The organism is Leptolyngbya sp. FACHB-261, from assembly GCF_014696065.1.
Lineage (GTDB): Bacteria > Cyanobacteriota > Cyanobacteriia > FACHB-261 > FACHB-261 > FACHB-261.
Genome location: NZ_JACJPL010000015.1, coordinates 397,746 through 513,088, shown reverse-complemented (window position 1 = coordinate 513,088; position 115,343 = coordinate 397,746). Strand labels below are relative to the sequence as shown.

At 51.7% G+C, this 115,343-nt stretch carries 107 protein-coding genes and 1 pseudogene (1 of these 108 only partly in view); 49 read left to right on the top strand and 59 right to left on the bottom strand.

Translation table 11 applies throughout. The annotated features are described in order from the left end of the window. Positions 1-2,002, bottom strand: partial view of a phosphoenolpyruvate carboxylase gene (ppc, locus tag H6F94_RS08535; RefSeq protein WP_190801775.1) — the 5' portion only. 1,028 nt of this gene lie to the left of the window's left edge; only the first 2,002 of its 3,030 coding nucleotides appear in the window; it begins with the start codon at positions 2,000-2,002; its stop codon lies beyond the left edge, outside the window. A gap of 397 nt (positions 2,003-2,399) precedes the next feature. After that, positions 2,400-2,615, bottom strand: coding sequence for a hypothetical protein (locus H6F94_RS08530; protein ID WP_190801774.1), 216 nt, complete (start codon positions 2,613-2,615; stop codon positions 2,400-2,402). A 79-nt stretch (positions 2,616-2,694) separates the two neighbouring features. Between H6F94_RS08530 and H6F94_RS08525 the strand changes: the two genes are divergently transcribed. Both H6F94_RS08525 and H6F94_RS08520 read left to right on the top strand, forming a co-directional pair. Further along, complete coding sequence (locus H6F94_RS08525; protein WP_190801773.1) at positions 2,695-5,274, top strand: hypothetical protein; 2,580 nt, start codon at positions 2,695-2,697, stop codon at positions 5,272-5,274. 3 nt (positions 5,275-5,277) lie between these two features. After that, complete coding sequence (locus H6F94_RS08520) at positions 5,278-6,798, top strand: MBOAT family O-acyltransferase (RefSeq protein ID WP_242041047.1); 1,521 nt, start codon at positions 5,278-5,280, stop codon at positions 6,796-6,798. A 189-nt stretch (positions 6,799-6,987) separates the two neighbouring features. Here the strand turns inward: H6F94_RS08520 and H6F94_RS08515 are convergent, their stop codons facing one another. From H6F94_RS08515 to H6F94_RS08505, 3 genes are all read right to left on the bottom strand, one after another. Beyond that, entirely contained in the window at positions 6,988-7,365 is a 378-nt protein-coding gene (locus H6F94_RS08515) for a hypothetical protein (protein WP_199320271.1), read from the bottom strand. Between the two features lie 93 nt (positions 7,366-7,458). Continuing rightward, positions 7,459-7,896, bottom strand: a complete 438-nt coding sequence (locus H6F94_RS08510; protein WP_190801772.1) for a hypothetical protein — start codon at positions 7,894-7,896, stop codon at positions 7,459-7,461. 709 nt (positions 7,897-8,605) lie between these two features. Beyond that, positions 8,606-9,010 carry a hypothetical protein gene (locus H6F94_RS08505; RefSeq protein ID WP_190801771.1) on the bottom strand — a complete coding sequence of 135 codons (405 nt, stop codon included), beginning with the start codon at positions 9,008-9,010 and terminating at the stop codon, positions 8,606-8,608. Positions 9,011-9,595: 585 nt separating this feature from the next. On the opposite strand from H6F94_RS08505, the gene H6F94_RS08500 reads away from it, so the two are divergent. Beyond that, on the top strand, positions 9,596-9,841 hold the full coding sequence (locus H6F94_RS08500) for a hypothetical protein (protein ID WP_190801770.1): 246 nt from the start codon (positions 9,596-9,598) through the stop codon (positions 9,839-9,841). 141 nt (positions 9,842-9,982) lie between these two features. On the opposite strand, the gene H6F94_RS08495 is transcribed toward H6F94_RS08500, so the two are convergent. The 8 genes from H6F94_RS08495 to H6F94_RS08460 all read right to left on the bottom strand — a co-directional run bounded on the left by H6F94_RS08495 (position 9,983) and on the right by H6F94_RS08460 (position 17,641). After that, positions 9,983-10,312, bottom strand: coding sequence for a DUF5340 domain-containing protein (locus H6F94_RS08495; RefSeq protein ID WP_190801769.1), 330 nt, complete (start codon positions 10,310-10,312; stop codon positions 9,983-9,985). A 19-nt stretch (positions 10,313-10,331) separates the two neighbouring features. Continuing rightward, on the bottom strand, positions 10,332-11,240 hold the full coding sequence (gene trpC, locus H6F94_RS08490; protein WP_190801768.1) for an indole-3-glycerol phosphate synthase TrpC: 909 nt from the start codon (positions 11,238-11,240) through the stop codon (positions 10,332-10,334). Between the two features lie 84 nt (positions 11,241-11,324). After that, positions 11,325-12,740, bottom strand: coding sequence for a dihydrolipoyl dehydrogenase (lpdA, locus tag H6F94_RS08485; RefSeq protein WP_190801767.1), 1,416 nt, complete (start codon positions 12,738-12,740; stop codon positions 11,325-11,327). Between the two features lie 149 nt (positions 12,741-12,889). Then, positions 12,890-13,807 carry a cyclic nucleotide-binding domain-containing protein gene (locus H6F94_RS08480; RefSeq protein ID WP_190801766.1) on the bottom strand — a complete coding sequence of 306 codons (918 nt, stop codon included), beginning with the start codon at positions 13,805-13,807 and terminating at the stop codon, positions 12,890-12,892. A gap of 555 nt (positions 13,808-14,362) precedes the next feature. Then, positions 14,363-15,490: an ABC transporter substrate-binding protein gene (locus tag H6F94_RS08475; RefSeq protein WP_199320270.1), complete on the bottom strand. Its 1,128-nt coding sequence runs from the start codon at positions 15,488-15,490 to the stop codon at positions 14,363-14,365. 179 nt (positions 15,491-15,669) lie between these two features. Further along, complete coding sequence (prmA, locus tag H6F94_RS08470; protein ID WP_190801765.1) at positions 15,670-16,584, bottom strand: 50S ribosomal protein L11 methyltransferase; 915 nt, start codon at positions 16,582-16,584, stop codon at positions 15,670-15,672. Positions 16,585-16,749: 165 nt separating this feature from the next. Further along, on the bottom strand, positions 16,750-17,103 hold the full coding sequence (locus tag H6F94_RS08465; RefSeq protein WP_190801764.1) for a zinc ribbon domain-containing protein: 354 nt from the start codon (positions 17,101-17,103) through the stop codon (positions 16,750-16,752). A gap of 97 nt (positions 17,104-17,200) precedes the next feature. Next, entirely contained in the window at positions 17,201-17,641 is a 441-nt protein-coding gene (locus H6F94_RS08460; RefSeq protein WP_190801763.1) for a DUF4346 domain-containing protein, read from the bottom strand. Positions 17,642-17,727: 86 nt separating this feature from the next. Between H6F94_RS08460 and purN the strand changes: the two genes are divergently transcribed. From purN to H6F94_RS08440, 4 genes are all read left to right on the top strand, one after another. Then, positions 17,728-18,378 (top strand): phosphoribosylglycinamide formyltransferase, encoded by a 651-nt coding sequence (purN, locus tag H6F94_RS08455; RefSeq protein WP_190801762.1) that lies wholly within the window; start codon positions 17,728-17,730, stop codon positions 18,376-18,378. A 141-nt stretch (positions 18,379-18,519) separates the two neighbouring features. Further along, positions 18,520-18,669: a QAALIT motif small membrane protein gene (locus H6F94_RS08450; protein ID WP_190801761.1), complete on the top strand. Its 150-nt coding sequence runs from the start codon at positions 18,520-18,522 to the stop codon at positions 18,667-18,669. A gap of 117 nt (positions 18,670-18,786) precedes the next feature. After that, on the top strand, positions 18,787-20,415 hold the full coding sequence (gene prfC, locus H6F94_RS08445; protein ID WP_190801760.1) for a peptide chain release factor 3: 1,629 nt from the start codon (positions 18,787-18,789) through the stop codon (positions 20,413-20,415). 399 nt (positions 20,416-20,814) lie between these two features. Further along, positions 20,815-22,503: a pentapeptide repeat-containing protein gene (locus tag H6F94_RS08440; protein WP_190801759.1), complete on the top strand. Its 1,689-nt coding sequence runs from the start codon at positions 20,815-20,817 to the stop codon at positions 22,501-22,503. 247 nt (positions 22,504-22,750) lie between these two features. On the opposite strand, the gene frr is transcribed toward H6F94_RS08440, so the two are convergent. From frr to H6F94_RS08425, 3 genes are all read right to left on the bottom strand, one after another. Further along, on the bottom strand, positions 22,751-23,299 hold the full coding sequence (gene frr / locus H6F94_RS08435; protein WP_190801758.1) for a ribosome recycling factor: 549 nt from the start codon (positions 23,297-23,299) through the stop codon (positions 22,751-22,753). Next, a complete protein-coding gene (pyrH, locus tag H6F94_RS08430; RefSeq protein ID WP_190801757.1) occupies positions 23,286-24,014 on the bottom strand; it encodes a UMP kinase in 729 nt (242 codons plus the stop codon). The genes frr and pyrH overlap by 14 nt, the downstream gene beginning before the upstream one ends. Before the next feature lie 102 nt (positions 24,015-24,116). Further along, positions 24,117-26,306, bottom strand: coding sequence for a lytic transglycosylase domain-containing protein (locus H6F94_RS08425; protein ID WP_190801756.1), 2,190 nt, complete (start codon positions 26,304-26,306; stop codon positions 24,117-24,119). A gap of 268 nt (positions 26,307-26,574) precedes the next feature. Here H6F94_RS08425 and H6F94_RS08420 point away from each other — a divergent pair, with 268 nt between their 5' ends. Both H6F94_RS08420 and H6F94_RS08415 read left to right on the top strand, forming a co-directional pair. Further along, positions 26,575-28,050 carry a leucyl aminopeptidase gene (locus tag H6F94_RS08420; protein ID WP_190801755.1) on the top strand — a complete coding sequence of 492 codons (1,476 nt, stop codon included), beginning with the start codon at positions 26,575-26,577 and terminating at the stop codon, positions 28,048-28,050. Between the two features lie 170 nt (positions 28,051-28,220). Continuing rightward, positions 28,221-28,958, top strand: coding sequence for a Uma2 family endonuclease (locus tag H6F94_RS08415; protein ID WP_190801754.1), 738 nt, complete (start codon positions 28,221-28,223; stop codon positions 28,956-28,958). Between the two features lie 490 nt (positions 28,959-29,448). Here H6F94_RS08415 and H6F94_RS08410 read toward each other — a convergent pair whose 3' ends face one another. After that, a complete protein-coding gene (locus H6F94_RS08410; RefSeq protein WP_190801753.1) occupies positions 29,449-29,898 on the bottom strand; it encodes a PPC domain-containing protein in 450 nt (149 codons plus the stop codon). Between the two features lie 147 nt (positions 29,899-30,045). Between H6F94_RS08410 and H6F94_RS08405 the strand changes: the two genes are divergently transcribed. From H6F94_RS08405 to H6F94_RS08390, 4 genes are read left to right on the top strand one after another with little or no spacing between them, the layout of a single operon-like run. Next, positions 30,046-31,155, top strand: coding sequence for an S-(hydroxymethyl)glutathione dehydrogenase/class III alcohol dehydrogenase (locus H6F94_RS08405; protein WP_190801830.1), 1,110 nt, complete (start codon positions 30,046-30,048; stop codon positions 31,153-31,155). 21 nt (positions 31,156-31,176) lie between these two features. Continuing rightward, positions 31,177-31,431, top strand: coding sequence for a hypothetical protein (locus H6F94_RS08400; protein ID WP_190801752.1), 255 nt, complete (start codon positions 31,177-31,179; stop codon positions 31,429-31,431). Next, complete coding sequence (locus H6F94_RS08395; RefSeq protein ID WP_190801751.1) at positions 31,428-31,643, top strand: DUF2283 domain-containing protein; 216 nt, start codon at positions 31,428-31,430, stop codon at positions 31,641-31,643. Before H6F94_RS08400 ends, H6F94_RS08395 begins: the two co-directional genes overlap by 4 nt. Positions 31,644-31,666: 23 nt before the next feature. Then, complete coding sequence (locus H6F94_RS08390) at positions 31,667-32,197, top strand: GrpB family protein (protein ID WP_190801750.1); 531 nt, start codon at positions 31,667-31,669, stop codon at positions 32,195-32,197. An 87-nt stretch (positions 32,198-32,284) separates the two neighbouring features. On the opposite strand, the gene H6F94_RS08385 is transcribed toward H6F94_RS08390, so the two are convergent. Then, complete coding sequence (locus H6F94_RS08385) at positions 32,285-32,539, bottom strand: acyl carrier protein (protein ID WP_190801749.1); 255 nt, start codon at positions 32,537-32,539, stop codon at positions 32,285-32,287. Positions 32,540-32,713: 174 nt separating this feature from the next. On the opposite strand from H6F94_RS08385, the gene fghA reads away from it, so the two are divergent. The 3 genes from fghA to H6F94_RS08370 all read left to right on the top strand — a co-directional run bounded on the left by fghA (position 32,714) and on the right by H6F94_RS08370 (position 35,361). Continuing rightward, positions 32,714-33,562, top strand: a complete 849-nt coding sequence (gene fghA / locus H6F94_RS08380) for an S-formylglutathione hydrolase (protein WP_190801748.1) — start codon at positions 32,714-32,716, stop codon at positions 33,560-33,562. Between the two features lie 218 nt (positions 33,563-33,780). Continuing rightward, on the top strand, positions 33,781-33,939 hold the full coding sequence (locus tag H6F94_RS08375; protein WP_190801747.1) for a hypothetical protein: 159 nt from the start codon (positions 33,781-33,783) through the stop codon (positions 33,937-33,939). Between the two features lie 39 nt (positions 33,940-33,978). Continuing rightward, positions 33,979-35,361, top strand: coding sequence for a family 10 glycosylhydrolase (locus H6F94_RS08370; protein WP_190801746.1), 1,383 nt, complete (start codon positions 33,979-33,981; stop codon positions 35,359-35,361). A gap of 15 nt (positions 35,362-35,376) precedes the next feature. Here the strand turns inward: H6F94_RS08370 and H6F94_RS08365 are convergent, their stop codons facing one another. From H6F94_RS08365 to H6F94_RS08350, 4 genes are all read right to left on the bottom strand, one after another. Beyond that, complete coding sequence (locus tag H6F94_RS08365; RefSeq protein WP_190801745.1) at positions 35,377-35,715, bottom strand: carbon dioxide-concentrating mechanism protein CcmK; 339 nt, start codon at positions 35,713-35,715, stop codon at positions 35,377-35,379. 153 nt (positions 35,716-35,868) lie between these two features. Next, positions 35,869-36,180: a carbon dioxide-concentrating mechanism protein CcmK gene (locus tag H6F94_RS08360; protein WP_190801744.1), complete on the bottom strand. Its 312-nt coding sequence runs from the start codon at positions 36,178-36,180 to the stop codon at positions 35,869-35,871. Between the two features lie 92 nt (positions 36,181-36,272). Beyond that, positions 36,273-36,755 (bottom strand): glutathione peroxidase, encoded by a 483-nt coding sequence (locus tag H6F94_RS08355; RefSeq protein WP_190801743.1) that lies wholly within the window; start codon positions 36,753-36,755, stop codon positions 36,273-36,275. 367 nt (positions 36,756-37,122) lie between these two features. Beyond that, positions 37,123-38,757 (bottom strand): NAD(P)H-quinone oxidoreductase subunit 4, encoded by a 1,635-nt coding sequence (locus tag H6F94_RS08350; protein WP_190801829.1) that lies wholly within the window; start codon positions 38,755-38,757, stop codon positions 37,123-37,125. 391 nt (positions 38,758-39,148) lie between these two features. On the opposite strand from H6F94_RS08350, the gene H6F94_RS08345 reads away from it, so the two are divergent. Next, a complete protein-coding gene (locus H6F94_RS08345) occupies positions 39,149-39,532 on the top strand; it encodes a hypothetical protein (protein WP_190801742.1) in 384 nt (127 codons plus the stop codon). Positions 39,533-39,559: 27 nt separating this feature from the next. On the opposite strand, the gene H6F94_RS08340 is transcribed toward H6F94_RS08345, so the two are convergent. The 6 genes from H6F94_RS08340 to H6F94_RS08315 form a co-directional block, all read right to left on the bottom strand. Next, the gene (locus tag H6F94_RS08340) at positions 39,560-40,390 is read right to left on the bottom strand and encodes an alpha/beta fold hydrolase (RefSeq protein WP_190801741.1); all 831 of its coding nucleotides are present in this window, start codon (positions 40,388-40,390) and stop codon (positions 39,560-39,562) included. A gap of 5 nt (positions 40,391-40,395) precedes the next feature. After that, the gene (gene purB, locus H6F94_RS08335) at positions 40,396-41,691 is read right to left on the bottom strand and encodes an adenylosuccinate lyase (RefSeq protein ID WP_190801740.1); all 1,296 of its coding nucleotides are present in this window, start codon (positions 41,689-41,691) and stop codon (positions 40,396-40,398) included. A gap of 365 nt (positions 41,692-42,056) precedes the next feature. Continuing rightward, on the bottom strand, positions 42,057-42,956 hold the full coding sequence (locus H6F94_RS08330) for a GTPase family protein (RefSeq protein ID WP_190801739.1): 900 nt from the start codon (positions 42,954-42,956) through the stop codon (positions 42,057-42,059). Between the two features lie 453 nt (positions 42,957-43,409). Beyond that, positions 43,410-43,883, bottom strand: coding sequence for a bilin-binding protein (locus H6F94_RS08325; protein ID WP_190801738.1), 474 nt, complete (start codon positions 43,881-43,883; stop codon positions 43,410-43,412). A gap of 305 nt (positions 43,884-44,188) precedes the next feature. After that, positions 44,189-44,671 carry an ATP-binding protein gene (locus H6F94_RS08320; RefSeq protein ID WP_190801737.1) on the bottom strand — a complete coding sequence of 161 codons (483 nt, stop codon included), beginning with the start codon at positions 44,669-44,671 and terminating at the stop codon, positions 44,189-44,191. A 167-nt stretch (positions 44,672-44,838) separates the two neighbouring features. Then, positions 44,839-46,383, bottom strand: coding sequence for a bifunctional pantoate--beta-alanine ligase/(d)CMP kinase (locus H6F94_RS08315; RefSeq protein ID WP_190801736.1), 1,545 nt, complete (start codon positions 46,381-46,383; stop codon positions 44,839-44,841). Positions 46,384-46,540: 157 nt separating this feature from the next. Here H6F94_RS08315 and H6F94_RS08310 point away from each other — a divergent pair, with 157 nt between their 5' ends. Together H6F94_RS08310 and H6F94_RS08305 are read left to right on the top strand one after the other, a co-directional pair. After that, positions 46,541-47,746, top strand: a complete 1,206-nt coding sequence (locus tag H6F94_RS08310) for an AI-2E family transporter (RefSeq protein ID WP_242041046.1) — start codon at positions 46,541-46,543, stop codon at positions 47,744-47,746. Continuing rightward, positions 47,743-48,561, top strand: coding sequence for an inositol monophosphatase family protein (locus H6F94_RS08305; RefSeq protein ID WP_190801735.1), 819 nt, complete (start codon positions 47,743-47,745; stop codon positions 48,559-48,561). Before H6F94_RS08310 ends, H6F94_RS08305 begins: the two co-directional genes overlap by 4 nt. A 19-nt stretch (positions 48,562-48,580) precedes the next feature. Here H6F94_RS08305 and H6F94_RS08300 read toward each other — a convergent pair whose 3' ends face one another. Next, a complete protein-coding gene (locus H6F94_RS08300) occupies positions 48,581-50,500 on the bottom strand; it encodes an ABC-F family ATP-binding cassette domain-containing protein (protein WP_190801734.1) in 1,920 nt (639 codons plus the stop codon). Positions 50,501-50,774: 274 nt separating this feature from the next. Here H6F94_RS08300 and H6F94_RS08295 point away from each other — a divergent pair, with 274 nt between their 5' ends. From H6F94_RS08295 to H6F94_RS08285, 3 genes are all read left to right on the top strand, one after another. Then, positions 50,775-51,254, top strand: coding sequence for a hypothetical protein (locus H6F94_RS08295; protein WP_190801733.1), 480 nt, complete (start codon positions 50,775-50,777; stop codon positions 51,252-51,254). 239 nt (positions 51,255-51,493) lie between these two features. Beyond that, positions 51,494-52,363: a fimbrial biogenesis chaperone gene (locus H6F94_RS08290; RefSeq protein ID WP_199320269.1), complete on the top strand. Its 870-nt coding sequence runs from the start codon at positions 51,494-51,496 to the stop codon at positions 52,361-52,363. A gap of 481 nt (positions 52,364-52,844) precedes the next feature. Next, positions 52,845-55,238 (top strand): carboxypeptidase-like regulatory domain-containing protein, encoded by a 2,394-nt coding sequence (locus H6F94_RS08285; protein ID WP_199320268.1) that lies wholly within the window; start codon positions 52,845-52,847, stop codon positions 55,236-55,238. Positions 55,239-55,270: 32 nt separating this feature from the next. On the opposite strand, the gene H6F94_RS08280 is transcribed toward H6F94_RS08285, so the two are convergent. Both H6F94_RS08280 and H6F94_RS08275 read right to left on the bottom strand, forming a co-directional pair. Further along, the gene (locus tag H6F94_RS08280) at positions 55,271-56,293 is read right to left on the bottom strand and encodes a sirohydrochlorin chelatase (protein ID WP_313949246.1); all 1,023 of its coding nucleotides are present in this window, start codon (positions 56,291-56,293) and stop codon (positions 55,271-55,273) included. Positions 56,294-56,470: 177 nt separating this feature from the next. Next, positions 56,471-57,106: a YdcF family protein gene (locus tag H6F94_RS08275; RefSeq protein WP_190801732.1), complete on the bottom strand. Its 636-nt coding sequence runs from the start codon at positions 57,104-57,106 to the stop codon at positions 56,471-56,473. 385 nt (positions 57,107-57,491) lie between these two features. Here H6F94_RS08275 and H6F94_RS08270 point away from each other — a divergent pair, with 385 nt between their 5' ends. Continuing rightward, entirely contained in the window at positions 57,492-58,502 is a 1,011-nt protein-coding gene (locus H6F94_RS08270) for a hypothetical protein (protein WP_190801731.1), read from the top strand. Positions 58,503-58,600: 98 nt separating this feature from the next. Here H6F94_RS08270 and secA read toward each other — a convergent pair whose 3' ends face one another. From secA to H6F94_RS08250, 4 genes are all read right to left on the bottom strand, one after another. Further along, positions 58,601-61,402 (bottom strand): preprotein translocase subunit SecA, encoded by a 2,802-nt coding sequence (gene secA, locus H6F94_RS08265; protein ID WP_190801730.1) that lies wholly within the window; start codon positions 61,400-61,402, stop codon positions 58,601-58,603. A 149-nt stretch (positions 61,403-61,551) separates the two neighbouring features. Beyond that, positions 61,552-62,058 (bottom strand): cytochrome C, encoded by a 507-nt coding sequence (locus tag H6F94_RS08260; protein WP_190801729.1) that lies wholly within the window; start codon positions 62,056-62,058, stop codon positions 61,552-61,554. Between the two features lie 104 nt (positions 62,059-62,162). Continuing rightward, complete coding sequence (locus H6F94_RS08255) at positions 62,163-62,378, bottom strand: hypothetical protein (protein WP_190801728.1); 216 nt, start codon at positions 62,376-62,378, stop codon at positions 62,163-62,165. A gap of 327 nt (positions 62,379-62,705) precedes the next feature. Beyond that, positions 62,706-63,644 (bottom strand): phosphoribulokinase, encoded by a 939-nt coding sequence (locus H6F94_RS08250; protein ID WP_190801727.1) that lies wholly within the window; start codon positions 63,642-63,644, stop codon positions 62,706-62,708. 179 nt (positions 63,645-63,823) lie between these two features. Between H6F94_RS08250 and modA the strand changes: the two genes are divergently transcribed. From modA to H6F94_RS32190, 3 genes are read left to right on the top strand one after another with little or no spacing between them, the layout of a single operon-like run. Beyond that, positions 63,824-64,630 carry a molybdate ABC transporter substrate-binding protein gene (modA, locus tag H6F94_RS08245; protein WP_190801726.1) on the top strand — a complete coding sequence of 269 codons (807 nt, stop codon included), beginning with the start codon at positions 63,824-63,826 and terminating at the stop codon, positions 64,628-64,630. A gap of 51 nt (positions 64,631-64,681) precedes the next feature. Beyond that, positions 64,682-65,368, top strand: coding sequence for a molybdate ABC transporter permease subunit (gene modB / locus H6F94_RS32195; protein WP_190801725.1), 687 nt, complete (start codon positions 64,682-64,684; stop codon positions 65,366-65,368). Between the two features lies 1 nt (position 65,369). Further along, the gene (locus H6F94_RS32190; RefSeq protein ID WP_190801724.1) at positions 65,370-66,464 is read left to right on the top strand and encodes a sulfate/molybdate ABC transporter ATP-binding protein; all 1,095 of its coding nucleotides are present in this window, start codon (positions 65,370-65,372) and stop codon (positions 66,462-66,464) included. A gap of 41 nt (positions 66,465-66,505) precedes the next feature. On the opposite strand, the gene H6F94_RS08230 is transcribed toward H6F94_RS32190, so the two are convergent. Next, complete coding sequence (locus tag H6F94_RS08230) at positions 66,506-66,703, bottom strand: hypothetical protein (RefSeq protein WP_190801723.1); 198 nt, start codon at positions 66,701-66,703, stop codon at positions 66,506-66,508. Positions 66,704-66,951: 248 nt separating this feature from the next. Further along, on the bottom strand, positions 66,952-67,302 hold the full coding sequence (locus H6F94_RS08225) for a hypothetical protein (protein WP_190801722.1): 351 nt from the start codon (positions 67,300-67,302) through the stop codon (positions 66,952-66,954). Between the two features lie 420 nt (positions 67,303-67,722). Between H6F94_RS08225 and H6F94_RS08220 the strand changes: the two genes are divergently transcribed. The 4 genes from H6F94_RS08220 (at position 67,723) to H6F94_RS08205 (ending at position 73,846) form a co-directional block, all read left to right on the top strand. Beyond that, the gene (locus tag H6F94_RS08220; RefSeq protein WP_190801721.1) at positions 67,723-71,262 is read left to right on the top strand and encodes a two-partner secretion domain-containing protein; all 3,540 of its coding nucleotides are present in this window, start codon (positions 67,723-67,725) and stop codon (positions 71,260-71,262) included. A 272-nt stretch (positions 71,263-71,534) separates the two neighbouring features. Next, positions 71,535-71,891 carry a hypothetical protein gene (locus H6F94_RS08215; RefSeq protein WP_190801720.1) on the top strand — a complete coding sequence of 119 codons (357 nt, stop codon included), beginning with the start codon at positions 71,535-71,537 and terminating at the stop codon, positions 71,889-71,891. A 210-nt stretch (positions 71,892-72,101) separates the two neighbouring features. After that, a complete protein-coding gene (locus tag H6F94_RS08210; protein WP_190801719.1) occupies positions 72,102-73,115 on the top strand; it encodes a calcium-binding protein in 1,014 nt (337 codons plus the stop codon). 17 nt (positions 73,116-73,132) lie between these two features. Next, positions 73,133-73,846 (top strand): peptidylprolyl isomerase, encoded by a 714-nt coding sequence (locus H6F94_RS08205; RefSeq protein ID WP_190801718.1) that lies wholly within the window; start codon positions 73,133-73,135, stop codon positions 73,844-73,846. Between the two features lie 57 nt (positions 73,847-73,903). Here H6F94_RS08205 and H6F94_RS08200 read toward each other — a convergent pair whose 3' ends face one another. Both H6F94_RS08200 and H6F94_RS08195 read right to left on the bottom strand, forming a co-directional pair. Then, complete coding sequence (locus H6F94_RS08200) at positions 73,904-74,104, bottom strand: hypothetical protein (protein WP_190801717.1); 201 nt, start codon at positions 74,102-74,104, stop codon at positions 73,904-73,906. Positions 74,105-74,340: 236 nt separating this feature from the next. Next, positions 74,341-74,691, bottom strand: coding sequence for a hypothetical protein (locus tag H6F94_RS08195; RefSeq protein ID WP_190801716.1), 351 nt, complete (start codon positions 74,689-74,691; stop codon positions 74,341-74,343). Positions 74,692-75,111: 420 nt separating this feature from the next. On the opposite strand from H6F94_RS08195, the gene H6F94_RS08190 reads away from it, so the two are divergent. Then, on the top strand, positions 75,112-78,585 hold the full coding sequence (locus H6F94_RS08190; RefSeq protein WP_190801715.1) for a two-partner secretion domain-containing protein: 3,474 nt from the start codon (positions 75,112-75,114) through the stop codon (positions 78,583-78,585). On the opposite strand, the gene H6F94_RS08185 is transcribed toward H6F94_RS08190, so the two are convergent. Continuing rightward, positions 78,544-78,723: a hypothetical protein gene (locus H6F94_RS08185; protein WP_190801714.1), complete on the bottom strand. Its 180-nt coding sequence runs from the start codon at positions 78,721-78,723 to the stop codon at positions 78,544-78,546. The two genes, H6F94_RS08190 and H6F94_RS08185, sit on opposite strands and share 42 nt — an antisense overlap. A 100-nt stretch (positions 78,724-78,823) precedes the next feature. Between H6F94_RS08185 and H6F94_RS08180 the strand changes: the two genes are divergently transcribed. Then, a complete protein-coding gene (locus tag H6F94_RS08180) occupies positions 78,824-81,019 on the top strand; it encodes a pre-peptidase C-terminal domain-containing protein (protein WP_190801713.1) in 2,196 nt (731 codons plus the stop codon). A gap of 756 nt (positions 81,020-81,775) precedes the next feature. Here H6F94_RS08180 and H6F94_RS08175 read toward each other — a convergent pair. Both H6F94_RS08175 and hisIE read right to left on the bottom strand, forming a co-directional pair. Next, entirely contained in the window at positions 81,776-82,825 is a 1,050-nt protein-coding gene (locus tag H6F94_RS08175; protein ID WP_190801712.1) for a PDDEXK family nuclease, read from the bottom strand. A 319-nt stretch (positions 82,826-83,144) separates the two neighbouring features. After that, the gene (hisIE, locus tag H6F94_RS08170) at positions 83,145-83,777 is read right to left on the bottom strand and encodes a bifunctional phosphoribosyl-AMP cyclohydrolase/phosphoribosyl-ATP diphosphatase HisIE (RefSeq protein WP_190801711.1); all 633 of its coding nucleotides are present in this window, start codon (positions 83,775-83,777) and stop codon (positions 83,145-83,147) included. A 168-nt stretch (positions 83,778-83,945) separates the two neighbouring features. On the opposite strand from hisIE, the gene H6F94_RS08165 reads away from it, so the two are divergent. The 3 genes from H6F94_RS08165 to H6F94_RS08155 all read left to right on the top strand — a co-directional run bounded on the left by H6F94_RS08165 (position 83,946) and on the right by H6F94_RS08155 (position 86,911). Further along, positions 83,946-85,454, top strand: a complete 1,509-nt coding sequence (locus H6F94_RS08165; protein WP_396426422.1) for a phosphoglucomutase/phosphomannomutase family protein — start codon at positions 83,946-83,948, stop codon at positions 85,452-85,454. Positions 85,455-85,517: 63 nt separating this feature from the next. After that, positions 85,518-86,081, top strand: a complete 564-nt coding sequence (locus tag H6F94_RS08160) for an SRPBCC family protein (protein WP_190801710.1) — start codon at positions 85,518-85,520, stop codon at positions 86,079-86,081. Positions 86,082-86,086: 5 nt separating this feature from the next. Beyond that, positions 86,087-86,911 carry a TPM domain-containing protein gene (locus H6F94_RS08155; RefSeq protein WP_190801709.1) on the top strand — a complete coding sequence of 275 codons (825 nt, stop codon included), beginning with the start codon at positions 86,087-86,089 and terminating at the stop codon, positions 86,909-86,911. A 27-nt stretch (positions 86,912-86,938) separates the two neighbouring features. Here the strand turns inward: H6F94_RS08155 and H6F94_RS08150 are convergent, their stop codons facing one another. The 3 genes from H6F94_RS08150 to H6F94_RS08140 all read right to left on the bottom strand — a co-directional run bounded on the left by H6F94_RS08150 (position 86,939) and on the right by H6F94_RS08140 (position 90,537). After that, positions 86,939-87,649: a D-Ala-D-Ala carboxypeptidase family metallohydrolase gene (locus tag H6F94_RS08150; protein ID WP_190801708.1), complete on the bottom strand. Its 711-nt coding sequence runs from the start codon at positions 87,647-87,649 to the stop codon at positions 86,939-86,941. A 207-nt stretch (positions 87,650-87,856) separates the two neighbouring features. Further along, the gene (locus tag H6F94_RS08145; protein WP_190801707.1) at positions 87,857-89,479 is read right to left on the bottom strand and encodes an ABC transporter substrate-binding protein; all 1,623 of its coding nucleotides are present in this window, start codon (positions 89,477-89,479) and stop codon (positions 87,857-87,859) included. Between the two features lie 206 nt (positions 89,480-89,685). Then, positions 89,686-90,537 (bottom strand): phosphatidate cytidylyltransferase, encoded by an 852-nt coding sequence (locus tag H6F94_RS08140; RefSeq protein WP_190801706.1) that lies wholly within the window; start codon positions 90,535-90,537, stop codon positions 89,686-89,688. 71 nt (positions 90,538-90,608) lie between these two features. Here H6F94_RS08140 and H6F94_RS32885 point away from each other — a divergent pair, with 71 nt between their 5' ends. Further along, the gene (locus H6F94_RS32885) at positions 90,609-90,743 is read left to right on the top strand and encodes a hypothetical protein (protein ID WP_277878023.1); all 135 of its coding nucleotides are present in this window, start codon (positions 90,609-90,611) and stop codon (positions 90,741-90,743) included. Positions 90,744-90,774: 31 nt separating this feature from the next. Here H6F94_RS32885 and H6F94_RS08135 read toward each other — a convergent pair whose 3' ends face one another. The 9 genes and pseudogenes from H6F94_RS08135 to H6F94_RS08100 all read right to left on the bottom strand — a co-directional run bounded on the left by H6F94_RS08135 (position 90,775) and on the right by H6F94_RS08100 (position 101,454). After that, complete coding sequence (locus H6F94_RS08135; RefSeq protein WP_242041045.1) at positions 90,775-91,158, bottom strand: hypothetical protein; 384 nt, start codon at positions 91,156-91,158, stop codon at positions 90,775-90,777. Between the two features lie 45 nt (positions 91,159-91,203). Beyond that, positions 91,204-91,299: pseudogene (locus H6F94_RS33530) on the bottom strand (prepilin-type N-terminal cleavage/methylation domain-containing protein); the annotation flags it as partial. Positions 91,300-91,378: 79 nt separating this feature from the next. Next, positions 91,379-91,750, bottom strand: a complete 372-nt coding sequence (locus tag H6F94_RS08130; protein ID WP_190801704.1) for a hypothetical protein — start codon at positions 91,748-91,750, stop codon at positions 91,379-91,381. 156 nt (positions 91,751-91,906) lie between these two features. Further along, complete coding sequence (locus H6F94_RS08125) at positions 91,907-92,905, bottom strand: prepilin-type N-terminal cleavage/methylation domain-containing protein (protein WP_190801703.1); 999 nt, start codon at positions 92,903-92,905, stop codon at positions 91,907-91,909. Between the two features lie 45 nt (positions 92,906-92,950). Beyond that, complete coding sequence (locus tag H6F94_RS08120) at positions 92,951-93,622, bottom strand: hypothetical protein (protein ID WP_190801702.1); 672 nt, start codon at positions 93,620-93,622, stop codon at positions 92,951-92,953. An 80-nt stretch (positions 93,623-93,702) separates the two neighbouring features. After that, positions 93,703-98,424, bottom strand: coding sequence for a hormogonium polysaccharide biosynthesis protein HpsA (gene hpsA / locus H6F94_RS08115; RefSeq protein ID WP_190801701.1), 4,722 nt, complete (start codon positions 98,422-98,424; stop codon positions 93,703-93,705). A 479-nt stretch (positions 98,425-98,903) separates the two neighbouring features. Next, complete coding sequence (locus H6F94_RS08110) at positions 98,904-99,689, bottom strand: ABC transporter permease (RefSeq protein ID WP_190801700.1); 786 nt, start codon at positions 99,687-99,689, stop codon at positions 98,904-98,906. 96 nt (positions 99,690-99,785) lie between these two features. Further along, a complete protein-coding gene (locus H6F94_RS08105; RefSeq protein WP_190801699.1) occupies positions 99,786-100,484 on the bottom strand; it encodes an ABC transporter ATP-binding protein in 699 nt (232 codons plus the stop codon). Positions 100,485-100,494: 10 nt separating this feature from the next. Next, positions 100,495-101,454: a tetratricopeptide repeat protein gene (locus tag H6F94_RS08100; RefSeq protein ID WP_199320267.1), complete on the bottom strand. Its 960-nt coding sequence runs from the start codon at positions 101,452-101,454 to the stop codon at positions 100,495-100,497. 371 nt (positions 101,455-101,825) lie between these two features. Between H6F94_RS08100 and patR the strand changes: the two genes are divergently transcribed. Then, the gene (gene patR, locus H6F94_RS08095) at positions 101,826-102,881 is read left to right on the top strand and encodes a heterocyst master regulator PatR (RefSeq protein WP_190801698.1); all 1,056 of its coding nucleotides are present in this window, start codon (positions 101,826-101,828) and stop codon (positions 102,879-102,881) included. Positions 102,882-102,964: 83 nt separating this feature from the next. Here the strand turns inward: patR and H6F94_RS08090 are convergent, their stop codons facing one another. Continuing rightward, positions 102,965-103,690: a diacylglycerol/polyprenol kinase family protein gene (locus H6F94_RS08090; protein ID WP_313949245.1), complete on the bottom strand. Its 726-nt coding sequence runs from the start codon at positions 103,688-103,690 to the stop codon at positions 102,965-102,967. 445 nt (positions 103,691-104,135) lie between these two features. On the opposite strand from H6F94_RS08090, the gene H6F94_RS08085 reads away from it, so the two are divergent. After that, the gene (locus H6F94_RS08085) at positions 104,136-106,370 is read left to right on the top strand and encodes a CHAT domain-containing protein (protein ID WP_199320266.1); all 2,235 of its coding nucleotides are present in this window, start codon (positions 104,136-104,138) and stop codon (positions 106,368-106,370) included. A gap of 54 nt (positions 106,371-106,424) precedes the next feature. Here H6F94_RS08085 and H6F94_RS08080 read toward each other — a convergent pair whose 3' ends face one another. Continuing rightward, entirely contained in the window at positions 106,425-106,652 is a 228-nt protein-coding gene (locus H6F94_RS08080; protein WP_190801697.1) for a hypothetical protein, read from the bottom strand. A gap of 258 nt (positions 106,653-106,910) precedes the next feature. Between H6F94_RS08080 and H6F94_RS08075 the strand changes: the two genes are divergently transcribed. Beyond that, on the top strand, positions 106,911-107,126 hold the full coding sequence (locus tag H6F94_RS08075) for a hypothetical protein (protein WP_190801696.1): 216 nt from the start codon (positions 106,911-106,913) through the stop codon (positions 107,124-107,126). Positions 107,127-107,145: 19 nt separating this feature from the next. Here H6F94_RS08075 and H6F94_RS08070 read toward each other — a convergent pair whose 3' ends face one another. Beyond that, positions 107,146-107,391 carry a hypothetical protein gene (locus H6F94_RS08070; protein WP_190801836.1) on the bottom strand — a complete coding sequence of 82 codons (246 nt, stop codon included), beginning with the start codon at positions 107,389-107,391 and terminating at the stop codon, positions 107,146-107,148. A gap of 530 nt (positions 107,392-107,921) precedes the next feature. Between H6F94_RS08070 and H6F94_RS08065 the strand changes: the two genes are divergently transcribed. The 3 genes from H6F94_RS08065 to H6F94_RS08055 all read left to right on the top strand — a co-directional run bounded on the left by H6F94_RS08065 (position 107,922) and on the right by H6F94_RS08055 (position 111,205). Further along, positions 107,922-109,400 carry a glycosyltransferase family 2 protein gene (locus tag H6F94_RS08065; RefSeq protein ID WP_242041044.1) on the top strand — a complete coding sequence of 493 codons (1,479 nt, stop codon included), beginning with the start codon at positions 107,922-107,924 and terminating at the stop codon, positions 109,398-109,400. Between the two features lie 55 nt (positions 109,401-109,455). Then, complete coding sequence (locus H6F94_RS08060; protein WP_190801695.1) at positions 109,456-110,268, top strand: hypothetical protein; 813 nt, start codon at positions 109,456-109,458, stop codon at positions 110,266-110,268. Between the two features lie 61 nt (positions 110,269-110,329). Then, positions 110,330-111,205: an EamA family transporter gene (locus tag H6F94_RS08055; RefSeq protein ID WP_190801694.1), complete on the top strand. Its 876-nt coding sequence runs from the start codon at positions 110,330-110,332 to the stop codon at positions 111,203-111,205. Between the two features lie 40 nt (positions 111,206-111,245). Here the strand turns inward: H6F94_RS08055 and lexA are convergent, their stop codons facing one another. Together lexA and H6F94_RS08045 are read right to left on the bottom strand one after the other, a co-directional pair. Then, a complete protein-coding gene (lexA, locus tag H6F94_RS08050; RefSeq protein ID WP_190801693.1) occupies positions 111,246-111,863 on the bottom strand; it encodes a transcriptional repressor LexA in 618 nt (205 codons plus the stop codon). A gap of 174 nt (positions 111,864-112,037) precedes the next feature. Next, on the bottom strand, positions 112,038-112,391 hold the full coding sequence (locus H6F94_RS08045; protein ID WP_190801692.1) for a hypothetical protein: 354 nt from the start codon (positions 112,389-112,391) through the stop codon (positions 112,038-112,040). Positions 112,392-112,624: 233 nt separating this feature from the next. On the opposite strand from H6F94_RS08045, the gene H6F94_RS32880 reads away from it, so the two are divergent. The 7 genes from H6F94_RS32880 to H6F94_RS32875 all read left to right on the top strand — a co-directional run bounded on the left by H6F94_RS32880 (position 112,625) and on the right by H6F94_RS32875 (position 115,317). Then, positions 112,625-112,759 (top strand): hypothetical protein, encoded by a 135-nt coding sequence (locus H6F94_RS32880; RefSeq protein ID WP_277878022.1) that lies wholly within the window; start codon positions 112,625-112,627, stop codon positions 112,757-112,759. A gap of 7 nt (positions 112,760-112,766) precedes the next feature. Continuing rightward, positions 112,767-113,132: a DUF4864 domain-containing protein gene (locus H6F94_RS08040; protein ID WP_190801691.1), complete on the top strand. Its 366-nt coding sequence runs from the start codon at positions 112,767-112,769 to the stop codon at positions 113,130-113,132. Positions 113,133-113,473: 341 nt separating this feature from the next. Further along, positions 113,474-113,704, top strand: coding sequence for a response regulator (locus tag H6F94_RS32185; protein ID WP_242041043.1), 231 nt, complete (start codon positions 113,474-113,476; stop codon positions 113,702-113,704). A 395-nt stretch (positions 113,705-114,099) separates the two neighbouring features. Next, positions 114,100-114,246 carry a hypothetical protein gene (locus tag H6F94_RS08030; protein ID WP_190801690.1) on the top strand — a complete coding sequence of 49 codons (147 nt, stop codon included), beginning with the start codon at positions 114,100-114,102 and terminating at the stop codon, positions 114,244-114,246. 72 nt (positions 114,247-114,318) lie between these two features. After that, positions 114,319-114,675, top strand: coding sequence for a hypothetical protein (locus tag H6F94_RS08025; RefSeq protein ID WP_190801689.1), 357 nt, complete (start codon positions 114,319-114,321; stop codon positions 114,673-114,675). 133 nt (positions 114,676-114,808) lie between these two features. Next, positions 114,809-115,048, top strand: a complete 240-nt coding sequence (locus H6F94_RS08020; RefSeq protein ID WP_190801688.1) for a hypothetical protein — start codon at positions 114,809-114,811, stop codon at positions 115,046-115,048. 140 nt (positions 115,049-115,188) lie between these two features. Beyond that, positions 115,189-115,317, top strand: coding sequence for a hypothetical protein (locus H6F94_RS32875; RefSeq protein WP_277878021.1), 129 nt, complete (start codon positions 115,189-115,191; stop codon positions 115,315-115,317). Positions 115,318-115,343 lie beyond the last annotated feature (26 nt).

The following is a 115,343-nucleotide window of genomic DNA, read 5'->3' as shown; positions in this document are numbered from 1 at the left end:
GCTGGGCTTTGTAGATCTCCCAATTGCTGCTGAGGAAGCCTGAGTCTTTGTTGCTGTCGGAATACCCCAGCATCACCTCCTGAATGTTGTTTTGACAGGTGACATAGCAGCGATACAGAGGCAGCTCCAGCAACTCAGTAACTACGGCTGGGGCCCGCTTGAGATCTTCTACCGTTTCAAACAGCGGCACGACCATCAAACTACCGGTGCAGGTGGCCGGATCATAAAGCCCAGCTTCTTTAGCTAGCAGCAATACCTCCAGCAGATCAGAAACCTGGTGGCTCATGCTGATCACATAGGTCTGACAGATCTCAGGACCAAACTCAATCTGGAGCTTGCGCACCATGCGCAAAGTTTCAATCGCCTCGCAGGTTCGCTCAGAAAAAGGCAACTCAGCGGGAACCAATGGCCGCCGGGTTTGTAGCTCGGTGGTCAACCAGATGATGCGCTCGTTTTCCGAGAGTTCATTGTAGTTTCGCGGCAAGATTTGCAGGTACTCAGCCACCTCTGCCCAAGCATCGGAATGGAAGCTGCTTTCCTGACGGATATCGAGATGGGCCAGGTTGAAACCGTAAATCTCGACCTGCCGGAGCAGTACCTCTAAATATGAGCAGGTGAGCCCTGTTTCCTGAAGATTGCGCTGAATCAGGTGCAAGTCGTTGAGGAAACTTGCCGCAGTTGGATAGTGATCGGTGTTGGGAAACTCTCTAGCGTCGTGGCCTTCCTTCAGCAAACGGTTCCGCTCTTGGGTACGTCGTAGCCGTTCTTGCACATACGCAAGCTTGAGCCGGTAGGGTTCCTGACGGAACTTGATGGCGTGCGCTTCATAAACATCTGGCATCGAGCGCTGGTCCTGCTCCAAAACTTCGAGCAGGTCCGGCATGACATCGCACCAGTGTAGCGACAGGCTGAGGAGGTTTGATAGGTGCTTGACCGACTGAATGTATCGCTCCAAAACCAAGTTGCGCTGGTAGCAGGCAGTCTGCCAGGTCACTTCCGGGGTTACGGAGGGGTTGCCATCGCGATCTGAGCCAACCCAAGAGCCGAACTTGCAGAAGTTATAGCTGGGTGGCTGCAGAGAGGGAAAGGTTTCAGCCAGGGAGCGCCGCAGTCGCTCGTAGAGTTTAGGCGCGGCATCGAACAGGACTTCCTGGAAGTAGTGCAGCGTAAAGTCCACCTCATCCAGTACCGTGGGTTTGAATTGGTGCAACTCGTCGGTGCGCCACCACAGACGAATTTCCTCGGTGAGCTGGCTGTGCAAGGACTCAATCTCCCAATCGCCTGCAGCAGCTTGTAGCGTGCCTTGCAAACCGGTTTGTGCCACCGGCTCAGGATCAAGACGGTCTAGATCCCGGAGAATGCCAGCGATGCTGCGTTGCTTACCGCGAATCGTGTGCCGCACGATTTCAGTAGGGTGAGCGGTAAAAACCAAGCGCACATCTAGATTGTCAATGAGGGTCTGGATGTGTTGAGGCGGCACATTGAGGCGGCGCAGCTCATTCAATAGCCAGCGGAAGGTGCCCTCACCGGAGCGAACCATCGGCTTGTGACCATCAGGTAGCAGGGCCTGCTCTAAACGGTGTTGCTCTCGACGGTAGAGCTGTTCCTGGCCTCGCTGCTCGTAGTGCTGTTCAACAATATTGATCAGCTGGAAATAGAGCGCAAAGGCCCGAGCAGCACGGATGGCTTCATTGAGGTCTAGTGCCTCCACGAGCGTGAGCACCTCAGCTTCGGGATACTGGGGAGCTTGGCCCTCGGGTGAGCACATCGAGCGTAACTGGCGCAGTAGATCCACCAATTGCTGCCCACATTCCTCGCGCAGGACTAGCTCTAGCAAGTCCTCGACCAGCATCAGCCGGTGACGCAACAGGGGGTCGGCAGTCACCAGAGGTGCGCTTGTCTCTTGATCTGGTGAGCGTTCGCGAAGCGAACCAGATGCTGATGATGTGCCAGACGGCCCATCCGGCTGCTCGTGACCTGGCGTCCGCAGCAGTGAACTCATAGTTGTCCTGACTGGTGCAAGCGTACCCCCCAATTCTAGGGGGTTGTACCAGCAAGACCGATGTTTGCCATGAGCAAAACTTGGTAGGTTAGGTAGCGCTTTATAAACTGCTCTACGGAAAGTTTGTAAAGTTTGACAACGTAGGTTCGATCTGTGGTTTCGATCGGCGGCGGCTCCCCTGTGCTCGTATCAACCCAATCTGTCCAATCTGTCAGACCAGCCTAGTGGCTGCAGCTCCGAATTGTAAATTCTAAAGATATAGAGCAAGCAACAGAACAACTAGTCAGTGAAGCTTAGGAGCCCTATCAGCAACCTTGTGCTTAGGGTTCCCCATCTACTTGGATGATTTGCCTCAAAAATCTGGCTAAGGTAGACAGCAGGATCGGTTAGCCTGTGGCTAGCCTTCGGGTGTGAGTGGCAAGTCTAGAATTGGCAAGCGTTCGCCTCGAAACAGCTCTTCGCTCTGTTTGCCTAAATCAATGAGGTTCGTCTGAATGCCTGTCGCCGCGACTAAACCCAGCAGCACAGGCCCAGTTGCCAGAGCAACCAGTAAGGTTGGCGGTTCACTCGCGTCAGTGCTTGGTGGATTAATGGGCAGCTCGTCAGTAGCCATGAGTCAAGACTCGCAACTTTTTAGCATTTTCACTCTAGCCAATCCAGTGTAAGCTTCTGGCGATTGGTAATAACGAGGTATGAGCCAGCTCCAGACCCCTCTTCAGCCGAAACTTGACCCTGTCGAGTCGCTTCGCCTAATTTCAGAACTGTTGACCGCAGAATTTGCCCCTGAGCAGATCCGAGTACGCAGTCGCTTGGTGCAGGGCTGGCTACAAATTTTGTGTGAGTCTGAAGCTGGGCCAGAGTCAGGACTGGTTTTGCCTCGCATCGGCGCCGTGCTCCGTGCCCAGGCCCTCCCCGGTGCTGTTGGTGTCGCCATTTATGGACAGCAGCACGGCGAGCCCCAGCCTCTATGGCAGCGCCGGTTTCGCCTACCCTCTGCCAGGGCTACCTCAGAACCAGTCAGGCCACTGGACGTCATTGAAATTGAATGGCTGCTGCAAACGAAGCTGGAGCCTCTGGGGCTACAAGTAGCACTACAGCAACAAGGGCAGCAATTACAGCTACTCTGCGTCTCCGCCCAGCCTTTTCCCCGGGAAGCGCTCGTCGAACCTCTGCTTCAAACTTTGCGAGTGGCGTACCGCCCCGACTTGCAATCGGCTCTGATTGGGCATCGAGTGTTAGGCGAAGCGGTCCCAAGCTGGCGCCTCAAGCTAGATGTGAGGCTACCCTCGGTTCTAGCTGAAGAGCTAGCGCATTGGGGGGATCTGCGCGCGCTGACGAGCCTAGTCAACCGGGCGCTACGACCCCTGGGTATGCGGGCCAATCTAGTCTTGCTCAACGCCTCACTGCATTTATCCTGTGAAGCGGTTTCAGGTCCTGTCTGCTCACAAGTGCAGGTGATGACTGTCCTGACACCACTACTGACGCAATTAGATCCTCAGGGCATTGAGCGGGTAGTAATTTACGGTCGCAGCGCCGAGAGTGAGCAACCGCTTTGGGTTGATTGCCTCAGTCTGCCCACAGCCTCGCCTGCTCCTTTGGAGTTGGCCCGCCAAGGTGATCTCGCAGCTCTCACAGTTTTGATTAATCAGGCGTTGAATCCTCGCCTGTCAGTGCAGCTTTCACTCCAAGGTATCCGGGCCACCTTGCAGCAACAGCTACCTCTGCTGCATGTAGTGTGCGAGTCGGTGGGCAAGGTACCGTCCCGTTCGCTGACGCAGCGAGTAGCAGATTTTGTTGAAGAGCTGAAGCTACCCGGCATCACTGGCATTCGTCTCTACGGTCGGGCTTTAGGGCAAGCGCGAGCGTCCTGGTCTTGGGGCAGGGACTTCGTTCAGGTCAGTGCTGAAACAGCTGCTGATCCGGCTGCACCAGAAGCGGCGATCGAAGATTGGGTGCGCTCCAGTGACCAACCGGTGGGTGGCCTGGACTGGCAAGATTTGGCAGAGGTTGGCTCGGAACTCAAGGCCCAGCTACATCAGCGCTCGCTGCCGCTGCTTCAGCGGTGGTTGAGTTGGCTATTGGTGCCCACTGATCCAGCGTTGGAACGCCAAACTCCTCAGCGTAGTTTGAAGTTGGCAGGTCTAGCGCTAGCCCTAGGTTTGGTGGCGACCTTTGCCCTCGATCAGAACCTGCGTCAACAGGTGGCAGAGCCTCCCCCGGCATCTCCCAATCCTCTGCCAAATCTCAGCGATTTGCCTCCTGCGTCGGATCTGAACAATCCTCAGCTCAACGCCAAGCTGGCTTTGTTCCGGCACCAACAGGCAACGGGTAAACAGTCCCCCGATGTCTTGATCGTGGGCAGTTCCCGAGCGTTGCGCGGCGTTGATCCAAGTGCTCTAGAACAGGGGTTGGCCCGCAACGGTTATCCCCAGGTTGAGGTCTTCAATTTCGGCGTCAATGGGGCGACTGCCAAAGTCGTTGAGTTGTTGATCACTCGCCTCTTGCCATCTGAGCAATTGCCCAAGTTGATTATTTTTGCTGATGGTGCGCGTGCCTTCAACAGTGGTCGTCGCGACTCAACTTTCGAGGCGATCCAGCAATCGCCAGGCTACGCTGAGTTGCTTGCTGAACCGGCTCCTACTTCAACTACTGCCCAATCAGCTCAATCAACTGGCAGTCCAACCCCACAGCAGCCAGACCCGCGCGACCAGATCAAGACTGGCTTAGTGCAGCTTTATAGCCAGTGGACGGCCGATCTAGCCATTTCTGCCGAACCAGAGGATTCTTCTAAAGTCCTGGCGTTTCCTAGTTTGGGCGATATTGATCCCAAAGGCTTCTTGCCCTGGTCGGGCCGGTTTAACCCAACCACCTACTTTCAAAACTACGCTCGCGTTTCGGGCCGCTACGACGGGGACTACGAGAACTTCAACTTGCAGGGGGAGCAGACGCAGGCTCTGCAATCTTTGGCTCGCTTCTCCCGTCAAAACAATATTCGCCTAGTCGTGGTCAACACGCCCTTGGACGCGGTCTATCTGGATGAAGCGCGGACGACTTACGAGCAGCAGTTTCGCAGTAGTATGACCCAGCTCGCTCGCGCCGAAGGGTTTCTCTTCCGGGACCTCAGCCTGCTCTGGCCGGGGCGTCATGACTATTTCTCTGACCCCAGCCATCTCAATCGCTATGGGGCCGCAGCGGTCTCCGAAGCACTAGTCACCGACCCACTGATTTCCTGGCCACAAGGGGCTGCTTCCCAACCTGCCCCAACACCTTAATCCATGTCTGATCTGGCTTTGAACTTCCTGTCTCCCCAATACGCCCTGTTTTTGGGTTTGGTGTCGCTACTCTACTGGCAGTTCAGGCCGATCGTTGCTCGCTTAAGTATTTTGTTGCTGGCCAGCCTACTTTTCTATGCCAGCTTTCAAGTGCGGTTTGTGCCGCTATTGCTGGCTTTGACCGGTCTGACTTTCTGGTTAGGGCAGCAGTTGGCAACTGACCCTCCAGCCCCGCCCTCTGCCGGAGAAGGGGAAGGCCTAACTCCAGTTCCAGAGGAGAATGTAGAAAGGGAGCAAGCAGGGAGCTGGCGACGGAGGCTAATCCTGCTGCTTGGTGTGGGAGCGCAAGTCCTATTGCTGCTGCTCTGCAAATACGCGCCGCTAGGGGCCGAGGGCAAGCTGATTATGCCGCTGGCGCTCAGCTTCTTTGCGTTTGAGTGCATTGCTTATCTAGTCGATGTTTACCGAGGTGCAGCCGCTAGCCAAACCTTCCTGCGCTTTGCTACTTACAAGCTATTTTTCCCCAAGCTGATCTCGGGTCCGATTACGCGCTATCAGACTTTTGCCGCTCAGTACCACGAAGGTCGTTCGCCAGGGGTATCGCGTTATGTCGATGGCCTGTGGTGGATTGCCTGCGGAGCGTTGAAAAAAGGTTTGGTGGCTGACCATCTGGGTCAACTCGTCGATCTCACCTTTGAGAATTTGGAGCGGGCAGGCAGTGGCGACCTGTGGCTAGCGCTGGTAGGCTACGCGTTTCAGGTCTATTTGGACTTCAGCGGCTACACCGATATGGCAAGGGGCAGCGCCCTGCTATTGGGATTTGAGCTGCCGCCAAATTTTGATTTTCCCTACTTAAGCACGAGCATTGCTGACTTCTGGCGGCGCTGGCACATTACCTTGGGTGACTGGCTGCGCCACTATGTCTATTTTCCGCTGGGGGGCTCACGTCGGGGGCTAGTGCGCACCTGCTTTAACCTGATGCTGGTGATGTTGGTGGCGGGGCTATGGCACGGCAACGGCGCGATTCAAGTCGATAACTGGGCTGAAAGTACGGCAGGGGGCTTTCTACTTTGGGGCGTCTTGCATGGGGGTGCTTTAGTGGCTCACCGGCTGACAGTGGCGCTCTCTGCGCAGGTAGCCTGGCTTGCGAGCTACTGGCAATCGCCCATCGGTCAGCTTTCCGGTTGGGGCCTCACACAAAGCCTCGTCTTGCTGGCCTGGATTCCCTTTCGCTTGCCCAATTTGGGCCGAACGGAACTGGTATTCACCCGCTTGTGGGGGCACAGCGCCGATGCTCAGTTTGCCCAGAAGGTTTACCAGGAAGCAATTGGCCTCAGTGGCGCTCAGATCTGGCTGCTATTGATAGCGATTGCTCTGGGGATGACACTGGTGGGAATGCTTAACCGTGGCGCTCAACGCCAGCTTAGTTGGCCTCTGCGTGCGTTTCTGGTGCCCCTATGTTTGTACGCGGTTTGGTTGCTACGTCCTGCCCAAGCCCTGCGCTACATCTACTTCGATTTCTAACTGATTGCTAGCTCTCTAGAGCTTTTCAAGTTTTCTAGCTTTGCCGGTTAGAAGTAAGAAAAAACATGTGGGACAACTGCACTTGTGCGTTCTGCACTCAGCAACAGTTGCCCCAATGTCTGCTCTCTTTGCCTACTAGCTCGTATTGGACCTAACCAGACTTGGATTAAGCTCAGTTGAGCTTAGCCTCTATCCTCGATAGTCGTCTGCTGGATCGCCATAGGGATCGTTGCTAGCCCGACGCACATTGCGGTTATGGTAGGGATCTTGATCGGCAGGGTCGCCGTAGGGGTCTTCGCTAGCGGGGCGAACATTGCCGTACTGGTCACCGTATTGGTTGTAAGACTCCTGATCGGCAGGGTCGCCATAGGGATCTTCGCTAGCCGGACGAACATTGCCGTACTGGTCACCGTATTGGTTGTAGGGATCTTGATCGGCAGGGTCGCCGTAGGGATCTTCACTAGCGGGGCGAACTCGACGATTATCGTTATCTTGGGGATCGTCTTGGTTGGGAAGGTTTGAGAAAACCGAGTCTGCTACCCGACGAAAAATGTCATCAATTGCCATTAGTTCAGTCCTTTTAGTTCGGCTTTTCTGCTTTTCTTTTTCTAAGGCAGAGCTATTGAGAAAGCTCTCAGGTTATCGGCTCAGCGCTAGCGATTATTGAGCTGGCGCTCCAACCACATCGGTCAAATCACGACCAGTGGATCGGTTGTTGTAACCCTCAAAATCTTCATAGGCTCGTGCTTCAGACTCAGGAACGCGGATACCGCCAGGTGGTGGTGTTACCCAGTGAGCACGGTTCTGGGCATCTCGATAGTAAACGCGACCATTTTTGGACAGATAATATTGCCCCTCTGGACCCTGACCTTGCGCGTTTTTTTGTCGGTTATAGAGATAGTAAAGGGCTGCTGCTCCAGCTAAAATCGCAACCTTTTGAGTTGTATTTAAACCCTTTTTAGCGCGTTGTTGAGGTGGAGCATTCGGTGCAGGAGCAACTTGCCCGCTTTGAGTGTCATCAACAGGGGGAGGAGGTGTTGAAGTGCTAGGACCACCGCAAGCAGCAAATAAGGGCATCGATAAGGATGCGCTCAGCATGAATGCTGTTGCACGTAAACTCTTTTTCTGTCCTATTTTATTAGAGGCTGGATGCTGGGTGCTCATCTGATTTTTCTGATACCTCCTTTTAATGCAACTGCTTGCTTCCCAACCGTGAGTTTGGCAATAGTTGATTGAGTTGATGTGATCGAGTTAGATGCAGCCTACTAACCAGTATTACTAGCCAACCTGACTTACTTCTTCCCCATCAACAATCTAACTGTCAGAACTACAACCGTCTAAACATTACCTGTAAAACTACAGGCTTACTTTTAATAGCTACAACATTACTAAGGCCAGTTAGGGAACCCATCCGACCTTAGGGAGAAGTTATTGCCTGCTTGATCTAGCCTTGTCTGTGCCGAAATGAATAGCCCAATTTTTAGCCTGAGCCCAAGCCCTACACTATTTCTGGGAAAGCGTAACGCCCGTTGAATGAGTTAGGCGGTCGGGTTGCAGAGAACAACAGAGCGACCCACATCGCTGAGAAGTGGCCAGCTTCAAGCGGCACGAGCAGACGGCTGACTTCGGGCTCTTTGAGGTTGCATTGCAGAACCAGTAGGGACCGGCACGCTGGCTTTGCAAGTGGGTGGCTTGGCGTGGTTGGCAATCACCAGCAGCAGTTTGGATTGGGGGCAAAAGTTGAGGCTATGGGTGATGTAGTCCTACACCAGGCGGGGTTGAACGGGAGATAGGGAGCAGGGAGTCATTAGGGGTTGGGAGAGAGGGGTTGGTGGTTAGGGGTATAGAAGCTGCGCAAATTAAGGTTGAGGTCGAGTTGGGCTTTACGTTGTTGCCACAGCCGCCGCAGATAGGCAACGGTATCGGTGGCGTAGGTGAAACGCTCAATTTCAGCTTTCAGCAGTTGACCGAGTTCTTGTAGAGCTTGATGGGTTGGGCAAGTGCGAATCGTTTGCACGCAAGCTTCTAGCCAGTGGATGAGATCGCGGTAACTAATGAATTGGCCACCCCGATCTTTGCGATGAACAAAAAGTACATTGGCCCACTGTTCAAAGCGCAAAATACAGTCTTGGGTAACGCCTAAATAAGTGGCGAGATAACTGAGGGAAATCTCGAATTGGCGCGGATTGATTCGTTGCAAAAGATGGCACATGGGGATGGGGAATTTTAGAAGAGAAAGAAGAGAGTTAGGGGCAATTGTTTATAGTTATGGCAGTGTTGCAGCGGGCAGGAAAACCCTGTCCCTACAGGATTCATTGTTGAAATCGAGGGGTCAAAATCCTGCGGTCGTGGGTAGGTGCAGGTTTTTTCCTGTCCCTACCGTGGATGCCGCCAAACAGTTAGCCACCCCGGTAGTTTGCCAATGCAAGTCGGGGTGGCTAGTCGGTGTTAAAATCACCTGTCAGCCGCCGGACTGCGTGATGTGCAGTTAGGGGGTTAGCTATCTAGAAGTTGTTCGAGCTTCTAGGTAGCGCTAAGTTTTTGAGGCGTTTTTTCAATAAGCAAACTGCTCCCTGCGCCAGTGACAAAAGACACACTACCAAAGGAGCAAAATCTATGCAATCCCTATGCTCAAAGATTCTTCTAAGTTGACACTCCTGCTTTGAAATCTCTGGCTTCTTGAAGCTTGGATTGCCAAACATCGTACGTCCTCACCTGTCTGGGTGAGCTACCTGGGGGAGGCAGAGGGCAACCTGATAACAGTACGTTGAGGACAAGCAAACAAGGAGCATGGGCAATGTTTCTACCCCTGGAGCAGCCTGAACCTCAAGGCAATCGCATCAACACATGGTTTCGCTCTCTATTGAAAAAACTAACCGTTAAGCTTGAGCCAGATATCTTCGTAGACTACGAACACTCTGACCCTTTGCTTAGGGCGCGAACACAACACAGCGTGTTTGTCAGACTGCTCACGCCCGAGCAACAGATTCAGTATCTGGAGCGTTGCTGGTCTCTCAGTCGCTATGACCTAGGACAGCAGTAGAACGGTATTGTTAGTAAGCTTATCTCCAGTAAACTGGCATACAATTTTTGCAGCCTAAAAGGCAGAGAATTGGCCCAATTAGCTTGAGCCATTCCGCCTTGCAGTCACTGCTAAACTCAGAACTTTTACATTAGACCTGGACTAAACTGAACCTGGCTTTTCGGGTAAAGCAATAGGTTCAGCCAACTCAGCAATCGGTGTCATGCTGCTAAGAGGGATCTCTGTGCCAATCGCTTTATTGGCTCCCATCGGGCTGTTCAAAGACCAGCGGTAATCTAGCTCCAAGCCGCGTTGCTGGCAAGTAGCTTCAATTTGTTTCTGCTGTGCCAGTGCCTTTCGCAGCGTAATGATCAGCTGCTGAATCTGCTCTCTTAAAGCAGAGTTGTCCTGCTCAGTAGCGGGCAGAGTCTGGCGTTCTAGAAGGCGCAGCAGCAACTCGTAGTGAATGTGCGACGGAATAGGAAGCGCCATTGAGGATCCAAGCAGGGACTCAAGCGAGATGGGTGGCAACGGGAGTAACCTCTAATAGAGCACGTACAGCCTGCTCTGGATCCGGCTGTTTGACTAGGGATTCCCCAATCAAGACAGCACGTGCGCCAGCACCAGCAACCAAAGCTAAGTCTGCAGGAGTGTGCAGACCAGACTCGCTTACCACAGTCACGCCCAACTGGTTAATCTGCTCTTGACGAGCGGCCAGCAAGCGTTGAGTGGTCCCCAAGTCTACTGTAAAGTCTTCCAAATTGCGATTATTGATACCAATCAGATGCACATCTGGTATTGCCAAGGCTCGATCCAGTTCTTCCAGTGTGTGCACCTCCACCAGAGCAGCCATGCCCAAGCCACGGGCAATCTTGACAAAGTAGGTCAAATCCTGATCCGACAAAATCGCCGCAATCAGCAGCACCGCATCAGCTCCGGCGGTTCGGGCCAGATACATCTGGTAGGGATAGATAATGAACTCCTTACACAGCAGGGGCAGTTCGACCTGCTGCCGGACTGCGCGTAGATTCTCAAAGCTGCCCTGAAAGAACTTCTGATCTGTCAGAACTGACAGACAGGCTGCTCCACCCCGCTCATAGGCCCGAGCAATAGCGACCGCATCAAAATCAGCCCGAATCACTCCCTTGCTGGGAGACGCCTTTTTGACCTCGGCAATCAGGCTGGGCTGCGTAGGGGGCTGTTGCAGAGCAGCTAAGAAATCACGGGGTGGAGCAGCTTGCAGAACTTGCCGTTTCAGGTCCAACAAGGACAGCCTCTCGCGCATCTGAGCTATCTCTAGCTCCTTGTGCCAGACAATCTCTTCAAGAATATTGCGAGGCTCAGCCTCGGGAGCAACGATTTTGTAACTCAGTTCTTGCACCGAGATAGATGGGTTCGGAGGCCGACGACGAATCTGCATAGGTTACGAAAATGGCTGCACAAAGAACGAGGCTGGAGGCAAAAGCTGGGTGGGCAACTAGTTAATTACCCCTGTTGATTACCACTAGTGGGCGAAGGCAGCTCGCTTGTAAGCTTCGTCCAGAGTTTCGGACAGAGTCGGGTGTGTGTGGACCAGTTGCGCTAACTCGTGGACACTAGCCCGCCGAGCAATCGCTGCTGACGCTTCGTGAATCATATCGGCTGCATGGAGACCCAAAATATGAACCCCTAGCACTTCGCCTGTATCTTTGCGATAGATCAGCTTTACCATGCCGTCTGTTTCGACTTCAGCGATCGCTTTAGAGTTGCCTTTGAAGTAGCCCCGAGCTGCTGCAACCTCAAATCCCTCAGCCTTGCCGAGTTCCTTGGCTTGGGGCTCGGTGATGCCCACAAAGCTAATTTCTGGGTGGGTAAAGGCTGCGGCTGGGATGCTGTGATAGTCCACTTCTTTGTCACGGCCACAGATGGTTTCCACAACGGCAATGCCCTGAGCGGAGGCCGCATGGGCCAGCATCATCTTGCCAGTGGCGTCACCAATTGCCCATAAGTGAGGAACAACTGTGTCGTTGGCCAACACCCGCAACAGGTGATCTACCTGAATAAAGCCGCGTCGGTCTGTTTGCGCTCCCACGCTTTCCAAACCAATGTCTTTGGTTACAGGCACACGTCCCGTTGCCACCAAGCAGGCATCTACTTCTAGGACTTCGCCATCCGAAAGCTCGATCACAACTGGAGTTCCGGGTGTGACTTTTTTCGCCAGCACGCCGACCTTGATTTCAATATCGCGGGGCTCAATCAGAACTCGCTTAGCCAAACGAGCAATATCCGGGTCGAAGCCTGGCATCAGTTGGTCCAGGGCCTCGATCATCGTGACCTCGCAGCCCAGGGCCGTATAGACATCGGAGAATTCCAGACCGATGTAGCCCGAGCCGATAATGGCAATCCAATCCGGCAGCCAGCTCAGTTTCAGTCCGTCATCACTGGTAAACACTGTCTTGCCATCTACCTCAATGCCCGGCGGCACAAATGGCACCGACCCTGTTGACAGCAACACATCCCGAGCGGTGTAGGTCTTGGTGCCCGACTCGCTCTGAACCGCTACTTGTTGCTTACCTGCTAGACGGCCCCAGCCCCGCAAAATATCAACGCCCAACCGTTGCAAACTGTTGGTGAGGTCACCCCGGATTTTGCTGACAACGCCTTCAGCATGACCAGCAATGGCGTCCCGGTCAAAGCTAACCCCATCCACCTGAATTCCCAGGTGGCTCAGATGTTCGCTGTTGCGAAACTCTCGTACCCGTCCGGACGCAGCCAGCAGGGCCTTGGAGGGAATGCAGCCCCGGTTGACGCAGGTTCCTCCCATTAGGTCAGCTTCGACGATGGCGGTCTTGAGGCCATTGGCAACTGCATGCAGTGCTGCACCGTGGCCGCCGACACCAGCGCCCACAATCACCAAGTCATAATCAAATTGCTCGCTCACCAGCCTCGCTCCGGTTCAGGGTTAGTCCATTCAACAACATTGTGACTGGACAGCGTAGCGCAAGCAATCAGGAGTGCCACACTGAGCCTGACCGGGAGCTAAACGACTTCAACCAGGGAACTTCAAGCACCAATCTGTGAGTGGCAGCTTCAAGCGAGGGTCACACAAGCAGTCTTCTGGCCCGTGAACTGGTGATATTGCTCTCGACTCAGACTGAAGGCCCGCACCTCTGTTATTGCGCGTAGCGTCAGCTCCCTTCTTTCTAGCGCATTCCCTGAATCAGTTTCAGTCTGGAACCGATCGCCCGCCCCTAATTCAGTAAACTGAGTGCCCTGGGTAAGGGTTGTGTCAAACACCACTGCTCGACCTGAGCGCAAAATGAGAACCCGCTCAAACTCCTGTGTGGGTCCGGAGATCACGGCACCTGCCGAAAAATACTCCTCTTGCAGACAGGCCTTGAGTTCCTGACGCCTTGCCGGGGATAGCGCTGCAAATGCTTCTAACCGCTGAACCTCTACATCTTCAATGCGGGCAGCGAACTGGCTCCGGGAGGTGCAGTGGAAGAACGCAGGATAAACCGCACGCCAACCGCGCGCCTCTAACCGGGCTTGTAGCGTTGCCAGGGTTTGGGGTTGGTTGTCTGGGTGATTGAGAGGCCGCCAGCGACCATGACGGATAATCTGCAATCGACCTGCCTGCTCGCAGAAAAAACGAATCACACCAGCCTGATGTGCAACTGGCTCCACTGAGATCGAGATGAGTTGACAACCGGCTGCTAAGTCATCTCGGTACAGGCGACCGTAAATCTCTTCAGCCGCAGCTTGTGTTAGGCCAGGCGCGGCCTCGGCCAATCCCAAAGCCAAGAATTCTGATAAGCTCTGCCACACCTGTAGGCTACAGACTCTGACGCGAGCCCGCTCCCATTCTGGGTGCTCACAGTAAAGGCTGATGAGCTCTCCTGCGTGCAACGTCGTCCACCGCCCTGTGTAGGGCCGTACGATCACCTTTTTTTGCCCTTGAAGGATTTGGGTGGCGGCCCACTGGTCTAGAAAAATCTTCCGAAGCATTGCACTCAGTTCAGAAACGGAAGCTTCAGGCCCGAAAAACAACTCTCTTTGGGAATAGTTGTTTTCAACCCGATCTCATCGTCCTCCCAATTTCAGTTAAGAACTACGGAGAAATTACGAGCTAATCTCAAGAAAACGATAAAGATTTCAATAAATTATCCGAGATGTCACGGCTGTCATTCTCTGAGTTAGCAGCCTCCCCACCAACTAGGGGTAAATACGGAAAATACCAAGACGGGCTTTATTAGGATTTCAGACAACGTCATCAGTATCCGGAGAAGACTCAAATCAGAATTTTGTGAAAATGCGAACACTTTGAGGGTGTTTTAGCCATGAGACAGTGTTTAGATAATGGTTAACCAACTGTGCTGGGTTGGTAATGGCACAGCATCAAGCTTTTTAACTAAACGTCGGACTGTAACGTTAGTTGGTAATTCCTCATCTCCTAAGGAGAATGAGCGTTAGACCAAAGCTTAAATCGCAAAAAATTTGGTCTAACGCCCATCCTCAGCCATTTACAACGTTAGGGCCTTAGAGCATAAAGACAGGGCTGGCTCAGCTTGCCGTTTTGCCAGTTGCGGCCTCCCAGACCTTATAGGAAACTGTGGTTTCGGCTGGGTCTGCGGTCAGGATGCCAACGCCCTTTAGCAATTCGACTGAAGCTTTGTAGGCAACCGGATCTAAGTAACCTGCTTTGCCTTCCAGGGTTGGTCCTGCCTGGTAGAGCTTGGCAATCTCAGCCATTTGCCAAGTTTGATGGTCCTTGGGATCAGCCGTGGCCCCAGACCCTTTGCAGGTATTGCCACAGATAGGTAGAACAGTGGTCACAGCTGTCGCCTGATCTTTCACCGCATCATCCCAACCTTTGAGTGAGGCCCGTAGTAATTTAGCCCCAATTTCGACGCCTGAAAGTCCACTGTCTTTGAAGTTGGCAGCGTTGAGAGTTTCTTCAGTTGTGAACACTAAATCTTCCAGCAGGTTGACGCCCAAATCAGGAGCGCTAATTACATTGAGCTTGTCCAGCGAATAGCCCAATCCAACAATCTGATTGAGTTCGTTGTAAGACATTGCGCTCACAACATCAACCTGTTTAGGAAATACCAAACCCGGATCAAAGGGATAAGTCACCGCTTGAATGTCAGGGTTGGTGACTTTGGAGTCAAGAGAGCTGGTGAGGTTGTACTTTTTAAGAACTGCCAGAGCTGGGTACTCATTGCCTGAGGGCCAAACCCCAATTTTCTTGCCTTTAAATTGTTCTGGAGAAGTAATGTTTTTCTCCTTGAGTGACACGAGGCGGAAGCCACTCTTTTGAAACATTTGAGCAATGTGAACGACGGGCAACCCCTGCTGACGCGCAACGAGCAGGTCGGAGATCCAAGTTGTACCAAAATCTGAACCCCCGCTGACAACGGTTTGGATGGGGGATTGATCACCGATGGGCAGCAACTCAACGTCGAGTCCCTCGTCCTGAAAATAGCCTTTCTGTTTGGCAATAAAGTAGCCTGCAAATTGAGCTTGAGGAAACCATTTGAGCTGTAGCCGAACTGGGACAAGGGCAGCAGGTATAGCCGCTGTTGTTGAAGTTGCTGCTCCCTCAGGGTTTGGAGCAGTGGCCGTTTGAGGGCCAGAGCAGGCAATGACAACTAGCAGGCTACACAGAGCTAACAATAAGCTCTGACTCAATTTTCTCCACAAAATCAGTCCTCTCACGCAACAAGCACTCCTACAGGCTCTTTTTCGCTTGGCTTTTTCGCTTCGGGAGAATTTGAATGCAAAATCTCTGATCCGACCTTATAACCTGGCCTGAAGACGCTCGTAGCAATCCAGGCTACCAAGCTTGCAGGAAGCTACCTGAAGTTAACTCAGGCAGAACGTCGGATCGTGAGACAGCACCAATCACCGCGCCGCCAGAGCGTTGCAACGGTCCAGCCGTGTTGCTCTAGCATGTCTGCAACCGGCTTAGCCTGCTCCATCAGAATCCCACTGAGAACGCCCCAACTTGTCGGCTTCATAATCTCGCCAAAATGGGGGACCAGATCAATGATCACTTCGGCCAGAATGTTGCAGGCAAACCCGTCCAGCGGTTCTCGTAAGGTCCGACTCAGCAGATCCACACTACCCAGAGCCACAGGCATCTGCTCTTCATTCAGTTGGTTGAGGTCGCGGTTAGACTGAGATGCCTTCACGGCTAAGGGATCGGTGTCCACAGCGTAGATTCGCTTAGCCCCTAACAACAGCGCCCCAATGCTCAAGATGCCAGAGCCACAACCTATATCTGCCAGGATCAATTCAGCATCAGGTCGAGCCCCAGCCAACCGCATCTCTAAAGCTTCCAAGCTGAGCTGAGTGGTTGGATGGGCACCAGTACCGAAGGCTGTACCAGGGTCTAAGCGCAAGATAGCTCGGTTGCCAACATTGGTTGGGGTCAGCCAGGCTGGTTGGATCAGTAGACGATCGCCGACCTCTTGAGGATGCCAGTGGTCTTTCCAGCTACTCGACCAGTCCTCTTCCTCAATCAGATCCCACTGAACTGCAGGACTGTTAGACGAAATACCCGGTGCAGCCGCGATCAGGGCATCTTGACGCAGCAATAGGACTAGGGCAGCCAGGTCTAGAGGATTGGCCTGGTCCTGAGGCAGATAGCCCCGCATCAGACGAGCAGGCCCTCGCACTTCACTGGCAGAGCCACGACAGCCAAAGGTGTCTAGACGCCACATGACTAGCTCTTCCAGTGCAGGTTCACAGAGAATCTTAATTTCCCACCAGTTGTTCGCCAAGGTTGCTCTCTAATTGCGGTCTAAGGTTCGTGCATGTGGCGGCTAGGAGCACTCCTAGAACTTGTTGCTGCAATGTCTGCCAGCAAAGGCCTACCCGTAAGGAATCTGACTCAATCGGTTGAATCGGTAATCAGAGCGAGAAAGCAGGTTAAATTGCTGCGCAGGCTAGCGCAGCAGAGTGAAAGCGACGGCCAGAACTACAACTGCTCCCAAGCCTATCCAGAAATAGCGCCGTTCGCCCATCCCTAACTGAGCCCGGTAGCGGGCTTTGACTTCAGCAGCTGTCAAATGCACAACCTGCTGGCTACGATAAAGCGTACAGGACAAGGCCTGGGGCCGCTGAGGAAAAGTACAACTATCATCGGCCTGGTAGACACAGGTATCACACAGAAAAGCACCTCTCTCAGCTCGGTGCAACGGCATACCCGGATGACCATGAGCTTTGAGCGTCTCACTGCAAACTGGGCAAGTGACGTCAGTGGAGCTAACCGGTTGGTGACAGCGAGGGCACTCTAGCATGAGCCTGTTTGTCTAGCCTGTTTGTCTTGCACTCAGAACGGCACTTCTCAGTGAGCTACGTCTCAGCAAGCTAACGGTCTGGAGCTTACATTTGTCCCTAATCTTGGATGTAATCCTGGCCAGATAGCAAAGCTGCTTCTGCTTTCTGAAATTCCCGTCCTAAGTAAGCGGCGTGGTCCAGGTAGGTGACTGGACAGGGCCGAGTCCGCTCTAGCACCTCAGCTGCTAATTCCTTAGCAGTACGCCCTTGAAAAGTACGCGTAGGAACGCGCTCTACCTTGCCTCGGACTGGAATGGGCTTACCGGTAGCTGGATCGACTGCTAAACCTTTTTCGTTGATTGTATTGGTGTAGTGTTTGGCGCAGATCAGCTTGGCCTCGCGGTCCAAGTAGATCACAAAGTAACCCCCTGGATCCAAGGCGATGGGGCGTTTAGACAGCTCATTGTCTAACTGCACTAACTGTTGACGCCAGTCAAGGTCAGTCGCTTTCGGTTCAGTTCTGATGGGAGCAGTCGGATCTGACACAGGATCGAGCATGCGGCGATAGATAAAAGAAAACTTCGAGTCTTAGGACTCTGATTCAGTAGTAGGTTGGTTCAGGTACTCGGATCCTAACATTACCCATGACTGGCAACTCTGGAGCAACGCCTGCTCTGCGTTTGGGCGTTCTGGCTTCTGGCAATGGCAGCAATTTTCAGGCCCTAGCTGAGGCTATCCAAGCAGGCGAAATCCCTAACGCAGAAATTGGGATTCTGATCTACAACAACCCTGATGCGCTAGTTCGTCAACGGGCTGAACGTTTGGGTATCTCAACTCAACTGCTCAATCACCGGGCTTATCCTCGACGCGAGGACTTGGATCATGACATTGTTAGCTGTTTAAAAGAAGCTCAAGTGGACTGGGTGGTGATGGCTGGCTGGATGCGCCGCGTCACTGAGGTTTTGATCAACACGTTTCCGAACCGCATTCTGAACCTGCACCCCAGCTTACTGCCGAGCTTTCCAGGGATTAGAGCCGTGGAGCAAGCTCTAGATTACGGAGTCAAGGTGACGGGCTGCACCGTGCATATTGTGCGGCTGGCGGTTGATAGCGGTCCGATTGTTTGTCAGGCGGCGGTGCCTGTCCAAGCCGATGATACAGCCGCTACACTGGCTGAACGCATTCATCAGCAAGAGCATCGAATTCTGGTTGAGGCTGTGGCTCTAGTCGCAAGTGGACGAGTCCAGGTAGGTGAGCATCGGGTCCGAGTGTTACCGACTCTGCCAGAAAACTAGGTTTATACCGTAAATCTGCTGGACTTTGCATACTCCTTAAAAGAAAAACCTCAGAATTTACGGAACCCTAATCGTAGGTTGGAGCTCTTTACTAGAGAGCAGACCACACTGAGAGTGGGCTGTTTGATGAGGAGTGAAGTCATGCTAGAGAAGTTACTGCTTGCTGTCACGGCAACATTTGCGTTGAGCCTGGTGATTGAGACTCAGCAACCCCCTGTGCCAATGCAGAGCGGAGCGCAACTCACTGCCCAGCAGCCGCTGCTGATGGTTGCCAATTGGATTGAACGCTAATTGCTATTGGTGGGTTCTGAACTGCTAAGCTCTGCCTGGCTTAGCTGACCTTTCATAGAATGGGAAGCCTTTCATAGAATGGGGAGGTTGACACCGTGAGCATTTCTGCCAACCTCCATGCCCAGCGAACTGCACGATGAACTGCAACAGGCCGTTGAGAAGCGCCGAACCTTCGCGATTATCTCGCACCCCGACGCTGGTAAGACTACGCTGACAGAAAAGCTACTGCTTTACGGAGGTGCAATCCACCTGGCAGGGGCGGTGAAGGCTAGGCGTAATCAGCGCAGCGCCACCTCTGACTGGATGGAGATGGAGCAGCAGCGCGGTATTTCGATTACTTCGACAGTTTTACAGTTTGATTACAACGACTGCCAGATTAATCTACTGGACACGCCGGGTCACCAAGACTTCTCCGAAGATACCTACCGCACGCTAGTCGCTGCAGACAATGCAGTCATGCTGGTCGATGCGGCCAAAGGCTTGGAGCCACAGACCCGCAAGCTGTTCGAGGTCTGTCGGCTGCGCCGGATTCCGATCTTCACTTTTATCAATAAGCTGGATCGGCCGGGACGTGAACCGTTGGCCCTGCTCGATGAGATTGAGCAGGAACTAGGTCTGCAAACCTACGCCGTCAACTGGCCAATTGGCATGGGCGACCGTTTTAAGGGCGTTTATGACCGTGCTAGCCAACAGATTCATTTGTTTGAACGCCGGGAGCATGGTTCTCGAGAGGCGATCGACACAGTCGTTAACCTGGGAGATCCCCGCATTGAGGCTCTCCTAGAGCAGGATCTCTATTATCAGTTCAAAGAGGAACTGGAGGTTTTGGAGGGAATTGGTCCAGCACTAGATTTAGAAGCGGTACATGCAGGAGAGCAGACCCCTGTGTTCTTCGGTAGCGCCATGACTAACTTTGGGGTGGAGCTGTTTCTCCAGTCCTTTTTGGACCATGCGCTCAAACCGGCAAGCTACCAAAGCACGCTAGGCTGCATCGAGCCGACGCGCGAGGAGTTTTCGGGATTCGTGTTTAAGCTTCAGGCCAACATGGACCCCAAACACCGAGACCGAGTCGCGTTTGTGCGAGTCTGCTCGGGCAAATTTGAGAAGGACATGACTGTACAGCATGTACGCTCCGGCAAAAACGTGCGCCTGTCCCGTCCGCAAAAGCTCTTTGCCCAGGGGCGTGAGTCGATTGAAGAAGCGTATCCAGGCGACATCGTCGGTCTCAATAACCCAGGCGTGTTCTCGATTGGGGACACCATTTGTGTAGGCCAAAAACTCGAATTTGAGGGAATTCCTTACTTCTCGCCGAGCTTATTCGCCTTTCTGCGCAATCCTGAATCTTCGAAGTTCAAGTCCTTCCATAAGGGAGTGTCAGAACTGCGAGAAGAGGGCGCCGTTCAAATTATGTATTCAAGCGATGAGTCAAAGCGAGATCCCATTCTGGCTGCGGTTGGGCAGTTGCAATTTGAAGTTGTACAGTTCCGGCTCCAAAACGAATATGGGGTTGAAACGCATCTGGAAATGCTGCCCTACTCAGCTGCCCGCTGGGTGGTGGGGGGTTGGCCTGCCCTCGAGAAGGTCGGCCGTCTGTTCAACACGATGGTGGTCAAGGACGCTGTGAACCGTCCAGTCCTGCTATTTAAGAATGAATGGAATGTGCACCAGATTCAAAGTGATCACCCCAGCCTCAAGCTCAGCGAAACGGCACCCGTTTTAACCTTGAACTCACAAACCGAAGGGTAAAGCTGACCTGAAAAAGCGTGATGTTGTTCTGCTCTACCTGAGTCGAAACTGGTTTCAGGTCAGGGACGGCATGACATCTCCTCATGGCTCCGGTAGAGTGATAGGCGGGTACCTCTAGCGCTCAGGGCCATTATTGCCTGGGAGCAAGATAGAGGCCGACGTGTCGATTGCCCGCTAGGGCTGTGGGTGCTGCAAACGTAGCACGGCTTTCTCGTTTTGCTACCTGGGCAGCGTCACCCTTGACCCTGAATCAGCCTTGGTCTTAAGCTCGGCCATCTCTCTTCATTGCATGAGTGCTGTATATGCATAACCCCGCGCAACCTGGAGGCTCCAGGCAGTTCTCAAGTTTGATTTTCGGGGCATCTTGTACTAGCCCGCTTGGTTTGAGACACAGGCGATATGGAAGCCGATGAACTGCTACAGCGCTACGCTCAAGGAGACAGGAACTTTGCTGTTGCCCACCTGATCGGGGCTAACCTCGTTGGCGTAAATCTCACCGGAGCTAGCTTGATTGGAGCTCATTTGAGTACAGCCAGTTTGCGGCTGGCTAATCTCATGGGCTCTAACCTCAGACTCGCTAACCTCAGCGCTGCCAATCTCCGACTGGTCAATCTCAGTGGTGCTAATCTCAGTGGTGCTAATCTCAGTGGTGCTAATCTCAGTGGTGCTAATCTCAGTGGTGCTAATCTCAGTGGTGCTAATCTCAGTGGTGCCGATCTTAAACTAGCTATTTTACGATTAGCTGATTTAAGCAACGCCAACTTGAAATTAGCCAACTTGAACGGTGCTAATCTCAGTGGCGCTAATCTTGGCGGCGCTAACCTACGCTTAGCAAGCTTGAGTGAGGTCAACTTAAGCGAGGCGAAGCTAAAAGCTGTTGACCTGCGAGGGGCCGATCTTAACGGCGCTGACCTAAGTCGGCGGGACTTGAGTGGCGCTAACTTAAGTGAGGCCAACCTTCAAGAAGCGAATCTGCGCAATGCCAATCTAAGCCGAGCCAAATTAGTAGGGACAGATTTACATAAAACGCAGTTCAACGAAGCCAATTTGAGTGAAGCTAATCTTAGTAAAGCGGAGCTTGGCTGGGCTGATCTTGATAGTGCTAATCTCTGCGAAGCCATCTTGATCGAGGCAAATTTAGGAAGAGCAAATCTAAGTTGGGCAAATCTGCGCGGTGCTTGTCTCCGTAATGCAGATTTAATGGGGGCAACTCTACGCTGCACGACCTTACGAGAAGCAGATTTGACTGGTGCCGACTTGAGTGAAGCTAGCCTAGTAGAAGCGAAGTTAATAGGGGCTAACTTGAACACAGCTAACCTGACCCGAGCTGACCTGAGTGAAGCCAATCTTAGTCGAGCTAGTTTGCGCCGCGCCACGTTAACCAAAGCTATCCTTTCAAGCACTTGTCTAGCTCAGTCCGATTTAACCGAAGCCAATTTGATTGCCGCAGATTGGCTTGAAGCGGATCTGAGTGGAGCTGTTTTGACTGGTGCTCAGGTGTTCGGTGTGCCTCGTTTTAGTCTGAAAACCGAGGGCATGATTTGCGATTGGGTTGACCTCAGCATGAAGGGAGATGGCAGTCGCATTGTTCGATTTAATGCTGAGGAAGCTCGCGACTTTTTTAGTGACATTTCACCTATCCTTCGCATTGTTGTAGAAGCGGTGCTTGACCAGGACGCCAACTTTACCTTAGCGGCAGTCTATCGCCAAATTGCTCGACAGCACCCTGAACTGCAAAGACCGCCAAGCATTGAGATCACTCGACGTAAAACCGTGCTGACCTTCGCAGTGGAGAGTGATGAGCAGCTCTTGCCAACACTTTATCTAGCGATTGCTCCCTTTAAAGACTCTGAAGCTACCTGGCAAACAGTTGAAGCATTAGGTCAGAAAAGTATGGCTTCAGACAAAATCGCAATACCAAAGTCCTATACTCAACTCAAGCAAATCTTTCGCTTGAGATCTACGTTGGGGAAGATTTTAGCTAAAGCTATCGATGACTTAAGCTTTTTTCACGCTCCAACCCATACAACAGTAATCAATTCACGCGGTCAACAGATTCGTCTGTATGGTAATCAAGCCACTTTCTAAGCTTATTGATAGCCCACCTTACAGGTCCCAGGCTTAATCTCGAACGATTGGCCTGCCTAAGGACCTGTACTATTGCCCACAAGTTGAGACCTGGAGACATCGGACTGGGGCTAGATAACTAGCTAGATAACTAGAGGGGGCTGTCTAGCCTCAAGAGTGACCTAACCTGCACGGGCAGTTGCATAAACACTCCAGACATCAACTTGTGGGACACACTTATAAAACCGCACGGTCCTAGCCAACTGCCTTAAACGGTGCTGATCTCTTTCTCCTTGTTAGCTAGCAACTCGTCGATTTTGTGAGTGTAGCGATCTGTAAGCTTTTGGATCGCATCTTGGCGGTCGAGCGCTTCATCTTTGGAGATTTCGCTGTTCTTCTCTTCCTTCCGAACCGAATCCACAGCATCGCGGCGAATGTTGCGGATAGCAACCTTACCTTCTTCTGCAAGCTTGGAAACAGTTTTCACGAGTTCCTTGCGACGTTCAGAGGTCAGGGGTGGAATGTTCAGGCGAATCAGCGAACCATCGTTGCTAGGTGTCAGACCGATATCAGACAGCGAGATTGATTTCTCAATCAAGTTCAGCGAAGTGCGGTCGAACGGTTGGATCGTGATTGTGCTGGCATCTGGGGTTGCCACGTTAGCAAGAGATTTCAAAGGGGTGGGGGTGCCATAGTATTCCACCATCACCCGATCCAGTAATGAGCCACTGGCACGACCTGTGCGGATTGTGTTGAAGTCCCGCTGGGCTGCTTCGACAGCCTTCTGCATCCGGGACTCGACTTCAGATAACTTCATGGGACCCTCCGACAATCGTTCCAATCGATTCTCCCATTACAGCCCGACGCACGTTTCCGCTAACAGTTAGATCAAAGACCACAATGGGAATGTTATTGTCTTTGCACAACGCAATGGCCGTACTGTCCATGACTTGCAGGTCGTGGGTGAGCACGTGGCTGTAGGTCAGACTTTGGAAACGGCGAGCTCCAGGGTGCTTTTTGGGATCTGCATCGTATATGCCATCCACCTTCGTCGCTTTGAAGATAACCTCCGCATCGATCTCAGCCGCCCGTAGGGCTGCGGTCGTATCTGTGGTGAAGAAGGGATTGCCAGAGCCTGCACCAAAAATAACTACCCGTTTTTTTTCCAGGTGGCGGATGGCGCGACGACGAATGTAGGGCTCAGCCACCTCCTGCATCGTAATCGCCGATTGGACTCGGGTCGGCACGTTCTCTCGCTCCAGTGAGTCCTGCAGGGTCAAGCAGTTCATCACCGTGGCGATCATGCCAATATAGTCTGCGGTAGCGCGGTCCATGCCTGCTGCCGCGCCCTTTACGCCTCGAAAAATGTTGCCGCCGCCTACGACGATGGCAACCTCTACCCCTGCCTTGACCACTTCAGCCACTTCTAGCGCAATCGATTGCACGACACTGGGGTCAATGCCATAGGCGAGTTCGCCCATTAAAGCTTCACCGCTGAGTTTCAGCAGTACTCGTTGATAGGTTGTCCCCATCCAAAAACTACCCGCTCCTATATCAGGCCCATTTGCACACTACGATAACAGCACCCTGAAACCGACTTGTGACCGTTGAACCTGTCTCTGTCTCTGCAAGCCTTACTGGTCTGCCTGGAACTGAGCTAGCTCCTGATGAATATCAGGAGAGTACAGACGCAGATAGTTCCAGTAGTTCTCAAAGACTAACTTGACGTAACCTCGGGTCTCCGAGAACGGGATGCTCTCGACGAACTCGTCAGCGTCCCTCAACCCGAAGCGTCTCACCCAGCTTGACACATTCCCAGGACCAGCGTTATAGCTAGCGACCGCCAGCATCGAGTTGTTGCTGTATTCGCGATGGGTGTAGTCCAAATACCAGGTGCCCAGCTTGAGATTATCGTTGGGATTGCTCAACGAGTAGCTTCCCAGACCGATTTTGCTAGCGATCCAGTCACCTGTGCCAGGCATGACTTGCATGAGACCCGTCGCGCCAGCTGAGGAGCGGATATTGGGTTCAAACCGCGATTCTTGACGGATCAGGGCCATCACCAACAGCGGGTTCAAGTTCCGGCTCTGGGCCCAGGTAGTAATGCCCTCCCGGTACTGCATGGGATAAAGCGCTTCCCAGAAATAGGGTTGCTGCTTGAGTGCTTCCAGGTTGGAGCGTTGCTCGGAGGGGATATCTTGCCAGAGCAAGCTGGAAATCTGGTCAAGTGCCTCCAGGTTGTCGTTCACTTCCAGGCGTAGCAGGCCATCGGTAAACTGTTGGGCAACACTGAGGTTGATCCGCTCGGGCAGCTCCGCTTGCCAGCGTTGCCAGGCATCGATGCCTGAGCCCAGGAGGTACAACTCCTGGACCTGTGTAGATCCAGCCGTGAGATTACCCCGACTTGGGGGTTGAATGCTGTAGGCTACTCGCCGAGCATTGAGGAAATCCCCGACAGGCCAGCCCAGAAGACCCGCTGACCGCCAAGCGTAATACGACTGTGGGTAACGATTGAGCACCTGTTGGAAAAAGCCTCTAGCCCGGTCAGCTTGTCCGAGTCGCTGCGACCATTTGCCTGCCCAGAACATTAGCTGAGGGGCTGTTTCGCTGTCGGCAGGGGCTGCGGAAGCCACTGCTTGCGCCTGCTGAATGGCTCCACTCAAATCACCCCGTTGTGCCCGAGCACGAGCTAATTCCCAACTCAGCTCAGCCGCAGCTTCTGTGTTGGCGTAGCGGCTAAGCAATAGGTTGCGGGCGGCACTGGCTGCCTGCGCGCTGTTTGAGCGGTCATAGACCTTTGCTTTAGCCAAAACCGCTTCTGCGGCTCTGGTCGGGTGGTTAGCGATTGCTTGGTCTAGCCAGGGCAGCGCATTTTGAGCGGTGGTAACCCCAGGAATACGCAGTAGGGCGTTACCGGCATCAACGTCGTTGGGGAACTGCGTGGCAACGCGGGTGTAGTAACTGTAGGCGCGGCGACTGTCACCCGAGAGTTGCAGGCTGCGGCCAGCTCGATACAGATTGCGAGCAGATTGAGGGGCGCGGGCATAGGCGCTAGCTGCTTTGGCAAACTGACGATTCTGCCAGTAGCCAAAGGCCACAGCTTCCCAGTCTTCGGCCCGCAGACGTGAGGCGTAGCTGCGCACCAGACGGTCTAGCACTGGCACTGTGGTCTTACGCTCTGGCGAGTAGCGCGCCAGCAATAGCATCAACTCAGGCTGATTGGGATTCTGAGCTAGCAGCGTTCGGGCAATCTCGCCACTGCGTGGGTGGGCTGGGAATTGGTTGATTGCTTGTGCCCAGTAGTTCCGGTTGCTGCGCCCGAGAGCATAAAGGGCCTCAGCGGCAACCGGGCTTTGAGCATGCTCCGTCAGAATTTGCTCCCAAACGGCTTGAGCTTGACCGGGGTTACGGGCAGCGGTGTAAGCCCGAGCGCGCAACAGTAGAACCTGATCGGCCAGCATGGGGTAATCCCGCTCCAGCCCCTCAAGCGAGGGCAGGGCCTCAGCGGGTCGGTTCAATTGCAGATAAAGGTCTGCTAGACGGTAACGCGCTCGACTGCGTTCAGTTTCAGAACGACCGTTACGGGCAAGTTGCTCCAGACGGCTGATCTGCTCTGTGGTCGATAACTGCGCGATCTGGCGAAAAGTGGCGCCCGTATCAGTGGTGTTACGGGGTTCTAGGGCAATGGTTTGAGGCTCAGAATTGGCAGGTTGAGCGGTCTGTTGTCCGCTGCGCACTGCTACCGTCACACCTGCACTAATCAACGTGGTTGCTAGACCTAAGCCCAGCACAAAGGACAACCGCACAAGATTCCGCTTTAGCACTGGCTTAACCTACCGAGACTCATCAACTCAGGGGACTGAAACACTGACTGGATCGACTGGTCTGACACACTGGTTGAATGCACTGCCTTCGTTGCTCTTAGCGACTTTAGCACTTTCGATAGAGCTGGCAAGACCTACTTTCCCCGCGAGGGGGGAGGTGACTGAGCCTCGTTTTGTGCTCACCACCCTATAATTAACCGTCCAACCGATTCTGGGACAGGAAAACTACACTGATAAGTACAAAAAATGAAGTTGTAGCCGAAAGATTATGGAGTTTCAAACGCCAGGTACTTCTTTGTTGGACTGGTCAGGGGACGGTTTGGTTCTGGGCTTTTTTCAGGGCGACCAGCAGCTTAGCGGTCCCCTAAGCACCTTGGATGAAAAAATCTTGGGTGGCACGCTAGCGGAAGTCATCGCCGAAACAGAATTTGAAGGCAAGCCGGGCTCTAGCACCACAGCGCGGGTAGGCAGCAAGAGCCCTATTCACAAGCTTGTGCTAGTGGGGTTGGGCGAGCGGGACAAAGCCACGCTGGATACGCTGCGTCGCGGAGCAGCGGTTGGGATCCGTCTGGCGAAGCAAAACCGCTGTAAGCAGGTTGGTGTCGCTTTTCCCCTGTTCAATGACGATGCTGCTCTGACCACGCAAGCTCTGGTGGAGGGGATCACCCTAGCGCTGCATCAGGATGTGCGCTTCAAGTCGGAGACCAATGGTGAGGCCAAACCGCCGGAACGTATCGACCTGCTGGAGGTGGGCTCTCAACCGGAGGCGATCACCAAAGCCAAGGGCATCTGTGAAGGGGTGATTTTGGCTCGGGAGCTGGTGGCGGCTCCAGCCAATCTGGTCACACCAATCACGCTGGCGGAGACGGCACAGCAGATCGCTCAAGATTACGGTCTGGAGCTAGAGATTCTAGAGCGTGAAGACTGCGAGAAGCTAGGCATGGGGGCTTTCCTGGGCGTAGCTCAAGCTTCCGAACTGCCGCCTAAGTTTATTCACCTGACCTACAAGCCTGTAGGCGAGCCCCGTCGCAAGCTAGCAATCATCGGCAAAGGTCTGACCTTTGATTCTGGTGGCCTGAATATTAAAGGGGCAGGCAGCGGCATCGAAATGATGAAGACTGACATGGGCGGCTCGGCAGCAGCTCTGGGTTCGGCCAAGGCGGTTGGTCAGCTCAAGCCGGATGTTGAAGTTCACTTTGTGGTGGCGGCCACTGAGAACATGATCAGCGGTCATGCGATGCACCCTGGCGATATTCTCACGGCTTCCAACGGCAAAACCATTGAGGTTAACAATACCGACGCCGAGGGCCGTCTGACCCTGGCGGATGCTCTGGTGTTTACTGAGAAGCTGGGTGTAGATGCGATTGTGGACTTGGCGACGCTGACCGGTGCCTGTGTGATCGCTTTGGGCGACGACATTGCCGGTTTATGGAGTCCCAATGACGAGATTGCGGAGCAGTTTGACAAGGCTTCAAGTGTTTCGGGTGAGAAGTTCTGGCGCATGCCCCTAGAAGAGAAGTACTGGGACGGCATGAAGTCGGGCGTTGCTGACTTTAAGAACACAGGTCCTCGTCCGGGTGGCGCGATTACGGCGGCGCTGTTCTTGAAGCAGTTTGTCAAAGAGACGCCTTGGGTTCACCTGGATATTGCCGGTCCAGTTTGGGCTGATAAAGAAAGCGGTTACAACAACACGGGTGCAACCGGCTTTGGCGTGCGGACGCTAGTGAATTGGGTGACCAGCTAGTTTGATACTTTAATCTGACGCTTTAAACCTGATGCTCTAACCGCTCGATTATCAGGTCGATGGTGCAAAAGCCTCTCTTTGAGTTTCGAAGGGAGGCTTTTGCTTGCGACGGTAAGATTGAGGCAACTGGCTCTTGCTTGCAGTTCTCTTACTTGCAACTTAGTGCGGCTATGACGGCGCTCTCCCCCGCGACCCAAGCCACTGAAATCTTTTATCCCAGTTCTGATGGTGAACCGGTAGCTGAAACCTATGCTCACCTATATGTTTTGTTGGTGACGCTTGAAGTTCTGAGGCAGTACTTGCTGGGGCGTCAGGCGACAGTGTTGGGCAACCAGTTTCTCTACTTTGCAAAGGATTTTCCCCGCTTACGGGTCGCGCCGGATGTGATGGTCATTTTTGAGGTGACCCCGGGCGGTCGGGATAATTACAAAGTTTGGGAAGAGGGCCAGGTGCCAGCAGTCATTTTTGAAATGACTTCGAAGGGAACCAAAGACCAAGATCTGATTCACAAAAAGATGCTCTATGAGCAGCTAGGTGTGCAGGAATATTGGCTGTTTGACCCGAAGGCGGAGTGGATTGAAGAACAACTGCGCGGCTACCGGTTACGGGGAGACGTCTACGAACTCATTCAGGACGGGCTCAGCCAACCGTTGCAACTGCGTCTACAGCCTGAGGGCTCACTGATTGGTTTCTATCGAGAGGATACCGGCGAGAAGTTGCCCATTCCCGAAGAGTTGGCGCAGGCTCTACGCGAAGAGACGCTGGCTCGGCAGCAGGCGGAGGAACGGGCAGAGCAAGAGCGCCAAAGAGCGGAGCAGGAGCGCCAACGGGCAGAACAGGCACTCCTGCAAGTGGAACAGCTCAAGGCACAGTTGAGGGCGATGGGTGTTGATCCAGATGCCTCTTAAGGTGGCGACAGGCTAAATACGGCTACATAGACGAAGCCTGCATACGCAGGTTAGCCCCTTGCAAAGCGTGCAGGCGGTCTTAGTTTGAGGAGCCCCCAAAGCTTTATCTTGAAGGCGCTCAATTCGGCGTTGGGTACTGGTGGGATGCCTGTGCTCTTAAGTGGGATGTGGGGTGCAACGCTGACAGCATTGGTCCCACTGTTATGGGGCTTTGTCCCATAGATGCCGGAAACGGTCTCACCAGTTGACACCCCATCTCCCACTCGGGATCAGACGTATCCCACCGCTGGCGGCATTTGTCCCACTGGTAATCGGTGATGTCCCATCGTTGGTAAGAACTGTCCCACTTGCAGCAGCATTGGTTGTAGGTTTGAGTAAACTGCGCCTAGCCCAAAGCGTCCAAATAAACCCAACCCCCTGGCTCCTCCATCGCGCACAGCTTTGAGGAACCAGGGGGTCGAGTTTGAATTGGTCCTAACGGAATCGGAGCTTACCGCACAGGCGCGTAATAGCCCACCTTCAGGGTGAAGGCACCCGTCCGCACCTCACCCACTGTCTGTACCCGAATCGTGTAAGTACCCGCCTTATCCAACAGCGCAAACAACTGGGAATTGGTGCTGCCTCCCGGCTCATCGTCGTTCTCCGCAATCGTGGTGCCATCGGGGCCTAACAGCGTCACCATCGGATCGAGAACCGTTGATTCAAGATTGATGCGAACCACCCGACCCGGATTTTTGACCTCAATCACATAATCCCGAGCAAAGCTACCCTGACCCGTGGGCAGATCGTTTCGCGTTAGAGAATCACTCACTTGATTGCTAGCCGGTAGAGGCATGGGCGCATAGCCTCGCTGTGCCTGCGCAGGTAGAACAAATGGCCCAACCAACATAGAACCAGCGACAAGAGTGGTCACGGTGCTGGGAACGAGCTTCCGAAACATAAAAAATCCCCTTATTTTGAGTTCAGACAAGCAGACTTGTCTAAGCAGCGTTCCCTACCATCCGTAGACAACAGCGCCTCTCCAGGAAAATTGTATGCTGGGCGTTTGGGGCAACAGAACTGGCCCTTCTCAAGACAGGAGCAGATGATGAACGTTAAAGCAGCAGTCGCCTTTGAGGCAGGCAAACCCCTCAGTATTGAAACTGTGCAGCTTGCGGGCCCCAAAGCTGGCGAAGTTTTAATTGAAATCAAAGCAACTGGCATCTGCCACACTGACGCTTACACCCTCTCTGGCTCGGACTCCGAAGGACTCTTCCCCGCCATCTTGGGGCACGAAGGTGCAGGCGTCGTTGTAGAAGTTGGCCCTGGTGTCACTAGCCTCAAACCTGGCGATCATGTCATTCCGCTCTACACCCCAGAATGCCGACAGTGCGAATACTGCCTGAGCCAAAAAACCAACCTCTGTCAAGCTATTCGCTCTACCCAGGGACGAGGCGTCATGCCTGATGGCACCAGCCGCTTCTCTCTAGATGGTCAGCAAATTTTGCACTACATGGGCACCTCGACCTTTGCTAATTACACGGTGCTGCCCGAAATTGCCGTAGCCAAAATCCGCGAAGACGCGCCTTTTGAAAAAGTTTGCTACATCGGCTGTGGTGTCACCACAGGCATTGGCGCCGTGATTAACACGGCCAAAGTTGAACCAGGCGCTAGAGTTGTTGTTTTCGGACTGGGCGGCATTGGTCTGAATGTGATTCAAGGGGCTCGTCTGGTAGGAGCTAGTCAAATTGTTGGGGTCGATATCAATCCCAGCCGCCGTGAGTTGGCAGAAAAGTTCGGCATGACTGACTTTGTCAATCCCAAAGAAGTTGAAGGCGATTTAGTTCCCTATCTTGTAGACCTAACCAAAGGCGGTGCCGACTACAGCTTCGAGTGCATTGGTAATGTCGATATCATGCGTCAGGCCCTCGAATGCTGCCATAAAGGTTGGGGAGTCAGTGTGATTATTGGGGTTGCCGGTGCTGGTCAAGAAATTCGCACCCGCCCCTTTCAATTAGTCACTGGCCGTGTTTGGAAAGGCACTGCCTTCGGCGGAGCTAGAGGCCGTACGGATGTGCCCAAAATTGTGGACTGGTACATGGACGGCAAGATCAACATCGACGATCTGATCACCCATGTGCTCCCCGTCGACCAAATCAATGATGCCTTTGATTTGATGCACAAAGGCGAGTCAATTCGCAGCGTGGTGACGTTTTAGTCGCAATTTGACAACATTGACGTGAAGACAACTAGCTACTTTGAGCAGAAGCTGCTAGAACGACCAGAAATTCAACGTGAATGGTGTAGACGTGTACTGAGTAACCCACTCAAAGTAGCAATACAGCCCAATGGCCGTGTCAGTTACTGGGCAGCGATTGGTGAGTATGAAAATCGGGTGCTTAGAGTCATCGTGTTGGAGGATGGAGAAACTGTACACAACGCCTATTTCGACCGCAATTTTTTATCAAGGCTAAAGCGAGGGCTGGAACCATGAAGATACGGTACTTCTCTGACACTGACACTCTCTCGATTAGGTTGAATGACAAGCCCAGCGTTGAATCAGAAGAGATTGCCTCAGATGTTGTGATCGATTTCGATACCGAGGGAGGTGTTGTTGGTCTCGAGATCGATTTAGCCTCCTCAAAAGTTGATTTGAAAACTTTAGAGCTTAAAGGATTGCTGACACCAGTTGCAAACGCTAATTAACCGAGCTGGAAGCAAACTAACCAATGGATGAAATCGTTATCGTCGAATACGACCCACGCTGGCCCGCTCAGTTTGAAGCAGAAAAAACCAAGATCTGGGAAGCATTGGGCAATGAGCAGGTTGTCGCGATCGAACATATGGGCAGCACGGCGGTGCCAGGCTTAGCTGCCAAACCGATCATTGATTTGATGGTTGGTGTTCGTTCCTTAGATGCTGCCAGGCAGGGCATCCCGCACTTAGAGTCGCTGGGTTATATTCACTGGCACGATGATCCCAATCCAGAGCGCCTATTTCTGGTTAAAGGTATGCCTCCCTTTGGTAAAGAGCGTACCCATCATATTCACATCGTTGAAGCGTATGGCAAATTTTGGGAACGGTTGCTGTTCCGAGACTACCTGCGCGCTCACCCCGAAGAAGCGCAGTGTTACGCAGCCCTCAAACGCGGCTTGGCTGCTCACTTCCAAACAGACCGAGAAGGCTATACAGAGGCAAAAAACGAATATATCCAGACCATTATGAAACGAGCACGTCAGGAGCAGAATATTGGCAGGTAGTGCGCTCAGTTAGTAGGAAATCAAAAATAATCGAGCCTTTAACTGGATTGATAGGCTACTTGAAATCCGGACCCCTAGTTGCTTTTCTCAATCTTCATCCTGCAGCTTTCTGGTGAAATAGCTGGCAATTTGTTGTGCATTCACGTCTTGAACTTCCTCCAGATCCTCGAAGGGAATGTCAAGATCAAATTCCTCTTCCAAAGTCAAGACTAGCTCCACAATATCGATAGAATCTGCACCTAAATCTGCGACTACATAAGTACTTGAAGTGATTTGCTCTCTGCGGCGCTCAAAGACTTGGGCTAGAACTTGTTGAACTCTGGCAAAAATTTGCTCATCCATTTTTAAAGTGGTTGCTATAAAAAGTCGCTTTAAAATTCCTTAAGGTGCTTCAGCTTGGATTTTTTAAGTTAAACCTGTATTCTCTAAGCAACCTAAAGTAGCTTGGTCCAATTCCAGTAACCAGTAGTCTTTTCATTGTAGAAATCACGCTCTTCTTGCAAATTCAGATAGCTTATGCCAACCTCTCCCAGTCTGGTCAGCGAGTATCGTTGCTTCGGTGGCAAGCTCGGCTTTTACAAGCATTACTCCCAAACTTGCAATGGGGAGATGCGTTTTGCAGTCTATCAACCGCCTCAAGCTCAATCGAGACGATTGCCAGTACTGTACTTCCTCTCCGGGCTGACCTGCACCGAAGAAAATTTCATGGTCAAGGCTGGGGCGCAACGCTTTGCTGCCGAACATGGCTTGATTCTCGTAACTCCAGATACCAGCCCTCGCGATGCAGGCATCGAAGGCGAAAACGACGACTGGGATTTCGGAACGGGTGCTGGATTTTATGTGGATGCCACTGCCCAACCCTGGCAAGCTCACTATCAAATGTATAGCTACGTGGTTGAGGAACTGCCTGCCCTAATTGCTGAGCACTTCCCAGTTCAGCCAGGACGACAGGGCATCTTTGGACACTCCATGGGAGGGCACGGAGCCCTAGTCTGTGCGCTGAGAAACCCAGAGCGCTATCAGTCGGTCTCAGCCTTTGCCCCCATCGCTGCGCCGACCCGTTGTGCCTGGGGCCAAAAAGCCTTTGGCAATTATCTTGGCCCTGACTCGGAAGCTTGGCGCGCTTATGACGCTAGCGAACTGGTCCTCTCCGCTCACGACAACCGACTGATTCTGATCGACCAGGGCAGTGCCGATCCATTCCTGAATGATCAACTACTGCCTGAGGTGTTTGAGCAAGCCTGTGCCAAGGTGGGCCAACCGCTCAACTTGCGCCGACAGCCTGGCTACGACCACGGTTATTACTTCATCACCACATTTGTTGAAGATCATATCCGTCACCATGCGGCAGTTTTGCTCCCCTAGCGGGCTCCTCCCTTTAGAAGGACTCTAGAATCGTAGCTGAGAGACACAATTGAACGGAACAACGCCTTGCGCAGAGCGTCAATCACCCAGGCAGGTGAATCCATCAGATGAGGTCTCTTGACGGAACGAGCATATAGGTTAAGGATTGTTCAAAGGTTCATGGCCTACGAAGGATTGTCTGATTCTGGATCATCCTTCTGTGCCTAGGAGCACTCGCGATGGCTGGCATTATCATCTCTACGCTTCTGGCCTTTTTCCTGATTCTGCTGGCCTATGCAGTATCTCTGCTCATCCCCTTTCTCTCTTGGTGTTTGGTGCTTCTGGCCATAATCAGTTGGGTTCTAGTCTTTGATTGGATGAACCAAGAACGCCGCTAAGCACGGGCGACTATGAGACCTGGATGAGACTTGCAAGCCATGAGACTTGAACAGCTGCAGCGCCGAAATGTAGGCATCAGCCTGTCTAAGCTGAGCGCTGAGCCAGAACTGCTCGTGCAGTTACAAGAGAATTTGGCCCGTCTAGGGTTGTATACCAGTCGCATCGATGGCTCCTATGGCCCTCAGACCGAGGCTGCTTTAGAAGCCTTTTGTCATGCTGACTTAAACCTCCTGGACCAAGGGGTTCTCGGTGCCAGCTTTGCTCAGGAGTTGTTGAGCCGCCGTCAGAATAGCCCGTTCCGAACGGCTTCCAGTTCTCTACCCCACCTCCCTCAAGAGCTGAGAGGCATTTGGATCCCTAACGTCAATCACAGCAAAGTACTCGATTCACGAGTCAATCTAGCTCAGGCAATGGAATTCCTGGCTGAGCTGAGATTCAACGTTGTGTTTCCTGTGGTTTGGAATCAGGGCTTTACGCTTTATCGCAGCCAAGTCATGTTGGATCATGGCTTTGCCTTCAATATTGCTCCCTATTTTGCCCATCAAGGCCGTGATCCGCTGGCCGAGCTGATTGTTGAAGCCCATAGCCGAGGCATCGTAGTGATTCCCTGGTTTGAGTACGGCTTTGCCAGTTCGCCTAAGCGCCAAGGTGGACATCTTTTGCAGAAGAAACCAGCATGGGCCGTGCGTGATGCTCAGGGTTCTTTGCTGCACAAGGGCGGCATGACCTGGATGAATGCCCTTGACCCTGAGGTGCAAGAGTTCATGCAAAGCCTCATCCTTGAGGTCATCCAAAAATATGATGTGGATGGCATTCAGGGCGATGATCGGCTGCCTGCTCTGCCTGCCGAAGCGGGTTATGAACCTAGTACGCTCATCCGTTTTCGAGCTGAGTTTGGTCAGGCTCCGCCAGCTAATCCCAAAGATTCAGCTTGGCTGCAGTGGCGAGCCGACCAATTGACTGACTTTCTAGCTCGCCTATACTCCCAGATCAAAGCGATTAGGCCGCAACTAGTGGTCTCAATGGCTCCCAGTGTCTATCCTTGGGGCTTGCAGAACTATCTTCAAGACTCTAAAGCTTGGATGCAGCGTGGTTTGGTTGACCTACTACATCCTCAAATTTATCGCTCCGATTTCGGCAAGTATCGGCAAGAAATTGAAAAGCTGGGGCAGTATCTCGGAGCTGATCAGCTACAAAAATGTGTCCCAGGCGTTGCCTTTAAAGCCAATGGTGTCGAGTTGAGTTGTCAGGATCTCTTGCGGATCATTCAACTCCACCGTGAGCATGGCATCCCAGGAGAAGTCTTCTTTTTCTACGAAGGCTTGCGCAGGCAGAGCAATGCCGTAGCCAAGGCCTTGAAGGGAGGACCCTACGCGACCTTGGCTTCAGTTCCTTTTTCACTCCAAGCAGACCTGGCTTAAACCTGTCTAGACCTGCTATGAGCGATTAATCGTGACCTGCTCCACAGCATCCAGGAAGCGTTCGACTTCACGCGTATAGGCAATTGGTAGAACACATTCCACGTTCTCATGCGGACGCGGAATAATCACCCAAGATTCCATCGTGCCGCCGTGAACATTTTCAATCGCAGCAATGCCTGCCGCAACAGCAGCTTTCACCTCAGAAACATCGCCGCGAACATTAACAGTAAAACGGGCACTACCCACGCGAATGTAGCCCACTAGCGTGACTCGGCCTGCTTTGACCATTGCGTCTGCCGCTGCCAACACTGCCGGAAACCCTTTCGTTTCAATTGATCCAACCGCCGATGGCATGGCCGATCTCCCAGAATTCAATCAAATGTGCAGAATGTAAGACTGATTGTACGAGACTCAGTTGCTGATCCTCCAGCAACTGCTGACCTAATATTGCGCCTTCTTTGAGCTTTGTGGCTACGGCGTCAGCACAAACAAGCTGTAGTCCAAGTTTCAGGGGATTCGGAACTGTTCAACTGTCTCGGTATACTCAATCGGCAAAACTTCCACAACATTCTCTGGTGGGTTGGGAACGATGTAGTAGTCAACCACCGTTCCTCCAAAGACTTGCTCTGCTGCTTCAACGCCTGCTGTAATTGCCGGTTGTACTTCTGAATTGCTACCCCGAATGGCAACCAAAAATTGCCCACTCTCGGCGATGCCATAGTAAACCAGGGTGACCTGCCCTGCCTTGACCATTGCGTCTGCTGCTGCCAGCACTGCCGGAAACCCGATTGTTTGAATAACACCGACTGCCGCTGGCACTGCTGCTCTCCCCTGAATTAATCAAGTCAGCATTCATTGTAAAAGCCTGAGGGGCTTCTCGGACATCTTGGCATTTAGCGAACTACAGAAATCTACTGTTCTAGCTCCCGCTCAATCGCAGAGACCAACTCGGGTGCATCCGGCTTGACACTGCTTTTGAATCGAGCAATGACTTCCCCCTGTTTATTAACTAGAAATTTCTCGAAGTTCCAAGTCACATCGCCTGCAGGCTCGACTGCGTTGCTCAACACAGCATAAAGGGGATGCTGCTGTGGACCTTTGGCCTGTACTTTCTCAAATAAGTCAAAGCTCACACCATAACGGTTGGTGCAGAACTCCATGATTTCCGCACCGCTACCGGGTTCCTGTGCGCCATAGTCATTGCAAGGAAAGCCCAATACACGCAGACCCCGGTCTTTGTATTTCTGGCTCAATTTCTCTAGACCATCGTACTGCGGTGTGTAACCACAGTATGAGGCTACGTTGACGATCAGGAGCACCTTACCTGCATATTCTCCCAGTTGCTTGTCTTCCCCCTGAATTGTTTTGACCGCAATATTAGAGACGCCACTCATACTCGCTACCCTTCGCTTCTGCGTCCGTTGCTGTTTGAATTCCCTCAGATATTATCCCAACTCCTGCCAATCCGCCTGCATCTAGTCTACGGCTCCCTGCCGAAATGGAATGGTTGAGATTTGAGGCGAGATGCACAACTAATTCAGATTAAAATTATCTTTCGTGTTTGCATCTTTTGTGTTTTCAAGGAGTTTGGAAAAACGCTCTGAATCAGTTTGGTCGCCTCAGTTCAAACGCTTGGGAGCTTTACAAGTTAAAAACGATTTAGCTCTGCCAGCCCAACGCTAAAAAGAGCCTCCCTTAGGGAAGGCTCTAGCATCAATAGGTGACTCAGTTGAGGTGTCTACTGGCTTGTCAATCGAACGTTTAGTGGGGGAGCGAGACGGTTTCCATTACTCCCAGCAACTCGCCCACCTTAGCTCCAGGCAGTTTAGGAGCCACAAATGTTTGCGTATCAAGATAGGCAGGACTGGCTTCGGCAACGGTTGGTAGCGCATCCCGGACATGGGCAATCACTGCCACCGTCTTGGCATCGTAAGTTTGGGTAGCAACCTTGGGGTATAGACCAATCCCGATGATCGGAATCAGCAGACAGAGAGGAACTAGAACTTCTCTGGGGCTAGCATCAGCGAGATTCCAGGGCTCGGGGACCAGGTAGGGGTTCTCGGAGCCGTAGAAGACTTTGCGCAGCATCGAGAGCAGATAAATGGGTGTGAGGATAACACCGACTGCTGCCAGCAGAACCACAACCGTTTTGAAGCTTGAGCTGTAGGCATCGCTCGTGGCCAGGCCCAGGAAGATAGTTAGCTCACCAACGAAGCCACTCATACCGGGCAAAGCCAAGGAGGCCATTGAGCCAGCAGTGAATAGAGCAAACACCTTGGGCATGCGCTTGGCCATTCCACCCAGTTTTTCCATCACTAGGGTGTTGGTGCGCTCGTAAGTCACGCCGGACAGGAAGAACAGCGCCGCTGCAATCAGGCCGTGGGACACCATTTGCAGGACCGCGCCGTTAAGACCCAGCTCGGTAAACGAGGCAATCCCCACCAGTACGAAGCCCATGTGGGAAATCGACGAGTAAGCCAACCGACGCTTGAGATGGGTTTGAGCAAAGGCCGTGAACGCTCCGTAGAGAATGTTAACCACCCCAAGAACTACCAACACCGGGGCAAAGTAGGCATGGGCGTGAGGCAGCATCTCAATGTTCATGCGGATTAGCGCATAGCCTCCCATCTTCAGCAGAACGCCTGCTAGCAGCATCGAAACTGGAGCAGAAGCCTCGCTGTGGGCATCCGGTAACCAGGTGTGCAGCGGAAAAATGGGCAGCTTAACCCCAAAGGCAATCAGCAGAGCAGCGTAAACCAACAGCTCGAAGGTGAGCGAATAGTGCTTGTGGGCTAGGGCGCTCAGGTCAAAGGTAACGGTATCGCCATAGAAGGCCATTGCCAAAGCTGCGACCAGAATGAAGATCGAGCCTAAGGCAGTGTAGAGAATAAACTTGGTCGCTGCGTAGAGACGCTTGGCTCCTCCCCAAATTGAGATTAGGAGGTAGACCGGCACCAGCTCTAGCTCCCACATCAAGAAGAATAGGAGCATATCTTGAGCTGCGAATACGCCGATCTGAGCACTGTACATGACCAGCATCAGGGCGTAAAACAGACGGGGTTTGCGCTCAACCTTCCAGCCCGCCACAATTGCTAGAGTTGTCACCAACCCTGTCAGCACAATCAGAGGCATAGAAAGGCCATCAACTGCAACTGACCAGTTGAGGCCCAATTGAGGCACCCAGGGATAACTTTCAGTGAGTTGGAACGCGTGGTTGCGCAAATCGTAGTGACGCCCGAAGGTAAACAGCGTCAGCACAAAGTCGACCAGTCCTACCCCCAAGGCATACCAACGAACCGTTCTGCCCTGTTGGTCAGGAAGTACGGGGATGGCTAGAGCCGCAAGCAGGGGTAACAGAACGATTGTGGTTAGCCAGGGAAATTGACTACTCATCATCACTGAGAAGATATACCTATCGCCTACCGTTTCAGTTTATTACAGGAAGTTGTGAACTGTTAAGGGTGATCTGATGAAAAATAGGTAAAAAAATAGAAGGCTTTATGTGCGCTTCTCTAGGTGACGGATCTGGCTATTTGATTTAAGGGATAGACCTAGTGCCTCAGATTTCAGCTGTCTCCTGCCTTCGGGACTTGCCCTCGATTCTCATCTAGGTATTTTTCAGCTGCTCGTGCTCCAAAACCAGCTAATTCTCCATTGCGCTGGTAGTTTCTATATAGAATTGCTCCAAAGGCGCAGAACTGCCCTTCATCCTGTAGAGTACGCATCCCTCTAGGGGTATACTTAGCGGAATTGCAATTGCTGCGGGGATAGAACGCCAGTGTCAGAGATGAGCTATCTGGAGTTGGAGCAGGAAGTCAGCAGAATGTCCAGGGCGATGATGACCCGCAACCGAACCATCGGGGCAGACCTGGTCACCAGCCTCAAAGTTCAACTCTCACCCGAAGCGGTGGCAGGAGTGATGCTGATTAGCCTTGAGCGCCTGGTCCGGCTCGATGCTGAGTCCTTTGTCTGGTCTGTGGAAAATCTAATCCCTGCTGATGTTATGCAGGAAATCTGGAAGATTACTGCTCCCAGAACTTACAGTCGCTTAGTCAAAAAAGGGCTTATCCCTGGTAAGGATTTCAGTGCGGGTGCCAGTGGGCAACTGTTCCTCAATAGCAAAGCCAGAGCCGCCATCTCCCCAGTCACCCAGACCCGGTGGGAGCAGTAGCAAGCCGCTGAGCTTGGGCCTGAACCCCTAGTCGAGTAGGCTTCGAATCAAATCTAAAACTGCCTGGGTTCTGGTGTACTGAAGCATATGGCCGCAATGGTCAAAGCAAACGCTTTGAGCCTGAGGCAAGTTGCGCCGCAGCCAGTGCCCCGGTCCTGACCCGACTAATAGATCTTGGGCTCCTTCCGCAACAATGATCGGCAGGCTGCGGGCAGGAGCTAGATCGGCTAGGTCATCCAAGCCAGGGGTTAGGGCAGCTAAATCTTCAGCAATAGCCATCAAGTTAGTGGGGCGTGTCCAGAGCTTAAAGGCACGGTCTTGATAGCCTCGGTTGACTGATTCAGGCCAGAATGCGACTTCAATAGCGGCCCAGGCGATAGGTGCAGCGACGGTTGTACTCAGCCAGGGGGCGAGCGGTTTAGATAGCACCATCCCCCAGGCGCTTGCCTGCGCGATCCAGGTACTGGCCCAGATTTGGAAGGCTTCACCCACAGGAGACAGCAGCACCACTCCCGCCAAATCCTCCGGATGCATGACTGCCCAAGCCAAGGCCACCGCGCAACCATAGGAATGCGCCACTAGGACGGGCCGTTCTACCTGCAACGAACGGCAGGCCAGCCGCAAAAATTCGGCATGGGCTGGGGGACGAGCATCAAGCGGCTCGTGGCGTGGGCTCAACCCATGACCGCGCCGGTCGAAGGCCAGAACTCGGTAGTCTTGAGCCAAGTGAGGAGTTACCGCCTCCCAGTCCCACACTGAGCCTGGGTCGCCATGCAGGAGCACGACCGGCTTGCCCTCGCCCAAATCTAAGTAGTGCAGTTGGGTGTTGCCGACATTGATAAATTGATAAGGCTGCATGCGGTTCAAATTCCCAACCGTTGGTAAACCCGGTCTAGGTGACGCAAGTGGTGAGTTGGGTCAAAGCATTGGGCTAATTCCGCGGCGTTGAGATTTTGAGTGACTCGCTCGTCTCGCTCAATCAGACCACGGAAGTCCCCGCCTTCAGTATTCCAGGCCTGATGAGCGTTGCTCTGCACGATGGTATAGGCTTCCTCACGGGAGAGCCCTTTGCCCACTAACGCCAGCAAAACTCTTTGGCTAAAGATCACACCGCCATAGCGATTGAGGTTGCGGCTCATATTAGCCGGATGCACCAGTAAGGTATGCACCAGATCTGCTGTTTCTACCAGCATGAAGTGAGTGAGGATGGCAGAATCGGGCAGGATCACACGCTCAACCGAGCTGTGCGAAATATCTCGCTCATGCCACAAGGCAATGTTTTCTAAAGCTGCGACCGCATTGCCACGAATGACCCGAGCCATGCCTGTGATCCGTTCTGAACGGATGGGATTGCGTTTGTGAGGCATGGCTGAAGATCCTTTTTGACCCTTGGCAAAAAACTCCTCAACTTCCAGGACATCGGTACGCTGTAGGTTGCGAATCTCGACCGCGAAGCGTTCCAGCGAAGCTGCTAGTAATGCCAGACCCTGCAAATAATCGGCATGTCGGTCGCGAGAAATCACCTGAGTCGAAGCGCAATCGGGTTTGAGGCCCAAGTTGGCACAGGCAATTTCTTCGATCCTAGGATCCAGATTGCCGTAGGTGCCCACTGCACCGGAAATTTTACCCACAGCCACAGACTCCCGGAGCCGGACAAGCCGGTCTTGGTGACGCAGAACCTCAGCTAGCCAGCCAGCTAGTTTGAAGCCGAAGGTCATTGGCTCGGCATGAATGCCGTGGGTCCGACCGACCATAATCGTGTCACGGTGCTGTTGCGCCTGGTAGCGGATCGCCTGGATAAGGGTTTCGAGTGTTCCCAAAAGCACGTCCAGGCTGGCGACCAATTGTAGAGCCAGCGCAGTATCCAACACATCGGAGCTGGTCAAGCCCAAGTGAATGTAACGGCCTGGCTCCCCTACATACTCATTAACATTGGTCAGGAAGGCGATCATGTCGTGCTTGACCTCAGCCTCGATCTCCAGCACCCGCTTCACGTCAAACTGAGCCTTGGCTTTAATCTCTTCGACTGCTTCAGCTGGGATGTAGCCCAATTCAGCTTGAGCCTCACAAACTGCAATCTCAACCTGTAACCAGGTTTTCAGCTTGTAATCTTCAGTCCACAAGCTGCCCATCTCTGGCAGGGTATAGCGTTCAATCACTGGCAGTCGTCCGGGTCACATTTACGGCGAACGTCCATTTTACCCAGGGATGCTGCGCCTATTCGCGATTTATTGCTGACTGTAAAGGTTTGAGGATAGGGAGTGCGACGGCAGGAGGCAGAGACTCGAAGGCTTACCTTGGAGGCTGAAGGAGCACAGAGGTCGGTAGACCTGTTGATGACTGAACCTGAGGATTGACTCTTAAATCTGCTGAACTTAAATGTGCTCAAGCAGTGGTCAAGTTGTTGCCCCTCGATATATTTTGAGCGTAGAACTTCAAAGGCAAATATTATTTTGCACTAGTTGGTTGCAATGCATCGAAACTCAAGAAATCTAGAAGTAGATTTAATCAAGCATTGCTGAGTTTACGGCTCGCCAAACAGCTGGCTCATATCGCTGCCAAACAACTGGCTCATATCGGTAATCAAATTTTCGAGCGTGTAATCCTCTGGGCCTGATGTTGGGCGAGCCGCTACCTGAACATCGGCTTGTCGAATTCCCCGCGCTTGCAGTAGCAGGTTGAGCTTGGCCTCGGGAGTCTGGCAGACATCGAGAATTCGCTTGAGCAGAGATACCAAATTCCAGCGTCGAGCTGCCGAAACAGCAATCATGGTTGGTGTTTTGGCAGTAGTTGGTAGGCTCTCAACTGCCAAAATTTTGTCGCCCTTGAGAGTCTGAATGAGATTGTGAATCGTTCGGTTGAGATGATGATCAGGACAGTTATTGCGCTCGTCCCAACGGCCTGCATCTGGTCCAGCCACAACTGGAATGGCATCACAGCGAGTGAGTACAAAAATGACTTTGTCTAGACAGCTGCGTCGAGCTAGATAATTGCGGTACAGACGGGCAACATTCTGATGCTGTCGGCTAACGGCATCGATCACGATCAAAATGACATCGCACTGGGGTAACAGGCGTTCAATGTTGGCGAGTGTGGCTTTATCCTCACCCCGATCATGATGAGAACCCAAACCAGGCGAATCGTAGAGCACGAGATCGCCCACTGGCGAGGATAAGCGGTAAGGGCGAATGACTTGAGTTGTCTGCTTGCCAAAGCTAACCCAAGCAGCCTCTTGTCCTAGCAGAGCGTTGAGCAGTGTCGATTTGCCCACCCCAGCATCGCCCACGACAATTAGTTGGGTGTCCTGAGAGGGCTCTTGGCTGAAGCACTGGTTCAACGAAGAGCTTAATGTATCAGTCGGCGTTGGATAGGTTTGGCTCGACTTCGCCGGAGCCGAACGGATGAACTTGCTAATCTCGGTCATCCTCAGCCCTCCCAAGCTTTTTCTGGATGTAATGCTAGAAACTTCTGCCCGCCAACTTTTCACGCCCTGCTTCTAGATATCCGGATCCCCTCAGAGTTCAGGACAAATCAAGGCCGGCGCTCACAAATTGACAGGTTGAATTTCAAGTCAAACGTACTGAACCCATTTATTGCCTAAGCTCAGTTGGTCAAATCAATCAGAGTGAAAAATTGAGATACAAAAATTGAAATACAAAATAGGGGGTGCTGGATTGGCAACCCCTGCCTGTGTAACTAATAGGATTTAATCAAGGCGCACTAGCTCGCCTGAGCCGGGTCTTGACACTGTGGGGCATGCTCTAGCAGACGTAGAACAGTCATATCGTCAGTTGTTCAACGCTGAGCGTTTCGAGGTGAACGGGATACGTAGTTATCCTCTGACTGTTTGATGAATAGGTGATCCAGGGATTAAGACTTAAATGTGAGATTCTAAAGTTTGAATCAAGACATCTAAATAAGGGCGGATCACCGCCGTGCTTCTTTCGGGCAAACGCTGACCTATTGCTTCTTGTAAAAAACGATAGGCTTTAGCACAATGCTCGTTCCGCTTCATGGACACCAAAATTGTGTCTAGCCAAGCCAGCATTTCTTCTTTAAAGAAGACTTCATCGTCGCGCAGAATAGACAGCGCAATATAGCGAACGACTTCTCCCATATCGTATTGGCAGCGAGAGCCGTGTTGCTTGATCAGCTCAGGATAGGCTTGCCCCAAACGACCGAGTGCTTCCGCGATCAATGGCTCAGCGTGATCCCGCAAACTCTCGTAAGCTTGGCTCCGATGCTCAAACGTCTGGGCATACTGTTCTAGTGGTAGTAACTCACCAGTACTTAAATAGCGCCCGTCAGCATCGGCAATTACTTCTCGTAGCTTGTGATTGAGTGTAAACATTAATCAAGGCCTCTACATGAATAATAGAAGGTAGCTGCTCCCAGCTGCTAATCTTCACCTAGTTCAGGAGGATGGTTACTGGAGTAACCGCCTACATCTAATAAGTTCCTTCAGAACAGCTCGTTCCCTGTCTTTTACAACAGCTGGAGCACCCCTAAATGAAATCACTGGAGTACCCCAGAGAACAAAATTGCCCCCTGTTATATAGACTGCCCGAGCCGAGCTCAACCCGCTAGACAATACTTAATTCTTAACTTAATAAACCGAAATGCCAGAAGAACTTAGTGGGATTAATTCGAATTGGTCTAGAGAACTAAAGGTAGACGGCTGTTGCGGTGAATTTGCTTACACAGCCGCAATTCAGTCCCCTCAGAGTTCCACTGGACTTGGTCAAAGACTTGATGTAGTATGTAGAGCCCTCGGCCACATTCCTGCTCATTGCAAGGCAGGCCATGTTGGCTCAGCTCTAAAGAAACCTCGGAAGCGCTACTGGGGTCCTTACCTTGCTCACGAGCAGATGGGCAACCAGGGCCTTGGTCGGAGATCATCCACCAGTATCGGCTAGCACTGGTTGAGAAACGGATGACTACTCGCTTAGACGGATCCAGCCGATTGCCGTGCTTGGCTGCATTGACTAATGCTTCCTGAAGTCCTAATCGCAGCTCCGCTTGCCAGTTAGGAGGCACCTCGGCTAGAAGTAGGTCAAGGATAGGACGAAGATACAGCGTTGATGCAAAGCTGAGCGTACACCAAGGCCTCGCTACCGGACGCAGTGAAATCGCTAGCACAGGTGCCGACTCCTACTCACCTTTGTCGCCTCAGTTCTCTCTTCATTCTAGGCTAACTTTCATAAAAAAATCATCCGGGAAGCAGATGAGCCAGGTATAAGTGAAGACACGGCAAATACAGAGGCGTTAGATGGCGTTAGATTCAGCAGAGCCCCTAAGTTGTGTATCTAAGACTCTGGCTGCGAAGCGTGAGCTAGAAACTGCTGATAAAGGTTGACAATCTGGTTGGTAACCTGATCAATCGTGCAGCCATCCGTGCACAGCTCAATAGCATCATTAGCCTTGCGTAACGGGGAGAGCTCACGATTGCTGTCTAGAGCATCACGATGGGAGATCGCCTGTTCGATGTCGAGTAAAGAGTCGTTGTCCTCACCGAGCTGGCGCAAATCCTGCTGACGCCGCCGAGCACGTTCCTGAACAGAAGCTGTCAAAAAGACTTTGAGCTCAGCATCTGGGAAGACTCGTGTACCAATGTCACGGCCCTCCATGACCAACCCCCCTTGGAGCCCCAACTGCTGCTGCTGACGCACAAGTTGGGCACGAACAACTGATAGAGCTGCTATTGCAGAAACTTGAGCGGTCACCGCTTGGGTGCGGATATCGTGGCTGACCTCATGGTCGTTGACCCAGACCCGAGAGGGGTAGGCTGGGTCATCACTGCTGGTGAGCAAGATGTTGCAGTGGCTCAGCAACTCAGCGACTGCAGGCTCATCTTGAGAATCTGTATGGGTTTCAAGCATGAGCCAGGTCACCGCTCGGTACATAGCGCCTGTATCAAGGTAGAGCAAGTTTAGTTGTCTCGCCACAGCCCGTGCCACTGTTGATTTACCCGCGCCTGCAGGTCCATCAATCGCAATAATCGGCTTGCGCCAGCGCAGAATCAGGTTATCGATCAGGCGAGTCGGACCCACTCGAGCTGCGATAGCCAGTAGTCCCATCGTCTGTATTTCCGTTAGTGGTGCCAATGTCTGAGGATGGACTAGCTCCACATACTCAGGCTGCACTGTCGGTTCAGTCAGCAGAACATCTTTGATTGTCTGCGTGAGCACCTCAGCGTCTCGCTCTCCCTGTTTGAAGGTTTGTTCTGCTTCGCGTAGAGCCCGGTAAAGTACAGTGGCAGCGTTGCGTTCCGACTCAGTGAGGTATTGATTGCGCGAGCTAAGCGCTAGACCACCAGGTTCTCGCACAATCGGACAGGGCACAATCTCAGTCGGAATATTCAAGTCAGCAACCAGCCGTTGTAGGATCGCAAGCTGCTGGGCATCCTTTTGGCCAAAATAAGCTCGCTGTGGTTGCACTAGATTCAACAACTTGGTGACAATAGTAGCGACTCCTTCAAAATGCTGAGGTCGAGAGCGCCCACAAAGCACTGAGCGCATGGCTAGCGGTGGCTCTACTTGGGTACCGAAGCCCTCAGGAAATAATTCTTCGGGGGAGGGGGTAAAGATTACATCCACACCGGCCGCTTCACAAAGCTCCCGATCCCGCTCCAGAGCCCTGGGATAGCGCTGATAATCTTCGTTGGGACCAAACTGCAAGGGATTGACAAAAATACTGACTACGACGAGATCGCACTCGCGGCGAGCACGGGTGATCAAGCTGATGTGCCCCTCGTGGAGTGCCCCCATCGTGGGCACTAGTCCAACCTCTTTACCTTGGCCGATGGCCACTAAAAAGCAGCGCAGCGCGGCTGCTGTTGTAAACAGACGCACAAGATCCCCCTATCTCAATGTCGGATTAACGGAGTCAAATGAACTGAGCGAGTCGTTGTCAGTTGACTTACCCCATCCTACGGCTCTGCCGTCGAGCTGCTACATCTCAACCTTAGCCAGAGAATAAGGAAATGGAGACAGCCTGCTTTAAGGTCTTTTGGACGTCCCTGCTAACCCCTCGCGGGACAAGACCAGGCTAGCCCAGGGCTGCTATGCTGCCGATATGCGGGAGCAGCGCATTACCCTTTCTTTCGGCACATTGGCTGGCGTCTTAGCGGCGTTAGCTGGAGTGGCGGTGTTCTGGCAGTTACGGGGGCTGCTGGTAACGCTAATGATCGCCGTAGTTTTGGCCGCCTCAATTGTGCCCGTTGTTGATCGGGCTGAGCGTCTGCGCTTGCCCCGCTGGCTGACGGTATTAGTGGTGTACTTGGGTCTGATCTTAGGCCTCACCGGTGTGGGTGTCTTAATTGGCCCAACCGTGATTGACCAGGTGCAACGTCTCATTCGACAGTCTCCAATCTATGTGAGCACCCTGCGAGATTTGGTAGAGGCGGCTATTTCGCGAATCAGTTCAACCCGTCCCGAATTGGTTCGGCAGTTCTTCAATCCCCAGGACATTGCTGGCTGGTCGATTCGTTCTGCCGATCAGCTTTTGCGCCAGTCTCTGGGCGTGACTACCAATATTGTCGGTGGCTTCTTCAGTCTGGTACTGTCCCTGTTTATCTCAGGCTATATGGCCGCAGATAGTAAAACCTTAATAAACGGCATTACTCAGCTTTTTCCAGAGCCTTGGGATCAGCGGCTACAGGATCAAGCTGGCCCAATTGGCGAGCGTATGGGCAGCTACATTCGAGGCCGCATTCTGGTTTCAGCCGTTCTGGCTGTAGGGGTAACGCTGGGCTTAAGTGTTCTGGGCATGAGCGACTTCGCAATTGGGCTGGGAGCCATTGCAGGCGTCACCAATCTCATCCCCTTTCTGGGACCTGTACTGGGCGCTGTGCCTGCCCTGATTGTGGCCTTGCCACAGGGTGGTTGGCTGGTGCTCTGGGTGCTGGTGCTGTTTGTGCTGATCCAGAATCTAGAAACTTACGTGCTGGACCCTCTATTGGTAGGCTCGTCTGTAGGTCTGCACCCCCTCTATCAACTGCTGGCAGTTCTAGGCGGAACTCAGGTCTTAGGGATTATTGGTGCCCTGATCGTGCCACCCTGGGTGGCTGGGGCTGCTGTTCTGCTGGAGAACCTTTACCTCAAGCCTAAATTGCAAGCTGAGGCCGCTGAGGCCGGACGTGCAGCTGAGCCCGACTTGAGCAGTCCCCGCTTGCCGATTGCTCCCCCAGCCACTAAGTTTCCAGGCCCGTTATGACTTCCAGCACCGATTTGCTGCTCGAAACAACCGCCCACGCTAGCCTGCTTGAGTTCCTCGAAGATACCGAGCAAGTGGTTAAGCAGGTGGGGCTGTTGCTGTTGTCTCAGTTTGGGCAGGTGCTGAGTCAGCAGAAGGCAGATGGCAGTCTGGTTACTCAGGCCGATCGCGATGCTGATACGGCCCTTGTGAGTGCCTTGCGCCAGCGTTACCCTCACCACAGCCTGCTGACTGAGGAGGGGTGCCAAACGTTCGATGGTGCTGAATGGTGTTGGGTGATCGATCCATTAGATGGCACGACTAACTTTGCGCAAGGTGTGCCAATCTGGGGAATCTCAGTTGCGCTACTTCATCAGGGAAGACCACTGTTTGGCTTGGGCCACTTTCCCCCAGTTCAGCAGACGTTCTGGGCAGCTGTGGGTGAAGGTGCATTTTTGAATGGCAACCGCTTGCGAACCCGCACCCAAGACATTGGTGCCAACGATTTTTTTAACCTCTGCTCCCGCACCCTCAATCGCTATGAAGTTGCTCTGCCCTGTAAGCCTCGGATTCTCGGTTCTGCTGCTCATAACCTGATGGCAGTGGCTAATAGCAGCGTGCGGGGCGGGATCGAGGCTACCCCAAAAGCCTGGGACTTGGCAGCAGCCTGGGTGATCGTGCCAGAGGCTGGAGGCGTAGTGCGCACATTATCAGGTGTAGATCCTTTTCCCCTGGAGCCAGGGCAAGACTACACCAACCGCTCTTTTGCTGTACTGGCTGCTGGCACCGAAGAGATCTGGCAGCAGCTAAGAGCCTGTCTACGAGAAGCTGATTAGAGTTGATCTAAGGCTTGAGTTAGGGCTCAATCTCAGCTAGCTCTAACCAGCGTTCGGTAGCGGTATCTAACGCTTGACTCAGTGCCTGTACTTGCTCATAGAGCTTCTGCACTTTGCTGAAATCGGTAGATGGCATAGTTTGCAGAGCTTTCTCTAGCTCGGCTTTCTCGGTTTCCATTTTTGCTATCTTGCCTTCCAGCGAGTCAAATTCGCGCTTTTCTTTGTAAGACAATTTGCGCGGCTTGCCATTATCGCTTGGCTGGCTCTCAGCTTTAGTCTGGGTTTCTTTGGGACGGGAATTTGCTGGAGTGACTACCTCTTCTTCATTCTTCTTGAAGTCAAGATAGATGGAATAATTGCCAGGATATTGGCGCAGATTACCACCTGGTTCTAGCGCGAAAATAGTGTCAACCACTCGGTCCAGAAAGTAACGATCGTGGGAGACAACAATGACACAGCCTGTGAAGTCTTCCAGATATTCTTCGAGCACTGCCAGCGTTTGCACATCCAGATCATTGGTAGGCTCATCGAGAATTAACACGTTGGGAGCACCCATCAGCACCCGAAGCAGAAACAGACGACGTTTTTCGCCGCCTGAAAGCTTATGAATAGGGGCATATTGCTGACTACCAGGGAATAGAAAACGCTCCAGCATTTGCGAGGCACTAATCTGAGTGCCATCTGCTAGTTTGACGAATTCCCCTTCTTCTTTAATGTAGTCAATGACCCGCTGGTTCTCGTTTAGAGCCGAAAGCAGTGCCTCAGAGTGTTGGTCAAAATACCCAATGTGAATAGTAGAACCAATTTCAACCGTGCCGGAGTCAGGCTGGACTCGTCCGGTAATAATATCCATCAAGGTCGATTTGCCAGCACCATTGCCACCAATGATGCCAATGCGATCCTCAGGATTGAAATTGTAGGAAAAACTCTTGATTAAAGTGCGGTCGCCGTAGGCTTTGCTAATCCTATCGAGTTCGATTACTTTTTTGCCAATCCGGCGACCGGCAGTGGCGATATCTACCTTGCCCTGAACCTGCTTAAATTCTGTTGCCTGCATATCGTGGACACGCTCAATTCGAGCTTTCTGTTTGGTGCTGCGAGCTTTGGGTCCTCGCTTGAGCCATTCCAACTCGCGACGTAGAACGCCTTGATGCTTGCGCTGAGTGCTGATTGCAGACTCTTCAGCCAGCGCTTTCTTTTCCAGATAGTACGAATAGTTACCGGCGTAGCTATAAAGATCACCTCGGTCAATTTCCAGGATGCGGTTGGTCACCTGATCCAGAAAATAACGATCGTGGGTAATCAGCAAAATTGCGCCTCGATAACGGTTCAGATAACTTTGCAGCCACTCCACCGACAATGCGTCCAAATGGTTGGTAGGCTCATCCATCAGCAACACATCGGGCTCTGATAGCAGTGCAGAAGCTAGGGCGATGCGCTTGCGGTAGCCGCCAGAAAGGTTACCTACACGAGCGTTAAAGTCCTCAATGCCCAGTTTAGACAGAATGATTTTGGCCTTGGTTTCTAAATCCCAAGCTCCGGTCGCCTCCATTCGCTGGCTAAGCGTCGCCAAACGGGTCATAAGCTGGCCCGAAGGATCTGCTTGTCCGTGGGCTAGCTGGTCAGAGAGCTGTTCGTATTCGCGCACCACGGTCATCTGTTCGCCACTGTCAGCAAAGACCTGCTCCAGCACCGTGCGGCTTTCATCTAGTTCAGGCTGCTGCGGTAGGTAAACAACGCGAACACCTGAATTAACTAGCAGTTGGCCCTCATCAACCGGTTCCAGTCCCGCAATCATTTTCAGCAAGGTTGATTTACCAGAACCGTTGGTTCCGATCAGGCCCACCTTATCGGAGTTGTCCAGACTGAAGCTGGCGCTTTTGAGAATCTCTTTGATGCCAAAGTGCTTCTGAACCGATTGCAGGGTAAAAATACTCATTGGAAGCAGACAAAGGGGAGCCAATCTCCATTTTGCCTGCCTGACCCTCCAAAGTGACTCGGTTTGGGGACGTTCTGCGTTCAGGCAACCTGAGTTTCACTGAAAGGCTCTGTGGCTCTGTAGTTTTGCTTAGGGATCTAAGCCGCTTGGCTTAGAGAACCGTATTCAACCGGATTACCAGGGACAAGTGCATTTTGTAGAGTGATTTCAGCTTGATGAATTGGCTCAAGCGTTCTACTGCTTAGATTCAAACTCTTCCTAAGGAATTACTGCAATGATTCGTCGTACCTTGCTAGCTTCTGTCCTGACTCTGAGTAGTGCTGTTGCCTTTACACCTGCGGCTGGCGCGGTGACAACCGATATTCCCTTCACTGGAACTGTGCTAAGCGTATGCGCCTTTGTTCCCACTGCCGGATTGCTAGGAACTACTGATAACTCAACGGCTTTAGATAGTACTGCAACCGGAGGACTCGCTGGAATTGCTGTTCTGACTTGTAATACAAGGACTAACCTAACTGTTGATGCTCCTATTCAGACCCTGGGTCCTAGCTTCACGCCGACCGCAGCCTCTGCAACTGTCAGTGGTAATGGCTTGGTTAACAATGTACTGAGCAATTTAACAGGTCCTGCTGCACCGGTCGCACTACCGATTGGCGTCACAACCTTAAATGTCAACATGAGAGTTGTGAAAGATGATTTCCTTGAGGCAGGAGCCTACGGATACAAAGTCAAATTGACAGCTACTCCTCAGTAGCAAGCTGCTACTAATGCTATCAGTGCCTGCTTCTCATGTTAATGATCTTTGTGGGAAAACGCTCTGCCTCTAACCATTAGAGCAAGAAATGTAGGTTTTCCCACTGGCTTAAATGGCTTAATCAAATCATTGAAAAATCTCCAATAGGTTAATACCTCGCTCCAGACGGAACAGACGTTCTGACAAAGCTCCAGATGGTCTTTTTCTTAACAACCTTCGAGACTGGATGTAGAGGTTCAATGACTGTGCCGAGTGTAGTTTCTAAGTTTCTAGCAACGTCTAGAGTTGTCTCTAGAGCTTTTCGCTATAGCGGTTGCTTGTTATCTGCTGCCTTGCTTTGGGCTGGTTCGGCCCAAGCGCAATTGGGCATCTCGCCAATGATTGTTGAGGTGCAGGCTAACCGAGGTCAGGCCCAAGGCACCATCAACATCAGCAATACCAGCAACGCAGAGCTGCGTGCCCGAGTCTACGTTGAGCCCTTCACTTACAGCCGTGACCGTGGCTTTGAAGTAATACCGTCCAATCCCAGCGATCTTAGCCCTTACTTGCAGTTCTCCCCCCGCGAGCTAACTATTCCGCCGGGAGTAACAAGGCGAGTCCGCTTCATTGCTCGGTTTGTTCCCAGCCTTGGCAATGGTGAATATCGAGCTGTGGTGTTTGCAGAGCCATTAACTGAGACCACTGGTAGCAATGGCAGTGGTAATAACGTCGGTATCATTACTCGGATTGGTGCCACCGTTTATGTAAGAAATGGGGAATTATCGCCTCAACCAGTTGCAGAGAGCGCTAGCTACAATGTTGAGCGAAATCAACTGCAGTTACTAGTTCGCAATGCAGGTCAGGCCTCTGTTCAATTAACTGGTTCTTGGACCCTAAAAAAAGAAGGATCTACAGTTCGAACTGGAAATTTGGAGCAAATATCACTCGTCGCCCAGAGTGAACGTAATCTTGGGCTAAGCAATTCCAGCCCAGAGCAAGCATTATTGCAACCAGGCAGCTATGAATTAGCTGGGAATTTAACTTGGGGCGGGAGTGATAGTAAAAAGGCTGTTCCATTTAATGTGACCTTGACCATTCCTGCCCGTTCTAGCGCAAGTTCTAATCGATGAGATAAGGTAGCCCAGACATTGATGTTAGGGCTCAAAAGAAGCTGACATTGCCTCGGTGTAGATGCTCGTCGAGGCGATGGATTTGACTTGCTTGTCGGTCTTCTTCTGCTGGAATATGCCCTATCCAGTCTCACCTCCCCCTCAACCAGTCATCGTTGAATTTGCCTCGCCTAGAGGTGTTGCTGATCCTAGATTTATTCCTACAACAAACATATCCTCTTCGGCCCAGTTGTTAGAGGGTAATTCTCAAGAGAATAGTGCCTCAACTATCACTGCGCCAACAATACTTACATCTGACACCTCAACCTCCCCTCACTCTGAACCTTCATCAAACACAACTTCCTCACAGATAGCTCAGGTTCCATCAGGATTTAGCGTTTTTCCAGTCGGATTAAATGCTGGTAGCCGCAGTGTAATTTCTAGTGTTTTGATACGCGGGCAAGAGAATGGAAGCCAAGCTATTAGTTTTGATCAATGGCTTTTGCCCTACGATGCTGTCATCAAGGCATTGCAATTTAGTACAAGAGTTTTGCCTGATGGTCAGGTAGAGCTGCAGTCACCAGGCCTCGTTACCCGTGTCGATCCTAAGCGAGTGCAGACCGACCCGGAACTAGGTCTGGTCTTCTCCGTGCAAGATCTAAAAACTCTATTTGGCGTTGAAGCGAAATTTGATCTCAATGAGTATGCAATTCAGTTGCAAGCACCTTGGCTGGAACAAACCAACCAAGCTGTTAGCTCGATAGATACTCCAATTCAACTCGAAGGGTTGCCATACATTGGATCCTCAACCTTATCGCTAGCAGCCATTGAGCAACGAGTTGACGTGAGTGGTTCTCAGGGAACCTCCACAAACGCTAGGGGAGAGCTAATGGCAGTTGGCACTCTCTTAGGTGGCAGTTGGTTTATTCGAACCGATCAGCCTGACCTCCGTAATCAAAGAACTTGGAGCTTAGCTGAGGCTCGGTTTCAGCGGCAGACGAATCAGTCCGACTTCATCATCGGCTCTCAGCCCCCTTTCTGGTCTAGCCAGGGAACAAACGACTATTGGGGCTTTACAACTATTCAACGGCAGGGCTTCGTACCACAGCTACAACTCTATGGCGAGGCTGATCCACGTCAGCGTCTACAGGCAGCCCAAGTAGGTCAGACAATCGTAGGACGCGCGGAGCCAGGCACATTAGCGCGCCTAACTCAAGGCTTCAACAGTCGCTTGGTTACCGAGGTTTTGGTAGATTCCTCTGGTATTTATCGATTTGAAAACGTTAAAGTTGACAACCAGTTTCTGAGCAATTATCGCGTCTTACTTTACCCTCAGGGCCGCTTAACTGCTCAACCTGAAATTCGAGAGGCAACTTTCTCAATTGTGCCTGGTCAACTTCCGGCAGGAGCCTCGGCTCTAGTTATCTCAGCTGGATTTCAACGCGAGCCACTCAATTTCCAAGCGGGAAAATTCCTGGGCAACTTCTCGGATTTTCAAGGAGGAATTGCTCAACGCTGGGGCTTGTCACAAGAACTGACGGTGGGTCTGGGTGCAGTCTACGACCAGTCCATGCGGGGATTGGGAGAACTGTTCTTTCAGCCTAGAGGTGTGCCTCTGCGCGTAGCAGTGTCTGCCCTTACGGGGGGCGGGGATGGCTCTTGGGATATCAACGCCAATATCAGCTTTGAACCCTCTCGTAACTTTCGGGCACAGTTTAGCAGCGACCAGTTTTCCAGTCGCTTCAATTTAGATTGGCAAGTCATTCCCGGCTTAACCTTGCTAGGCATCGCAGATAGCCGAGATTCTGTAGCCGCTGGTCTACAAATTGTTTCTAGCAGCCGCACTGCCTCTACCTTCGCTCGGGTTACTTTAGATGCCAAAAGTCGTCTTCGCTGGAGTTTATTTCAACGCCTAGGCAGGTTACAACTTAGCCAATTTGGTAATGAAATTGGCTCTCGCTCTGAACTGAGCTATGATTTTTCGCCAGACAACGATTTCACAACTGGCCATGCTTTAGTTTTAGGTTATGAAACACAAAATCAAAACCGTAGCGATAAGTTATTAAGCTTGGCGTGGCATTACCACTCACAACAGAGATCAATCGACGGCAATTATCTCTGGCAAGCAGAGTTGGGATATGCAGTTGGCACTCAGGGCTCGGGACTAATTGCCAGTGTGGGGACAACAATCGTGCCCGGCTTGATGGTGAGAGCGCGATATCAAGGGGTATCTGTTACTTCCGATCAAGCAACTTTTAGCCTAGAGCTAGTGCCCAGCCTCAACTTTCAGCAGGGAATCACAGCAGGCGATCGTCATGCCAATTACTTTCGCACTCAGGGCGGTCTGTTAATCCAACCCTTTCTTGACCGTAACAACAATGGTCGGCGAGATGCCAATGAGGCTTTCTATACGGACCCCAGCTTAATTCTGCTCAACAACCAGCCCATCCAATCTCTGCGTCCAGAAATTCTAAATGACCGCATTTCTCTGCGCCTACCGCCAAATACTTATCGCTTAGACTTTGACCCTGCTGGTTTTCCTGCTGATTGGCAAGTCGCATCGAATGCTTTGGCTGTGGAAGTTGTGGCCGGGAGCCATACACCAGTTCTGATTCCCCTGGTTCCGTCTTACACTTTGGCAGGTACTGTCACCGATCCTCAAGGGAAACCTCTTGGCGGGGTGAGGGTGGAGGCCATTCAGTCTGATTCCAAACAGCGAATGTTCTCGGTGACCAACAACGCCGGCGTTTATTACCTAGAAAGGCTACAGCAGGGCACCTATAATCTACAAGTCAACGGTGAGCCTGCTCAGCCTGACAGCATAGAACTGGAGGCTTCCTCGGAGAAATTGCAGGAAGTCAGCCTCCAGTATTCCAGGCCGAAGCAAACCCAGTAAATTGTCACTGAGTTTGCAGTGAGCCCCTTAGGTTAAGGTGTTTGCCAGACGCGCTGGTGATAAGCTGCTGGCTCTGCCAGCGAATCTGGGGCTGAGCCATGACTATGTGAGTGTCCGTGCCCATGCTCCTGGCTGTGCCCGTGATCATGCCCATGAGCGTGTGCGTGCCCATGAGCATGCCCGTGACCCTCGGCCTCAGTGGGTGGCATTAAGCGGAACTTGCACATCTCGCAATTCATCCGCACCTCGCCTAATTGCGTCTCGCGTTCACGCTCCCTAAGCAGCAAGAACAGGTCTGGATGCAGACCAATCTCTGGCAGACAGTCAATTTGCAGGTGAGGAAATAGGGCCTGCTGAGCTTCTGTGGCCTCCACAATCTTCTTCACCAGAGCACCGGTAAACAGAAAGTGAGGTAACACGATAATCCGACGCGGCTGATCCAGACGGGCACGACGGAAGCCTTCTTCTAATCGCGGGTGGGTGATGCCGATAAAGCAAGTCTCCACACTGGCATAGCCACTGCCCTCCCAGAGCAGGCGGGCCAATTTGCAAGCATCTCCATTGGCATCTGGATCGCTGGAGCCTCGTCCCACAAACAACAGCACGGTTTCAGAGCGGGGAATTGCCTCAGGATTGTGCTCAGGTTGGTCGAGGGCGGCAAGACGTTCATTCCAGAGGTTCAGTAAGCTCGGCGTAATGCCGAAATGCCGTCCGTAGTGAAGCTGCAAACCGGGGTGGCGCTGCTTGGCGCGGTCCAACTCGTTGGTAACATCAAATTTGTTGTGTCGTGCCGCAAATAGCAACACTGGCAACACGCTTAGCTCCAGGTGGCCTGCCTCTACACACTGGTCAACGCCATTTTGAATACTAGGTTCAGTCAGTTCCAAAAAGCAGGGCAGGACAGGGCGGGAATGATCTAACTGCTGATAGGCAGTAGCGAAATCTAGGAAGCTCTGTCGCCCTTCAGCATCGCGCGTGCCATGCCCAACCAGTAACAGTGGACGCTGGAGAGGCAAGGGTTCCAGGTCGAGCTTCGGAATAGTTAATGCCAACACAGAAGGAGTCTCCTTCCCCGTGCAACGCAGGGAATAGAGTGAAAACTGCAAAGGGCCGGGCGTTCTGGCTGGCTCGAAGGCTCACAGTTGCGGCACAGCGCCGGACTTGCACCGGGCTTTCCCCGACCCCGACAGTGGTTCACGGTTTGCGTCCCTGATTCTAGCCGGGATATGAGGCTACTGCGGCACAATGTGCTCACACTGGTAATCTCGCTGGCTCCAGGCTGCCATATCGACTTGGTCGAGCCGCGTCACTTGAGCACAGGATGGCGTGTAGACCTGGCTGACTACAGCCCAGCCCAAAGCTCGTGCGACATCTATGCTGGTTTTGAGAGGTGATTCGCTGTTGGCTGGAATGCCGCGTTCGCGCATGGGGTCAGCTTCCATCCAAATGCCTCTCGCGCCTAGCAGAATCTGCCCAAGCCAGCCGGCACGGGGAAAATGAGTCGTTGTAGAGATCACTCTGACGTGCCGTGCTCCCCAACGGGCCAAAACTGGCATGCTGTAGTAGAAGTTGCCGAAGGTTGATTCAGCACATTGCTCTAGCCAAACCTGATCTAGGGGAACCTCAGCCTGCTGAAAAATCTCCAAGACGCAAGGAGGCTCTGAGCCCTGGGAAATCAGAATGGGCAGTTCAGGATTTTGGTGGGCGAGCTTGGCAGCATAGATCTCCCGTTGAATACTGCCTCCCAGGACCAGGACTGCATCCACGGGTCCTAAGGCCCCTTGCGCTAGGGTGGTCAACCGTACCAGTACCCAAGCAACCACAACCAAGAGCAGGCTCAGCTTTACCCAACGCAGGTATCGACGCACAGGCTACCTCATGCCGCCATCGGCTCTAGAACGGCTGAATCAGCTCACCCATTTTAGTCAGCAGTTTCTAGCCAAGCCAGGAGCGAAACAGTCAAAAGACAGTCAGAAGACAGAGGACCCACTCAGGAGTTTCGCTTTAATAGAAGAAAGAGGAATTTACTTTGTCAACAGCCCCGCTTCTCAGTCGCGAGAAGTGGGACTTTCCTTGTTCTTCATAATCTCTCATTGCTAACTTCATTTATTCTGATTAGACGTTAATACTTAGTTGTTAAAAGAGCCTATGCATTTGAAATTAAGTTAGGCAACTACCTTCTTTGGGAAAGCTGCATTAATCCCCATGATACGTTTGGGTTGCCAATTTCTTGTATTAATCTTATTGATGAATATGCCACGGCTTAACTCTCTGGAAGCTGCCAAACAAGGCAGCGCTGAGGCAATCGCCGCTTTGATTAACTCTTCCTTAAAACCTAAAGGCATCACTGCTAAAGTCGTTTTGCAGCAGAACTGTTTGAAGGTTTTACTGGAGTCAGTTCAACTCCCGACGCAGCAGGTCTTAGCTCCATTTGTCTTTAAAGGTATAAAGGACTTGAGCTTGGACTCAGTTCAAACGGTTCAAGTTTATGGCCGATTAACGGGTGAGCAAACCCCACGCTGGGCTCAAGCTTATAAATTAACCCATGCAAGCGCTTCTTCCCTGGTCCCTGAATCAATTTCTTTATTAGGAGAAGAAGACCAAACTTGTGCTAGCCCGGAGATTCAGCCCCAAGGACCTGCTCAGACTAAGGTAGTTGATCCTGACTTAGAAGAACCAGTTGATCAGAAGACACTAGCAAAACAGGGGAATATAGAGGCCATTGAGACACTACTTAATCAAGCTATTGATAATAGTAATGTGATGCTGAAAGTCAGCGCTGAAGACAAAGCTCTAAGGGTGACAGCGCAAACTAATCAGCTTCTAGACGGTCCCGTTTTCGCTCAACGCATTCATCAACAACTTTGTGCTCTGGAGCTAGAACAATTCGAAAGTGTTGATATCTATAAACAAAAAGCGAATGGGTCTAACTCATTCCGTCTAAAAACGTTTGCACTTGCTAAGTTAGAAGAAACTTCGCCAGAGGCCGGAGAATCTAACGTTGCTGAACTAACAACAGAAATCAGTGGTGAATCAGTAGGGGTTTCCAAAAAACACAAAAACATCAATCAGATTCGCAAAAAACTAACTGTCATCTTTATTGTGATTGTTGCGGGTTTTATCGTCATTAGGACTATTACCAGGCTGACCTGGCTTCTATCATCGCCTACAGGTGGATTTGGCTTGGTTATGGGTGCCTTTATACTCTGGCGAGCCTATCACACACTAAACCCAATGCTGCAACGGATGCTGCGGGAGGATTAGGTTTATTCTTCTGACAACAGCAATCATAGCCATTATGAAAAAAGGCTCTTGATACTCAACAGTATCAGGAGCCTTTTTTAGGGATTTAACCAACCGAATCAGACGGTTCTGGATGCAGCCGCTTCTGCAGGTTGAATTTGCGGCTGGAACTGGAACAGTGAGTAAACAACGTTACGACGAATGTCAACCATCATGTCCAAGAACAGCTCGTAGCCTTCGCTCTTGTACTCCACTAGAGGGTCTTTCTGACCGTAGCCACGCAAGCCTACCGCCTCACGCAGCGCATCCATCGCCTGCAAATGCTCCCGCCACAGCGTGTCGATTTGCTGAAGGATAAAGAAGCGCTCCGCCTGACGCATCAAACCGGGCTGGATGGCATCAATCTGAGCTTCTTTGGCCTCGTAAGCAATGCGCACCTGCTCATGCAGGAAAGCTTGCAGCTCACTGACATTCATGTCGCGCAGATGGTCGGGCTCCAGGTCCGCTAGGAGGTAAACAAACTCCTTGACCTTATTGACCAGTTTCTCCAGCTCCCACTCTTCCGGCGGCAGGTCAGGGTTAATGTATGCTTCCATGACGTCATCCATGGTTCTTTCTGCATACTCAATCACCCGGTACTTGAGATCTTGCCCCTCCAACACTCGGCGGCGCTCGGAGTAGATGGCACGACGCTGGTTGTTCATTACCTCGTCATACTCAAATACCTGCTTACGGGTGTCGTAGTAGTAGGTCTCGACTTTCTTCTGAGCGCCTTCTAGACTGCGGGTCAGCAGACCAGACTCAATGGGCATGTCTTCCTCGACTCGGAAGGCGTCCATCATGCCCGCTACTCGCTCGCCACCAAAGATGCGCAGCAGATTGTCTTGCAAGCTCAGGAAGAACTTGGTAGTGCCAGGGTCGCCTTGACGTCCAGAGCGGCCTCGCAACTGGTTGTCGATCCGGCGAGACTCGTGACGCTCAGTGCCGATCACATGCAGGCCACCAAGCTGAATCACTTCATCGTGCTCCCGGCTGGTGAACTCCTCATACTCCTGCTTGATGCGTTTGTAGGCTTCCCGTAGATTGGTCACCACCAGATCTTCAGTGGGAGCTTTCTCTGCGGCAACGGCAATGATTTCCTCGGCTTCTAGCTCAGGAACACTCTGTTCGCCGCGCTCGCGCACAGCAAAGTCTACTGCGTCCTTGAGCAGCTTCTCTGCTGCTGGCGAAATCTTGGTGGGGAAAATATCTGGGGAAGCCCGCCAGGACTTCACTTTGCGGCCTGGTGCAAAGCCCTGCCCCCCCCCAGTGGGACTGGAGCGCAGGAAAGACATAGGATCATCATCCTCGGGGCGCACCATCTTGGGCATGAAGTATTCACGCACTTTCAGGCGGGCCATGTAGTCGGCGTTACCACCCAGAATGATGTCGGTTCCTCGGCCTGCCATGTTGGTGGCAATCGTGACGGTGCCTTTGCGACCGGCCTGAGCCACAATTTCGGACTCGCGCTCCACGTTCTCTGGCTTAGCGTTGAGTAGGTTGTGCGGGATACTCTTGGCTTGCAAGAGACGGGAGAGGTACTCAGACTTCTCAACGCTAGTCGTACCCACCAGTACCGGACGTCCGGTCGTGTGCATTTCAGCACACTCTTCTGCAATTGACTTCCACTTCGCCTCTTCCGTCTTGTAGACGACGTCCGACAGGTCTTTACGACCTGTGAATCGGTTGGTGGGAATGATCGTGACTTCTAGCTTGTAGATCTTCTCAAACTCAGCTTCCTCTGTTTTGGCAGTGCCGGTCATACCCGACAGCTTGGGATAGAGCAGGAAGAAGTTTTGGTAAGTGATTGTGGCTAGGGTCTGGGTTTCGTTCTGGATCTCGACCCGCTCTTTGGCTTCAATCGCCTGGTGCAGGCCATCACTCCAACGCCGACCGGGCATAACCCGTCCCGTAAATTCATCAACAATGACCACCTCGTCGCCCCGGACGATGTAGTTCACGTCTTTAACGAACAGTTCTTTGGCCTTAACAGCGTTGAAGATATAGTGCGCCCAGGGATCTTTGGGGTCAAACAGGTCTGTGACGCTCAGCAGTTGTTCGGCCCGTTCGAAGCCTTCGTCGGTCAGGAGAACGTTACGGGCTTTTTCATCGACTTCGTAGTCATAGTCCTCGTCGTCACCTTCCTTACCTTTCTTCAATTGAGCAGCAACTGCTGCTGCCTGCATGTACTTCTCGGTGGGCCGCTCAACCTGGCCCGAAATAATTAGGGGCGTACGGGCCTCGTCAATCAGAATCGAGTCCACCTCGTCGATGATGCAGAAGTTGAAGGGCGTCTGCACCACCTCTTCCATCGAGGTCGCCATGTTGTCGCGCAGGTAGTCGAAGCCCAACTCACTGTTGGTGGCATAAACTACATCGGAGGCATAGTTCTTCTTGCGCTCTGGTGGGCTCATGCCCTGCTGGATCAGCCCCACGGTCAGGCCCAGGAAGCGGTGGACCTGGCCCATCCACTCAGCATCACGGCGTGCCAAGTAGTCGTTGACCGTAACGACGTGGACTCCCTTGCCAGAGAGGGCATTTAGATAAGCGGGTAGAGTCGAAACTAGCGTCTTGCCTTCGCCCGTCTTCATCTCAGCAATCTGGCCGTCGTGGAGGACCATGCCGCCAATCAGCTGCACATCGTAGTGACGCATGCCCAGTACCCGGCTTGCAGCTTCGCGCACCACTGCAAAGGCCTCAGGCAACAGATCATCGAGGCTCTCGCCTTTGGCATGACGCTGCTTAAACTCTGCGGTCTTAGCCTGCAAGTCCACATCCGACAGTGCCTTAATCTCCGCTTCCAGGAGATTAACTTCAACCACGTCGGGCTGGTATTTCTTGAGCTTGCGCTTGTTGGGATCGCCCAGCAGAGTTTTCAACATGGCAGTTTGACCGAGAGCCTCACCTCTAGGTGAGCGTGTAGGTGAGCGTGTGTGACAGACTGTCCCAATGCTACCACTCAGCCGCTTTGAGCTGCTTTAGGGAGAGCCGAACGCTGAAAGCGGCAAAACCCGGTCTTTTACTGGGTGTTTTACTGCCATTCAGGTGACAGGGCGCGGAAGTTGAAACGAGGGGCGGCAGGGTGGCAGGTTGCACAACTCTCTAGCTTCAGGGGTTGCGGTAACTGCACCTCTGGATGCAGCGCTTTAAACGGGCGGGATTCCGCGATGCGGTAAGGGATGGGATCCTCTTTCGGCCCTACCCGTGAGTAAAGCTGAAGATAATTCCAGACCAATAGCCGCGAGGGATCCACGAGCGGGTTAATAATCTGGCCGTAATGTTGAGAGTCTTGGATTAGTCGTCGCCAGGTTTCGGTAGGCATGACCGCTGGCGGTAGAGCCACATGGCAAGCCCCGCAGGTATCTAGATAAATCTGTTGACCCAGTTGATGCTGAGCGGGAACTGGATCCGTAGTCATGGATGAATCCACTTGGGCCGGGTCAAGGGCACGGGCAAGCCCAGCACTAAGCACCAGGCAACAGCCCAGGACCAGACCCAGCCAGAATTTCAGGGGTTTGAAACGGGCCAAACCGGGCATAGCAGAAGCCCCAATCAGGTTAGGACAAGAGAGAACACTCTATTATTTCTCAAGCGCAACCTCGGCTCCGCTTAAATGGCTTAACTAAGTATTGTTCTTGCTCGCTAACGACTGAAGAAAACCTTCCACAGGGCAAAGGCTACCACCGCAAAGGCCAGCAACTTCCAGAGAGAGTGGAACATTGCCATCAGAGAATAGCGGAGATACGACATCGATCTCCAGAGACTATAGGCTGCGTCGTCAGCGTAGTGAGCAATGGTGTAGACCAGAAAGGCACCCACGGCGATTAGACCAATCGTCTGGAGAAATTTCGCGTTCATGTTTGATCTCAGCTTTGAGTGAGAAGTAGGCAGGGACTACCCGAAGTAACCTGCTCTAGGTAACTGGCTCTATGGGACTGGCCAAGGTAAGTGGCCCAAGACTGGTCCGAAATAACCGACAAGTATCGTGCCAGCCTTAGAACCGGAGTGTCAGAATCAGCTGCGTTAGAACTGACAGGATCTGCAGGAGCTTATAATGTCAGGCTGCCCAGAAACGACATCAAACTGATCAAGCCCTGACTGATCAAGTCTTGATTCAGTCGGGGCTTGATAGATTGGCTTTAGCGGATTGACTTCAGCGGCTGGCTTCACTTGCTCAGCTCACTCTCAATGAACTTCATGAGCGGCTTTGAGCAGGTGATGGGCGATTAGCAATTGCGTGAGTGCCAGGGGGTGACTACGCAACTGCTCTCCCGTCGTGCCCGTAAAGCTGCCCATATCTATACAACAGCGCAGTCGGTCCCCATAGGGAGCGCTGTTGCACAGCAAGTCCATCAGTTCGTAGGCTTTCTCGTCGCGCACATGCCCATCAATTTCCAGAGTATCCACAGGCTTGTTGCAGTCGCGGTCTAGGGTCAGGCGGACGGCGGGGGGAGCACTGGCAGTTTCACTACGGCGCAGCACTTCACTGAGGTCGGGATGGGGCAGGGTCGGACGCAGGACGAGACGCACGTTCAGGTTTGCTCCGGCTTCTTCGTCAGCTTCGCTGGAAGGATAGAAGCTCACAACCATATCTGACCATTGGCGTTGGGGTCGAATAAACTGCTCGGAGTCATCTTCGCGTTTGCGCAGTTGCTCCAAGACTTGTTCAGTGGTGTAGCCCCGCTTGCCGGTGTCCCGCTTGACTTTCCATTTGGTACGCAGAGACTCTGGCGGGGCCAGGTAGACTTTCACATCGAAGCAATCGCGTGCTCGGCGAGTCGAGTAGCCCAGCAAGCCCTCAACTACTACGAAGCGTCCAGGCTTGATGTATTCGGGAGGATCGAAGGTGCCGGTGCTGTGGTTGTAGATCGGCTTGAGGATTGGCTGGCCTTGCTTGAGTAGAGCTAAGTGCTGCTCGATGATATCGAGGTAATTACAGTCAGGGTGTAAAGCCGAAATGTTTAGTTTTGCCCGCTGTTGCCGGTCGTACTTGTGGTAGTCATCGGTGCAAATGACCGTGACTTCGTCTTCGCTCCCTAGAATCGCAGCAATACCGCTGGTGATTGTGGTTTTGCCCGCAGCACTGTCACCGACAATGCCTAGGATGATTGGCTCGTGACCCATGCTGCTGCCTCAACGCTTCAAGGTGCTGATTGTAGAAAGACTAGCGGAAAAGCTGGTGGTTTTTTCGGAAGACAGTCAACAAATTTCGACTAGGAGTTTTGTCTGCTTAGAGGCTCCGGTAATGATTAAGAAAGTTCGTAGGGAGGAGAATATGAAGGGTACAACAATGCGGCATTGTCATGAGTAGAAGATTTGTATCTCGTTGGTTGAGCGGTTTTGCCCTGACTGCGCTCTTAGTGGTGGTTTGTGGGCAGTTGTTGGGTGGGTCTCTCGTTCGCTCTCAACCAGCGCGACCAGTCAATCTGACAGTCTCAGCCGCTATCAGCCTAACTAACGCATTGCAAGATGTTCAACGTCTGTATCGACAGAACCGTTCGAATGTCACGCTGACTTATAACTTTGGTGCATCTGGTGCTTTGCAACAGCAAATTGAACAAGGTGCGCCTGTTGATATATTTGTCTCCGCAGGCTCCCGGCAGATGGAAGCTCTACGAGCTAAAGATTTTTTACTGCCCGGAACCCAACGCAATCTACTGAGCAATCGCGTGGTTCTGGTGACGCCTAAAAATGCTTCGGGCATTACTAATTTTAGAGATTTGGCCAGTGCTGGAGTCCGGCGTATTGCAATCGGTGAGCCGAGAAGTGTACCGGCAGGACAATATGCGCAGGAAGTTCTCAATTCGCTGGGAATTGCCCAACAAGTTCAACCCAAATTGGTGTTGGCCCAGAATGTGCGCCAGGTTTTGAGCTATGTGGAAACTGGCAATGTTGATGCTGGTATTGTCTACCTGACTGATGCCAGACAATCAAACCGAATCAGAATTGCTGCCTTCGCCCCGGCCAATTCCCATTCGCCCGCCGTTTATCCCGTTGCTGTGATTAAAAGTAGCCGCAGTCCGGAAGCGGCCAGAGACTTTGTGCAATTCCTATTTAGTCCACGCGCTAGAACTACGTTTGAGCGATACGGCTTCACCACAGCGAGCTGAAGCATCAACGGCTGAAGCTGATTTTGGTCCTATCAGATTGCTAGATCGAAAATGGCATTGGATCTATCGCCCCTGTGGCTCTCGCTAAAGACAACTCTGACGGCAACTCTGATTACTTTCTTTCTGGGATTGGCCGCAGCCTATTGGATGACCAGCTATCGGGGTAAGGCTAGGGGGCTGATTGATGGCCTGCTCACGTCGCCCCTGGTGTTGCCGCCGACTGTGGTGGGTTTTATTTTGTTGCTCTTGTTTGGTAGAAATGGTCCCCTCGGCAAGTTGCTGGAGCTGGTGGGCGTAACGATTATTTTTTCCTGGCCTGCGACCGTCATTGCGGCTACGGTGGTTGCTTTTCCTTTAATGTACCGCACGGCACTGGGTGCGTTTGAGCAAATCGATCCTAATTTGTTGGCAGTGGCGCGTACTTTAGGGGCTTCTGAATGGATGACTTTCTGGCGGGTGGCATTGCCCTCAGCTTGGCCAGGAATTTTGGCGGGTACTATCCTGGCCTTTGCCCGTGCTCTGGGTGAATTCGGAGCCACGTTGATGCTGGCGGGCAACATTCCTGGCCAAACTCAAACCATGCCTCTAGCCATTTTCTTTGCCTCAGAAGGAGGCGATTTGCAACAGGCCATGTTTTGGGTGCTGCTCATTTTGGTGCTGTCATCGGGGGTGATTATTGCCTTGAATTACTGGTCTCAGCCTCGTCGCTTTTTGATGACTCAAGCACGGAGAGGCTAGCGTGGAACTTCTCGTTGATATTCAAAAGAAACTGCCCGGTTTTACATTAGAAGTTTCCTTTCGCACTGGTGACAAGCCGCTGGGATTGCTGGGTGCTTCTGGTGCGGGCAAAAGCATGGTTCTCCGCTGCATTGCAGGTATTGAAACACCAACACGGGGCAGAATCGTCCTCAATGGTCGCGTTTTGTTCGACTCGCAAAAGCGCATCAATTTACCTAGCCGAGACCGCAATATTGGTTTTCTGTTTCAGAACTACGCACTCTTTCCTCACCTGACCGTTGCCCAGAATGTGGGCTTTGGCTTACAGAAGTTACCCAAGGCAGAGCAGGAGCGACGCATCGCTGAACAATTGGCTTTGGTGCAATTGCAGGGGCTAGAAACGCGCTATCCACATCAACTTTCTGGTGGTCAGCAACAGCGGGTAGCCCTGGCTCGGGCTTTGGCAATTGAACCGGAGGCTTTGTTACTGGATGAGCCCTTTTCGGCGCTGGATACTCATTTGCGCAGCCAGGTTGAGAAGCAGCTCAGCGTAACTCTGAACAGCTATCGCGGCGTGACTTTGTTTGTGACCCATACCTTAGAAGAAGCCTATCGAGTTTGTCAGAATTTGCTAATTCTCTCGCAGGGAAAAGTGATCGCTGATGGTCCTAAGCAAGCCATTTTTGAGCGGCCAGCCACTTATACGGTGGCTCAACTGACTGGCTGCAAAAACTTCTCACGTGCTCGGTCACTGTCGCCGCAATGGATTGAGGCTTTGGATTGGGACTGTAGTTTGCGGGTGGTTGAACCTCTGCCTGATGGCCTCAGTTATATCGGCATTCGCGCTCATCATTTGACTTTCACCGATAGCCCAGACCAAGACAACACCTTCCCTTGCTGGCTGATTCAAGCGAGCGAAACGCCCCATCGCTTTACGCTGTATCTGAAGCTGAACACGCCACCTCATCATGCTGAGGACTATCACTTGCAAGCGGAAGTGTTTAAGGACAAGTGGGCCTTGATCAAGAATCAACCGTTGCCCTGGCGAGTGCGTCTGGAGCCAATGCGTTTGTTTCTGATGCAGGCTGAACCTGGAGAAGTGGCCGAGCGGAATTGAACTAGTGCGATCTGCCCTGTTGAGTAGGTCGGTTGCAAGGGTCAGGTAATTGCCCGAATCAGAACACTGATCACCCAGCCGGGATGACTGGCAATGGCTTGCGACGGGCTCCACTCGTGCAGGTCGGCATAGCCCAGTTGTCGCAAAATTAGGCGGTTGTCTTGCACGGCTTGTCGTGGACCAATCAACACAAAGTGCAGAGCAGGTTTGTCGGGGTTGAGATCGTTGAGGTTGAGCATGGGTTGAATGTTGAAGGTTGGTGTCCTAAGTCAAAAGCTTGGTGCCTTGGATCAAAATCCTGGGGAGCTAAATAACAACTCTGGGGAGCTGAGCCAGAAGCTTGGTGCCTTGGATCAGAATCCTGGGGAGCTAAATAACAACTTTGGGGAGCTAAAGCAGAAGCTTGGAGTTGAAGATCAGAAGCTTGGGTTTAAAGATCAAGAACCTGGTTCTCTCAAGCCCAAGGCCGGAGCGCAACGCTAGCAGGTCAATGGCCTTGGGTGCGCAGGTGATAGTGACGCTGCCGCCACTGTTGCCGCCACTGCTCAACCACCGAGTCAGGATAAGTGAAGCGCTGGCACTCAGCCCGGATCACCTCGCCTAGCCAATCGAGCACCCGCAGGTCAGCACAAGCGCGAATCGATTGAGCACAGGCTTCCACCCACTCCGCAAAAACGCGATAGCTAATGAACTGTCCGCCTCGGTCTTTGCGATGCACAAACAACTGGTGAGGCCAATGTTCGATGCGACAAATCAGGTCTTGAGCAATGCCGAGAAAGCGGGAAATTTGGGCCAAAGAAATGCACAACTGCGGCTGAAGTAAGCAGGTCAGACGCATGGAAAGCTCCAGAAATAGGTATGGGTTTTGGAGGGGGCAATTCGCAAGGAATCACCCCCGGTTCTGTTGGTTCGGCAGCCAGGCTGAATCGCCCAAACCAAGTGAGCAGGGCAGTGTTAAACTCCCCCTAGCCCTTAGGCTGGCCTGAACAGCTCTGGGGTTAGCTGCCTAGGAGTTGTCTTTGAACTCCTAAGCAGCGCCTCACCGCGAGAACTAACCGAGAACACTACACCTACTACTCCAGTCAGGTCAAGCCCTGCTGCAATATTTCTTGTGACTCTTTGCCAGTGCCTACTGACTCTGAAACCCCAGTCATCAGGTAATCTCAAGTGTGATTGGTCCAGTTTTCTGAACTGAGTTGCCTCTCAACTGCTGGTCCTCGTCTAGCAGAACACCTAACTAGCTCAGGAGGAAGTTCCTGTGATTGCTCATAACTGGCTCACTCACGTTTTGCCTTTAGGTTTAGCAGGCTCTTTGGCTTTAACGGGATGGTTTGGAGGCTGTAAAAGTGCTTCAGCCCAGAATATTACCCTAGATGGCACGCTTGGACCTGCTCGAACTCTTAATGGTCCTAGGTACCTGATTCGACAAGCTGATGGCCAAACAGTTGGCAGCAATCTTTTTCACAGCTTTGGCAAGTTTGGACTCAATATAGGTGAGCGAGTTGATTTTCAAAGTGCAGCGAATATCAGAAACATTCTGTCTCGTGTGACGGGTGGTTCTGCTTCATATATCAATGGCTTGATTTTCACTGAAAGCGCCAGTGTCAATCTGTTTCTAATCAATCCAAGCGGCATCATCTTTGGTCCTAATGCTCAACTGGACGTAGGTTATTTAAACCGAGGTTCATTTGTCGCTACGACCTTAGATTCTCTAATCTGGCCGGATGGTAGCCAGTTCAGTGCAAGCAATCCAGGCGGTCCTAGCAGCTTACTGTCTATCGTCGGCGATCCAAGCGGCTTCATCTCTTCACTAAAACCACCCCGTCCAATAACAGTCAGTTCAACTGGAGAAGGCTTCTCGGTCTATCCCAGCCAAAGTTTGTTGCTACTGGGGGGCGATGTGACTTTAGATGGCAGCTTTTTAGGAGCTGCTGGAGGTCGAATTGAGCTGGCAGGAATAGCAGAACCAGGCGAGGTAGGGCTGGACACTGCTGACAACAATCTCAGCCTAAGATTTCCCAATGCTGCAACCCGATCGGATGTCTCACTGACAAACCAAGCTTCAGTGATAGTGAGCGGTGAAGGCGGAGGCAGTGTTCAGATCCAGGGAAGGAAAGTGACACTTGAAGGCGGTTCAAGTGTTGTATCCAATACCTTAGGTTCGTTAGAGGGAGGAGAAGTTTCTATTCGGGCCAATCAGTTAATTGTTCAAGGCGGTTCAGGAGTAGGAATCAATACTAATGGTGAGGGCCGTGGTGGAACTTTAACTGTGACTGCTTCAGATTTTGTAGAGCTTTCAGGAGTGGGATCGAACGGCTTTCCTGGGGGCTTATTTGTACAAACGGCAGGGCCTGGGGATTCAGGAAACTTAGCAATCACAACTGGAGATTTAATTGTTCGAGATGGGGCACAAATAGAAGTAGGTACTGCTCCTAGTAGCACTGGTCGAGGTGGAACTTTGACGATCAATGCTTCCAACAATGTGGAAGTGTTGGGAGGAACCGAACAGTTTCCTAGCGTCTTATCAGTGGATACGAGAGGAACTGAAGATGCAGGAAATCTAACGATCACAAGCCGAAACCTAATCGTGCGTGATGGTGCCTATGTATCAGCTTCAACTCTTGGTTCAGGAGATGGAGGAAATCTAACAATTCGCACCTCCGAGTCTGTAGAAGTTAATGGAACCTCATCAGAAGCTTCAGGCTCTGCTCCCAGTGGTTTATATGTGAATACTGACGGTACGGGAGCGGGTGGAAATCTGCTAGTTCAAACCAGAAACTTGATTGTTCAAGATAGAGCAACGATATCGGCTCAAGCTGGTGATAATGACGGAAGCCTCAGAGTCACAGGGCCTGCAGGAAACTTATTAATCGAAGCTGAGCGCGTGTGGATTGCCGGTGGAGCGCAGGTGCAAGCTGGTACGTTCAGCGAGGGGCGAGGCGGAACTTTGACTGTGAATGCCTCTGATGCCATAGAGATCATTGGTACGGATGGAGGAGGCAGCCCTAGTGGCTTATTCACCGCAACTTACGGTGCTGCAGATGCTGGAAACCTCACCCTTACAACAGACCAACTGAGGGTTCGAGATGGGGGAACAGTATCAACCTCTACGGCTGCAATTTTAGGTCGAGGCCGAGGTGGAGATTTAACGATTAGGGCTTCTGAAATAGAAGTAGTTGGCAGCTCAAACAATGGCGAGCAGGGTTATTTTTCCAGTAGTCTGCTGGCAGAGACAGGGCGTCTGCTGGATACTGTCTCTGGTCTAGAGCCAGCGCTTGGAGGAAATCTTAGGCTCAATACCGAGCGGCTAACCATTCGTAATGGCGGTAGAGTATCAACCGAAACCTTTGGCCTAGCAGGGCGAGCCGGTGATTTGACTGTAGTCGCCTCAGAAGTTATCAGGGTATTGGGTCAAGACTCGGATGGAAATATCAGCAGCTTGACAACAAGAACAACAAGTACTGGAGATGCAGGAAACCTAACGATTCGAACAGGACGACTCACGATTCAAGGTGGAGCGGCAGTAACTACAAGCACTTCAGGTTACAACCCTTCGCTTCAAACTCTCACGAGAGGCCGAGGAGGAATCCTAGATGTTACTGCCGCTGATTCCGTAGAGGTGATCGGGGTAAACAGCGGTTTGGTAAGTCTTTCCCTACTGTCCACCGGAGATGCGGGTAGCTTAGCAATTCGGACTGGGCGGTTAATCATTCGTGACGGAGCAACGGTATCTACTTCCTCCATCGGTACAGGGCGAGGTGGAGATTTAGACATTACCGCCTCTGATTCTGTAGAGGTGAGTGGAAGCGGTGTTTCCTCAAGCAACCTACTAGGGCTTGCGCAGTTTACTCGTGCTAGCAGCCTGTCCACCGAGGCAACTAGTCTCAAAGATGCTGGCAATTTGACCATTAATACTGGTCGGTTAATTGTCCGAGACGGAGCAGAAGTGTCGGCAAATACGCAGGGCTTGGGAAGCGGTGGAAATATCCGAATACAGGCTAATTCCCTGTCTTTACTTAATAATGCAGGCATCAGTAGCCGCAGCGGAACTGATCAAGGCAGCGCAGTGACAACTCCTGGTAACGCAGGTAATGTTTTCATCAACATCCGAGATACTTTGTACGCTAATAACAGCGTAATCTCAACAACTGCTGCCAAATCTTCAGGAGGTGCTGTTAGCATCAGCGCTGGCAATATTCGCCTTGATGGTGACAGTGATATCACTACCTTTGTCTCTAGTGGTGCAGGTGGTGGTGGCAACATTACTTTAAACGCTGACACTATCTTGGCCTTTAATGACAGCGATATCCTTGCCTTCGCCCGTGATGGTCGAGGCGGCAATATTACCCTTGATACTCCAGTCTTCTTCGGTTTCCGCTATCAGCCTGCTTCTTCAGGAACTGCCCCCGATACCCTGAATGGCAATGGTCGCGTTGATGTCAACGCCACTGGTCGGGTTAGCTCTGGAATTATTACTCTCCCTGATACCACCTTTCTACAGAACAGCTTGACGCAGCTACCCGCTAATCTAATTGACACTAATACTCTGCTAGCGAATAGCTGTATCGCTCGTAGCAATCAGCAAAGTGGCAGATTCACCATCACAGGAGCAGGAGGTCTACCCGCACTGCCGAACGACTTATCAAGCTCTACCTTTGAAACCTATACCGTACCCTCTACCAGCAACAGCCCAACCAGCAGTCATCGCCCCTGGCAGATGGGTGACCCCGTTGTCGAGCCACAGGGTCTGTATCGATTGGGGAATGGGCAGTTAGTTCTGAGCCGGGAATGCCAATGAGAACTCGCACCGAATCACCAAGAAAGAATGGCACCTAGGAGTTCAACTGCCACGAGTACAGTCAAGTGTGCGGTCGCAGGCAAGGGTCAAATGCTTAAGCCCTGCCTCTAGGTGTCAGAAGCGTTTCCTAAACTGGCAACTAAATTGCAGTGATAGTGAATGCAGTCTATAAGCTCTGGCTCTAACGTAATAAATGTAAGCGCTGACCAGGCAGTTACAAACAAAACAAAACCTGCTCTGGCTAGCCAAACATCACTACAAAGGAGTCTGCCATGACGAACACATTTCTCCCTGTTAACTCTACAATCTCTGATACCTTAGGCGGTCAAGGTGACTACTACAGCGCAGCCGATGGTCACTACTACGACTTCTATCAATTGACGAACGTTGCGCCTGGTTCTAACATTACTGTCGATGTGATGGGTGGTACTGGTCTAGATACTTACCTCTATCTCTACAACTCAGCAAGTCAGTCGGTTGTTGGCTTTGATGATGATGGTGGTGGTGGTACCAACTCTCGTTTGAGCTTCCAGCCAACGTTTGGCGACCAAGATAGTTACATGGCCATTGTCACTAGCTACGCACCGAACGCAACCGGTGCTTATACGATTGGCGCTTACTACAGCTAATCCGTTAAGCTGCTCGAAAGATCACTAAGCACCTGGAATGAGTTCCCTAACCCCTAGCAATAGCTGGGGGTTTTCTTATGAACTGAATTTGTCAAACAAAAATGCCTTGCCACATCTGGAAACTAATTTGCGCTAAAAGTGCCTGCTTTATTAGAAGCATTCTTTTATGGTTAAACCAAACGGAGTCAATCACTACTCACGGCTACTGATATGTCAATGAATGAAACCGGGTTACAAGGTCTTCCCATTCAGATACCTGACGATTTTAGTTTGCCTATCCCAGCTCCTATTCCATTTCCTCAGCCCCAGCCCTTGCCTATTCCAGTAGCAGGTATTTATTTGAGCGGTGGCGAGGGTGACGATGCGTTAGAAGGCAGCGTAGGCAACGACACCATCGAGGGAAATCGAGGCAATGATACGCTGCGCGGCAATGGCGGTGATGATCAACTGTTCGGTGGTAGAGCTGATGATGTTATAGGCGGTGATTTAGGCAATGACGCTTTGTGGGGAGGCAGTGGCAACGATTTCTTAAATGGTGGTAGCGGTCAAGACCTCCTGTTTGGAAATAGTGGCAATGATACTTTAGTCGGCGGTTTCGATACCGATATCTTGAAAGGCGGTGATGGTAACGACCTTTTATTCGGCGAAGAAGGCAGTGACATTCTATTGGGCGATAAGAACGACGATACGCTTCATGGAGGACTCGGCAACGACAGTTTAATGGGGGGTGAGGGAGCTGATCTTCTCTTTGGTAACGGTGGCGAAGATCAACTAGTGGGAGGGTACGGTGATGACACACTGTACGGCGTCTTCGGCAATGACATGATCGAAGGCGGCAAAGGTAATGATGTCATCGTCGGCACGTTTGGCGGTGTTGCTAACCCTGGTTTAGGCGAAGTTGATCAGCTCACCGGGGGAACGGGTCAGGATCGTTTTGTGCTGGGAGACAGTACCCATGCTTATTACGATGACAATAACGCCTTGGCACCTGGCCTAACTGACTACGCACTGATTACCGACTTCAGTGCTGAGCAAGACTTAATTCAGTTGAGAGGTGCAGCAGCTAACTATAGTTTGGAAGTGAGTTCATGGGGCATCGGTTCAGCGGCAGCGGATACTGCTATCTATCTCAATCAGCCTAATGGTCAACCAGGGGAGTTAATTGCTCTGGTGAGTGATGTATCTGAGCTAAGCCTCAACAGTAATTACTTCAACTTTGTGTAATAGAGAGGTTGCCAGCGATGATGACTGTTACGAATCAGATGATTCCTTTGTTGGCCAGCTACCGGATGCTGCCTCAACTGTTCCGCGAACTGTGCATTGACCGGGCGATTGCTAATATCGATTGCACGCCTGAAGAGATAGCTAACGCTTGTCAGCAGTTTAATGAGCAAAATCAGCTTGAGTCTGAAACTGCTCGTCAAGCTTGGCTAGAGCAACACTGTCTAACCCTGGAGCAACTAGAAACTTTAGCAACTCGGAACTTGCGCATTGAGAAGTTCAAGCAGGTGACTTGGGGGCACCGCCTAGAGTCCTATTTCCTACAACGCAGGCAAGACTTTGACCAGGTGATCTACTCTCTGATTCGCACTCGCGATCCGGGTGTTGCCCACGAGCTTTATTTTCGGATTCAGGCAGGGGAGCAGACTTTTGCTGAGCTGGCCCGCCAATACTCCGAAGGACCAGAGGCTGAGACCGGCGGCATCAATGGTCCGGGTGAACTCAAGGCGCTGCCCGCTGTCCTTGCGCGGGTTCTTTCGGTGAGCCGACCAGGACAACTCTGGTTGCCCTTCCGCTTGGCTGAATGGTTTGTGGTTGTGCGTTTAGAAAAGCTGGTCCGTGCTCGGCTCGATGAAACGATGCGTCAGCGCTTACTAGATGAGCTGTTTGAAAATTGGCTGCAAGAGCAGCTTCAGCAAACAGGGCCGGAAGCGCTTGTGCAACTGGCTGCCTAAACATGGTGGTGTCACGTAATCTCTAAGGGCGGCGTAGTGGGGTTGCTAATGCTTGTTCTAACTAGCGATCGCGCGAATGAGAATGCTGATCACCTGATCGGGATGATTGGCAATGGCTTGAGGCGGGCTCCACTCGTGCAGTTCGGCATAGCCCAGTTGTCGCAAGATTAGCCGGTTGTCTTGCACAGCTTGTCGTGGGCCAATGAGCACAAAGCGCAGGGCTGGTTTCTTTAAGTTGAGGTCGGTGAGGTTGATCATAAGTTTGGGGACAGGGAGTCGAAGGTTGGGGAGCTAGATCAGAACTTTGGGGAGCTAAAGCAGAATCCTGGGGAGCTAAATAACAACTCTGGGGAGCTGAAGCAGAAGCTTGGGGAGCTAAAGCAGGAACTTGGGGAGCTAAAGCAGAAGCATTGAGTCTTGGATCAGAACTTTGGGTTTGAAGATCAGAAGCTTGGTTCTCTCAAGCCCAAGGCCAGAGCGCAACGCTAGCAAGGTCAATGGCTTTGGGTACGCAGGTGATAGTGACGCTGCCGCCACTGTTGCCGCCACTGCTCAACCACCGAGTCGGGATAAGTGAAACGCTGGCACTCAGCCCGGATCACCTCGCCTAGCCAATCGAGCACCCGCAGGTCAGCACAAGCGCGGATCGATTGAGCACAGGCTTCCACCCACTCCGCAAAAACGCGATAGCTAATGAACTGTCCGCCCCGGTCTTTGCGATGCACAAACAACTGGTGAGGCCAATGTTCGGTGCGACAAATCAGGTCTTGAGCAATGCCAAGAAAACGAGAAATTTGGGTCAAAGAAATGCACAGCTGCGGCTGAAGTAAGCAGGTCAGACGCATGGAAAGCTCCAGAAATAGGAATGGGATTTGGAGGGGGCAATTCACAAGGAATCACCCCCGGTTCTGTTGGTTTGGCAGCCAGGCTGAATCGCCCAAACCAAGTGAGCAGGGCAGTGTTAAACTCCCCCTAGCCCTTAGGCTGGCCTGAACAGCTCTGGGGTTAGCTGCCTAGGAGTTCTAGTCCAACTCCTAAGCAGCGCTCCACCGCGAGAACTAAGCGAGAACACTACACCCACTGCTCCAGTCAGGTCAAGCCCTGCCGCAATATTTCTTGTGACTCTTTGCCAGTGCTTGCTGGCTCTGAAACCTGCGGTATCGAGTAACCTCAAATGTGATTGGTATGATTTTCTGAACTGAATTGCCTCTAAATTGCTGGTTCTCCCATCGCAAAACATCTAACTAGCTGAGGAGGAAGTTTCTGTGGCTGCTCATAATGGGTGTAAACACGGTTTTCGGTTGAGTCTAGCCAGTTTTCTAGCCTTGACTTCAGGAATTGTTGGAGTAGCAAACAGTGCTCTTGCTCAAGTCACTGCTGACCCCTCAATAGGAACCTCGGTCAGGGTTAATGGCACAACTTATCGAATCACCGGTGGCACAACCGTTGGCAACAGAAACTTGTTCCACAGCTTCAGTCGCTTTGATGTCCCAGCTGGCAGCATTGCATACTTTCAAAATGCCTCCAACATTGCTAACATCCTGGCTCGAGTCACAGGCAGAACCCCGTCAAACATTCAGGGTCGAATCCAATCTCAAGGAACTGCCAATCTCTTTTTGATCAATCCTGCTGGCATTGTCTTTGGAGCTGGTGCTCAACTCAATATTGGCGGTTCATTTGTTGCGACAACTGCAAATGCCCTTGGCTTTCCTGGTGGCGGAGAATTCTCTCTGACTTCACCGGTTGATGCTGCTAGTCCTTTACTGTCGATCAATCCTTCAGCTTTTCTGTTCAGCCAAATTCCTGCTCAGCCGATTCGATCTGTAGGTGCGACGCTAAGTGTTTCTGAAGGCCGTAGCTTGCTGTTATTAGGGGGCGATATTCGTTTAGACAACAGCATTCTGGTTGCTGGGAGTTCTGAGGGAGGACGAATTGAATTGGGAGGAGTGGCAGGAGCAGGAACCGTTGGGCTAAGTGCCACTGGTAATGATTTGCGTTTGAGTTTCCCTGATAATCTCACCCGTGCAGATGTGTCCCTTGTTAACCAATCTGTATTAGATGTTGTTGCTGCAAACGGTGGCAGTATTGCTGTTGATGCACGAAATCTCAATGTCTCAGGTGGTAGTCGCCTCGTAGCAGGAATAAACACAGGGCAAGGTTCTGTTAATAGTCAGGCTGGAGACATTGAAATCAAAGTTACTGACGTCCTAACTGTTGCTGGCTCAGGAAGTGAAGTCGGAAACTTTGTCTATCCCAACGCTACTGGTAATAGTGGCGATATCAAGATTGCCGCCAATGCTGTATCTGTCACTGATAGGGCTCGATTGAGTGCCAGTACCTTTGGTCAAGGTAGCGCTGGCAGCGTTGTGATTAACGCTCAAGGGGCAGTGAGTTTCAACAACGGAAATGCCTCCAGCAGTGTGGAAGCGGGAGCAAAGGGAGAGGGAGCAGACATTCGCATCACTGCTGACTCTGTAGCGGTAACGGATGGAGCTTTCCTAAGTGCGATTACCAGAGGTACAGGCAGAGCAGGGAGTGTGGAGATTGCTGCTCAAGGGGCAGCCACATTCAATAACGGGAGAGCCTTTAGCAATGTAGAAGCGGGTGGAGTCGGAGTCGGAGGAGACATCCGCATCACTGCTGGCTCTGTTGCTGTCACTGACGGGGCTCAACTGAATGCCGTTACCAGAGGTACAGGCAGAGCAGGGAATGTGCAGATTGACGCCGAAGGGCCAGTGAGTTTCAGTGGCGTCGGCAGTAACGGAGTCAGGAGTGGGGCCTTTGGCAGGTTGGAAGCGGGCGGAGTCGGAGAGGGAGGAGATATCCGCATCACTGCTGACTCTGTATCTGTCACAGATGGGGCTCGATTAAGTGCTGAAACCTTGAGCAAGGGAGATGCAGGCAGTGTGGAAATTGCCGCTCAAAGGGCAGTCACATTCGATAACGGCACTGCCTCCAGCAACGTGGAAGCGGGCGGAGTCGGAGAGGGAGGAGACATCCGTATCACAGCTGGCTCTGTGTCTGTCACAGGTGGGTCCCGATTGAGTGCTGTTACTCGCGGCAGAGGTAGAGCAGGCAATGTCGAAATTACTGCTCGGGAGGCAGTGAGCTTCAGTGGCGTCGGCAGCAATGGACTCAGGAGTGCGGCTGGTAGCAGTGTGGAAGCAGGCGGAGTCGGAGTCGGAGGAGACATCCGCATCACGGCTGGCTCTGTAGCGGTGACCGATGGCGCCTTCTTAAGTGCCGTTACCCGAGGTAGAGGCAGAGCAGGAAATGTCGTGATTGGTGCTCAAGAGGCAGTGAGTTTCAGTGGCGTCGGCAGCAATGGGGTCATTAGTGGGGCCTTCAGCAGTGTGGAAGAGGGCGGAGTCGGAGTCGGAGGAGACATCCGCATCACTGCTGACTCTGTTGCTGTCACAGATGGAGCTGTGCTGGCTGCCAGAACCAGAGGCAGAGGCAAAGCTGGCAATGTGGAAATTGCTGCTCAAGGGGCAGTCACATTTGATAACGGGAGGGCCTTTAGCAATGTGGAAGTGGGCGGAGTCGGAGTCGGAGGGGACATCGGCATCACTGCTGGCTCTGTGTCTGTCACAGACGGGGCTCAACTGAATGCCATTACCAGAGGCAGAGGCAGAGCCGGGAATGTAGAGATTGATGCCGAAGGGCCAGTGAGTTTCAGTGGTGTCGGTAGCAATGGACGTAGTAGTGCAGCGGGCAGCAGCGTGGAAGCGGGCGGAGTGGGAGCGGGCGGAAACATCCGCATCACTGCTGGCTCTGCATCTGTCACGGATGGCGCCTTCCTAAGTGCCGTTACCAGAGGTAGAGGCAGAGCAGGCAGTGTCGTAATTGACGCTGAAGGGGCAGTGAGTTTCAGTGGTGTCGGCAGCAATGGACGCAGGAGTGCAGCTGGTAGCAGTGTGGAAGCGGACGGAGTGGGAGCGGGCGGAAACATCCGCATCACTGCCAGCTCTGTGTCTGTCATGGATCGAGCTTTCCTAAGTGCCAGAAGTTCTGGCGCGGGAAACGCAGGCAAGATCTTGATCAACGCCCGCGACATTCTACAGATGAATAACGGCAACATCTCAACAGCTGCCGCTGTTGACGAAGGTGGCGACATCGACATAACGGCTGGCGATATTCTCTTGAGAAATGACAGTAACATCACCACCTTCGTCAACAGCGGCCCAGGCGGTGGCGGCAATATTACGCTAAATGCGGACTCAATCTTGGCCTTCGATGACAGTGATATTGTGGCCCTTGCTCAAGGTGGTCGAGGCGGCAACGTTATCCTCAACACCTCCGCTTTCTTCGGCTTCCGCTATCAACCCGCTCCTCCTGGCACAGATCCTTTCACACTCGACCGCAATGGCCGAGTTGATATCAACGCCGCAGGTAGGCTTGCCTCTGGGAGCATTCTCTTACCGGATACCAACTTTTTGCAAAACAGCCTGACGCAGCTACCGGCTAATCTAATTGACACCAGCACTCTGCTCGCCAACAGCTGCATTGCCCATAGCGATCAGCAAAGTGGTCAATTCACTGTGACAGGTGCAGGCGGTCTACCGGTACTTCCAAATGACTTATCAAGCTCAACCTTTGAAACCTACACAGTCCCCTCCTCTAATAACAGCCTAGAAATCAACAATCGGCCCTGGCAAGTGGGCGACCCAATCGAGGAGCCGGATGCCGCTTATCACTTAAGCAACGGTCAGGTTGTCTTGAGCCGCAAATGTTTTTAAAAACCAGCTTGAGTGAGGCTTTGGCATGAGTTGAGCAAGCTTGGCGAGGGCGCCAAGCTTGCTGCGTTTTTGTAGCAAGCTTTCCAAAAAATGAGTTTCGCTTTCCAGATTTGGAAAGCGAATTGCCGCTGCTGTCAATGCAATAGTTAGTGTCGCTCTCTACCATATCGATTGCGTGAGTCAAAGAATTAGCTAACGCCTGTTCCACTAACCCTTACGAGCCAGCAGGGAATTTAACATGCACAGTGATTTATCGGTTTCTGACTCTAGCAGTGTTCTATATTCAACGGTTGGCCTCGGTTCCTCAACCATAGGAACCTCTAACCTGAGTCCCGATTCTGGCTTAGAGGGAACGGCCTCACTAGCTAATACCTCAACTCGAAACTCTGTTGGCTTCAGTTCCGAAAGCCACTCTTTGCTTAATTATACTTCTGCGGATGAGGATACTCTGACGGGTATTAACCAGAGCAGTGCCAACCTCTTAGATATTAGAGCTATCAATACTGGAAATCATCGAGTGGGTGCATCAACGGCCAGAGTTGAAGTTGATGCGCTGACTGGCAATGTTGCAAGTGCTGCTCTGGTTGGTAATTCAAGCTCGGATCCGCTCACCAACCATCGTTTAGTCACTGCTAACGCACCCAGAGTTGGAACAGCAGCTGATCCTGGCTCTACGTTGGCAACGGCCTCAAACCTTGGGGGTGGCAGGGGCAGTTTGGTGGGGATTCGCCGCGAGTTTGTTGATATTAATGATACCAGTGATGTTTATCGCTGCCAGTTAACCCAGGCGGGTCGTTTTAATCTTGCGCTGCACGGTTTGACTGGCGATGCTGACCTGCGCTTGTTGAATAGTCAAGGCAATGTGATTGCTAGTTCTGTAGCTGATGGGACTCAAGCTGAATGGATCAGCCGTAACTTAGCTGCGGGCAGTTACTATATCGAGGTTACCGCTTGGGAAAATGCTAGCACCGGCTACGCTTTAAGCTACTGGAGTGGAAATTCACGTTCGGATCCTGGTAGTGCGCTCAACACCGCCTCAAACCTTGGTTCCCCAGGCTATAACCAAAACCGCTACAGAACCGAAGCGGTTAGCGGTATTGACTCTACTGACTACTATCGCTTCCAGCTAGGACAGAACAGCGCTCTCGATCTGTCACTCACCAATCTCAGAGCCGATGCCGATCTGTTTGTGCTTAATAGCAGAGGTTCGGTAGTGGCTAGATCGACGAACAGTGGTCTTCGCTCAGAAACGCTCGATCTCTCCTTAGATGCAGGGGTCTACTATGTCCGTGTGAATTCTCACCGCAATGCCAATACGCTCTATACATTGGGTTTATCTTCAACTGCTCCAAGCGATTGGTTTGCTCAGAATCTAAGGGATTCGGATGTTGTGTTTCAGGCACGTAATCTCGCGGCTGATAGCAATTTCAGCCGTAACGATATGCTGTCTATCTTCCGCAGTGTGCAGGATGACTCAATTATTGATGTGAATGAGCAGGCTGACCTGTGGGCTCTGGTCAATACCAATAACCGCTTCAGGATGAGTAATCCAGTTCGCTGGCTTGCTGCTCAAGTTGTGGAAGGAACCAGTAGCAATATGTCCGCCAGTCTCTTTGGATCTAACGTAGGTCGCTGGTTCTTGGGCACTTATACCCCCACGCCACAGTTTAATGAGTATCCTCTGACCCATGTACAGGTTCAGGGCAATCTATTTGGCCCTTCAGGTCTGGCTCGCATCGGCGATATTGACCAGCGCGACTTAGGAGATTGCACTTTTTTGGCTGCTTTGGGAGCAACCTTCGGACCTCAAGTTAATGGCTTTGGCAATACCAGCAGCGCTGTAGTTAACAGCATGATTACAGACAACGGTGATGGCTCTTATGCGGTGCGCTTTTTCTCCAATGGCAAGGCGGAGTATGAAACGGTAGATCGTCGTCTAGCGGTGTTCAATGGAGAATTGTTTGGAGCACAGGCTAGCGGCAGTGCTAATCCCAATAACCCCAATAATGTGCTTTGGACACCGCTAGTGACGCGGGCTTATGCGCAGTGGCAAGAGTGGTACAACGGTAGACCTGGCTACGAGTTGATTGGCAATGGCGATCAGATAGAACGGCCTCTAGAGTTTGTAACTGGACGCAGACCCAGTGTGTTCAATACAGGTGAGATCAGCTTTGGCCAACTGCAAAGCGCGTTCACCAACAATCGATTCATCTCTGTGGGCCGCTATAGAGAACCTGCTACAAGAGATATCGTGGGCTTGCACGCCTACTCAATCACCAACGTCTATGTCAGCAGCAATGGTCAACAACGGGTCGTGTTACGCAATCCCTGGGGATATGATGGTCGGGCTGCTAACGGCAACTCAGATGATGGTTTCATCAACCTATCGTTTGCCAGCTTCCGCAATCAGCTAGATAGAGTTGCAATTGCCTGAGCCCTGGTTGGCAAGGTTAATTGGCACAGTCTCTGCTAAGGGAGCGACTTGAACGGGAAGGAGCGGAGCAAGCTGAGAGTTAAGCCCTCAGCTTGCTCTAGCCAGTAATCGCGCGAATGAGAACACTAACCACTCAATTGGGATGACTGGCAATGGCCTAAGGTGGATTCCACTCGTGCAGCTCAGCAAAGCCCAGTTGCCGCAATCGTAGGCGGTTGTCTTACACCGCTTGTCATGAGCCAACGAGCACAAAGCGCAGAGCTGGTTTCTCTGAGTTGAGGTCGGTGAGGTTGATCATAAGGCTTGAAACTTGGAATAAAAGTGTGGGGTGCTAGATCAGAAACTTGGTGAGCTAGAACAAAACTTTGGAGAGCTTCGCCAGAATTCTGGGGAGTTCAATCAAAAGCTTGTTGTCCTCGATCAAAAGCTTGCAGCTAAAGATCAGAACTTTGGGGAGCTGAATGAGAAGCTTGGTGTGCTGGACCAAAACTCTGGGACTAAAGACCAAAAGCCTGGTTCTCTGAGTCCCAAGGTCAGAAGCCACACCAGCAAGGTCAAGTTCTACATTTGAAACCTGCACAATTCCTCTGCTGCCAACAATTTAGCCAGCAGCAATCGTTCTTAGCAGATTGGCGATCCAGTAGTAAAAAGTGAGGGTATGTATCGGCTTGGCAATGGGCAGCTAGTGCTAAGCCGCAAATGCTCTAAATAGAATTTTGGGCTAACTCTTTCTGGATCAGAACTTCTCGATTACAACTACGACATTCCTGCTCGGGACTGATCGGGTAGCAAGCGTGACTTGACACCCGCTGCCTTCTTCTGAGCTTTTCGAGAACGAAACTCCTCTACTGCCATGCGCATCGACTCTTCCGCTGTCCAACGCGGTACCGGTTGCAGCTTAGGAATATCTTCAAAAGCAGCTAGCAAAAATTGATTGCCAGTGAGGTCAGCAATGGTCAACGCCACAGCCTTGCAGCAACTCTTGGGTGCGCGAATGACCTGTTCCTCTGCGAAATGAATCACGATCCAGCCTTTATCTGCCAGTAGTTTGTCGCGCAAATCAGAACTGCCGACAAAATTGCGTGGTTCGCAAGAGCCCGTACTAGCATCCAGGAAAAAAGGCTCATCCACTTCAATATTGATATGTATGCCTGTAACCGTATCGATGTAAGCAAAATCCAAAACACAATCCGGCGGCAGATCAGGCACAAGGAGCAAGTTGCCCCGATATACCCGCCCTGGAAAATACCGTTCCAGATAATTTAGAAAGCGAAACTCATAAGCCTTTTCTGGTTCTTGCCAATCAGCCGCAGGGTTGCGAAAACACTGAATGGAACTAAGCGCATCGTTGAGGATTTGACGTCGGTAAGCACTCAAGCGACTGGGATCATTAAGAATCTCTTCGCGCTCCCGTACCATCTCCCGATAGGCCTCCCGTCGATAGCTTTCCACCATGAGGTGTGACCGTACAGCCTCCTGATAGCGTTTCACCTGAGCCTTGTGCGCCCGGTTCTGAGCAATCTGGATGCGGATCACCAGCAGCATTAGGCCCAGAAACACACCACCCAAACTGATAGCTGCGCCTTGCATCACTGCTAGCGCTGAAAGCCACAGAGTCAAACCAGCAGTGCCTTCCGCGATCAGCACCCCCAAATGCGTCTTCTTCGCTCTAGGTTTCTCAGGTAGAGACTGGCAACGGTAGCGGGGAACGGGTGGTGGCAGCTTTTTGCTCAGCCCTGCCACTGGCTCCGGGACGTAGATTAGTGGGTAGTGTGAACCGGCCATTGACCAATTGCTGTATGCCATACTCACCCCAGACGGGATCTATGTCCGTAGCTCTGCTTTGGACAAGCCTTCTTTGATACTTCTGTGTGGCTGACCCCTATCCTTAAAAATACGGAAGTGGCCCCAGCCTGTCTAGCCAAAACTCTTAGAAACTTACAAAGAATTGCATACAAAACCGGAAGCCCCAGATCCGGAAGAAATTAGTTATTGCTAAAGAGGTATACCTAGCGGAACAGGTATTTATGCTTTGTTGCAGTGTTTTCCTTTTCAACCTCTAGACCGCAACTAGCAGAGCTACCCGGTTCTTTAAGGTCAGGGTGTCTAGGAGGGACGAAGGGCTTTAACCTCTTCGCTCTTGGAGCTTGCGGTAGACCGCTTTGAGGTCCACCTGGTGATGGGCGAGAGCGACCAGCGTGTGGTAGAACAAATCGGCTACTTCCCCCGCAATTGCCTCAGGCTCGTCATCCTTGCAAGCCATGACAACTTCGGCAGCTTCTTCGCCAATTTTCTTGAGGATTTTGTTGTCTCCACCCCGAAACAGGCTACAGGTATACGAATCCGGTTTGGGGTGGTCGCGGCGGTCCGTGATTACTGCATAGAGTTGGGAGAGCGAATCGGCAGGCGGTTGTACCGAGGCCTCACCCGTTCCAAAGAAGCAACTGCGCTCACCCGTGTGGCAGGCAACATCGCCAACCTGCTCCACACTCAGCAGTAGGGCATCGCTATCGCAGTCGTAGCGGATTGACTTGACCCATTGCACATGGCCTGAGGTTTCGCCCTTAGGCCACAGCTCTTGCCGAGAACGGCTCCAGAACCAGGTACGCCCCGTTTCAAGTGTCTTGTGCAACGAGTCCTGGTTCATCCAGGCCAGCATCAGTACCGTTCCATCCAGGTAATCCTGAACAATAGCTGGTAATAATCCCTGGTTATCGAAGCGAAGCTGATCAATTGGGAAGCTGAGATCGAGGGGCATTGAAACGTAAGGACGCAGCACCCCCTTAGTCTACAAGCTTGAGTCGCTAGGGCTCAGGCTAGTCTTTATCGAGGCTTGATCTGCCTCGGCCTTCACTAGATCTTCAAAGACTCTGTCCGAATCTTCAACAGCAGCTAACCGGTAAGCTCAGGGATTCTCGTAGATTGGGTGCAGTTCTGGCCTATTGCCCTCAATCTACGAGACCTCGAAATCGCTATGGCTCAACCGACCCGGATCCCGTCCCAGGTAGCCCCCATCCAGTTCGGCACCGATGGCTGGCGTGGCCTAATTGCGGCAGATTTCACCTTCGAGCGAGTGGCTCAAGTTGCGCCCCTGGCAGCCCGAGTTCTGGCTGAAACCTACGGTGCGGAGAACCGGAGCAAACTGATAATCGTTGGTTACGACCGGCGCTTTCTATCAGAGCAATTTGCACAACGGGCTGCGGAAGCAGTTGTGCGAGCGGGCTTTGATGTATACCTCGGAGAAGGCTATGCTCCCACCCCTGCTTTTAGCTGGGCGGCCAAGAGCTTGGGAGCTCTAGGAGCTATCGTAATTACCGCCAGCCACAATCCTGGCAGCTATAACGGGTTGAAAGTTAAGGGCTCCTTTGGTGGTTCTGTTTCACCAGAAGTGACTAAGCAGATTGAGGCATTGCTCAAGCAGGAAACTGCTGCCCCCGATGTTGCCCCTGGCAGCCTGACCACTTTTGATCCCTGGCCCAGCTACTGCGAAGTCTTGCGCTCCAAAGTGGACATCCCTCGCATTCGGGCAGCCATCGAACAAGGGCAAATTACTGTGTTTGCAGATGTGATGCATGGCGCTGCAGCCGGTGGTCTAGCTCAGCTGCTAGGAGTTGAAGTCACCGAACTGAATAGTAGCCGTGACCCCCTATTTGGCGGCGGTGCCCCAGAACCGCTGCCTCAGTACCTCTCCGGACTCTTCCGTCAGATGCGTCGCTTCCGTCGTGAGCACCCGGACAAGCTCTCCGTCGGTTTGGTGTTCGATGGCGACAGTGATCGTATTGCCGCCGTAAACGGAGCCGGTGAGTTTTTGAGCCCCCAAATTCTGATTCCAGTTCTGATCGATCACCTGGCCCGCAACCGAGGTTTGACAGGTGAGATTGTCAAGACTATCAGCGGTTCAGACCTGATTCCCAAGGTTGCTGCTCTGCACAACCTGCCAGTCCACGAAACCCCGATTGGCTACAAGTACATTGCCGATCGCATGCTCACATCGTCCGTACTACTAGGCGGTGAGGAGTCGGGTGGCATTGGCTTTGGCACCCACATTCCGGAGCGGGATGGGCTATTGTCAGGTCTGTACTTGCTAGAAGCGATGGTTGCAGGTGGCAAGGACCTGAGTGACCTTTATCGTGCCTTGCAACAGCAAGCTGGGTACACTTCAGTCTATGACCGAATCGATTTACCACTGGCAAGTATGGATGTGCGAGCCAAGCTTTTGGCTCAACTGCAAACCCAACCTCCTACTGAGATTGCTGGTCGTGCCGTAGCAGATTGCTTGACCATTGATGGTTATAAGTTCCGTCTGGTGGATGGTAGCTGGCTGATTATCCGGTTCAGTGGCACCGAGCCTGTCCTGCGGCTCTACAGCGAAGCAGCGACCCCCGAATTGGTTCAGCAAACTCTCCGCTGGGCGAAGGATTGGGCCGCCCGCTAGAGCAAACCTATGCAGCAGGCAAATCAAGTTAAAATACCTACTAGACCGAGGGGTGGGGTACAAATGGACCTGCTGTTCTCAGATGAAACGGGTAAATCGAATGACCAGTTGGGGGCTGTCGAGGGGCTGCCCCCAGGGGAATTGCAAGCCGTCGAAATCACCACGAAAGCTGAGGGACGCTCCCGTCTCCTCACCGCGAGTATTACAGTGCCACGAGCGCTAGAGCAGGTCTGGCAGGTGCTCACTGATTATGAAGCCCTAGCAGACTTCATCCCCAACCTGGCTGAGAGCAACCTGAGTCACGACAGTCAGGGGCGCATCCTACTAGAGCAGGTCGGATCTCAGAACGTCTTGTTTCTCAACTTCTCGGCGCGGGTCGTGCTGCTGATGGAAGAGCACTATCCTAATGAGATCCGGTTTGAGATGCAGGAGGGTGACTTCCAGGAGTTTAGGGGTTGCTGGCAGTTAGATCCCGAGGCTGAGGGATCTCGCCTAACCTATCGCCTTCAGGTTTTGCCCAAGCGACTCACACCTGTCATAGCCATCGAGCGCTGCTTGAAGCGAGAACTCTCAGCTAACCTGTTAGCCGTACGACAACAAGTTTGCGAACGCTACCCGACTAGCTGAGACTGATGCGCTTAACCCGTCTAGCAATCCTGGGTCTCTTGGTCTGGGCTTGCTTTGGGCTACTTGGGCTTTCTCCAGCCGTAGCCCAAACTAACCGTTCAGAGACGTCTATCACCCAAGCCTTAATTCCCAATCCTCGGCAGCGGCAGAGTTGGATTGCAGATCAAGGCCAACTGCTGACGCCAGCGTCTGAGAACAACCTGAACGTTAGGCTCAATGACCTCTATAACCGTACAGGCGTTGGCTTAGGGGTAGCAACTATATTGCGGGCTCCTTCAAACCGAACTCCCCGTCAACTAGCCCGAGAACTGCTTCAAACTTGGGATCTTCGAGGCGCGCTCCTGCTAGTCACTGTCGGTGAGCGCAAGGCAGAAGTTGCTATTCAGCCCTATTTGAGGGCTAGCCTAAGAGACGATGTAGTTGCCTCAGTTCTCAACCGCACCGTCATTCCTTCACTCAATCGTGGCAATCGAGAAGCTGGCATCATTGCGGGTAGCCATCAGCTTGCAGATGCCATTCAGACTAGTCTGAACCAACCCAACCCGTCTTCTGGGAATGTGCCTCTCAACTCAATCGGCTGGGGGGCATGGGCTTTAAGTTTGCTGTCTTTCTTTGCTGTCGGCACTGAAACCTTACCGGCCCGGTTGCTTCCTGCGTCGGTGGTGCAGCGTCTGAAATTGCTCTACCTGTTTGGCGTCGGTTGTGGAGCCGTGGCTCTACTCATGTGGGTAGCAGCCATCGCCCAGCTCAGTCTCAGCGTCGTGGTGATCGCTAGTCTAGTGCTGGGCGGTGTCCTGTTCCTGCTGGTGGGCTGGAGCCGTTTTGCCTAACTTCTCCTTGGTTCAGTCCGCTAACCTCTAACGCCCATAGGTCCATCGAGCCCGGTAGCCTCTGGCGTCAATATGGGTGAAGTTGCTGGCGCTAGCTAGGCCCCCTTTAGAGCCCCACCAGTTATGAAGGCGACGGTGGACTTCTGAAGGGTGAATGCCTTGGACAGTGAAGTCCACAGCATCTCCATAGAGGTGACGGCTATCGCGTGCCCCACCCACCCGCTTGTTATTGGCTGGATCTCTGTACCAAGAGTTAACCCGCACGGGTTTTTCACCCAAATAATCGCGAATTTCTTCTAAAACCCTAGCGATCTTAATAACGCTGACAACAACTTCCGAACTCACCGGAATGCGCGTGCCGTTTTTGGTTGCCTCTGCCCAGGTGAAGCTGCCACCGGGAACAATCGTGTCTGAAAGGTAGAAGATGCTTTTGTTGCCCGGCAGCTTGAAAGGACCAGTCTTGGGCTCACCGTCCTCATCAGGGTCGTTGGGGTTGTTGTCCTCATCTGTACCCTCAACCTCGATGTGCGGGCCATAGACGTACCAGGTGTTCTTTTGCTCTGGTCCTAATCTGGTATCTGCCAAAGCCACACGCACATGCTCGTGCTCAGCTGGTGCATGGGAGTGAACAGCAAATTCAGTGTTCTTCTTAATTAGAACCTTCTCTGTATCTTTGAGCTGGCTAGCCTGTTTAGGCGTTGCTTTGAAGAAGGTATCGTCAGTTACTTTCAGTTTCATAGGGATAGACCTGGTAGGTGAGGTAGTTGCATCCCAACGTAGTCGGCTCTGAACAGAGGCACTGAGCCGTCACGGTGCGAAGTGGATAGAGAGTTCATCCCCTCGTCGAGGGATATTGACTACCCCTCTTTAATGGTTTACCCAACTCAGATTGAGATTGCCCACACCCAGGAGGGTGAAGCAGGGTAACCCGTCTAGGTCAACCGGTTAGGTGTTGCCTACACTCACGCGAGCAAGGGAGTCACTGCCAACGGGGCTAGGTTTATAGCCCTGAACGTCTTTGGACCCTGCCAGGAGCAGCGATACATGAACTAGTGGCACCAGTGGTGCATCTTGTTTCAGAATCTCCTGTGCCTGAACGTATAGGGCACGGCGTTCAGCCTCATCAGTTAGAACTAGAGCATCATCCAACAGCTTGTTGACTCTGGGATTGTTGTAGCGGAAGCGATTGTTGCCGGGAATATTCCGGCCGTTAAACAAAGGCCCTAGGAAGCTTTCTGCATCGGCATAATCTCCTGACCAGCCCAACAGGAACATCTGCTGTTTGCCCGCACGGGTATCGGCTAAGAATGTAGCCCACTCCGAATCGACAATTTTGGCTCTAATGCCAACCTTGGCAAGGTCTTGCTGGAAGGCCTCAGCCATCCGATCTGCTTTGGGTAAAATCTTGCTGCCCTTAGAGGAAATCCAAATCTCAGTATCAAAACCATTAGGCAGACCGGCTTCGGTCAACAGTTGCTTCGCTTTATCCGGGTTGTAATCGTAGTCCTGGATTTGGTTTGCATAACCAGGAATACTCGGTGGCATCGGGTTAATTGCTGCCTGGGCATTTCCTGCATAGAAGGCTTGAACAACCGCCTGTTTGTTAACGGCGTAGCTAATGGCCTGCCGCACCTGCACTTTATCGAAGGGTGGCTTAGTGACATTAAAACCAAGGTAGCCAATGCTGAAACTGGGACGCTTGAACACTTGCAATTGGTCTTGTCCCTGGACCTGGCTCAACTGATCAGGATTCAAACCATCCATCAAGTCAATTTGTTGAGTGTTCAGGGCTGTCAAACGGGCCTGATCTTCCGGTACGACTTGATAAATTAGCTGAGCTACTCTCGGTTCTCCTTGACGCCAATATTCAGGAAATTTCTCTAGGGTGATCGTTTCGTTGCGTAACCACTGCTTAAACCTAAAGGGACCAGTGCCAACAGGCTTGTCATTGATTGACTGACCAGATACAAGGGCCTTAGGTGAGACGATGCCAAACGCAGGTAAACTCAGCGCTCCTAAAAAGGGGCCAAAGGGCCGTTTGAGTTGAAACTCAACGGTGTAGGGATCGACAGCCTTCACTGACTGTGTGAGCAAGTCAGGTTCCCCAGCAAAGCCACCGAATACAGTTTGGAAGTAGTCGTAAGTGCCACCTCCCTCTTTGTTGAGCCAGCGCTCGTAATTGGTGACGACCGCATCAGCATTGAGGTCCGTACCGTCGTGGAACTTGACTCCCTGCCGCAATTTAAAGCTGTAGGTCTTGCCATCTGGGGAGATCTGCCATGACTCAGCCAACTCCGGCTCAATATCAGTGGTACCGTCCTTTAAAGCAACTAGGGTTTCGTACAGGTTACGCGTGACAATAAAGGACTCAAAATCACTGGCATTAGCTGGATCTAGGGAGGGCGAGTCCGAGCCGCGGCCAAATACCAGCACACTGGAAGTGCCAGCGGTTGAGGCTTCCGGTTCAATTGTGGATGAATTTGTTGGCTGGGGTGGGCCACCGCAGGCGAGTAATAGACCCAGCGTTAACGTAAACAGAGCAAGAAAAGGAAACAGGCGCTTGAGCATTGAGGACACCGCTCAACAAGACAACCTATTGTGCCTCAACGGCTCCAGTGGAGGAGTAACAATGCACCTACTAGGAATAGCCCAGCCCGGAATAGAGGACGAATGCGGTACTGATACTTGGCCCAAAGGATGCGCCAGGATTTAGGGACGTTCCTCAAAGCATCTTCTCTCTAATCAGCTAAAGCTTGAGGTTTGGCCGCCAAATGTCAAAACTGAGTCAGCAGCAGGGTCACAAAATAGTAAACCAGAGGCGCCGTGAATACGTAACTGTCGGCCCGATCTAGAATGCCACCATGTCCAGGAATGATTTGCCCAGAATCTTTCACGCCAGCATCCCGCTTCATCATTGACTCGGTCAGGTCGCCTAGTAGGCTGGCGATGCCTATAATTAATCCTAGAGCTACGCCTGTCAGAGGCCAACCTGGCCAGCCCAGCAGCCAAGAGCCCACCACTGCAACAGCCACACTGCTACCGACTCCAAATACAGCCCCTTCTACTGTCTTTTTAGGGCTGATTGCTGTCAGTCGTGTACGGCCAAAGAACTTGCCTACGATGTAAGCCCCAATATCAGCCGCCCAGATACAGCCGAAGGCCAGCAGGGTGTAGAGCAGACCTGCAGGTGGATTGTCGGTTCCAGGCCAATATGCCCCCCAGCTCAAGCCCTCGGCAGGTAAATCACCAAGTCCCCGTAGGCGAATCCAGTAACTGGGCAGGTAGCCTCCATAAAACAGCCCCAAAATAGAGGCGGAAATATCTGCGATAGTAGCTAGCTTAGGTTGAAAGAGCAGGTAGAAGCAGATCAGCGTTCCAGCTACTGGTAGCACCGCATCTACGAGTCTGGGTGCCGCTATTGCTGCAACCAAAAGAACCTGGCTGACCACCAAAGTAGTCTTGGCGGCTGGCTCGATGCCTTTGGCCCGTACTAACTGAAAATACTCCTGCTGCCCCAAGAAGATGATTATCCCGAACGGCACGGCAAAGTACCAGCCACCCAGGACAATCATCCCGAGTGCCAGGATAATGGCAACTACTCCGCTGACCAACCGGGACCAGGGCATAGGGAAGACCAAATCTGCTGAAGGTTGGGCACACTTTACTCTAATTTCTCTACCGGTGGGCGGGCATACCCATGAAACCGGCACAACCAGCCTCAGTGTTGGTAGGACAAGAGCAAGATGCAGGCCAACTACAGCGGAAACCAGGGTTTATCTTCCAATGGGTCAATGGACTAGAAGGCATGAACATACCAGTAGCTCAAGTTTAGAGCCCTGCCGCCCTGCTAACTTCAGCTGGATCTAGCGCAGACAGTTCTCATCAGATTCAGTACGTAGATTCCCTAGCAAAGTGGACACAAATACACACCTTCGGGCTTTTGTGTTTTTAGATGTAAGTGCTATGCGACCTAAATTAGTAGAAGTTCCCTTCATACTAAAGGTTACAGAATAAATACTGCCAGGTGGCTTTTGGGGAGTAGTGTTATCGACATCAATCGCAATACCCTCGGGTAAACTCTGCCATTGTGCCTCCGTTAACGAAGTTGCAGTGATACCAGCAGGATGAATGGCAAATTGACCTCTCAGCGCAGTGTTGTTGCGAAAACTAGCAACCCAAGAGCGAGCCTCACGTAAAGCTTTGCTTTGAGCTTCTCGGTGGGCTGAGAAGACAGTTTGTTGAGCCATAGAGACTTGATTCTTAGCTAAAAAAGCAAGGCAACTTGGTGCAGTGATAGCAGACAGCAATCCTGAGACGAAAAGGACAACCAGTATCTCAAGCAACGTAAGTCCATCTACTGATCGGCTACTAACTCGTTTTCTTTGCATGGGGGAAGCCATTGAGTTTCAATTTCGATCCGTTTTACCGTTGTCGCTATTAAACCCCAAAAATCGCACTTGCTAATATTCAAGGACAGGCGTTGCCATTAAGCTCCGTAATTGCGCCGATTAATGACTGGATGGCAACACATTGTTTTGAATTGCTGCTGTTTGGCACAGAAACTGTTACATAATAGGGGATAGGTGTAGACTGCGGTACGTTCCCTAAAGAGTCAAAGATAATTGAAGGGGAGCTAGCTGCAAGGCGTACCGCCCCCGGTTTAATATTTCCTTGCCCTAAGCTATAGAATGTGTTGCCGATACTAAGCTGTGGGGGATCTGAGGTAGTATCAAATTTAACGATTTGGCTGGCTCGCTTCTGCCTGGCAGTACTCTGAGCTTGACGTAGGGTCTGCAAAACTTGAGCTTTCGCAGCACTCGCTTGCTGGCGTTGGACCATAGAAGTCCATCCAGGGGCGGAAATTGCGAACAAGATACCAGTAACAGCAACTATAACTAGCGTTTCCAACATTGTGAATCCAGCCGTTGATGGCGTTGGAAAAGTCTTTCTTCTCATGGAACTGCTCTATATTTAGACTTGTGCTTAGGATGCATCTTAGGGATCAGGACTAGGTGTTTTATCTAGAATGGCACGGCTGAGAATCTGAGTTTGCATTGTAGGAATTATATTGTCGCCAACTACTCCTGGTCTGCCATTAGCGTTGCCTCTAAGAAAGACTAGAACGTCCTGGTTAAAATTTTTCGATAAATCCGATTGTGCTCGAATACAGCCATAAAAGCTTCTGGTTACAGTGGCCGCATTGGTAGGTGTTAGCTCATAACCAACAGGACAACTAGGAGCTGGTCGCTTGCTAGAGTTTTGTTCGTTATCAATAAAATCTACCAATGTAGGGGTATTGCCACTTCCTGGAAGCGTCCCGTTCTGCTGGTTGGTCCATGTATTGTTCGTAGTCTTTTCGTATGGCCATTTTCTGAAGGTACTTTCCTGCTGAAGTGGCGCAACATATCCAGCGGCTGAAACCAATGTATTATTACTTGTTGCGAATGCGTTTAGTGTATACCGGAGAATACGTGCTTTCCCTTTCCAAATACTATTTGTCTGATTCGGCATCAGGGCATAAAGAATTAGACTATAAGAACGGCCTACGATTTTGTAGTTATTGCAAATTGTGACCCCTGAACTCTGGCATTGAGATGGTAGAGGTTCTGGCTTCCAAAAAGCTATAACTGGAACACTGCCAGGAGGCAAAGCAATATGATTTAATAGGCCAGGACAAAAATCAAGTGAAGCTGAGTTAGAGGTGTTTACTCCTGTTGTTGTCAAGCAATTGGGCGGGTACAGGTAGATAGCTTCTTTGACATCTGAACCAATATAGTCCAGTGCCATTTTCATGTCCTGCTGGGTTTGTGTTTTGGCGAAATCGCGCTGATTAGTTTGTAAAAGCTCATTGACTATATACAATAAGCTGGAGACAACTATGCTGGCAATGACAGCAGACACCAACAACTCAACAAGTGTAAAACCAGCTTTTTTAGATCTTTCAGGGGATGTCCGAAACATCCGGAACAGAGGCTTAAACAACTGTGTAGACATTGCCTTTTAACTCGGTTTTTAGGTTCTTGATGCAGTAGCCTGAAATTACTTCTCTGGGACTGGATTACATGTGATGTACTGCTGGTATCTATCTAAGGACATTTTAGTGTCATTACGAGTGAGGACTGAGTATCCTACAGCCAGAGGACGATTGCTTTGAGTACCCTGACCAGTAGTAAATTTTAAGGACGCAGGCTCAGTGCTGAGACTGTTTAAGTTGCTTGATGCTGATGCTGTATATACTCTGACGCCCATACGGAAAGTAACAGGTTGACTGTTGATGCCTGCTACTTGACCACTATCTCGAAAAGTTTGAACGAAATAGTCCGGTTGGCTGTCCCGATTTATATCCACAAGGTAAGCTTGCCGAAAGCTAGTTACTGCACTAGCACTGGCAACAGTGGTGTTGGGCGCTGCTGCGGATTCGATTTTTGTACCACTGCTGCCAGTACAGGTTGTTGTAGTAGTGAAGGCTACGGGAGGAAGTTCTGCGCCAGTGTAATCTCCCTGCTCAACTCTCACCTTGGCTCGCTCCATTTCCGCCTGAGCCAACGCGACTGCTTGTTCGGCTCTTTGATTCTGAACACGAGTTGCATTAACCAGAAAAACTTGAGGAGTAATCGTGGCAGTTGCCAGTAACGTTACAGCAACTGCTGCCAAGCATTCTAGAAGAGTCAGGCCCTTATCCGCCTGACTAGTTTGCTTAAGTCCTTTCAAGGCTATGAAGACTATGCAAGTACGTAAACGATAAGTTGTTTGCATTCTGCTAAGTACCATTCGATTTCTGTTTCAAGAGGCTAGGAGCAGTTTGCGGTGGGATCTACACGGTTTACATTGGATGATAAATCCCTATCTCCACAGAGCAGCTTTTTGATGTAAGGATCATCAGCTGAGGGTTCATGATAGAACTCGCTGCGAGAATTGCCTGGGGTCGTAAATCGCTTAGAAACAGGCCCAGCCGGTGCAAGCTGTAGTCCGACGTCATAGCCCCACTTTCGGTTTGGTGGGCTGTAATATTTGATGCGCTCGTTGAATGCATCAGCTCCAGTAGGAGGTTCCCAACTGTCTTGGTCATAAGGACCTGTAGCTGAGGTACTAAAGTTAAGTTGCAGCAAGGCTCCAGACAAGTAGAGATCATCACCAGTCCAGTCTTCAATAAAGCGAGGAAAGTTATGAAGACCCCCATAAGTCTGCCCTGCCCGAGAAGGTACAATGCCACTGATAATGACTGCATTAACCCGAGTATCAGTTGCCCCTTGTACTGCTTTTCCGTCATTAAAACTGTAATATGAGCCAGGGTAAGGAGTGCCTGATGACAGGACAGGAGCACCATTGCTATTGACTAAAACAGGCGATGTGGGACTTGTAGAGTTATCCTCTGGGTTCTCTCGGCGCCAGCTTGTTGCGGAGGAAACGTTATCTCCAACCCGGTTCTGATTGAGATAAGAAGTTAAACCGTTGCCAGAACCACATCCATATATTGAGCGGTCAACAGTGTCATTTTTGGCGTTGTCATCAATTGCTAATGGGTTATTGTTAGTCCCACCATTGTTGAAGACGAAACTGTCCTGGATACTTCCATCACAGAAGCTATCTGAGAGAATAGTTACAGCGTCAGCCAGAATTTCTACAGGGCGCCAAGTGTCTGAGTCTGTACCTGTAGCGGTGAATGGTTTAGCGAATCTAGATTCCAGGGCTGAGCGGCTATAGAAGTTGTCCCAGCTATCTGAAACCTTAGTTGTAAACTCCTCAAGTAAATTGCTGGTGGTTACGCTACCGTCTGTGCTATGAGGATTGAAGTTTCCCTGTATATAGACAGAGCTGTCGGTGATGAGTGACAAACCATTAATATTGTTCTGGTTGGCGACAGTCCCTCCACGCTTCAACTGAAGGCCGTTTCTAAGCCGAAAACCATAAGGGCGGCGATCTGGTTCTGCGTAATAGTCAACGGGTTTCGGACTCACAAGGTTACTTGGGTCCACAGGAGGATCTTGAGGAGAAACCACGCTAGGCTTCATGTGGCAATTGATAGCTGTTAGATCAGCTCTGCAAGTAGCCCAATCCCCTGATGCTGGTCTACTGATAGCATCTTCCCTTGCTGCATCCTCACGGAACGCATAGACAATCCCACCAGCAGGCAGAATAGTTTCGTTGGTGCCGATAGCAGTGCTTCTCAACAGATCTAAGTCGAGGTCTAATACCCTAACATTCATCATCTCTCGACTATTGAAAAAAGCCTTGTCTAGAAAAGGAACGGCTATCGGTACCACCGTACCACTCGTTAAAACCTTGATTACGTTTGGTTTGCCTGTAACAGTTGTACTAGAGCCGAGTGACCAAGCAGAGTGGGCTTTTGGTAGAACCTGGATATCTGAAGGGCTAAAAGTTTGATAGGTTTTAGCGCCATTGATAGCAGCATTCGTGATGTATAAGTCGGTGGCATATTTATCACCACTAGACGTTTGGCTCACTGTTCCTGAGCCACTGCCGACATGGTTGTGATCAACAGCTGGAAAGAGATAATAGAGGGAGGGATACTTAGGCTTTTGTGATACAGAGCAGAAGGCCATTGCCATGCCCAAGTTAGATTGCTCTGAGTTTGATCCAAGAGGAGCGAATCGCTTAGGATCACACGCAACTCTAAACTTAGTGCCTGGTCCGACCCTAGCGTTAAGAGTGCCCTGAACTGTATAGGTAGCATTAGCCTGATCATATCCAGGGCTTGTGCCTGGAAGACCAACACCTGTTGCAAAACCAAGGGTGCGGTCTCGCTCTATTTGTAGCTCCTCACTAATGATCTGGAATTGGCGAACTATTTGAGCTTTGGCGTCAGCACTTCCTAATCCTGAAGTATTTAACAGCGCCTTGATCCAATCATCCGATTTGAACTGTGAATACCAGTTGGGGTCATAAGTGACAGGACAGGGGTTGGCAGCGTTGGGACCAGAGTCGCAGAGACCTTGAAAGTTGGTTCCTTTTTCCTCATTACCTGTATTAGCGATGCCATCCATTAGCTGGAATAGTTTTCCACCTAAGGCATTCGCAGGATTACTCTCCATTTCAGCTAGTATGGCGTTGTACGAGTCATTTAGTCCCTTGAAGTTGTAGGCTAGCATCCCTAAAGTGCAACCAGCTGTATCCAGAGTTGATTTATCTGCAATGCTGAGGTCTGCATAAGAGACTGGCGTTGTGGCCTCTAGCTTCCCCTCAATCACTCGTCGCAGATTGGAGAAGTCCCCCCACATACTCAGATTGGAGTATGGATGTACAACTGGGCCTACTGCCGAGACGGCTGGACTTAATGCTGTGTCTTGTCTTGCAGGGAAAGCACCGTAAGGATCGCCAGCCATCAAAGCGAGATTCTTGAGCGCTTTACGAATAGAACTGCTGGAATCGTTAATTGATGAGAAGTCTGATGCGTTAAACTCCCAGCCATTGGTTCCATTCCCAGTCAAGAAATTGGTGGCGAGGTTTGTTGTCGACTCAAAATTATTAAAAGTTGTACTGTTGGCAAGGGTAGTCGCTGTTCCAGGATGTACTGTGGTTGCTAGGCAGGCTATAGGAGCATCCTGACTGATTGCCTTATGATAAACAACAGTGCTTTGCACCGCAGCTAAATTGTCTCGAAGTGTTCTTTGCTGACGTGCTTCGTTAGTAATGGAATTCGTTGTTATTGCTGTGATTGGAATATTAGGTGGGTAAAGCGGATCACTGTTAGTCCAACCAAAGGTATTACCTAACTCTAACCTTTGACCTACGATCAGTCGTAAGCCATCTACCCTAGCTCGTCGTTCCCAATATCCATCAGCTCCCAGGTTTTCAGGTTCATTGGTTGGAGGGGTATTACGCACTAGATCCGTATTAGTGCTGGCAATCTGCTCACCAACCTTGCTTCCTAAAGGGGGTGGTTTAGGCCCAAACCGATCATCTGCACGATAGGTATCGTCTACATAGGGGGCAGGTTGCCGTTGGTTAAGAATACGCTGATCAGTAACAACTGAATTAGAACTCCAGGTACTGGCTCTCAGGTTTTTATTGCTTGGATCTGCCGCTTGTCGAGACTGCGATTTATTCTCGGTGAACAGCGTTATTGGGTCGAGAGCAAGATTGCCGAATACAGTTCCGCTAGGAGGACTAACTGAATCATTACTTGACTTCAGAGTAATACCACTACTGCCAGGATTAGAAATTTGACGGTGGAAGGTTGCACCACCACTACTATCGAAATCATTATCTCCCATTGATCCAGATGCAACTTGGCCCTGGAAACCTTGATAACCCGAAGTATCGGCTGAGATTTCAGTGACTGAAACTTCTGAAGAATCTTTGTTATATAAGCAGGAGTTTGGTGAGCTGATTAAATAAGAGGTAAACTTGCCTCCAGAAACAAACATGTTGCCTTCAGTATGCACGGCCCCGTTCATATTGAAGGTGGGCCCAGGAAAAATCTCTAGATCATTACGAAACCAAACTGCCCATTTGTTGCCTCGGTCTACACGCCTATCCTGCTCAAGCTCTAAAGTCGCAACTGCTTTGTAGGGATTGATCGTCCCATCAGGGTTATTACTTGTAACTACAGCGTTGATCTGTACAGCTTTGTAGAGATAAGATGTGTTGCCACTCGGGTCACTAAACCAGCCCTTCTCCCCAGCGAAGGCACTATTGTTACCTTGTGCTGTTGCACAGTTGCGAGTGGTACCTTGAAGTACTCGCAATGGGCCATTACGGACCAGAAGATTGTTGGCCCGTTGCTGGATAGATGTATCGCTCAGATTTTTGAGATCGAGAGCTGCACTGTAGCCAGAGGCAGTTGAATCCTGAATCGGCGTGTTTAGGATGACAGAATAAGCAACTGTTTTACCATTAGAGGTATAAGTCCAGGCTGGATCCGCCTGGTTATCTCCATTCAAGTCTAAAGGTGTCTCATCAGCTAAGGTGTAGCGGTTTTGGACGCCAGCAGTATTGAGGTCAGCATCAACGCTGTTTGCGTTAGTGCCATCATTGAGCAGAATGCTCTTTAATACTGCTTCTGCCGGCACACCACCTGGGAGGCGGTCATCTTTCGTGAATAAGTATTCTACTTTAGCTCTAGCTCGATCAACTGCGGGGGCAGCAGCATTGTAAATGATGGCGTCTTGTCGATCGCCAATGACTTGAGAGGTGCGGGTATAAGCTCGAAATACTAGCGTGCTAGACACTAGAACCAAAAGCAGAACTGTTAAAATGGTTGTGGGCAGGACGAAGCCAGCAGTTGTATTGCGTAAGCCTCGACCGTTCACAAAATTCTGCAAGACCCACTGTAATGGGTTAGAACTGCGGCGTCTACGAGTTTCTGGGGTTACTCGTACAGTTTGGCTAAAGCGAGATTGCCAGGGGAAGGTTGGAAAAGTGGATCGCCCACGCTGGTGGGGAAACCAGGTTTCTACACGCCGCTTTATAGATTTAAAAGCCCGCACAGCCATCTTTTGAAAAGAAGGCAACCGGTGAAAGTTTCCTTTTCTAGGTGCTCGACGGGGCATGGGGCTTTCTCCTGACAGCGTGAACGGATGCAGATTTAGAAGTACCCAGTTTGCTCACTAAGAGAACAAATGAGTTTAGGGGGCAGGTAAATACAGATAAAGATGTTCTGAGAACTCACAAGTTAGAGAGTTGGATTCCTCTCCATCGGCTGAGTTTAATACACTTTCTCTATGTAATAACAGTTGCTTGAACTAAGCTTCTTCCGTAGGGGTACGCAACTTTTGCAAGGAGACCTAGAAAAAATATCAGTAAAACAACTGATTTGCTCTTGCTAAAAATTATAGGCTAATTAATTTGTGCAGCTTAAAAACAGATGCGTAGTAGCCAGCTTGAACTATGCTGAGCGCAGTAGGATGCTTTTGTTAACCGCAAATCTATTTTGTTTATAGAGTGAATATACAGAAGGCAGTTAGGAAAAACTGCTGAGATTGAGATTTTTTGTGAAACGAGAATCTGGGCTCGACTACTACTAGGTAGGTTAAATTTGCTCCGTGCACTGTAGCTGCCAAGCCGAATTGAAGAAGCGTTTAGCTAGGAGCAACGCGACCAGTAGCGCTGTTGTTGCATTAGTAAAAGCCAGCATGATTATGATTACGAGCTGATACTTTACAGCAACAGCAGGATCAGCTCCTGCTAGGATCTGCCCAGTCATTGTTCCAGGTAAACTCACCAAGCCTACTACCATCATGGAGTTAATTGTAGGGATTAGCCCTGTCTTTAAAGCAGTTCGGATGTATGGAGCACAAACTTGACTTGGGCTTGCCCCGAGAACTAATCGCGCTTCAATCTCACTACGCTGGCTCCGGATGGTTGCCTGCAAACGCTCTGCTGCTAAAGCTGCTGCATTCATGGCATTGCCTAGGATCATTCCTGCTAATGGAATCACGTAATGAGGGTCGTACCAGATAACTGGTTGAATGACGACCTGGGTTACGTAGACCAGAGTCAGACCAGAGGCCAGGAAAATTGAACCTGTAAGAATGGGCAGCGCTTGCGCTACAGGCTGCTTCAATCGATTGCGAGCTTCCAAAGCAGCAATAGAACCCATTAGCAGCAGGATGCCTAGTTCTGCCCAAGGGTTATCGATGGCAAACACTGACTTCAGAATGAAGCCAACTAAGACCAGCTGAATTACTGTGCGCAGGGTCGCCACTAGTAAATCTCGCGTGACTCCTAGCTGCTGCCAGATTGATAAACCGATGACCACGCCGATTAGCGCCAGACTGCGACTCAGATCGGTCCAGCTTGGGTTTATGGCTTCCACGTTAGGGCTGTTACAGACAAAGGTTTACTTTTTCACTTTATGGAGTTTAGAGCAGTGCAGTGCTGAGCCATCCAACTTGTATGCCAGAGAGACGGCTCACAGGTTAGATGGCAGATCAACTGCAGGACCCTGCCAAACCAATTGACCTGCCTGCAATGCCAGTGCTCGCCCATCCAGGCGGCTTACCCACTCTCGCTGGTGAGTTGTGAGCACGACTGTCATCGTATGGCGCAAGCTTAAACCAACTAGAGCATCTATCAGCTGAACCGCTTTAGCCGTGTCCAGGTTGGCTGTTGGTTCATCCAAGAGCAGAATTTCAGGCTCAACGCATAAGGCTCGTGCTATTGCCACCTGCTGCTGTTGACCTCTGGAAAGCTGCTCAACTGGGCGCTCTAGCCATTCTGCCGGAATACCCGCTAAGGCCGCACTTTCGTTGAGCTGGAGATCCAACTTAGCGCCGCTCCAGCCCCGCAGCTGCAAACCGTAGAGCAAGTTGTCACGCACACTGCCTGTGAACAAACGTCCCTCCTGGAAAACCAAGCTGAGCCTTTGTCGTACCGTTTGTACTGGCCAATCTGTTAAGGGTTTGTCTTCTAGAAAAATCTGACCATGTGTAGGATCCTCCAGACGCATCAGCAGCCGCAGTAGGGAGGTTTTACCCGATCCTGAAGGACCAACAATGCTCAGGCATTCGCCAGCTTGGAGGCCAAAACTGAGATCACGCAGTAACCAGACTGAATTACCCGTAGCTCCATCACGGACCTGACGACCAACCTGCTCTAGCCGTAGCAGCATGGACAGCAGCTCAAGGCGTGGTGGCAGGGGATGTCGCGGCAGGCGGCATAGCGGCAGGAGACTGCGGCGCGGCAGCAGGCGGAGTAGTAGAAGGGGCAGGAGTTGCAGGCGGTGCAGCAGGCGGAGTGGCCAGTTGCTTGATCTGATCTTTCGCCGCTGCTGGTGCTAAGGCAACTGCAGAATCAAATAGTGCCTGCGATTCTGCAGCCTTACCCTGCTCACGCAGAACCAGTGCCTTGCCCACTAGAGGCCGGAAATCATTTTTATCTCGGTTCAAAATCTGGTCGTACACTTGCAAGGCTTCAGGATATCGCTGCTGGGCTGCGTAGACGTTGCCTAACAGCCATTGCACATCTGCTTTGTTAATTGGCTGTGGTTGGAGTGGGGCCTGCCCAGGAGGAGGGGGTACGGCCGGTGTTGTCTGCTGATTGGCGACCTTGAGGGTGTCTTGAAGCAGACCAACAGCAGCTTCTGGCTTGTTTTGCTGCAGCAGTAAACCCACTAACCCGTTGAGAGCATCTGGCTCACCAGGCGAACGGGTTAGAACGTCCCGATAGGTGCTGGCAGCTGCTTCCTGGTCTCCTAAGCGCAACTGAGCCTGAGCGAGTAAGACTGCGTAACCTGGCTCCTGAGGACTCAGTTTGACGAGCTGCTGTAGGGGCTCCACCAAGCCCTGAAAGTTGCCCAATTGCGCTCGGGTGCGAACTAATCCCTCAAGAGCTGTTCGGTTGTCAGGCTCTCGTTGAATGACCAATTCATAGCCTCGCTCTTGAGCTTTAAGGTCAGCCTGAAGATCGGCAGGCGTGTTTTGAGGCGTACTGGCGACACTAGCTGACTGGTCAAACAGGTTGGGTAAGAAGGGGGCTACAGAAAAACCGAGAAGGGATACCATGCTGATGAGCACAAAACCAATCACCAGCCAGCGTCTGCGTTTCTGAGCCACACCAATCCCCTTGAACTCTGGTGCCATTATGGAACACATCGGTTCAGGGCTGCTTCTGCACAATGCTCTCGCCCGTCTTGGGCCAGCCATAATGATTGCGGGCAGGATTAACGCCTGGATATCTTAGTTCTGATTAGCTCTGAGTTCTGAGCAGGTCCAAGCCTCCGACCCGTCATCACACAAACAGTTGAAACAATTACCGGACTTCCTCTCGGGGACAGGGATAAAGTTGAAGGATTTAGCTGCAGGAAGGATTTGCTTGCCTGCTCGATGCAAGGAACCCACGACCTCAGTAGTTCCCTGGTCACCAAGCGCCCCTAGGCGACCGGTCTTCGTCAGAGAAGGCCAGTACCATAAACTCAGTGCAATCGGCCTGTACCCAGCCTTGACACAAGCCCATGAGCCAAACCTCTCCTGACTCCCGTGTTCCACGTCCACCTCGCCCACCAGAGACTCGCCCAGTGCGACCCAACACTGACACCCAGGATCGGGTATCCCCTGAGCAGCCGCTAAGTGAGGGGGAGCAAGCTGGGGGAACGTCTGATAGCAGCTCATCGGGCCTCTCGCCCCGCCCACCCCTAGCCCGTCCGATCCGCCCCTCTGTTGTTCCTACTGCTGACCCGGAGCCTGCCCCAGCTCCATCTGCTAGTAGTCAGACTGAGCCGGATGCTCCCCCAGAGGAAGAACTAGAAGGATTGCAACGTAACCAGCCGATTCCCCCACCCAGTGAGCCCACTCAGTATCGGGCAATCGGGGTAATTCGGGGGCGCTATGTTGCCTCTAGTGAGCAATTTACTCGAGGTGACCTCATTGCTGCTGATGGCACTGTGATCAACGCTGTGCTTCTAGGCCGGGTGATGAGTCTAGTGAAGAATCATCTGGAGCTAGATCGGGAGTATCTGTGGGTGGTTTACCCGCGTACCCGAGACAAAACTCACCAGCTACACGCTCAAATTCTCGGCGTCTGGGAGCCTGTAGAACTTGGTAAAGCTGAAGAGCCTCTTGACCCAGGTATTGAAGATGGTTATTTCTCGGTACGCGGTGAGGTAATCTTCCAGTCTCAGGACCGGGGTTATGTCATCGTCAAAATCCGTCAAGCTCCTCGTAAGGGCGCCAAGGAAAAACCAAAATCCTTCAAATTGCGCTTGGCTGGCTTTCTGCCCAGCAAAGGGGTCGGCTACTTCTGGAGCTTAGAGGTTCAGCGCGACGGTGAGCAACTGATGATTCAGGATGGTCAATCGATAGCCCCCATGCCCCCTCGCAAGAAGCGGGGAGAAATCGGTCCAAGCCGGGGTGGTCCTCCTCGTCGCAGTGCTGGCGTCGGACGCGGAGAAGGTGGTGGGGGATTACGACGCGACAATGTGGTCAGACCAGCAGTTAACCCACAGCGCTCCGGTCCAGTAACTAAACCGATCAAGCGCTCTGATCGACCCCGCCGCGAAGGGGAAGGCTAGAGGCCAAATCGTCTAGATCGCCAGAGATAACATAGACAGGGGAGCCTCATGCTCTCCTGTCTATGTTGTTCTGGAGCGTTCCTCTAAATTCCCAAAGCAACTGTCAACCCCCAGGCCACTAGAGCACTACCCAAGGGAACGCTGAGATTGTCAATGCCCTTGATTGAAAACATCTCTAAGGCTGCGGCTAAAAGTGCTACTGGCAGCGGGATTAAGAGTAGGGTCGCGAGACTTGGTCCTTGGGCTAAAGCTAAAACGATAGCTGTAACCGTATAGCTAGCAAGGACCATGGTTAGAGAGCCCTCTAGGGTCTTGGTCATGCCGCCAATCTTGTAAACATGCTTACCCCAGCGCTGCCCTACCAGCGCTGCTAAACCATCGCCCCAAGCCATGACTAGGATCCCTAGCGCTGCGTACTGTGGCAGTCCTGCTGGCCAGAAGGCCAGGATCAAAGTGCCAATGCTCAGGGCATAGAACAGAGTGCCAAAGCTTTGTCGCCCCACGCCGTTGATACTGCGTAGAATCGGCAGCCGGTAGGATAGGCCCATCAAACCTGCAAATAGCGTCGCGGCCCCCAGCCCTAGCCAGGTCGGCACCTCTAACCACCAAGCCAACAAGATCACATTGCCCACGCCAATGTGGACGGTTTTGCGGGCTAGCTCGCTGCTAACAGGCTTTTGAAGGCGGTTAAGCGCCTCAGCAAGGCCAAATACCAACAGTAGCCACAAGGCTGGCAGCAGCACCTGGAGCCACAGGGGTGGCCCCTCTCCAGGAGTGGCAAAGATGAGGCGAGCCCACTGTGTCAACACAAATAGCTGGTCAGACTAGGACTTAAGCTAGCCCTTATGGTGAGGGCTATGTCCTCACGATACTTGAGAGACACAGGCAACTCAAGAACGCCACTGAAACCGTCAGATATTGCTTACTCAGACTGTACTTGTGACTGTGCGGTTGCTGCCGGCATGCCGACACAGCTTGTCTCCCCAGAGGTAGAGGGGATGGGTGGGAGGAAGTACAGGCAAAAAAATCCCCTAGAACCCGAGGGCGCTAGGGGATTTGAATCAGGGTGCATCTACCATCCCTTACTTCTGTAGACGCTTAGTCCATCCGGAAAGCGGTTAGCCGATTTGAGGAACTTAGCCCTACCGCTCCTGTCGCTTCGGGTTGGTGACATCGGTTTGTTACAGCTTTGGTCCTGGCTAGAGGGGCATGGGTAAGAATAGTAAGAGATAGAGTTTCCTGAGCCGCCTGCCGGTGATCCAGCACGAATTTCATTTGTCTGTTACGCCGGTAGGCGACAGCCGCTATCTGATTCGCACAGAGCGAGTTGCCCCAGGGGTGCCTTTGTCCGAAGAGTTGGCAGTATGGCCAGTGGAAGACTGGCTGACTCAGGCGCAAGCGCTGATGGGCGATCCGCTCCTAGGATTGCTGCGCGGCAGAGCACCTGCCTCACTCGGCGCCTTAGGTGCTGCTGAGGGGGGGGGGAGTAGTTTGACCGGTTTAGGTCACGAACTGTACCAAGCCTTGTTCAGTGGCAGTGTGCGGGACAGCTGGCTGGCTGCTCTGGGGATTGCTCAGCATCAGTATGCAGGAGCGCCCGAGGATTTATTGCCTCGCCTGCGTTTACGGTTGGGGCTGAAGGGACCTGGACTGCCCCGCTTGCCCTGGGAAGCCCTACACGACGGCAACCGTGCGCTAACCATGGTCACTGATCTGACCTTTACCCGCTATCAAGGCACGTTCAGCAGCATTGCTCGTCCCGCCCGCCACCCCCCGCAGCCATTGAGGGTGTTGATGGTCGTTGCGACGCCTAATGACCTGGCGGATCTTTCTACTGAACAGGAAGCCGAGCACTTACGCCTTGAGCTAAGTAGCCAGATTGAAATTACACTTCTATGTCAACCAGGTCGGGCTGATCTCACCCGAGCGCTAGAGCACGGCAACTACCAGGTTCTCCACTATGCCGGTCATAGTGATTTAGGTTCTGATGGTGGCAATCTCTGTCTGGTTAGCAGTCAGACTGGCCTAACAGAGTTTCTGAGCGGTGATGATCTAGCTGGTCTGTTGGCTAACAATGGGGTTCGGCTGGCTGTTTTCAACTCCTGTCGGGGTAGCCATACCCCTGCCTCGCAAGAGCGCACTTTAGCAGAAGCTTTGGTGAAGCGGGGGATTCCGGCGGTGCTAGCGATGGCCGAGCGCATTCCTGACGATGTGGCCTTGACGCTCAGTCGTTTGTTCTATCGCAACCTTACGCAAGGTGCCAGTGTCGATTTGAGCCTGGCACGAGCCCGCCAAGGCTTATTGTCGAGCTACAGCTCTAGCCAGCCCTATTGGGTACTGCCGGTGCTGTACATGCATCCAGAGTTCGATGGCTACCTACTGCCCTCCCCTATCGGCACTATGGCAACTGTGGCGATCCCATTACCTTGGCCCACAGCTGAGCGACCGGAGATACCTGCGCCTGCGCTAGCTGCCAGTGAGGCAACGAAGACTGCTCCCCCATTACTGCCAGAGAGTTTGCCAGGCGGCCATCAGAAAACTAGCCCCTCTTCGGGACCCCATCGCGAAGCGGAAGTTCAACCGACCCATTCTTCAGGATCGGCTCGGTCGTCTCGCTGGAGGCTACCTGGCTTGGGAGCTGAAGCGCCAGCCCTGAGTGGTATTAGTGCTGCTGTTTTAGCGCCGAGGAATCGGTTTTCCCTGACCTTAGCGATTGCAGGTGCGGCTGTCGCTGCTGGGCTTGGGTTAGCAACTTGGGGAACGAGCCAGGGCAATGGCCCCTCCGCCAAACAGCTCATGCCTGAGATCCCAGTGAATGTGGCCCCCGTAGCTCCGGAGCCAGAAGCAGGAGAGCCCCCCTCAATTACCGATTCGGCTACAACCAGTGATTCCACAGCGACTTATAGTGGAGCGATTGCTCAGCTGCTGGACCAGGGCAAGTTAGCTGAGGCTGAAGCTGCGCTCAACCAGATTCCAGCCAATCCTCAGACAGCAAAAGTCCCAGCCGAGGCCAATTATTTGTGGGGCAGGCTAGCGATGCAGGCTTACCAGCAACGCTTTAGTGACTACCGCAACACAGGTCTTCGTGTCGCTCGTCAAAATTTCCAACAGGCAGTTGAGCAACAACCTGGCCAGGCTACCTACTTGAATGCTCTCGGCTTTGCGCATTACAGCAACGGTGAGCTGATGCTGGCTAATGATGCTTGGTTGAAAGCTCTGGCAATGGCTGAGCAGGACAACAGTGCACAAGGGCGTCAGGCTGCAACTTTGGCTCGGGCTGGAGTTGCCTTAACTCTAATGCGCAGTGCTCGCGATGAAACCTCCGACACGGCTGTCGAAGCTAAGCTCGCTCAAGCCATTGAGCAGCGAGACCAGGTTCTAGCGGCAGACAAGACCTACGCAACTCCAGATAGTCTGCCGGATATCTGGCTGTGGACGGCACCAATTATGGCTGATTGGAAGGCGCTCTTGAAAGTTCAGCTTCTCTAACAGTTGCTTTAACCGTCGTGCTCAGCGGTGCTGACTTTGGGTGACTAAAAATAGCTAGCTAAGTGAGCCAAAAAGAACCCCCACCGGCTGGGTGGGGGAACTAGGTCTGGTTGGATTGGGGTGACTTGACCCAGGGCTGTCGGAGCCGTCTTTGAGCTGTCGACGTAGAGCTTGAGTTGCCTTCTGGATACGACGTTGGTTAGCACTGGAGTTGTGATGGGAGCGGTCTTTGCCGGAGCGCTTGCGCTTACGCTCTCCGAACCGCCAACCGGCTGCTTTCATTGCTAAGGTCCTTGAGTTCTTTTCTAACTTTACTTAATGAACTCCCGAGTAGGCCAAATAAAACCCCCCGGCAGGCCAACCAGGGGGTGCAGAACTTCGTGGTTCTTCTCTTTGATACGGCTTTGGCCAAGCAAGTCGTTAGGGGCAGAGATGCCTGAGCTTTGGGGGGTGGGAGCCTTGCTTGAGGCAGGGCAACAACCCTTTGTTCAAGTTCTAAAAACAGTTCTAGAGTCTAGGACTTGTAGTAGCCCTTGAGACATGATGCGACGACTAGAGCGGTTGCTAGCCTGGGTGGGTGGAATCAGTTTGTTGAGTGGGCTATTGCAGCCATTAACCGTTAGCCCTCAGGGGGTTACCTCGTTGTCGAGTGCGCAGAATGCTTTGCAAAAACAGGTCTGTGAGGAACCCCAGACTTCGGGCACACCTACTGCCAAACCGCAAGAGCCCGTCCGGTGCAAGCCACTGAGCTATTAGCCCTAGCGAATTCTGAATCCTAACGATCTTCAGAGAACCAGCGCCACAGTTGGTCAGGCAGTTGCCCCAGCCATTGCCCTGTCCATTGGTTGAGATAGCTCCACAGTTGGGCTGGTCCAATGCCAAACAGCAACTGAAGTACCAGAATTAGTAGTGCAACACCGATCGCAGCACCGATAGTGACTTTGACCACCCGGATCAGCCAAGTGAACACTAGGAAGGCCACGATAAGTGCACCGATCAGAAGGATAATTTCAGTTGGCACTGCCTGTATCTCCCCTAATGCTCATAGGCTGAGTTCTGTCAATGTTAAGAGAATCAATGTAAAGGAACTTGTCTTATTTGCGTCAAAAAGTTTACCATCTGTACTCAGAGTCTCTAGCCAGAGATAGGTACGGAGGTGATTCGTTTCTATCGTAAGATAGACAAAAATCCGGTAATGATTAGCTTAAGGTCGTAGCGTCCCGGTTGGGCAGTCGGAATGCATGGTGCTAGCGCTTGTGCTTAATGACTTCTTTGCAGAGAGGAGTTCAACAGCCAGCGCTCTAGGCAGGTCAGCTCAGATGGACGTGTAGGCCGATCAGTCATCAGGGATTGTGAAAGCAAGATGGGATATGTAGAGACTGCTTGTTTTAGGACCGATTGAACAGTTGCTCAGATTATGTTCAATTTGAGTGGAGCTTAGCAGGTTCTTGATCCGGACAAAGGTCTCAGTTGACTGCTGGCTGATACTAAAGGGGCTCAGCGATGAGGTCCTGACTGGTTGTGTGAGGGGTTAGAGCCACTAAAGGTGTGATGAAAAAACAACTGCTGGGCAAGGCTGTCGTGATTTTTGGTCCGATGGCAGACAGGATTGTGTTCGCGCAGATTGTCGTCCTAGGTTTGCCAACGATTGTCTACTATTGCATTTTTTCCAACCTGCAGCCTTTGCTCCCTCTGCATCTAATCATTCCTACGCTTTATCTATTGACCTCGATTTTAGTCATCGCCGAAGCCACAGTTGCCGGTTTCTGGCCGAGTTCCAAGCGTAGACACCCACGGGTTGAACAGTCCCTCCAACCCCTCTCAACCGCGAGCTCCAGGATCGCTTCCAGTGTGGTGGCGGGTGGCAGAAGTCAGCATACAGACTCTACTGTGCCAGCGTCCTATGGCTCAGTTCCTCGTTGCTCAGTAATTGTTGTGGCCTACCTGCCCAATGAGCAGGGTGTCATTCTGGGAACGCTCAGGCACCTTTTGAATAACCTTGAGCGGCCAGAGCAGGGATTAGAGATTATTTTGGCCTACAACACGCCAACGCGATTACCCGTCGAGGCGGATTTGCATCGCTTGGCAGCCCTGCATCCGGAGCTTCGGTTGCTTTTGGTGGAAGGGAGCCGCTCCAAGGCTGAGAACTTGAACGCCGCCGTGCAGATAGCAACTGGTGAGATGACCTGCATCATAGATGCCGATCACCGTCCAATTGCTGACTGTTTGGAGAGAGCCTGGAACTGGTTGAGGGATGGCGACTATGACGTAGTGCAAGGGCGTAATGTCATTCGTAATTACCGTTGTAATCTTTTAACCCGCTTGGTTGCTGTTGAGTTTGAATGCCTCTATGGCATCAGCCACCCGGCTAAGTCTCTGCTAGTTGACACGGCCATCTTCGGTGGCTCCAACGGCTATTGGCGCACTTCGGTCCTTCGCAAGATCCGCTTTAGGCCGGGAATGATGACCGAGGATATCGATGCAACTCTGCGGGCATTATTAGCGGGCTATCGCATTGTTCACGACCGGAATATTATTTCCACTGAACTGGCTCCGCTTGACCTGCGTTCTTTGTGGGCTCAACGTAAGCGTTGGGATCAGGGTTGGGGAGAAGTCAGTTTGAAGTATCAGTGGCCGCTTTGGCGCTCAGATAAGCTCAATCTGGGCCAAAAACTTTATTGGACTTGCTTGCTGTGCTACCGGGTCATTTTTCAGCTGACCGCCCTCCAAGTCTTCCCCATGTTGTTTGGGCTAGTGCTCAGCGGCAACTCAACGCCTGACTCTATACAAACCTATGTTTTGCTGACAACAATCCTGACCTTGCTCAGTGGCCCTTACCAAACTCTCATCGCCCTGAAGGTCAGAAGCGGAATGCTGCGAGCTGCCCCAGCTCATTTCCTGTTCTACTGTCTTGCCCTACCCTTTTACGCTGCACTCAAAAATACGATCTCCGTTGTTGCGCTTTACGATCACATCATGGGCAGAACCGACTGGGTTGTGACGCCCCGGGGTTTGATGTCTTTTCGTTAATTGACCAGAACCTGAGAAATTTGCCACCATGAGCCAAAAGCTCAGGAGGTAGCAGATGGCTACGACCAGTTCTCACAGTGGGGCAGCTCAACAACAGGCTCAGCAGGCGATTGACGATTTTGAGCGCTCTCTGGCACCAGGAGTTTGGCCAGGTCTCAGCAAACCAACCTTGGTAGCTGAGATTCGATCTCGGGTCAGAGATCCCTTTCTGCTCAACCAAGGGGGTCAGCCCTTCTGTGGCCCAGCCTCGGTTCTATTCGAACTCATTCGCAAGCAGCCTCTGCGTTACGTTGAGATTTGCCGGAGTCTGTTTGAGAGGGGGGTTTTTCAAGCCAAATCGCGACTAATCGAAGCTTCTGAGCGACTGCGTCAGAGCCAAGGCCGGTTGCGCATGGGTCAAGCCGATTGGTTGGTTCTGGCAACCCTGCGCGAATCCGAAAATCTAATTTTTCCAGTTGAGCCCGATGCTCCTGATATCATCCGCAATCTCGGTGGTATGACTAAGTCTTGGGAGATGAAAGGTTGGGTGCGGGAAGTGCTTGGGTATACCCATGTTAAGTATGAACACACCTATATCTATGGTGAGTTTGCCGCTATGCGTGAGGCTGAGGCCGCGATGGCTGAAGGGGGTGTAGCCTTTGCCTTAATTACAGCGGAGGGATTGCTAAGCGACAAGCCACCCCTATTAGCCGTGCCCAATCATTGGGTCACTTTACTCGGTAACCTATCGATTCAACCAGGTAAGTTTTTGCAGCACGATAGTGGGCATGTCAGCTTTGATGTCTATTCCTGGGCACAGAGGCTGCATGTTGATATTGATGAAGGTCCCTTTGAGGATTATTTCTGGGGGGTTGTTATTGGTCGTTAGCTTAGGCTCGAATGGTGGGCCTGAGGGAATCAATTGCTTTTGTTAATGGCTAGCGATTCTGATGGTCTGGTTCGTTCTGGCCTCGCTTACAGCAGTTCTAGAATCACTGAGGGATGCCTTTAGTAAGAAAGGCTTGAGAGATGTTGATGAATATATTCTTGTCTGGTCTCTCAAGTTTTTTACGCTGCCTTTCTTGAGTTTATTATTGCCTTTCTCAGGCATCCCCACCCTGCAACCCTCGTTCTGGGTTGCGCTTCTAGTGAGCGGGGGGCTGAATGTTGTTGCCTTTCTGCTCTATATCAAAGCGATTAAGAACTCGGATCTGTCTCTGGCCGTTCCAATGGTTGCTTTCACACCTCTCTTTCTCTTGGTGACTTCACCCCTGATCGTCGGTGAGTTTCCAACCTGGATCGATCTGATCGGTATCCTATTAATTGTGGTTGGCTCTTATGTGCTCAACCTGAAAACTAACCGCCAAGAAAACCGCTGGGCTTACTGGGCACCGTTCCAGGCCCTATGGCAAGAAAAGGGCGCACGGTTGGTGTTGCTTGTCGCCTTTATTTGGAGCATTACCTCAAATTTTGACAAGATTGGTGTGCAGAGTTCTAACGCTGTTTTCTGGTTGATTGCCAGTAATAGCTTGATCGCTCTGGTCATGCTGCCCATCATCTTTTACCGATCCAAAGGCAGCCTCCAACAAATTTCGCAGAATCTGAAAGCCCTACTGCCAATCGGGCTGTTTGATGCTTTAGCTGCCGTTTGCCAAATGACTGCGATCAGCTTAACTTTGGTCGCTCACGTCATTGCGATCAAGCGCACCAGCGTTCTGTTCAGTGTGCTTTGGGGGCACTTATTCTTTGAAGAGCCTGGCCTTCAGGCAAGACTTGCTGGAGCGTCAATTATGGTTGTGGGTGTTGCCGTCATCACCTTACTGTAGAGACTGCAAGGGTTGGCTTCCCTAGTTCTGGCCCCAAAGCTTACTGACCATAACCGCGCCAGACGCCTACAACCACGCCCTGCACCTGCACCTGTTCAGCAGACGCAACAATGGGTTTATATTTGGGGTTAGCCGGTTCGAGCGTGATCTGTGCGCCTTGGCGACGGAAACGCTTGAGTGTTGTGCCATAGCCTTCCACGAAAGCAGCCACAATCGTGCCGTTGCGTAATTGATCAGGTTCTGTGGTGGGACGCAGCACTACGACATCGCCCTCGGCGATCAAGTCTTCGATCATGCTGTCCCCGACTACACGCAGAGCATAACAATCGGGCTGAATCATCAAATCTGAGAAATTGAGATGCTCAACATCGCCCAGATCATGGAAGGGCTCAACAGGCCCCCCTGCGACAATTGCCCCTTTGATCGGTAAACCTTCAGTGGCTGTGGAGCGCAGCAACCGGATAGTGCGGGCACGGCCTTCTTCCCAAGCTATATAGCCCTTATCTCGCAGATGCTCCAGACGCCTCTGTACTGGGGCCGGAGACTTGAGCCCCATTGCTTTCATCATCTGGCGGATTGAGGGCGAATGACGGTTTTGGTTTACGTAGTCAGAGAGCCACTCTAGAAGTTGCCGCTGGGGTCCAGTCAGAGATTCCATAGTGCGTCCAGTAACTGAGCGATGTAATCGCGCAGGGAAGAGGGAAAGCTTCCAGGTTCTTTTGAACTATAGAACATTTGTATCAAGACGTCCAAATATTCAGCGGCCCCCTTGGCTTTGAGGCGTACTTACGCTCTTGTAGGCGAATCTTGCAGGCAGAACCTTGGGGGAGGATCAATCTACCCAACCAAACACTCCCTCTGGAAACCGACCGGGTTGTGTTTTGGGCAGTGCTGGAGTTGCGGGTGCTAGCTGTTGGGAGGCCTTGAGTTCTTCATTCCCTTGCCGCAACGCCTCGACCTCTTGCGTAATTGCCTCATTGGCTTCCGAGAGCTGTGCAATCATCTGGGTCGCTTGTTCAAGCAGATCTTTATGCTGCTGTAAGCCGGTCTCTAGCTCCACCACTTGTGCCTGAAGCTTGGCTTCCTTTTGGTGCGCCTCTTCCAACTCATCTTTCAACTCGGCCAGCATGACTTCTAAATCAGCTTTGGTAGGATTGCTGCGTCTGGCACGGGGTTGCTCATTCATGGGATCATGCCAATTTAGAGGCTGCTGAAGAGATAGCTAGGATTGTAGGTTAAAACGCTGGCCTTATTGAGGCCCTAGCAAAGCATCGAGACAGGTCAGGCAGGGGGGCATCGATAGTGACTTTTCGAGAGGCCTCTTCGGCAGGTGATCAACCAAACTTCTAGACCAGATCAGTGAACAAGAGCAATTTTGCCAGTAAGCACTGTAACCCGGTAGGCATTGAGGTCAACAGTATGCAGAGACAGACAATACCAACTGGAACTCCTTGGCAATCTCTAGCTGGCCCCTCATTAGGGGCTCGATTAGGTCCAACTCCAGAAATGTTAGTGGAGAACGAAGTTAATGCCTACATCGCCGAGGAGGTTTGAGCAGTAGATGCCAATTACTGATGCTGATCGAGCTGCTATTCGCTCCGTGATCCAGGGGCAGCTAGAAGCCTTTGGTCGAGACGATTCAGCAGCGGCCTTTGCTTTTGCCAGTCCAGAGATTCAAGATCAATTTCGAACACCCGGCAATTTTATTCGGATGGTCAAAACAGCTTATCAGCCAGTTTATCGGCCTCGATCCGTTCTGTTTGAAGACCTAACCCTGATGCAGGGATTTCCAACCCAGCAGGTTTTGCTATTGAGTGCGGAAGGTAAATTAGTGATGGCACTCTACTTAATGCAGAAGCAGATCAATGGCGGTTGGCGTATTGCTGGTTGCCAGCTCATGCCCCGCGCGAGCGACTTAGATGAGTGACTGCGCTCAAGATGGCGGATGGGAGACGGTCCATCGACTACAGGCGCTTTCATGATGTAGCTCCTCCGTTTCAGTCAATGCCAGATAGCTAGGCAGAACTGCTTGCCTCAATTCTGACTGCTTCAATTCTGGCTGCCTCAACGTCTTTTAACCGAACGTTTTTTAACTACTGGAGAAATTGCAATGAGTAAGTGCGTATTGATCGTAGATGACGAGGAAGATGTGTGAACAATCGCCCAGATGGGACTGGAAATGGGCGCTGGATAGCAAGTTCTAACCGCCAGTTCTGGTCAGGAAGCTTTAGTCATAGCTGAAGCCAACCAGACGTTATTTTGCTAGATATGATGATGCCCGATATGGACGGACGCGCTGTTCTTCAACGTTTAAAAGTAAATTCCACAACCAATCAAATCCCGGCCATTTTGGTAACTGCTAAGGTCCAATCTTCGGATCGCAAAAGCTTTGCTGAACTGGATGTTGTTGCTGTCTTCGCCAAGCCCTTTCGTCCCTTGAAATTGGCTGATGAGGTCACCACAGTATTAGCTGGATTAGGATCAGCTCCAAAGCTATAACCAGGCTATAAAGGCAGCAGGATAAAAAACGTACTGCCCTGACCCAAAATACTCTCAGCCCAAATTTTGCCGCCATGCTGCTTTGGGTCGTGATGCTTTAGAGCTAGCTTTGCAGAAAAAGATTTGTTAAGGAAAGTGAGTTTTCTAGTTCCTCTCGCTGTGACCAGAATCACCAGCATGATTGGCATAACTGGCTGGACCTGTCCCTCTATACCTACAAAGAGCAATCGAGAAGACTGCTCCCTAACCTCAAAGACATCGCGCTGAGAGCCTGCACCAAAAACCCGAAGATTAACTTGAAGCAACCGCTCAACGAGCAGATGTTTTCACTTTCTAAATCTGAAAGGTGCATGGCTCTGTGGCCAATTTATTAAGTTCCGACTCGGAGTTAAACCATGCGTCCTTCAGCAGTTCAAACCCTTCAAATTCAAACTGATAACCTAACCTTGCTCCAGCAACAGTTCAAGAAACCTGGTCTGGTTGCTAAGTGGATTCTGGTCGATGGCCAATTAGTTTGCAAATGGCTTCTGATTGAAGACTAACAACTTTCTGAGCTTGGTTCCCAAGCAGAATTAAGGCTAATTCACTTACTAAACCGTTCTAGGGAAAACACAATGATAGTCTACAACTATGCTGGTGTTCCCAGTAACTTACTCCACTACACGGATGTTGATTCTCTTTATAAGCAGAGCCTTATGGGTGCTGTAGTTAGCCAGCGATTGCTAAAATCTAGCCCTAGCCTCGAATCAAGGTCAGCCTTCATTCAGAAAATATTTGAGGTATGGCAGGACCTTGCCTATGAAGCGATTGGTACCGGCACCGCGTGGGGATATGCAATTCTGTTCACTGACATCGCTCGAACATTGGGCATTTCTGAGCACAGGCTCAGCAAACAACTAACTCGGCTAGAAGTCTGTGGACTAAAACTAACATCTGGTGGTGCCGCTCTAACCTTTCAGCAATCCGTTTGACAATATTAAAGCTACAGAACCTAGTTCACCGGCTTTGAGCTAGAAGTTCAAGCCTCTGGGACAGCCCTCTATCTAAATCCCTCTGGACACCTCATTGTAAAAAATCTCAATCTAAAGCCATTCTAAGGTCATCATGATCATTCATCGTAGAGCCTGCAACCACCTTATCCGGCTAATTGCCATACTGGAAATCTTCGTCAGCCTTTCCCTGTTGAAACAAGCAGAGCTAACAACTCCCCTAGCTGAACCAGTTTTACAGGAAACTAAATTGGCTGGGGCTGATGGGCAGGAGAATCAAGCCAATCAGACTCGAAACGCCAAGCTAGCTCGCAAGGGGTTACAGGGCAGAGCTTATTCTTACACCGCTTACTAAAATGAAATCTACTAATAAGTTTATTTTTCGGTCATACCTAAGCACCGTATGGCAATCCTTCCTAACCAAGCTTGCGCGTACATTTGAACTGCAAATTTGTCAGAGTTCCAATAGTACGGGTGATACCTGGTGGGACATCTATGACCCGGTATCAGGCCGCTCTGCTCGCCTTGATTGTGAAATGGAAGTTAGGCGCTGGATCGACCATCATCACTACGGTGCATAGCTACTGGACCGTTGATGCTAAGACTAATAGAGCTGGACTCTAGACTCTTTCTAGTTGGGTTCAGCCTCA

Coding starts and splice junctions, on each gene's coding strand:
- H6F94_RS08530 (WP_190801774.1), bottom strand. CDS start 2,615: ATGGCTACTGACGAGCTGCCCATTAATCCACCAAGCACTGACGCGAGT.
- H6F94_RS08525 (WP_190801773.1), top strand. CDS start 2,695: ATGAGCCAGCTCCAGACCCCTCTTCAGCCGAAACTTGACCCTGTCGAG.
- H6F94_RS08520 (WP_242041047.1), top strand. CDS start 5,278: ATGTCTGATCTGGCTTTGAACTTCCTGTCTCCCCAATACGCCCTGTTT.
- H6F94_RS08515 (WP_199320271.1), bottom strand. CDS start 7,365: ATGGCAATTGATGACATTTTTCGTCGGGTAGCAGACTCGGTTTTCTCA.
- H6F94_RS08510 (WP_190801772.1), bottom strand. CDS start 7,896: ATGCTGAGCGCATCCTTATCGATGCCCTTATTTGCTGCTTGCGGTGGT.
- H6F94_RS08505 (WP_190801771.1), bottom strand. CDS start 9,010: ATGTGCCATCTTTTGCAACGAATCAATCCGCGCCAATTCGAGATTTCC.
- H6F94_RS08500 (WP_190801770.1), top strand. CDS start 9,596: ATGTTTCTACCCCTGGAGCAGCCTGAACCTCAAGGCAATCGCATCAAC.
- H6F94_RS08495 (WP_190801769.1), bottom strand. CDS start 10,312: ATGGCGCTTCCTATTCCGTCGCACATTCACTACGAGTTGCTGCTGCGC.
- trpC (WP_190801768.1), bottom strand. CDS start 11,240: ATGCAGATTCGTCGTCGGCCTCCGAACCCATCTATCTCGGTGCAAGAA.
- H6F94_RS08480 (WP_190801766.1), bottom strand. CDS start 13,807: ATGCTTCGGAAGATTTTTCTAGACCAGTGGGCCGCCACCCAAATCCTT.
- H6F94_RS08465 (WP_190801764.1), bottom strand. CDS start 17,103: ATGCTAGAGTGCCCTCGCTGTCACCAACCGGTTAGCTCCACTGACGTC.
- H6F94_RS08460 (WP_190801763.1), bottom strand. CDS start 17,641: ATGCTCGATCCTGTGTCAGATCCGACTGCTCCCATCAGAACTGAACCG.
- purN (WP_190801762.1), top strand. CDS start 17,728: ATGACTGGCAACTCTGGAGCAACGCCTGCTCTGCGTTTGGGCGTTCTG.
- H6F94_RS08450 (WP_190801761.1), top strand. CDS start 18,520: ATGCTAGAGAAGTTACTGCTTGCTGTCACGGCAACATTTGCGTTGAGC.
- prfC (WP_190801760.1), top strand. CDS start 18,787: ATGCCCAGCGAACTGCACGATGAACTGCAACAGGCCGTTGAGAAGCGC.
- H6F94_RS08440 (WP_190801759.1), top strand. CDS start 20,815: ATGGAAGCCGATGAACTGCTACAGCGCTACGCTCAAGGAGACAGGAAC.
- frr (WP_190801758.1), bottom strand. CDS start 23,299: ATGAAGTTATCTGAAGTCGAGTCCCGGATGCAGAAGGCTGTCGAAGCA.
- pyrH (WP_190801757.1), bottom strand. CDS start 24,014: ATGGGGACAACCTATCAACGAGTACTGCTGAAACTCAGCGGTGAAGCT.
- H6F94_RS08420 (WP_190801755.1), top strand. CDS start 26,575: ATGGAGTTTCAAACGCCAGGTACTTCTTTGTTGGACTGGTCAGGGGAC.
- H6F94_RS08415 (WP_190801754.1), top strand. CDS start 28,221: ATGACGGCGCTCTCCCCCGCGACCCAAGCCACTGAAATCTTTTATCCC.
- H6F94_RS08410 (WP_190801753.1), bottom strand. CDS start 29,898: ATGTTTCGGAAGCTCGTTCCCAGCACCGTGACCACTCTTGTCGCTGGT.
- H6F94_RS08405 (WP_190801830.1), top strand. CDS start 30,046: ATGAACGTTAAAGCAGCAGTCGCCTTTGAGGCAGGCAAACCCCTCAGT.
- H6F94_RS08395 (WP_190801751.1), top strand. CDS start 31,428: ATGAAGATACGGTACTTCTCTGACACTGACACTCTCTCGATTAGGTTG.
- H6F94_RS08390 (WP_190801750.1), top strand. CDS start 31,667: ATGGATGAAATCGTTATCGTCGAATACGACCCACGCTGGCCCGCTCAG.
- H6F94_RS08385 (WP_190801749.1), bottom strand. CDS start 32,539: ATGGATGAGCAAATTTTTGCCAGAGTTCAACAAGTTCTAGCCCAAGTC.
- fghA (WP_190801748.1), top strand. CDS start 32,714: ATGCCAACCTCTCCCAGTCTGGTCAGCGAGTATCGTTGCTTCGGTGGC.
- H6F94_RS08375 (WP_190801747.1), top strand. CDS start 33,781: ATGGCTGGCATTATCATCTCTACGCTTCTGGCCTTTTTCCTGATTCTG.
- H6F94_RS08370 (WP_190801746.1), top strand. CDS start 33,979: ATGAGACTTGAACAGCTGCAGCGCCGAAATGTAGGCATCAGCCTGTCT.
- H6F94_RS08365 (WP_190801745.1), bottom strand. CDS start 35,715: ATGCCATCGGCGGTTGGATCAATTGAAACGAAAGGGTTTCCGGCAGTG.
- H6F94_RS08355 (WP_190801743.1), bottom strand. CDS start 36,755: ATGAGTGGCGTCTCTAATATTGCGGTCAAAACAATTCAGGGGGAAGAC.
- H6F94_RS08350 (WP_190801829.1), bottom strand. CDS start 38,757: ATGATGAGTAGTCAATTTCCCTGGCTAACCACAATCGTTCTGTTACCC.
- H6F94_RS08345 (WP_190801742.1), top strand. CDS start 39,149: ATGAGCTATCTGGAGTTGGAGCAGGAAGTCAGCAGAATGTCCAGGGCG.
- H6F94_RS08340 (WP_190801741.1), bottom strand. CDS start 40,390: ATGCAGCCTTATCAATTTATCAATGTCGGCAACACCCAACTGCACTAC.
- H6F94_RS08330 (WP_190801739.1), bottom strand. CDS start 42,956: ATGACCGAGATTAGCAAGTTCATCCGTTCGGCTCCGGCGAAGTCGAGC.
- H6F94_RS08325 (WP_190801738.1), bottom strand. CDS start 43,883: ATGTTTACACTCAATCACAAGCTACGAGAAGTAATTGCCGATGCTGAC.
- H6F94_RS08305 (WP_190801735.1), top strand. CDS start 47,743: ATGACTTCCAGCACCGATTTGCTGCTCGAAACAACCGCCCACGCTAGC.
- H6F94_RS08300 (WP_190801734.1), bottom strand. CDS start 50,500: ATGAGTATTTTTACCCTGCAATCGGTTCAGAAGCACTTTGGCATCAAA.
- H6F94_RS08295 (WP_190801733.1), top strand. CDS start 50,775: ATGATTCGTCGTACCTTGCTAGCTTCTGTCCTGACTCTGAGTAGTGCT.
- H6F94_RS08290 (WP_199320269.1), top strand. CDS start 51,494: ATGACTGTGCCGAGTGTAGTTTCTAAGTTTCTAGCAACGTCTAGAGTT.
- H6F94_RS08270 (WP_190801731.1), top strand. CDS start 57,492: ATGCCACGGCTTAACTCTCTGGAAGCTGCCAAACAAGGCAGCGCTGAG.
- secA (WP_190801730.1), bottom strand. CDS start 61,402: ATGTTGAAAACTCTGCTGGGCGATCCCAACAAGCGCAAGCTCAAGAAA.
- H6F94_RS08260 (WP_190801729.1), bottom strand. CDS start 62,058: ATGCCCGGTTTGGCCCGTTTCAAACCCCTGAAATTCTGGCTGGGTCTG.
- H6F94_RS08255 (WP_190801728.1), bottom strand. CDS start 62,378: ATGAACGCGAAATTTCTCCAGACGATTGGTCTAATCGCCGTGGGTGCC.
- H6F94_RS08250 (WP_190801727.1), bottom strand. CDS start 63,644: ATGGGTCACGAGCCAATCATCCTAGGCATTGTCGGTGACAGTGCTGCG.
- modA (WP_190801726.1), top strand. CDS start 63,824: ATGAGTAGAAGATTTGTATCTCGTTGGTTGAGCGGTTTTGCCCTGACT.
- modB (WP_190801725.1), top strand. CDS start 64,682: ATGGCATTGGATCTATCGCCCCTGTGGCTCTCGCTAAAGACAACTCTG.
- H6F94_RS08230 (WP_190801723.1), bottom strand. CDS start 66,703: ATGCTCAACCTCAACGATCTCAACCCCGACAAACCTGCTCTGCACTTT.
- H6F94_RS08225 (WP_190801722.1), bottom strand. CDS start 67,302: ATGCGTCTGACCTGCTTACTTCAGCCGCAGTTGTGCATTTCTTTGGCC.
- H6F94_RS08215 (WP_190801720.1), top strand. CDS start 71,535: ATGACGAACACATTTCTCCCTGTTAACTCTACAATCTCTGATACCTTA.
- H6F94_RS08210 (WP_190801719.1), top strand. CDS start 72,102: ATGTCAATGAATGAAACCGGGTTACAAGGTCTTCCCATTCAGATACCT.
- H6F94_RS08205 (WP_190801718.1), top strand. CDS start 73,133: ATGATGACTGTTACGAATCAGATGATTCCTTTGTTGGCCAGCTACCGG.
- H6F94_RS08200 (WP_190801717.1), bottom strand. CDS start 74,104: ATGATCAACCTCACCGACCTCAACTTAAAGAAACCAGCCCTGCGCTTT.
- H6F94_RS08195 (WP_190801716.1), bottom strand. CDS start 74,691: ATGCGTCTGACCTGCTTACTTCAGCCGCAGCTGTGCATTTCTTTGACC.
- H6F94_RS08180 (WP_190801713.1), top strand. CDS start 78,824: ATGCACAGTGATTTATCGGTTTCTGACTCTAGCAGTGTTCTATATTCA.
- H6F94_RS08175 (WP_190801712.1), bottom strand. CDS start 82,825: ATGGCATACAGCAATTGGTCAATGGCCGGTTCACACTACCCACTAATC.
- hisIE (WP_190801711.1), bottom strand. CDS start 83,777: ATGCCCCTCGATCTCAGCTTCCCAATTGATCAGCTTCGCTTCGATAAC.
- H6F94_RS08160 (WP_190801710.1), top strand. CDS start 85,518: ATGGACCTGCTGTTCTCAGATGAAACGGGTAAATCGAATGACCAGTTG.
- H6F94_RS08155 (WP_190801709.1), top strand. CDS start 86,087: ATGCGCTTAACCCGTCTAGCAATCCTGGGTCTCTTGGTCTGGGCTTGC.
- H6F94_RS08150 (WP_190801708.1), bottom strand. CDS start 87,649: ATGAAACTGAAAGTAACTGACGATACCTTCTTCAAAGCAACGCCTAAA.
- H6F94_RS08145 (WP_190801707.1), bottom strand. CDS start 89,479: ATGCTCAAGCGCCTGTTTCCTTTTCTTGCTCTGTTTACGTTAACGCTG.
- H6F94_RS08140 (WP_190801706.1), bottom strand. CDS start 90,537: ATGCCCTGGTCCCGGTTGGTCAGCGGAGTAGTTGCCATTATCCTGGCA.
- H6F94_RS32885 (WP_277878023.1), top strand. CDS start 90,609: ATGAAACCGGCACAACCAGCCTCAGTGTTGGTAGGACAAGAGCAAGAT.
- H6F94_RS08135 (WP_242041045.1), bottom strand. CDS start 91,158: ATGGCTCAACAAACTGTCTTCTCAGCCCACCGAGAAGCTCAAAGCAAA.
- H6F94_RS08130 (WP_190801704.1), bottom strand. CDS start 91,750: ATGGTCCAACGCCAGCAAGCGAGTGCTGCGAAAGCTCAAGTTTTGCAG.
- H6F94_RS08125 (WP_190801703.1), bottom strand. CDS start 92,905: ATGTCTACACAGTTGTTTAAGCCTCTGTTCCGGATGTTTCGGACATCC.
- hpsA (WP_190801701.1), bottom strand. CDS start 98,424: ATGCCCCGTCGAGCACCTAGAAAAGGAAACTTTCACCGGTTGCCTTCT.
- H6F94_RS08105 (WP_190801699.1), bottom strand. CDS start 100,484: ATGCTGCTACGGCTAGAGCAGGTTGGTCGTCAGGTCCGTGATGGAGCT.
- H6F94_RS08100 (WP_199320267.1), bottom strand. CDS start 101,454: ATGGCACCAGAGTTCAAGGGGATTGGTGTGGCTCAGAAACGCAGACGC.
- patR (WP_190801698.1), top strand. CDS start 101,826: ATGAGCCAAACCTCTCCTGACTCCCGTGTTCCACGTCCACCTCGCCCA.
- H6F94_RS08080 (WP_190801697.1), bottom strand. CDS start 106,652: ATGAAAGCAGCCGGTTGGCGGTTCGGAGAGCGTAAGCGCAAGCGCTCC.
- H6F94_RS08075 (WP_190801696.1), top strand. CDS start 106,911: ATGATGCGACGACTAGAGCGGTTGCTAGCCTGGGTGGGTGGAATCAGT.
- H6F94_RS08065 (WP_242041044.1), top strand. CDS start 107,922: ATGAAAAAACAACTGCTGGGCAAGGCTGTCGTGATTTTTGGTCCGATG.
- H6F94_RS08060 (WP_190801695.1), top strand. CDS start 109,456: ATGGCTACGACCAGTTCTCACAGTGGGGCAGCTCAACAACAGGCTCAG.
- H6F94_RS08055 (WP_190801694.1), top strand. CDS start 110,330: ATGGTCTGGTTCGTTCTGGCCTCGCTTACAGCAGTTCTAGAATCACTG.
- lexA (WP_190801693.1), bottom strand. CDS start 111,863: ATGGAATCTCTGACTGGACCCCAGCGGCAACTTCTAGAGTGGCTCTCT.
- H6F94_RS08045 (WP_190801692.1), bottom strand. CDS start 112,391: ATGAATGAGCAACCCCGTGCCAGACGCAGCAATCCTACCAAAGCTGAT.
- H6F94_RS32880 (WP_277878022.1), top strand. CDS start 112,625: ATGCAGAGACAGACAATACCAACTGGAACTCCTTGGCAATCTCTAGCT.
- H6F94_RS08040 (WP_190801691.1), top strand. CDS start 112,767: ATGCCAATTACTGATGCTGATCGAGCTGCTATTCGCTCCGTGATCCAG.
- H6F94_RS32185 (WP_242041043.1), top strand. CDS start 113,474: ATGATGATGCCCGATATGGACGGACGCGCTGTTCTTCAACGTTTAAAA.
- H6F94_RS08030 (WP_190801690.1), top strand. CDS start 114,100: ATGCGTCCTTCAGCAGTTCAAACCCTTCAAATTCAAACTGATAACCTA.
- H6F94_RS08025 (WP_190801689.1), top strand. CDS start 114,319: ATGATAGTCTACAACTATGCTGGTGTTCCCAGTAACTTACTCCACTAC.
- H6F94_RS08020 (WP_190801688.1), top strand. CDS start 114,809: ATGATCATTCATCGTAGAGCCTGCAACCACCTTATCCGGCTAATTGCC.
- H6F94_RS32875 (WP_277878021.1), top strand. CDS start 115,189: ATGACCCGGTATCAGGCCGCTCTGCTCGCCTTGATTGTGAAATGGAAG.